The sequence below is a fragment of the Bradyrhizobium sp. USDA 3315 genome (genome assembly GCF_054056795.1).
In genome coordinates this window covers 629,405-740,210 of sequence record NZ_JBSRYP010000001.1, presented here as the reverse complement: position 1 = coordinate 740,210, position 110,806 = coordinate 629,405, and the positions used below count along the sequence as shown (strand labels likewise).

Below are 110,806 nucleotides of genomic sequence, written 5' to 3'. Positions count from 1 at the left end.
GGAACACGTTTCGCTCGACGGTAGGCTCGATGATGCCTTCCTTCCTGATCCAGAGGGACTGTGGGTTACGCGCTCTCTTTGTCTCCAGCTTTTCCGTCGTGCGATTGTAAATGAAAGTACCGATATATGCTTCGTTTCGAAGAAGATCACGTATCGCATTCCTGCACCACGGATCGCCTCGGCCGTTTACAATCCCTCGCCGATTGAGTTCGCGCGCGATACCACTTGGCGAATTTCCACTCAGATACTGCTCGTAGATCCATCTCACGACTTTCGTCTGATCCGGCCTTCCCCGGCAAAGTCGTACACGATCTGACGCCAGAAATTTGCGCTCGCCCCGGCCAAGTAATCCCTTTGGAGTTGAGTGTTCGTCTACGACCAGTCGCTGCAATCCATAGGGGGCTGAGCCGCCCATCTTGAAGCCTAGCCCCGCCAACCGCAAAGCTCCCGCATGGACCTTGCCTGAAAGCTCCCGGCTGTACTCCGCCGCCATCACCCGCTTGATATTTTTGACAATGCTCGACAGAAGGCTGCCATCATTGTCGAATTGCTCGGCGCAATAGACTACCTTGATGCCTGCCTTCCGACAGAGGAATTCATAGTGCGCGCTCTCGTCGACGTCTTGAAACCGTCCCCAGCGACTAACATCCAGGATCAACAGGTGACCGAAGTCAGCTTCGCCAGACTGGACGTCACGGATCAGCGCGGTCAAGCCGGCTCGCTTCTCGATTTTAAGACCGCTTTCTCCATCGTCGCGGTAAGTGCGAACGATCGTAAGCCCATGAATGGCAGCGTAAGCTGCGATAACAGCCGCCTGGTTTTCAGTCGAGTATTTCTGGAGGTCAGTGGACATTCGGACGTATTGTGCCGCCCGATGTGTCTTCTGTGCTTGAGGTAGATGGTCCTTGCGCACAATGAGCGAGTTGGCCATTCGCTCCTCCCGAAATGACGATTATCTGCATCATCTCATTCAAGCCATTGAGCGACTACAAAAACTAGGACCGCAGCTCACGCCACACAAGCGATATGGTTGCCTTTAAAAATCCATCCCCTTTGGGGGGATTGTCCCCGCGCGCTTGCGGACACCTATCAGGTTGCGAGAAGCTAGCGAGAAGGTAGAACAGGGGGAGCCCATGCTACTGGTCAGGGCCAGCGGCCATCAGGTTCTCACCTCGATTTTGCTCACGCAACGACAGGCCGGCGCGGTGTCGAAGTGGTATCCAGTTGCGTTGGTCGTCGCTGTGTCGTCGACTCCCTCCTTGAACCAATTGGACGAACCAGTTGCCCCACCAACGGAACGAATACCGCTTGTGCCAGAATACCAGATTGCGATGACGAGATTTCTCGTCGCATCCAGCGCAAAGACCGCAGCGTCACTGACGACAGACGCGCCCGCACTGACCGAGACTGACGGCGATCCAGTGAAGAAGAGCTGAGCCTGGTTTCCGTCGAAGTCGTAAACATCGCCAGAGGGCGCTGGTGCCCGATGTAAACGCTTCCAATTTCGCAGCCCACTTCGATACCTGCAGTGAAAGTCACCCGGGCCTGAGTGCCGGAAGCGGATAGCGCCGCGCCGCCTAGAACTTGCCGCTGAGTATTCCCGCCCCAATCTGCCTGGCCTTCGGAAGACGGTACCCCCGCGAATGTCACCACCCAATCTCCAGTCTCAGTCGGAGGCGGCTCAGTCAGAGATGAAATGTCGCACTGAAGAATGGATTCCGCAGTGAAATCGACCACGTTATTTCTCCTTAATTGATGATTTCTTCGACAAAGCCGCGCTCTAACGCTTCGGTTGCGGACCACCGGCTGTCCTCAATCATCCATTGCCTGGCCATTTGCTCAGCGACGCCAAGTCGCGTTACCAACAACGAAGCAATAGCATCGTCGGTGTCATTCAGCGACTCGTTGATGGCCTCTTTGTCCGCCGCCGGCAGCCTCCGCATGGCGTCGAATTGCGATTGGACCGCAAGACGCATTGAGCGATGAATCAACACACTGCCGTCAGCAACGATGTCTCGACGATCAGCCGCCAACGCGATCATGACCGCGGCGCTCGAGCAGCGGCCGACAATCTGACAGGCTACGCGGTACGGATGCTCCAGGAGCGCCTGCGCAATGAATAGCGCGCCATCCCCGTCACCGCCGACGCAGTCGATTAAGCACAGAATGGTGCGATTACCCGCCTTGCGGATGGCTCGCAGATAGACGGAAGTGTCTCGCTCGGGAACGCGCCCCAAGGCAACGTCGACGGCATCGTGCACTGCTGAGAAGAGCAGAAGGCGCAGGGGCGGTCCTTCACCTACTGGCCGGGTCCGAGGGCCCGGGAATGTGGGAAGCGGCTTAGGCTCGCGGCGGGGTATCGCACGGATCTGGTAGACCATCTCCCGCATGGGCCTAGCCGATCACACCAGCGCTACCGCCGCCAGAGGACGGCCCGCTAATCGTCGCACCGCTATTGTTGCCCAGATCAAAGCTGCTGGTGATCGTAGGTGATCCAGTGAATATGACGCCGCGGAATCCGCACCACTGGAAAGTGGACCCACCAGCAAGCGCAAGCGTCGCTGTAGTATTGTTGTCCTCTGCAGAGATTCCGATTTGTGAGCTCGAACTCCCGACAATGGTCACGGCGCCGGTTAGCGTAGTCGTCGAGGCGCTCTGTAGCTGGACAAAACACGGCGCCGTAACTGCAAATGTTCCGAACGTATTGGAGCCGTTAATGAATAAGATGCCCGTGCCGGGCGTAGAACCAAGAGTCAAAGCTCCATATGTCTGACTACCACCATTGAACGTTTTGCCGCCGGCCCCGCCGGTAAAAACGATCGCCGCCGAACTTCCCTGGAATGTCAGATTGGTCGTGGTGCCCATCTGCCACGACCCTCCGCCGTGAGTGATCGCATATGTGGCAGTGCCGAGCTTGATGGTTCGCGTTCCCGTGCCCGACAGATTGAATGGGTTCGTCGCCCCCGAGCATGTGATATTGTTGTTGTTGACGCTGTTGTCGAACGTCCCGGTGAATGCCCCCATCGTCAGGCCGACAAGCGAGATTGTGCCGCCGAAATTCACCGTGACCGTTCCGCCGCCGGAATTGGCGTCAAAGGTGGCGTTATCGGCAGAGCTTGGCACTGTCTGCCCGTAGTCCGTTCCTCCGCTGGACGAGACCCAGTTGTTGGCGTTGGTGGTATCCCAAAATCCGTTGATAGATCCAGCTCCGGTGGCCACGAAGCTAACCGCAGTGACATCTAGATGGGTGCCGTCAATGACAGTGATTGTCTGCGTACCGTTCAATCCCGTCGTGCCTGTAAACCCGAAAAACAGTCGCGAGTCGCCTGTCGTCATGCCCGTTGTCGACGCGACGGTGACGCGGCACTTTCCGGACCCGTTGTCGGCAATCGCCGACGCGGGCTGAGCCTTCCAGAATCTAGCGGCCATCCAATTTACCTTCGATTGAGATTGCGCTTTGCGAGGCCGAGCAAGAACGAGTCTCGCTCGGCCTCGACGTTCGCCGCCGGTCCGTCCGCGGTCGGCAACTTCATTTCTGCTGGCTCCGGCGATGAAGGGCTTTCACCTCCTCGACGTTGTGGTCGTAATACGGTGATATATCGAGCAGAAAGCCGGCCCACTCGTCAGCGAACTGCTGTTCGGACTGCTGGAGCGCGGCGCGAGTTTCGCTCAAGGGCGCCTCGAGGGCCTGCATTGCCGCGATGAATTGATATTGTTGCGCGGAAGCAAGGGCTTTCACGATCGCGCCGGCCGCTCCGGGGAATAGGTCGACGGTTGAGTCCTGTCGCAACGTGTTTCGGCTTCCCGGCTTCCGACCAGCTCCGGGACGGCGACCACCGCGCCCTTTTGATTTTTCCATCAACTTTCCTATCGCGTTTGAATGTTTTGAATTGTCTGGCTCGCTCAGTCAGATCGATCGAAGTAGACAACTCGTTGCAATCACGGTGCTTTCGTCGGTGTTTGATTTCGTTTGATATCCGTTGAGAAATTACCCAGCAGGAAAAAAACTGCGGGCGACGACCCGTGCGGTGGAACCCTAGATCGGCCGGCTCTTTTAACCAGCTACCCCCCTGGGGTAGCTCTCTCAACCGAGTAGGTCGCGACGGAGTGCATCAAATTCTTCCTCGCTGGTCGGTTCGTCGAGCTCGTAAGATGCCGCGATCCAGCTCCCTTGCCCGTCAGGCGCCTGCAGCATGACGGTGCGACCGTCTTCGCAGAGCACGGCCTCTACGGTCGGCGGGTAGGGCCCGCCGCGATCGAGGATCTCAAGGTTCAGTCTCATGCAGGCACCAGCAAACGCCACGTCTTGAGATTTCATCGTCATTTCACGTCCCTTCCGTCTCGACCGCGCTTGACGGCCAGTGTCCATGTGTCGCTGCCCGAGCCAGGTCTCTCGCCGATCGTTGCGCGATTGGCGTGGAACATCGATCCGCCATCGGTGACGAGCATGCCAGCGCCGTAGACCTTTTCACCGCTCCATACGCCCTCGTATTTTAGCTGCGGCCTCGCCTCGAGAGCCTCGATCCGCTTCAACAAGGTCTCTTCGAGACTCTTGCGCCGGTCGCGTCCCATCGCGACCAACCATCGGTATTCGGCCTGCAATGCGCCAAGCTGGACGATCAGGCTGCGGAAAAGTCCTTGCGTAAAGGCGACCGGAATATTTTGATCCAATGCCTTTTGGCGCCCTTCCAAATCGGAATTGACCTGCTCGCAGCACCATTGGGAAAGCGTCAGCCAGAGGTCGACTCGATCCTCGTCAGTCTTCGGAAGCCGTTCCAGCCCAACGAGCGGATCGCACAACTCCGCATTTTTAGTCGCGAACACCGGCATCGGCAGCGATGCGGCGCGCGGCGGTGGCGAATGGCGCTTCGTCTGTTCTGTTGATACCTCGCCGATCAGGTCGGAGACGAGCGCCTTCTCGCGATCTCTTTCGAGGCGCTTGATCTCGGCCTCGACGACGGTCATCGCCGAGAGCGCGGCACCATCCCACTTGCCGTTCTGGATGGATTTAGCATCCAGCTCGGCATACCGCTGGCGAAGCGCAGCGATTTTCTTTTCGATTTCCGAAAGGCTCGGCATTGCTAGTCGGATCACCCAATCTTCCGAAGATCGGGCGCGCGGCCGTATCGACGCTCAAAGTCGAGCTCGATTCTGGCCAAGTGACGCGCTCGATACTCCATCGGCCGAAACTCACCGACTCGAGCAAGATCGAGATCGCGCGCTAATTCGCGGCGCAAGTTGCGGATGCGAAACAGATCCTGAATCTCAGGCGAGATTCGAGCTACGCGGTGTTTCTGTTTCGATAGTCGAACGACGGGCAGCGGCATGGGTCAACGTTTTTCCTCTGATGGAGTTTTGGCACTAGCAATTGATTGGGCAATCTCGCGCATGCCAGCCAGCAACGGGGCCGGCATGAACACAGCAGACGTCCCGGTTTCGCGTAGCGCCAACCCGGTTGCGTTCAACGCCGCGATGGCAACGCACAAATCATCGATGGTAGAAACAATGCGCTGAGCGGCGGCTTTGCGGAGAGGCGTCATCGCATCACGGACGGCAATCGCGTTTTCGCCTCCATGTTCCCGAATTCGGGCGCGCACTTCCGCCGCCGATCGATCGAGTCGGGCGGCCTCTGCATTCAACCCATCGAGCCGCACCTGTGCCGCGCGCCGATCGTCCAGCGAGTTGGCTCTCCCCCAAGCCTGGTGGGTCCCGCAGGCGATGCCTTGGTCGGCGGCGATCTTCGAGCAGAGGTCCGCCTGCGCCGTTTCGATTTCGTGGAGCTCGGTCTCTGCCGCCGCCATGTCTGGCGGCATAGCTGCTCGCGCTGTCGCTTTGATTTGGTCCGGTGTAATCATGCGGGATGTTTACTCCATCTCGCTCGTCAAACCGCGTGACACGTCACGCGTCACCGTCGTCGAGCAACCGGCTAACCTCAATGAACTTCGAGAAGGCGTCACCAATTTCGGATACGCTGGCGTTATCCAGGGACCATTCTTTGAGGAGTCCACGGTCGTGCAGGAAGTCGACGGCACCGCCGCGCGGTACCGTGATCCATACTTTGATGAGCCCGGCCTTTTTGCGGTCGCGCGATTCTTTCGCCTGAAGTGCATGCCGGCGCTTTTTCGCAGTCAGCGCATTGCAAGGGGGACTATCGGTTAGGCTCATCCGCGCGCCAGCACCGCTTGTGCGAAGGCGGCCAGTACGGCCGCCGCTACGTCCGCAGCGTCTTCAGACGCGATACGCGGCGAGAGCCAACAGAGCGCACCGCCGGATGAGTGCCAACTCACGGTGTAGGCCGGCTCCTCATCCGCCAACCGGCTCCGTATAGGCGTGACGCGAACGGTACCGCCAAGGTGGGGCCGGCGCCGCATGCGGTTTGCATGGGGCAGGGATCTTCTTCTCATTCCGACCATCCGGTGTCCTTCCTGGGCATGGCCTGCAGCCTCAGGAGTGGCTCCAGCCGCTTACAGTTCGCCTCCGCCGTGGCGTCGTCGACCTGCGTCGCCGCCAGACGCCCGCGAGCCTCGGCCAGGACGTCATCACTTGCCCACCGACAGGTGTCTCCGCCCCGCAGCAGCCTCATGCAGGAACCGACACGCCGCTCGAAGTCGCGCTCGATCCTGGCTTTAGCCTCGGACGCCGCTGCCTTGGCCCGGTCGATCTGCTCATGGAACGACCCGACGTCGGCCGCGAGGTCGTCCAGCCGGCTGGACTGTTTGCCTAACTCGGCTAGGACTTCGCTGATGGTCGGCACGAAGTTGCTGGTACGGCGGAGTTCTCTGCAGGCCTTGACCAGAGCGCTGACAGCAGGGCGCTCGCCGACGACGTCCTCCAGGAGCGCAACGCCGTAGATCGAGAGATCCTGTTTGCTAGCGTTCGGGAAGGCACCGATCAGGATCTGGAGCTGGCGCTTGATCTCCTGCGGTTCGGCTAGACGCCGCAATGCCGAGACTTCGGCCTTAATGGCCGGCATCGATACGGACCGAGCGATGGCATCCGCCTCAACGATGGCACCCTCGATCTGCCGGACGAACGCCATGGATGTAGCGACGGGGGCCCGGATGATCAGGTCGAGCAGCGCGCCGGAAATCCGGCCGATTACCTCCAGGTCTGAACCGGCGGTGTTGTCGATTACCTTCAGGTCGGGGGTCATAGTCGGACCCCCTCGATCGCGGCAATAGCCGACATAGCGCCACCGACAGGCCGGGCCTGCTGCCGCAGGCAGCCGTTGATGAACGCCACCGGATCCTGCGCCTCCTGCCTCTGTGCCCGGCTAATCGCGTCGATGATCTGGCCGTCGCTGTGGTGCTTGCGCCAACTACCGACTATTCGGCGGGCTTGGTCGGGCGTTTTTTCCGCGGCCTGCTCGAGATACCTGCGGCACTGGCCGAAGAGCACGCCGGCCGGGGTTGGTGAAACCTCCGATGGCCCATCCGGCGGATCCTGCCTTCGCAGGACGACAACGTTGCTTGCGCTGGCATCGCGCTCGCCGCCGTTCGCTTCAGCGAACGGAATATTATTAATACTATTATCTTCTTTTATCCCTTCTCCTCTTTGCGTCGATTTTGAAACAGAGGGCGCGTCAGCAGGCGCGTCATCTGCTGCGTCGCTCGGTGCGTCACTGTCGCCGCTTCCGTCTGCGGCTGGCCGGTTGAATTGATCGTAATTTCTGATGGTTATGACGGTAATGTCCCTCGTGGACACTGCGTCAATCAGTGCGTCGCTCATTCCATTTGAAGGTGCGTCAATTGGTGCGTCGCTACTGCGTCGCCCAGAAAGACGGTTCAAGCACCGCCTGACCTTGGCCTCAGACCATCCCCATTTGGCCGCCAGAAACCTCGTGGATGCAGCCACCTGACCGCGCTCTAGGTCGACGATCGCACGACCGACACGCTCCTGTCTGGGCTTCCAGGCCGCGGCTGCGACCAGGAAAAGAAACGCCTCGCGTTGTGAGTATGGCTCCGAGGGAAAGGGTTCGTCGTCGAATATAGATCGCGGCATGGCGACGTAGCCGCGCGCCATCATGGCGGGCTTCAGGATGCGGGTCATCTTGCGCATCCCCAAGCCAGAGCCGCTATGGCGGATGCGAGCTCGTAGCCGATCAAGAACGTCCGCGCGACACGCGACGCTCGCCTGTTGGCGAGATCATCGTGGTGGTGTAAGTTGTCGGTGCTGAAGCGATCCAAATTGCGGGGGCTGCCTGGCCGGGCGGCCCCTTCGCTTTTAGGAGGAGCGTAGCTTGCGCGTGATTTGCGCGCTGCACCCGCTCCGTTCGCGGTCTGATCTACCGACGCTCCGTTCGCGGTCTGATCTACCGACGTTCTACCGTGAACAGCAGCGTAAGCATCTGACCGGAATGCGTTTCCTGGCCTCGCAGCTTCGTTGACATGGTAGGGGTCACAGGTTCGATCCCTGTCGCACCCACCATCCTTCGCTCGCGAAGCGAGAGAAGGATGCCGCGCCGAAGCCCAACGGGCGGAGGCGGGCCTGCGGCCGCGAGCTTCGGCTCGGCAAGCCACGCTTTGGAATGACGTGGCGGCGACTTCTGATTCAACCAGTCAAACAGCCAAGCTCTCGGTGTCATCATGCGTGCATGCAGGTGATCCGGTATTCCAGAAACAACAGTGCTTGAACCGAGGGGCCGCGGCTCCCTCCAGGCGTCGTCCCTGCGAAAGCACTAGGGGATGCACACATCTGGTGCGACGGATTGACTCGGGTCAGAGATTGGGGATTCCAGAATCGGGGGTCTCGGTGACTTCTATTACGGCACTTCGGCTTGGGCGGAGGTGCCAGCATGTTGTCGCGGATTGACTGGACGTTGGGCCGGTTCGAGGATGGTCGTCTCGATAAAGGGGGGCGGCGCTCATCGGACGCATGGTCGCGGGCAAGGATGTATGCCTTCGGCGGCTTTCCAAGGGAGACCGCGCGCTGGAGGTGCGGTTCAACCGCTTTCTCGGTAACTCCAAGGTGACGAAGGAGCGCATCATCGAAAGCTGGAGCGAAAGCACGGCTGCGGCGGTTACAGGCCGCCATGTTTTGGCGATCCAGGACACCAGCGAGATCCACTTCAACACCACGCCGCAACGCCGGCGCGGGCTCGGGGAGATCGGCAAGGGCAATCACCACGGCGTGCTGCTGCACCCGATGCTGGCGGTGGATGCGGACAATGGCACCTGCCTGGGACTTTTGAGCGGCGAGGTGTGGACGCGTGAAGGCCCTCGGAGCGTCTCGCATGACAGCCGCGACCTGTCGGACAAGGAATCGCAGCGCTGGATTGCCACCGCCCTTGCGGCCAAGCCGCTGCTTACCGGTGCTGCAATGGTGACCCTGCTTGGTGACCGCGAGAGCGACATCTTTGCTCTTTATGCCAGCGCAGCCGAGCAAGACTACCGCGTGATCGCCCGCAGCATGCATGATCGCAAGCTGGCCGACACGACGGGTTTGTATGCGGCGATCGACGCCATGACGGCGGTAGAGCGTCGCATCATCGAGTTGCCTGCGCGTGCGGGGCGGCCTGCACGTCCGATGGACCTCGAACTTCGCTTCGGCGCAATCGAGCTGGCCCGGCCGCAAAGCAAGTTCCTGCGCCATTTGCCGAAAAGCCTGCATCTGGCCATCGTTGACGTCCGCGAGATCAATGCCGATCCCAACGTCGAGCCGTTGCACTGGCGTCTTCTCACCTCTCACGAGGTCACCAGTTCAGACGATGCCTGGCGCATCGTCGCCTGGTACAAGCAGCGCTGGATCATCGAGCAGTTCTTCCGCGTCCTCAAGACGCAGGGCTTCAAGCTCGAGGATAGCCAGATCGGCACCGCCGGCCGGCTTCTCAAATTGGTTGCCATCGCTGCCAAGGCCGCGATCATCACCATCCAGCTCCTGCAAGCGCGCAACGGGAGCCAGCAGTCGCTTCACGTTGCCTTCAATCCCAGCGAGATCGATGCGTTGACCGCCCTCAATCAGCAGCTTGAAGCCAGGAACAGACGACTGAAGAACCCGCATCCGTCCGATCGTCTTGCCTGGGCGGCCTGGATTATCGGCCGCATTGGAGGATGGGACGGCTATCCGTCCTCCAAGCCACCAGGCCCCATCACCTTCAAAAACGGTCTCGATTACTTCCGCGCCGTCGCTCTCGGATGGAGCCTCAGAAATGTGTGCATGCCCTAGTGCGAAAGCAGGGATCCATACGCCGCGGCGGACGTTGTCGGCGGGACTCGTCGTTCCAACGATGCCCAACAATCAGCATTCGTGGTTATGGTCCCTGCCTTCGCAGGGACGACACCGAGTGTGTTGCGCTGTCGGTCATGCCTTCGCATTCTCGCGCCATCATTACCGGAGGACACCGACCACCAGGTGTGAGTTTGTCGCCGCTATGGAGGGCGGTCGGACGGAAGCTGGTAGCGCCACGTTTCGCCAGCGAGAACCCCGCGCTGCCGACGCACAACGGAGGGCCATTCGGAGCGAACCACGCTGAGGACCGCAGCATCGGCGGACGGCTCTTCATCGGCTGCGAAATATGCGCGAAGTCTGCCTTCGCAGCGGAAGCCGAGGTTGGCGTAGAGATCAAGCATATCCCTCCGGCGCCAGTCCAGATGCACCTCGGCCCGCTCGACGACGAGCACCTCGAACGCATACCGCGTCATCAGATGTGCAACGTGACTGACGAGCACGGCCTCGTCCAGTCGTCCGACGGTCCAGATCGGAGCGAAGGTCGCCCGCTTCTCGTGCCGGTCGATCGCGCCGAACCCGGAAACGCCGAGAAGGTCTCCCGATCCAGCGGCCTCGATTGCGAACGCGGCCGCGGTGTCGACCTGGTCCCATGCCGTCGCCGGGCGCGCGGTATTCGGCCGGTCAGATGTCCCGCGATCGAGCCGCCGCAGCATGGCTGCCTCGCGAAGCTGCTGCGCGCGCGAAGTCTCCGGGCCGGTGATCCTGGTCAACAGGATGCGGTCGGTGGCGAAGCTTGCATGGTTGCTCGACGGGTACATGCCGTATTGACGCACCCGATGCGCATGCCGTCAAATGACCGGAACGCCAGTTCATATGCAAATTGGTCATGCCCCTGAATCCAAGACATGTTGACCTGTTTCGAGAGGTCGTGCGCCACAACGGAATCACCAAGGCCGCCTTGAGCCTTCGGGTGGGGCAGCCTTTCATCAGCCGCGCGATCGCACGTCTCGAGCGCGAGATCGGCTTTGCGTTGTTCGAACGCGGGCGAGGCGGCGTCACGCTGACGCCGGAAGGCGAGATATTCCTGCGCGAGGTCGAGAGAAGCCAGGCCGGCCTCGAATATCTGGCGCGCGCCGCGCGCGGCATTCGCGAGCGTGGCAGCGGGACGCTCAGGATCGCATGTCTTCCGGCGTTCACCTATTCGTTGATGCCGCAGATCGTCAGCAGCTTCCTGAGGAAGAATCCCGACATCGTCGTATCCGTGGCCGTCCACAGCCCCGAGCGCGTCTGGAGCCTGGTGGCCTCGGGACAATGCGACGTCGGGCTGGCGCGGCCGCAGGCGGGGTTTGCCGCGGTCGACGACGAGCTCCTCATGACAACGGAGGCGGTCTGCGTCCTGCCCCGCCAGCACCGGTTGCGCTCGAAGCGATCGATCTCAGCGCAAGACCTGCGGGGGGAGCCCATGATCGCAGCTTCCCCGAGCGCACCGCATCGATCCCGCTTTGAACGCATCCTCGATGAGGCCAAGGTTGAGATCAAGACGGTCGCGGAGATCCAGTACAGCATGCAGCGTTGTGCCCTGGTTGCGCAGGGACTGGGTTTCTCGATCGTCGACCCGATCGTGGCCCGGGATTTTGCAAGCTCCAGAATCGTCCTCAAGCCGTTCGTGCCGCGGCTGGAGATCGCCACCATGTTGCTGCTTCCTTCGCAGCGACCGCGAAGCCGTCTCGCACTTCAATTCTGCGATCTGCTGCGCGCTGAAACCGCGCAGTACAGGAAATCCGCGCGCGTGCAGGCTTGAGCAGCAGCGGCAGGGTTTTCTCTCGCATCGCGCGCGGCATGACCTCGCGGGACGGCGCGAGCCGCCTGCGGCGCTTCGCTTGCTCGGCGCGCTGTGCTCGCCGAAAAAATTCGTCGGGCAGTCGTGACTTTCGTCATCTCGACGCTCATATGTGAATGCCGCAGCGTGCGCGCGCATGTACGCCTCGCGCGTGTTCGATTCGTACGAATGCATTCACGTCGCACGCGGTGGATTGCCGCATGATTGGGCAAGAGCGCTCGCAATGCGGCCATGCGTGGGATTCTCGATATGTCATCTACCGTGCTTAGGTCGCGCCTTTGCAGCGACATGCGTTTCGTCCAGGCGCGGAGATCGAGAAAATTTTCCGAAGACTCCGCGATGATGCGTTGCCCGATCGCATCGCATGAACGCAATTTTGGATTTCTGCACGACGCGCGTTGCCGCCCCTCTGGTTCTCGCGCAGATTGTTCTCTAGATCAGTCAAGCCGATCCGTGACGGAGCATCCGAGCCGGACACGGCAATGACGCGACAATGATGAACGCCATGTGCGAGCACGACTGCCAGAGGAACCTGCGTCAACCCTATCAGGAGCGGCCGGCGTAAGCCGTCGATGTCCGAATCCCGAATTGCCTCTTCCTTGTCTCCCCGAAATTCGCCGGTCTGTGAGCGGCCGGCGACGCAACCTTGGGAATGCGCCTCCGTTGAGCCAACGTTCGTCGTTCGCGCCAACGGGGCACGAAAGTACATGCAAGAAGACGACAAGACGCCGGCACGCGCAGCGCAGCTCCTGGAACACGTTCCTTTGCCGCGCGAGCCGCGGAACATCAGGGATCTAACCCCCGCGCCGCCGCGGCGGTTCTCGACACGACACTATCCGCCCTCGGAGCAGTTCGAGGTCTGGAAAACGCGGATGGCTTCGCTGGTCGACGTTACGCCACCGGAAGGTCATAGCCCTGCGCACGGGTTCCTGGTGGAGTACCTGACCTGCAACATGGCCGATGTCGTCTTCACGTCGGGGCGATTCGCCGCGCAATCATTCGCCCGCGTCATCAGACCGTCGCATGGCGCGCCCGTCGATATCTGGTGGCTGTACCGGGTGCGCTCCGGCGAAGCCCGCTTCGAGACCGCAGAGCGGCGGATTCACGCCGGGCCGGGCGCCATGTTCCTGATCTCGCTCGATGAGGATTTCCGCGGCAGCATCACGGACTATGACGGCCTGGTGCTGGGCTTGCCGCGCCAGTCGTTCGCCGGTGTGGCCGATCAGCTCGACGCTGTCTGCAATATTCTACTCGAAGGTAATCTGATCGAATTGTTGGCCGATTATCTCGACCGAGTCGAAACGCGCATCACCCTGATGTCCGCGGAGGAGTTGAGGCAGGCGGGGCGGGCGACCGCGCAGATGATCGCCGCGTGCATCCAGCTCTCCTCGGATCGGCTGGAGCAGGCACGCGGCGCGATCGAGTCCGTGCTGTTCGAGCGGGCGCGTCTTTATATAGAGTCGCATCTCGCCGACTTCGACCTGACGCCGGACCGCATCGCGCAGCAATTGCGGATCTCGCGTTCTGCCCTCTACCGTGCATTCGAGAGCGTCGGGGGCGTTGCCGGCTACATCCTGCGCAAGCGGCTGCGCGCGGCACATGCAGAACTCGTCTCGTCCGCCGACAGGCAGGTGCAGGAGATCGCCTATCGCCACGGCTTCAAGCTGGCGTCCGATTTCACCCGCGCCTTCCGCCGCGAATTCGGCGTCAGCCCGCGCGAGATGCGCGAACGCATGCGCCGTCGATCAACCACCGGTTGAGATGCGCACAAACAACTCATGGTGCATCGAGCAAATCCTTCAACTTGTGAGACGATCTGCGTGTTATTTGGACGGCCTGCTGAGTGACGTTGCCAAATATGTGTCTATCATTTTTGTTTATGACGACTCGGGGCAAATTGGTGGGGCAGTCGAGCGAGCGCTGGGTGGCAAGATGCGCTCGTTGAGTTCGACACATCATCGGCCAGGACCGGAAGGCGAGCGCACGTCGCGCGGTCTTCACATCTCCACATGCGCTCCCAAGGGACGCGCATGTCGGTACAGTCCGCGGCATGGCTCCCCCGACGTCTTTTCAAGATGTCGCAAAGGGGACGCACCATGGCCATCGCACGCAATTCAACCGAATCGCTGACGCGTCAGGGCCGCGCCGGCTTCGTCCGGAGCTGGGTCGCAACGGGCGATGCGGGCAGCCGTTCGCTGCGGCGGCGGTTGCTGGCGGTGTTGCGGTTGGCGCACCGGGTTTTGGGTGTGAAGCGCGATCGGCTGGGACTTGGTGCGCTCGGCGGCGGCGGGCGAGCGTCGGCCGTTGCCGTGACGCTTGGTGCATTTGCTGTCGTCGTAGTAACCGCCTCGGCCGCGAGCGCCGGAAGCGTACAGCTTGGTGGTGGAACTGCGACCGGCACCGATTCCGTGGCGATCGACACCAATTCGTCGGCCAGCGGCCTGCGCGCCATCGCGATCGGGAGTGGAGCAAACGCAGCCGGGCTGGATGCAGTTGCCCAAGGCACCGGCACCAGCGCCGGCGCCCAGAACGCCATCGCGATCGGTTTTCAGTCGATCGCTTCACAGCTAAACTCTCTCTATCTCGGGTCGCGTACGGCCGCGGGAACCGGCGCGCTCGCTACGAGCGCCATCGGCATCGGCACGGATGTGACAGCATCCCAGGTCGACGCCATTGCGGTTGGACGTTCATCCGTTGCGTCTGCACAGTACTCGGTGGCGCTTGGCCTGAACGCGAAGGCAACAGGCACTGGCGGTGCAATGGCGCTGGGCCAGGGCACGGTCTCGAGCGGCGTCAATTCGGTCGCGCTCGGTGTTCAAGCCAATGCCACCGGCGCCGGCACGAGCGCCCTGGGCACATTCGCCAGCGCCACCGGGGGCAATGCCACCGCGGTCGGCGTCAGCTCCTTGGCGAGCGCCAACTATTCGTGGGCCGGAGGCTGGGCATCCGTTGCCTCGGCGGACAGCGCGACTGCTCTTGGCAAGCAGGCGACCGCGTCGGGGATCAACTCATTCGCCGGAGGCAGCTCCAGCAACGCAGCCGCAGATTTTGCCGTGGCTGTGGGCAATCAGGCGCAAGCGCTGAGCACGGGTGGTTCGGTTGCGATCGGATCGGGCGCAATCGTCGCCAACGCCGCGACCGGCGGCATCGCGATCGGCAACAATGCGGCATCCGCCGGCATCAGTTCGATCGCAACCGGTGTTGGGGCCAGTGCCGCCGGCACAAGTTCGCTGGCGATCGGCACTGCCTCAAATGCGAGTGCCGCCGCCAGCACTGCGATTGGCAACACGGCCGTTGCCAGCGGCCAAAACTCTTCCTCGTTCGGGTCTGGAGCGCACGCGACGGGAGACAATTCGCTCGCGGCCGGCGTCAGCGCCAGCGCCAGCGGAATCGCCAGTACCGCACTCGGCATCGGCGCCAAAGCATCGGCCACGAGCGCAATCGCCGTTGGCAACAATGCGGCGGCCAGTGCCGCCAATGCTGTCGCCGTGGGCACCAATGCGACGGCCTCCGGCGGGCAGGCCGTTTCGATCGGCGCGAACAACACCGCCTTTGGCAACGGCGCCGTGGCGATCGGCGATCCCAGCTATGCCAGCGGCACCGGCGCCTTCACCGGCGGCGCCAACAACATCGCCAACAGTGACGGCACGGCCAGCGCCACCGCCGCCAACCAGGCCAACGGCGCCGTCGCGATCGGCAACAACAACAAGGCGATCGGGCAGGGCTCCGTGGCGCTCGGCAATGGCTCGACGGCTGGCGCCGCCGGACTTGCCGGCAATATCGCGCTGGGCAACGGCGCCACGGCGGCGGCAAGCTCCGGCGATGTCGCGCTCGGCTCCGGCAGCGTCACCGCTGCCGCCGTCAACACGCCGAACACGGTGATCAACGGCACCACCTACAGCTTCGCCGGAACGACAGCGGTCTCGACCGTCAGCGTCGGTACGGTCGGCGCGGAGCGCACCATTACCAATGTCGCGGCGGGCCGCATCAGCAACTCTTCGACGGATGCGATCAACGGATCGCAGCTCTGGGCCACCAACCAGGCGGTTGACGGCCTCGCCACCACCGTCAACAACATCAACACCGGCGGCGGCATCAAATATTTCCACGCCAATTCGACGCTGGCGGATTCCTCCGCGGCGGGGACCGACTCGGTTGCGATCGGACCGGTGTCGACCGCGACCGGCAGCGGCTCGGTGTCGATCGGCAACGGCGCCAACGCCGCGAACGCCAACGACATCGCGCTCGGCTCGGGCAGCCAGACCAGTGCGGCGGTTCAAACTGCCAGCATCGTCATCGGCGGCAACACCTACAGCTTCGCCGGCACCACCCCGACCTCGACGGTCAGCGTCGGCTCGGTCGGCAATGAGCGCACCATCACCAACGTCGCGGCGGGACGGGTCAGCAACGGCTCGACCGATGCGATCAACGGCTCGCAGCTGTTTGCCGCGACGTCCGCGATCGACAGCCTGTCGACCGTCGTCAGCAACGGCCTGACGCATTATTATGGCGTCAACGACGGCGGCACCCAGCAGGCCAACTACAACAACAACGGCGCGACCGGCGTGAACTCGATGGCGGCCGGCGTTGCCGCCTCAGCGACCGCGACGAACTCCACCGCGCTCGGCTTCAACACCCGGGCGACGGTGGATGGCGGCGTCGCGATCGGCTCGGGGTCGATTTCCAACCGCGCGCTCGCGCCGGCTTCCGGCACGATCGGCGGCACCATCATCCCCTACAACACCACCGATCTCGCGCTGCTCGGCGCGGTGTCGGTCGGCAACGCGACGAGCTACCGGCAGATCACCAACGTGGCCGACGGCACCCAGGACAGCGACGCCGTCACCGTGCGGCAGCTGACCGGTGCGCTGACGTCGTTCGCGACCACGACGACGAAGTACTTCCACGCCAACTCGACGCTCGCCGACTCGCTTGCGGTCGGCAACAATTCGGTCGCGGTGGGCCCTGCGACCGTGGTCAATGGCGACAACGGCATCGGCATGGGCTTCGGCGCAACCGTGGCGCAGACCGCGCCCGGCGGCATCGCGATCGGCCAGAATTCGGTGTCCAACTTCGCCGATTCGATCGCGTTCGGCACCAATGCCCAGGCGAGCGGCGTCCAGTCGGTGTCGATCGGCGCCGGATCCCAGACCACCAACCCGACCAGCGTCGCGCTCGGTCCGAACGCCAAGGCGACGGCGCAGGCCGGCGACGTCGCGCTCGGCGCCAATTCGACCACCTCCACTGTGGTCGCGACTTCGAGCACCTCGATCGGCGGCACCACCTACAACTTCGCCGGCACGACGCCGACCTCGACCGTCAGTGTCGGCAGCGCCGGTGCGGAGCGCACCATCACCAACGTGGCCGCGGGCCAGATCACCCAGACCTCGACCGACGCGATCAATGGCTCGCAGCTCTGGGCCACCAACACCTCGCTCGCCGCTCTCTACACCACGGTGAGCAACATCTCGACCGGCGGTGGCGGCGTGAAATATTTCCACGCCAATTCGACCGCGGCGGATTCCATCGCGACCGGCGCGGAGAGCGTCGCGATCGGGCCGCAGTCGGTCGCGAGCGGCGCCAATGCGATCTCGATGGGCAACGGCTCGGCCGCATCGGCCGACAATTCGGTCGCGATCGGTGCCGGCGCCAAGGCGACGGCGGCCAACTCGCTGGCGCTCGGTGCCAACGCCACCACCACGGCCAATCTGAGCGACGCGGCCTATACGCCTGTGGTCGGTAAGAGTGTCGCAGGGGTTGCGACCGGCGAAGTGTCGGTCGGCTCGTCCGGCGCCGAACGCCGCGTCACCAACGTTGCCGCGGGCTCGGCGGCGACCGATGCGGTCAATGTCAGCCAGCTCCAGGCGGTTGCGTCGAGCTCGATCCGCTACGATACCGACGGTTCCGGCAACACCACCAACAAGCTGACGCTGAACAGCGGCAACGGCGCGCCAGTGACCATCAGCAACGTGGCGCCCGGCGTCCTCGGCACCGATGCGGTCAACGTCAATCAGCTCAACAGCGCGTTCCAGCAGCTCAACGGCCAGATCGGCGAGGTGCGGCAGGACGCCTGGCGGGCGGCCGCGATCGGCATGGCCGCCGCATCGCTGCGCTATGACGACCGGCCCGGCAAGGTGAGCGCCTCGGCGGGCGGCGGCGTCTGGCGCAGCCAGGGCGCGCTCGCCTTCGGCATCGGCTACACCAGCGAGAACGGCAAGCTGCGCACCAACGCGGCGGCAACCACCGCCGGCGGCGACTGGGGCGTCAGCGCCGGCGTGAGCCTGACGCTCAATTGACCCTGACGTCGACGAGGCGGCTGGCGTGTCTGGCTTTGATGATCTGGCTCGGGGCGGCGGCGAGCGCCGCCGCGCAGGGCGCGCCGCCTGCCGCCTACGCCGTGAAGCCGTCGGACGTCGTGGTGCCGGAGGGCGAGACGCTCGGCGAGTTCAGACGGATGATCCAGCCGTTCAGGAACTGGACCCTGATTTGCGACGAGAGTCTCAAATCGAAGCGCCGCGTCTGCAACGTCACGCAATCGATCGTCAACGCGCAGGGCGCGGTCGCCTTCAACTGGTCGCTGATCGCGACCGCCGACGGCAAACCGCTGATGGCGATGCGGATACCCGCGGCCGCCGGGGTCGGTGCGCAGATCGAGCTCGCGCTGGGCGACAGTCCGGACCGCATCGTCACGCAGACCGATCGCTGCGATGCCAGTTTCTGCTTCGCCACGGTCGCGATCGGCAACGTGCTGAGGCGGCACATCCGCGCGGCGACGCCGTGCCGCGTGTCCTATCAGCTGCCGCAAGGGCCGATCGTGCTGGAGGCGCCGCTGGACGGACTGTCCGGCGTGCTCGCGAAGCTGAAATGAGACGACAGGCTGCATGCGGATCCGGAAGCCGGAGCGACGCATCGGAGTGCGGGACGAGAGGATGAATACGCCGATGCGACTGAAGACCCCCATCCTGATTTTCACGGCGGTCGTCGTGGCGGCGCTCAGTGCGGCCGGCGTCGTGGGCTATGCCCAGCAGATGCAGCCGGCCCAGTCGCAGCCGATGCCGCTGCAGCCGGCGACGCCCGCGCCGGCCAAAAAGCCCGCCGTCGCCGCGAAGCCGCAGCCGCACAAGCAGCGTCCGCAGGAAGCGCCGACGCCGCCGTCTGCCGCGGCATCCGTTCCGCCGCAGCAGGCGGGCCAGCAACCGACCGTGTTCGACGAGCACGCGCGGCAGGGCAACATCGTGACCTGCGCCAATCTGTTCGGGACGCTCGGCCGCGGCCTCGCGATGAACTCCAGCTACACCGCGCAGTCGCAGTGGGACGCCAAGGCCGGCAATTCGCATTCGGTGCAGTCGCTGGTCGCGCTCGCACCTAACCAGGCCAGCCAAGCCACCCCCGCCGCCAATCAGCAGGCCGCCGGTATCGTGTTTGCCGCGCCGGTTGGATCGTCCTGCGAAGGCAATCTGGTGCGGGTGACGCCGCGGACGGAGAGCTGTTCGACGGTTGCCGCCGAACTCGCCAAGCTCAACGGACAGACCGGCGCGCTCGGTGATCTCGCGACGATGGCGCTGCCGAACGGCGCGCAGGTGGTGCTGATTCCGTTAGGCAACGCCTGCGTCGCGGTGACTCGCGCTGCGGGTCGCCGGGTAACGCTGCCGCTCAACCCGGTCGACCCTTGTCGGCCTCTTGCCGGCGCCAGTCAGCTCGGCTGGCCGCGCCGGGTTGCTCTGGCCGATCTCACCAATGACGCCAGCGATGATGCCAGCGCGGATAGCCGCCGCGATAATAGGCGTATGCCGGCCGCACCACGTGACGATAGCGGTAGCCGTAATAGGCCGGCCGGTATCCGCTATAATATGTCGTGGTGTAACCGCCGCCCCAACGATACGGCGCAGCGTAATAGCCGTCGTCATAGGCGTAGCTGCCGTACCCGTAATAGGCGGGCGAATAGCCGTAACCGTAGCCGTAGCCGGGGTAGCCGTAACCATAGGAATAGCCGGGATAGCCATAGGCTGACGAGGCGAGGCCGCCGACGACTGCGCCGGCAATCAATCCGCCTGCGAGCGCGGCACCCCACCCGCCGTGTCCCCACCGTGCTTCGGCGGGCGCCGGGGCTGCGATGGCGCTCACCCCAAGCGCACCGACGGTTGCAAGAACAAGGCCTGTCTTCCTCATGGGATCCTCCTCGATGATAGTTGCCCAGCCGGTCAACGGGGCAGGGGGGCATTGGTTGCGAATGGCCGCGCGCCTGCAATGAACCTGGGCCTGCAACAAGCCTGGCGGCGAGGTGGGCGCAGTGGTGCCGCCGTTGACGGGGAATCAAATGTTCAAGGGCGAACGGAACCGGTTCCGATCCTCCGCCGGTCGCAGCGAATGATGATCCGCGGGAACGCGCTGAACATCGACGTGACGGCGAAACCACGCTTGATTTCAAAACGGGAAAGCGCGGCCATCGGTTCCTGCAGCTTGATCGCTCGGCAGTTCCCTTGGTGCGAAATGTCGCGTCGCGCCGGCATCTAGGAACGGTGCGGGCGGCGACGCTGTTTCCTCACAAGGCAGGTTCACCGGTGAGTCGCGCGCGCCGCCGCGTCGTGTCGCTCGCCGGCTTTGTTGGAACGCGGCCACGGCGCGGAGCGCGCCAGCCATTTGGCGCCAAGCTTCGCAATCCGGCCAGCCGCTAGACTGCAGGAGGAATCGGTAATGCAGAGTAAGATGATGAAGAGCAAGTTTCTGCTGACGACGGCCGTGCTGTTGGCCGGCGTCAGTCTCGCTTCGGCGCAGAGCATGCGCGAGGGCGGGGGCGGCATGGGTGGTGGCGGAAGCGTCGGCGCGGGCGGTGGCGGTAGCGAACACGGCCGCTCCGCAGGCTCGCCGGCCGGCAGTTCCGGCGGCGCAATGCATGGCAGTCCCGGGGCATCGCGAAGCGAAGGGCGAAGCGAAGGCATGACGGCCGGTCGCGGCCAGGGTGGCGCACGAGAAAGCCAGGGCGCACGAGAGAGCGGCAGGGCTGAAGGACAGATGGGCCGCGGTGCGGCCGAGCGCAGCCAGACCACCGGCCAGGCCCGCGAGAGCGGCCGCGCCGAGCAGGGTCAGCGCAGCCAGAGCAAGCAAGACCAGAGCAAGCAAGAGCAGACCGTCGGCCAGAGCCGAAACCAGCGCGAGCAGATGGGCCGATCTGAATCCCGCGAACGCGGCAACGCCACGACGCGGCAAAGCCAGCAGCAGCAGGAGAATCGCGCCAATACTGCGAACCGCAGCCAGGGCACCACGACCGGTCAGGGGACGGCTCAGGACAAGGCTCAAGGCCAGACTCAAGGCAAGGCGGGCACGACGACCGGCCAGAGCACGACCACGGACCAGGCAAAGGGCGCCAACACGACCACCGGCCAGGGCACAACGGCGGCCCCGAATACGCGAGCCGGCCAGACCACGGGCGCGGCCGCTCCGCAGTCCGGCACGACGCAAAACCGGATGAACTCCGGACAGACCACCGGTCAGGCCCAGGGACAAACCGGGACAACCGCTCAGACCCAGGCCCAGTCGAACGCCACGGTCCAGACCGAGGCTGGGCGCACCGTGACCGCGCAGCAGCAGAGCACGATCCAGCGCTCGGTGCTGTCGGCGCGTAACGCACCGCGCGTCAATGTCAGTACGATCAACTTCGCGGTCAATCCGGGCGTGGTGGTGCCGCGGAGGTTCAACGCGGTGTCGGTCGCAACCTTCCCGGCGCTGATCGATGCGTTCCCGTATTATCGCGACGATAGTTTCTTCGTCGTCGAGGATGAAGTCGTGTTCCTCGATCGCGAGCGCCGCGTCGTCGACGTGGTCCCGGTCGGACCGCGGACGCGCTTCAGCCATCGCGGCGGCGGTGGTGGCGCTAGCGTTGCGATGATGGACCTGAACCCGCAGCAGATCCGCGAGGTGCAGCAGGTGCTGATCGACCGCGGCCTGCTGGTCGGCGAGGCCGACGGCGTATTGGGATCGCGGACCCGCGAGGCGCTGATCACCTTCCAGCGTCAGGAAGGCATCACGACCAGCGGCAGCGTCGACACGCGCACGGTGACCGCACTCGGCCTGTCCGACAGAATCGGTCAGGGCGCGGGCGCATCGTCGACGGTCGGCCAGAGCCGCACCCAGCAGAACACGACTGGACAGACGACCGGTCAGACCAACGCGCCGCAGAACCAGTCGACCGGCCAGACCGGCACTCAGCAGCCTGCCCAGCAGAACACGACCGGGCAGACCACGGGTCAGGCGAACTCGCCGCAGAACCAGTCGACAACCGGCCAGAGCGGAAATCAGCCGTCCGCTCAGCAGCAGGCTCCGCAGCAGAATACGACGGGCCAGGCTGCACCGCAGAACCAGTCGACCGTCGGTCAGGGCAACGGCAATCAGTCAAATGCCGGCCGGGACACGCAGTCCAGCCAGCCCAACCAGAACAACAACCCGCCGTCGTCAGGCTCAGGCCAGAGCCCGCAGACGCCGGCGCAAAACTCCGATCGGAAATAGGATCTCTGTGCAGGAGCCCCGCTGCAGAGCGGGGCTCTTTTTTTGCGATCTTGCGATCAGTCTTTTAGTTCGCAATTCGGCACCAGGCCGAACCGGCCGTGCAATCCGCGCCAGAGGCCGGCGCACAGAACGCTCAGAAGCTTGCGCATCGAACTCCCCTCGACATCAACCATCGCGCGATCCTGCTGATGCCGGTCGCGAAAGGACAGAGCCAATTCTGAGCAGGTCTGCGCAATCTTTAAGCAAGACACTGTCGTGGCCGCGCCGCGCGCGCGGAAAAATCTCATGAGATTCAATTGCCGGACCGCTGGCACGCCTCGTGCATCAATGGCGTCGAGTTGGCCGCTAGGGTTCCGATCTTGCGAAGCAAGGTGCTGGTCCGAGAGCAGCCGCTTGCGGGGGAGACATCCCCGCAGGTGCACGGCGGGATAAAAGCCCGGGAGACCTCGTCAGCCAAGGGATTGGCGGAGCGATGGTCTTTTCGCCAGTCCCTTTTTGTGAAATTTCGCAAGAGGGATCGGCAATGAACAAATTCGTTTTCTTCCTTCGCTCTGTTGTCATCGGCTGCGCGGTCGTGCTGGCGGTTGCGCCTACGGCCGACGCCGCGCCGAAGAAAAGCTTCAAGGTCGCCTGGTCGATCTATGTCGGGTGGATGCCGTGGGGCTATGCGGCCGACACCGGCATCGTCAAGAAATGGGCCGACAAATACGGCATCGCGATCGAGGTCAAGCAGTTCAACGACTACGTTGAATCGATCAACCAGTACACCGCCGGCGGCTATGACGCCGTCACCATCACCAACATGGACGCACTCTCGATTCCGGCAGCCGGCGGCGTCGACACCACCGCGGTCGTGATGGGCGATTTCTCCAACGGCAACGACGCGGTGATCCTGAAGAACAAGAGCGACCTCGCCGCGATCAAGGGCCAGACCGTCAACCTGGTCGAGTTCTCGGTGTCGCATTATCTGCTGGCGCGCGCGCTCGAGACCAGCAAGCTGAGCGAGAAGGACGTCAAGGTCATCAACACCTCCGACGCCGATATCGCGGCCGCCTACAAGACGCCTGACGTCAGCGCGGTGGTGACCTGGAATCCGATCGTGACGGAAATCCTCGGCTCGCCCGACGCGAAGAAGGTGTTCGATTCCTCGCAGATCCCCGGCGAGATCATGGACCTGATGGTGGTGAACACCGCAGTCGCCAAGGACAATCCGGATTTCGCCAAGGCGCTGGTCGGCATCTGGTACGAGACGCTGTCCAAAATGACGGCGAACGATGCCGCGGCGAAGGCCGCCAAGGAGGCGATGGCCAAGGCCTCCGGCACCGACCTCGCCGGCTTCGACAGCCAGCTCTCGACCACAAAACTGTTCGACAAGGCAACCGATGCCGAAGCCTTCACGCGCAGCCAGACCGTCGGCGTGACCATGGATCGCGTGCGCAAATTCCTGTTCGAGAAGGACCTGCTCGGCAAGGGCGCGAAGTCGGCCGACGCGGTCGGCATCGAGCTCGCCGACAAGTCGGTGCTCGGCGACAAGTCGAACGTCAAGCTGCGCTTCGACCCGACCTACATGGACGAGGCCGCCAAGGGCAAGCTCTGACGCCAAGCTCGGACGCGCAGCGCGTCGCCCCAAGCAGGAGCTGACCATGCGACTTGTGAACATACGGCCGGGACGGCAGACGCGGTTCTATCTGCTCGCGCTGCCGTTCGTATTGGTCGCAATCGCCTACTTCGCCGGCTCCAGCGCGCGGCTCGCGCAGAACGCGAATGACAAGCTGTTGCCGGCGCTGCCGAGCATGGTGCAGGCCGTCAAGCAGATGGCGTTCGAGGTCGACCCGCGTACCGGCGGCTATCTGATGGCCTCCGACACCGTCGCCAGCCTGGGGCGGCTCGGCTCGGCGCTGGCGATCTCGACGGTGGCGGCGCTGGTGCTCGGGATCGTGATCGGGCTGTTGCCGGGCGCCAACGCCCTGCTCGGGCCGTTCGTGTCCGTCACGTCGATGGTGCCGCCACTGGCATTGCTCCCGATCCTGTTCATCGTGATGGGATTGGGTGAGAATTCCAAGATCGCGCTGATCGTGATCGGGACGCTGCCCTGCATGATCCGCGACCTCGCCATGAAGGTGCAGGAGTTGCCGCGCGAGCAGATCGTCAAGGCGCAGACGCTCGGCGCCTCGACCTGGCAGATCGCGCTGCGCGTCGCGATGCCGCAAACCCTGCCGCGGCTGATCGACGTGCTGCGCCTGCAGCTCGGGCCGGCGTGGTTGTTCCTGATCGCGGCGGAGGCGATCGCCTCCGATTCCGGGCTCGGCTACCGGATCTTCCTGGTGCGCCGCTATCTCGCGATGGACGTCATCATCCCCTACGTCGCCTGGATCACACTGCTGGCGTTCCTGATCGATGTCGGCCTGCGCGTCACGCAGCGAAAACTGTTTCCCTGGTTTGCGTCGGTGAGGGCGGAATGAGCGCGATCCGCTTCGAAGACGTCTGGAAGGAATATGGCGACCACATCGTGCTCGAGCGCATCACGATGGAGGTCGAGCCGCGCGCCTTCATCGCGCTGGTCGGCCCGTCCGGCTGCGGCAAGACCACATTGCTCCGCATGTTGCTCGGCGAGGAGCAGCCGACCCGCGGCCAAATCCTGGTCGACGGCAAGCCGTTGCCCGGCGAGCCGGACGCCGACCGCGGCGTGGTGTTCCAGCGCTACTCGGTGTTTCCGCATCTCACAGTGCTGCAGAACGTCATGCTCGGGCGCGAACTGCGCGACGCCAAATTCACCGGCCGGCTGTTCGGCGCCGCGCGCCGCGCTGCCACCGACGAAGCGATGAAGCTGCTCGCCGAGGTCGGGCTCGCCGGTCAGGAGAGCAAATATCCGTCCGCTTTGTCGGGCGGCATGCAGCAGCGGCTCGCGCTGGCGCAGGCGATCATGCGCGGTCCGAAGATCCTGCTGCTCGACGAGCCGTTCGGCGCGCTCGATCCGGGTATTCGTGCCGACATTCACCTTCTGATGAAGCGGCTCTGGAACGAGACCCATCTCACCGTCGTGATGGTGACGCATGACCTCAGTGAAGCCTTCGGCCTCGCAACGCGGGTCATAGCGCTGGAGCGGCAGCGCAACCGGCCGGAGGAGCGCGATCGCTACGGCGCCACGGTGTCGCGCGACCTCGAGATCTTTCCGCGCCGCAGTGCTGAGTTGCGGTCGTCAGTTCAACCAGCTCCGACCGGGACGACCCGGTCAGGCAAGGAGCATCAGCCGGGACGGCCCGGCGCTCTCGTCTTGAAGGAGCAACCATGATCCTCACAGAGGAACAAAAGGCCGAGATCGCGGCGCATACCCGGCGGTATAACGAGCTGAAGGCGGCGGGACAGGAGCACGCGCCGCGGACACTGCCGGCGCCGACTGCGCGCGACGCCGCGCCGATCGACGCCGACACGGTCATTCACCGTGAGACGATCCCCTCCGGCTGGTACTGGACCACGCGGCTGAACCGCGGCGACACGCTGCGCATCGTCAACACGTCGGGGACGTCGACCGTCAGCCTGCTCGCCTGGAACAATGCCGACACCACCGAGCGGCTCAACCACGCCGACACCATCAAGGTGCAGTGGGCGGCGCGGCTGCAGAAGGGACGGGTGCTGATGTCCGACATGGGACGCGCGCTGCTCGGCATCACCGAGGACAGCAGCGCCGCGCATGATGCCGTGGTCGGCGGCTCGACCGCGGCGACCAACCTGGCCAAATACGGCGAAGGCAATTTCCGCAACACACGTGACAATTTCATTCTCGCCGCGGCCAAGCTTGGCTTGGATCGCCGCGATGTCCATCCCTGTGTCAGCTTCTTCGCACCGGTCGCGATCGACGCCGACGGCAAGTTTGTCTGGTCGGAGCAGCGGCGGCAGCAGGGCGATTTCGTCGATCTGCGCGCGGAGATGGAGCTTCTGATCGCGCTGTCGAACTGCCCGCATCCGCTCGATCCCGCCAAAATCTATCCGCAGGCGAGCGTGGAGATCGTGCGCTACCGCGCGGCCGCGCCGGCGGCCGACGATCTGTGCCGGACTGCGACCGCGGAAGCGGCCCGCGCCTATCAGAACAATGCGCTGTATCTCGGCGAAGCCCTGGAACGAGCCGTGCGATGACCATGCAACCTGTTCGCACCGCCGGCCGCATCGTTCTCGATGTCGAAATTCCCGCGCGCAAGCCGTGGTCGGCGATCATCCGCAAGGGGCAGACGCTGCGGATCACCGATAGCCATGGCCAGCAGGCGGTCGACACGCTGTTCTATTGCGCCAGTGATTTCGGCGAGCGCTACAGCGGCCAGGATACGCTGCGCGCGCAGGGCTCGGCCTATGTCGGGCTGGGCACCAGGATCATGTCCAACGAAGGCCGCGTGATGCTGCGCGTGACGGCAGACAGTTGCGGCCTGCACGACACATCGGCGGGCGCCTGCTCCTGTGAGAGCAACACCGTGCGGTTCGGGCACCAGACCCGCTATCAGCACGCCTGCCGCGAGAATTTCGTGATCGAAGCCGCGAAATACGGCATGTCGAAGCGCGACATCGTGCCGAATCTGAACTTCTTCATGAACGTGCCGATCGATCCCGCCGGCAATTTCACCGTGGTCGACGGCGTCTCCAGGCCCGGCGACGCCATCGAGCTGGTCGCCGAGATGGACGTACTGTGCCTGATCTCGAACTGTCCGCAGATCAACAATCCCTGCAACGGATTCTTCCCGACGCCGGTCCAGGTCACGATCTTCGACGTCGCGATCGTCGAGCCGGAGGCGTGAGGCATGTTCAGCAAGGTCCTGATTGCCAACCGCGGCGAGATCGCCGGGCGGATCGGCAGAACATTGCACCGCATGCGCATCGGCTCGGTCGCGGTCTATTCCGACGCCGACCGTTTCACCCGGCCGGTGCTCGACGCCGACGAGGCGGTGCGGATCGGTCCGGCGCCCGCCGCGGAGAGCTATCTCAACGTCGATGCGATCATGGCGGCGTGCCTTGCGACCGGCGCGCAGGCGGTGCACCCCGGTTACGGCTTCCTGTCAGAGAACCGCCGTTTCGCCGAACGGCTCGCCGAGCACGGCATCAAGTTCATCGGGCCGCGGCCTGAGCATCTCGACGCCTTCGGCCTCAAGCACAAGGCACGCGAGATCGCCGAGCGCAGCGGCGTGCCGCTGCTGCCGGGCTCCGGCCTGCTGGAGACGATCGACGAGGCGGTGCAACAGGCTGAAGCAATCGGCTTCCCGGTGATGCTGAAGAGCACGGCGGGCGGCGGCGGCATCGGCATGCAGCTGTGCCACGACATGGCGACGCTGCGCGAGCGCTTCGAATCGGTGCAGCGCACGGCGCGGGCCAGCTTTGGCGACGCCCGGGTCTATCTCGAGCGGTTCGTTGCGCGAGCGCGGCATATCGAGGTGCAGATCTTCGGCAATGGCAAGGGCGGCGTGGTCGCGCTCGGCGAACGCGATTGCTCGCTGCAGCGGCGCAACCAGAAGGTCTTTGAGGAGACGCCCGCGCCGGGGCTGTCCGCCGACATCCGCCGGCGGCTGCACGCGGCCGCGGTGTCGCTCGGCAAGGCAGTGGCTTATGAATCTGCCGGCACCGTGGAGTTCATCTACGACGTCGAGCGCGACGATTTCTATTTCCTCGAGGTGAACACCCGCCTGCAGGTCGAGCATCCCGTCACCGAGCAGGTCACCGGCGTCGACCTCGTCGAATGGATGATCCGGCAGGCGGCCGGCGAGGATGTGCTCGGCCAGGCGGGCGCGCTTGCACCAAAGGGCGCGGCGATCGAGGTGCGGCTCTATGCCGAGAACCCGGGCGCCGGCTTCCGCCCGAGCGCGGGCCGGCTGACGCAGGTCAGCTTTTCGCCGGAGGCGCGGATCGACGGCTGGATCGAGACCGGCACCGAGGTGTCGCCGTTCTACGATCCGATGCTGGCCAAGATCATCGTTTCAGCCGATACGCGCGAGGCCGCGATCGCCCGGCTTTCGAAAGCGCTGGACGATACGGTCGTCGCCGGCATCGAGACCAATCTGGACTATCTGCGTGCGATCGCGGCGTCCGACGTGTTCCGCAGCGGGCAAGTGGCGACGAGTGTGCTTGGCGAATTCGGCTATCGCCCGCGCACCATCGACGTTGTCGCGCCGGGCGCGCAAAGCGGAGTGCAGGAATTGCCCGGCCGGCTGCATCTCTGGCATGTCGGCGTACCGCCGAGCGGCCCGATGGATGAGCGGTCGTTCCGCCTCGCCAATCGCCTGGTCGGCAATCCGGAGACGGCGACCGCACTGGAGCTGACGGTCAACGGGCCGACCTTGCGCTTCAACACCGATACGATCATCGCGCTGTCGGGCGCGCAGATGAAGGCATCGCTCGACGGCGCTGATGTCGCCTACGATGAGCCGCTCGCGATACGCGCCGGCCAGACGCTCGTGATCGGCAGCATCAAGGGCCCGGGCCAGCGCACCTATCTCGCCGTGCGCGGCGGCATCGACGTGCCCGAAACTCTCGGGTCGCGTGCCGTGTTTGCGCTCGGCGCGTTCGGCGGCCATGCGACGGGATCGCTGAAGGCCGGCGACGTCTTGCATATCGGTGCCGAGCCATCGGGCCTTGCGGCGCCGCGGCGCGCCACGGAACACGAGCGGCCGCAACTCACATCGGCGTGGCAGATCGGCGTCGTCTACGGCCCGCACGGCGCGCCGGATTTCTTCCTCGACGAGGATATCGAGACGCTGTTCGCGACGAGCTACGAGGTGCATTTCAACAGCGCCCGCACCGGCGTGCGGCTGATCGGGCCGAAGCCGCGCTGGGCGCGCGCCGACGGCGGCGAGGCCGGGCTGCATCCGTCGAACATCCATGACAACGCCTATGCGGTCGGCTCGATCGACTTCACCGGCGACATGCCGATCATTCTCGGGCCCGACGGACCGAGCCTCGGCGGCTTCGTCTGTCCGGCCGTGGTCGCCCGCGACGAGCTATGGAAGGTCGGCCAGCTCAGGCCGGGCGACACCGTCCGCTTCGTGCCGGTCAAACGCGACGATCCGGTGGCCGGCCCCACGATGCTGCGCGCGCCTGAGCTCGGATCGGCGATCGTCGGTCGGAATGACGACGGCCCGATTCCGGTGGTCTATCGCCGCGCCGGCGACGACAATCTGCTGGTCGAGTATGGTCCGATGGAGCTCGACATCGCGCTGCGGCTGCGCGTGCATGTGCTGGCGCAGGCGCTGGAAGAGGCGAAGCTCAGTGGCCTGATCGATCTGACGCCCGGCATCCGCTCGCTGCAGATCCATTATGACGGCACCGCGTTGTCGCGAACGAAGCTGCTCGACGTGCTCAGGCGGATCGAGCGCGAATTGCCGCCGGTCGACGCGATGCGGGTGCCGAGCCGCACCGTGCATCTGCCGCTGTCGTGGCGCGATCCGGAGGCCGAGCTTGCGATGCGCAAATATCAGGAGTTGGTGCGCGCCGATGCGCCATGGTGTCCGTCGAATGTCGAGTTCATCCGGCGCATCAACGGACTTGCGAGCGAGGACGATGTCCGCCGCATCGTGTTCGACGCGGATTATTTCGTGCTCGGCCTCGGCGACGTCTATCTCGGCGCGCCGGTGGCGACGCCGCTCGACCCGCGGCATCGGCTGGTGACCACGAAGTACAACCCGGCGCGGACCTGGACGCCGGAGAACGCGGTCGGCATCGGCGGCGCCTATATGTGCATCTACGGCATGGAAGGGCCGGGCGGCTACCAGCTGTTCGGCCGCACCATCCAGGTCTGGAACACCTGGCGCACCACGCGGGTGTTCGAGCCGGGCCATCCCTGGCTGCTGCGGTTCTTCGACAAGATCCGCTTCTTCCCGGTCGACGCCGATGAACTGCTCGACGCGCGCGCCGCGTTCCCGCACGGCCAATACGACATTAGGATCGAAGAGGGCGAGTTCTCCTACGCCGACTATGCCAGGACACTGGCCGACGCGAAGCCGTCAATCGCCACGTTCAAGGCAACGCAGCAGGCCGCGTTCGATGCCGAGCGCCAGCGCTGGCGCGAGATGAAGCTCGACGAGGCGCCGGCTGAAACGATCGATGCGGCAGCCGCCGCGACGGGGATTCCCGACGGTCAGATCGGCGCGTTCTCCGAAGTGCCCGGCAACATCTGGAAGGTGCTGGTCGAGGAAGGCGCCAAGGTCGCGGCCGGCGACGTGCTGGCCATCATCGAGTCGATGAAGATGGAGATCTCCGTGCACGCACCCGCGGCGGGCCGCATCGCCTCGGTGCCGGTGAAGCCCGGCCAGACGCTGCGCGCGGGCGACGTGGTGGCGTTGCTCCGGCCGGGCTAGCGCGGCTACAGCCGCGCTAGTCCTTGGGATCGGCTGGTGGGACGAGCGGAGCGGGCGTCTCGACCTCTTTCTCCACCCGCTGCCGGCCTTGATGATCAATTGACGCGTTTTGCCTTAACACCCGATCGATCTTCATCCTTACGCGGCGTGCCGCCAGCAATCCCAGGACCGCCTGAACCGTTCCCGAATAGTTGCGATCGCCGATGGAGAACGAGTAACGCCAGGTGCCGGCGGTCTCGCCTTCAATGATCGTGTAATGAATTGAACGATGAATGCCGCTATGCTGGGCAGGTGTTTGTCCAACCACGACCTAGCTCATATGGCTGTTCGCTTCGGCGCCAATCGCCTGTCCCAGCGAATTTGCATGCTTGACCAAGCCCATGACGAGTTCGCCCCTGCGCAGGCCCATTGGAAGCCGACTGCCGTCGTTTCAAGGCAGAAATGGATTGGCCGCGGAGCAATCGGCTAGACGATTTGCGTCCGTTGCGTCTTGTGATCCTGGGTCGTTAAATTGCGAGATGGTGTCAGACCGGATGCCTCGAACCCATGAGCTCGTTTGACATAGGTCAAAATACGATCCCGGAAGCTCCCGACGTTGAGCCACGAACACAGTTCGGTGCCGAATGAAAGCCGCCACACGCGTTGCTAGCGCCTTGCCGTCGATACCGAGCTCTGCCGGGGGAATCGCGCGTCTCGCATGTGCCCGGCTGCGCGATGCGCAGGTTGATCCGGTCCCGATCGTGTCAGCTGCAGGCCTGGCAATCGACGACGTCGAGGACCGCAAGCGCCGCATCGATGCACGAGCGCAGGTCAGGCTGCTCGAACTCGCCGCAAGGGAATTGCAGGACGACTGCTTCGGACTCCATCTGGCTCAAGGCTTCGAGCTGGGCAAGATCGGGCTTCTGTACTACGTCATGGCTTCATCGGAGCATCTCGTTGACGCCTTGCAAATCGGCGGACGCTACTGCGCGATCAACAACGAGGGTGTGCGGTTGCGAAGCTCGCTGGATCGCGGCTTCGCCATCGGGTTCGAATATGTCAACATCGATCGGTCGTCGGATCGTCACCATGCGGAATTCTGGCTGGTTGCGCTGATCCGTATTTGCCGCGCACTGACTGACGGCAGGCTGGTCCCAAAGCAAATCAAGTTGAAGCACTCCAGACGAGAAACGCCGTCGGATGTGCGATCTCTTCTTGGATGCGAGATCGAATTTGCAGCGGACAGCGACGAGCTTTTGTTTCCGTCCCGGATCGGCGCATTGCCTGTCGTGGGGGCCGATTTGCATCTCAACAGGATGTTGCTTCAATATGCCGACGAAGCGCTTCGTAACCGGGCACCGAGACGAAGCAGCGTGCAGTCACGCGTCGAAGGACACATCGCCCAGTTGCTGCCGCACGGCAAAGCCAATGCCGAGGCGGTCGCGCGTCGTCTTGGCATGAGCCGGAGAACTCTCGCTCGCGCATTGTCGTCGGAGGGGGTGGACTTCTCAGACGTTCTCAAGGCGTTTCGAATTGCCCTTGCCCGCCATTACCTCGAAGATGAGGAGCTGCCGATTTCCAAGATCGCATGGCTATTGGGCTACAGCGAGGTCTCTTCCTTCACACATGCGTTCGTCCGCTGGACCGGCCTCACGCCGAGGGCCTATCGCAGCTCGAATGGCGATCGGTGATGGGCTGACACCAGCTCTCAACTAGCTGGCACAGACTAGCAAGACCTGGCGGAGTGTACTCCGCTAGGGCAGTCCGATGCAGTCGAACCTCTTGTCCCAGCTCGCGTGTCGCTGTCGCCGCGCTTCGGCCGTGGTTTTCGGCCCCATGACCGGGGACGACTGGCTATTCCTGGCTTCGATAATTTGTTTCCACAGTCTCTTGGTCGCGCTGGTCTGGGTCGTGTTCGCGAACTGACTGATGGCGCTGCTAAGCGGACTTTCGATTGCGTCGTCTATTCGCCGACCGCCGCCTCACACCTCGAGCCATTCCTCGCGAACGGCGGCATTGCTCTTGAGCTGGTCGGGGGTGCCTTCGAACACGACGCGGCCGTGGCCCATGATGTAGACCCGGTTGGAGATCTTCATCGCGATCGACAGCTTCTGCTCGACAAGGAGAATCGCGACGCCGGCCTTGGCGATCCGCGCGATCAGCTCGCCGACCTGCTGCACGATCAGCGGTGCGAGGCCTTCGGTCGGCTCGTCGATCATCATCAATTCGGGGTCGCCGAGCAGCGTGCGGCAGGTGGTCAGCATCTGCTTCTCGCCGCCTGACAGCACGCCCGCCGGCGTGTCGGCGCGCGCGGCGAGGTTCGGGAACATGTCGAGCATCTCCTGCAGCCGCCACTTGCCGGGGCGGCGCGGGTCCTTGATGCCGAGGATCAGGTTCTGGCGAACCGTCAGGCTCGGGAAGATATCGCGATGCTCCGGCACATAGCCGAGGCCGAGGCGTGCGATCTTGTGGCTCGGAAGACCTGCGATATCCTGGCCCTTGAAGCGGATGGTGCCCTGCGGCGGCACCTCGCCCATGATCGCCTTGACGGTGGTGGAGCGGCCGACGCCGTTGCGCCCGAGCAGGCTGACGACCTCGCCGGCCGCGATGTCGAGATCGACGCCCTGCAGGATGTGGCTCTTGCCGTAATAGGCGTGAAGATTCCTGACCTCGAGCATCAGTCGACCTCCTCGCCGAGATAGGCTTCCTTGACCTTCGGATTGCCGCGGATCTCCTCCGGCGTGCCGGAGGCGATGATGTGGCCGTAGACCAAGACCGAGATGCGGTCGGCGAGGCCGAACACGACGCTCATGTCGTGCTCGACGATCACGAGCGTGCGCCCCTCGGTGAGGCGGCGGATCAGCGCGACGGCGCGCTCGGTCTCGGCGTGGCTCATGCCCGCGGTCGGTTCGTCCAGCATGATGACGCTGGCGCCGCCCGCGATCGTGATGCCGATCTCGAGCTCGCGCTGCTCGGCATAGGTCAAGAGGCCCGCCGGCACGTCGCGGCGGTGGCTGAGATGGATGTCGTCGAGGATCTGCGCGGTGCGCTGCTTCACCTCGGGCAGATTGTCGACGTTCTTCCAGAACGCGTAGCGGTGGCCGGTCGCCCACAGCACGGCGCAGCGGACGTTCTCCCACACCGTCATGCGGGCGAACACGTTGGTGACCTGGAACGAGCGCGACAGCCCGCGCCGGTTGATCTCGAAGGGCCGCAAGCCCGAGGTCACCTCGCCGTTGAGGCGGATCTCGCCGGAGGTCGGCTTGATGTGGCCGCTGATCAGGTTGAACGTCGTCGACTTGCCGGCGCCGTTCGGGCCGATGATGGCGTGACGCTCGCCCTTGGCGACGCTCAGGTTGAGATCGCGGATGATGGCGACATTGCCGAAGCTCTTCTCGACGGCGTTGACTTGGATGGCTGCGGTCATGCGAGATACCCCCGGTCACGGGCCACCGTCGCGGCGCGGTCCCAGGCTTCCGCGACGCGCCGCCAGGTGATGCGCGCGACCAGGAAGCCGCCGACGAGCAGGACCGCCGCGGCCGCCCAGGTGGTCGGCGCCGTGGCGACGAAGGGAACGCCGAGCAGGTTGATCACATCGCCGCCCGAGAACCGCGCAACGGTTTCGATGGTCAGGATGATGCCGAGCGCCAGCGCCAGCGTCGGGATCGCCGCGACCAGATAGGACGGGATCACGGTGCCGAGGGTCCCGGCGCGGATCAGCGGACGGTGCTTCATCAGGATGCCGGCGATGCCGCCGGGTGCGAACATCACGATGCCGATGAAGATGATGCCGAAATAGAGCTGCCAGACCGAGGTGACGCTGGTCAGCCCGAGCTGCAGATAGGTCACCAGGATGGCGCCGAGGATCGGACCGAAGAAATAGGCGGTGCCGCCGATGAACGCGGAGAACAGCACGAGGCCTGACTGCGTCGCGCCGAGATAGGCCGAGTTGGCGATCTCGAAATTGATCGCGGTCAGCCCGCCGGCGATGCCGGCGAAGAAGCCGGCGAACATGTAGGCGAGATAGCGCACCACATGCGGATCGTAGCCGATGAACTCGACGCGCTCCGGATTGTCGCGCACCGCGTTGCAGATCCGCCCGAGCGGCGTGCGGGTCAGCGCATACATCGCGATCGCCGACACCATCACCCAGAACGCGATCAGGTAATAGACCTGGATCTGCGGCCCGAAGGTCCAGCCGAACATCGGCATCAGCGAGGTGCGGTCGGTGGTGATGCCGGATTCGCCGCCGAACACGCTACGCAGGATCAGCGACGACGAGGCGACCAGCTCGCCGATGCCAAGCGAGATCATCGCGAACACGGTGCCGGCGCGCTTGGTCATGACCCAGCCGACGAGGAGGGCGAACGCCATGCCGCCGATGCCGCCGACCAGCGGGATCACCGGCAGCGGGATCGGCCAGTTGTGGCTCGCGACCGCGTTCATGACGTGCACGGCGAGGAAACCGCCGAGGCCATACTGCACGGCGTGTCCGAACGACAGCAGCCCGGTCTGGCCGAGCAGGATGTTGTAGGACAGCGCGAAGATGATCGCGATGCCGATCAGGCTGAAGGAGGTCAGCGAGCCGCCGGTGCCGAACACCAGCGGCAGCACGACCAGCGCGACCGCGGCGAGCAGCCAGACACCATAGAAGCTCAAGGCGCTGCCGGGCTCCTGCTTGGCCGCAGCGATGGAGGGCGTGGAAGCGTTGCTCATGACTCGCGCGTCCCCAATAGGCCCATGGGGCGGAAGATCAGGACCAGCACCAGCAGCACATAAGGCAGGATCGGCGCGATCTGCGCGATCGTGACGTTCCAGATGTCCGTGAGCGGCGAGGGGCCGAGGCTCGGATCGAGCGGGCCGAACACGCTGGCGAGCGAGCCGTTCAAAGCAACTGCAAAGGTCTGGATCAAGCCGATCAGGAGCGAAGCGATGAAGGCGCCGGGCAGCGAGCCGAGGCCGCCGAACACGATGACGACGAACAGGATCGGGCCGAGCAGCGCGGCCATGTCGGACTGCGTCACCAGCGAGGGACCGGCGATGACGCCGGCAAGGCCCGCGAGCGCGCTGCCGACGCCGAACACCAGCATGAACACGCGGCCGACATTGTGGCCGAGATGGCCGACCATGCTCGGATGGGTCAGCGCGGCCTGCACGATCAGGCCGACGCGCGTCTTCTTCAAGGTGACCAGCAGCGCGATGAAGATCACGACCGAGATCACCAGCATGAAGATCTTGTAGGCGGGGTAATTGGTGGAGAACACGGTGAAGGCGGGGAAGTCGAGCGCCGCCGGGACGCGGTAGTCCACCGGGCTCTTGCCCCAGATCATCGAGACGATCTCTTCGATCGCGAACGCAAGTCCGAAGGTCAGCAGCAGTTCGGCGACATGGCCGTGCTTGTGGGTGTTGCGCAGACCGTAGCGCTCGACCGCCATGCCGACCGCGCCGACCAGCAGCGGCGCCAGCACCAGGGCCGGCCAGAATCCGATCCAGCGCGTGAGCTGAAAGCCGAAGAACGCGCCGAGCATGTAGAAGCTGGCATGCGCGAAGTTCAGCACGCCCATCATGCTGAAGATGACGGTGAGCCCGCTGGACAACAGGAACAGCAGCATGCCGAACAGGACGCCGTTGAGCGTCGAGATGACGATCAGCTCAGCCACGGCGCACTCGCTTGAGACTGGAACGGTTCACGTGATCAGACCTGTCGAAGGAAAGGAGCTTACCTGTCATTCCGGGGCGCGCGCGTCAGCGGGCGAACCCGGAATCTCGAGATTCCGGGTCTGGTGCTTGCGCACCATCCCGGAATGACTGATGTGGCCGATCAGGGCCGCTTCATGTTGCAGGTGGTCGGAAGCATCGTCTGCGCGGTGTCGATCTTGGACACGATGCGCCAGCCCCAGCCGGTGTTTTCCTCGTCGAACGGCTCCTTGGTCTTGTCGGCCAGCGCGCCGAACGAGGAGATGTAGATCGGCTGGAAGAACTGGTGGTCGTCCTTGCGGATGAAGCCCTCGCCGCCGTCGAACACGTCGAACTTCATGCCTTCGAGTGCGGCCGCGACCTTCACCGGATCGATCGAATTGGCCTTCTCGGCGGCCGCCTTGAACATCCGCATCTCGTTGACCGCGCGCGGATACCAGACGGAAATGCCGGTCTTGGCGCGGAAGTCCTTCTCGAAATCCATCGCCGCCTTGTTGCCGGAGTTCGGGACGCCTTCGCTGATCTGGAACACCTGGCCCTCGAGGCCGGCCTGCTTGACTGCGGTCGGTCCGCCGGCGCCGCCGGCATAATAGGTGTACCAGTTGACCTTGAGGCCGGCGTCGGCCGCCGCCTTCAGCAGCAGCGCGAAGTCCTGGCCCCAGTTGCCGGTCACGACAGTGTCGGCGCCGGACGCCTTGATCTTGGCGATGTAGGGCGAGAAGTCGGTGACCTTGAGCATCGGGTGCAGTTCGTCGCCGACGACCCGGATATCCGGCCGCTTTTCGCCCAGCATCTTGCGCGCCGTGGTGCGCACCGACTGGCCGAACGAATAGTCCATGTTGATCAGGTAGACCTTCTTGATGGACGGCTGGCCCTTCATGTAGTTGGTCAGCGCTTCCATCTTGATGTCCGAGTTCGCATCCCAGCGGAAATGCCAGTAGCTGCACTTCTCGTTGGTCATCGCCGGATCGACCGCGGCGTAGTTGAAGTAGAGCACTTCCTTGCCGGGGTTGCGCGTATTGTGCTTGGTGACGAAGTCTTCCAGCGCCGCACCGACCGACGAGCCGTTGCCCTGGGTGATGTAGTGGACGCCGGCGTCGACCGCCTTCTGCGCCTGCACCAGGCTTTCCTGCGGATTGGTCTTGTTGTCGAGCGGGACGATCTCGACCTTGTGGCCGAGGATGCCGCCCTTGGCGTTCAACTCGTCGGCGAGATACTGAAACGTCTTCAGGCCGCCTTCGCCAACGCTGGCGCCGCCGCCGGAGAGCGGATCGATATAGCCGATCTTGATGGATTCCTGCGCGGACGCCGCGCCTCCCAACACCGTCAGCGCTGCCGCGGCGGCAACGATCAGCCTATGCATCCTGCGTTCTCCCTTGCTCGTGTTTTTTGATCTTTAGCGATCGAGGCCGTCTCATAACCCCAATCGCCGAGCCTTCGCAACTTTCGCTTTGAATACTGCGTCAAGTTTTAGCAGAAGGTATTATGATGTTATAGGCCATATGTCGGCGGAATCGGGCGCTGTTTTGAATTACAGGTAAACTTTTGGATGGGGCTCACGCTTATTCGCGGTTCCGAACCGGCGTCGTCCGTCTCCAAACCTCCCCTTGAAAAGGGGAGGTCGCTTCGCTCGTTAGAGCAAAGCGGGTGGGGATCGGCTGTCGCCACTTGGAGCGTCGCCTGCGACTGACCCCCATCCCGATCTTCGCCGTTCAGGGGGAAGGGGAAACCACGATCGCTACCGTGGCGCCTTAGCCCGGATGTCGGCGCGGCTTGAGGCCCGCGAGGAACAGCCGCGCGAAATGATCGGCGATCTCGGCTGGAGACCAGTCACGCCTGGTCTTGAACCAGATCGGATACCAGTGGCCCATTCCGGTGAGAATGCGCTCCGCGAAATAGGTATCGATGCGGCGGAAACGGCCCTCGTCGACCCAGCGCTGATAGCTGTTCTGGTCTTGTCGGATCGTCGCCAGCACGTCTCCGACATAGGCTTTTCGGTCTGCGTCGTTGAGATAGTTGATGTTGTGGTAGGTCGCCTTTGGGCCGCAGGGCGTGTCGTGCAGCATCAACAGCAGGCGAATTCGCTGAACGATGTGATCGAATGCTCCAAGGCTGTGCTCTTGCAGATGCTCGCGAATGCTGACCTCGCCGGCGAGCCCGCGTCGCAGGCAGGCCAGCAGCAGGCTCTCCTTTTCACTGAAGTGATAGTAGATGCCGGCGCGCGTCATGCCCGCATCCACGGCGATGCTCTCGAGCGACGTGCCCGAGGCGCCCCTTCGGTTGAAACTGTCGGAAGCAATCGACAGCATCCTGTCGAACTTGGCGGCCCGCTTGTTCAACGCTGTGCGAGCCTCGAGAAAAGGGGCGAGGCTGAGCGGCTCGGGCATTTTGGGAAGCGCGATCTCGCGCCGGTAGACGCCATGCGTGATGATGTCGTCGATGGCATCGATCGCCTGTTGCCGCGTGTAGTAGTCGCGTTCGGACAGCCAGAACGGAACCCAGTCCAGGATGGAGATCAGCGCCACCGCCGTGAGCAGCGGCTCGTCGCAGGCGATCGAGCCGTCCGCCACGCCCCGATCGAGGATGTCCGCCAGCAGCGCGGCATTCTGCCAGCGCTTGGCATGGACCTCGCTGCTGTAGGGCGCGGCCAGCGCATCGATATCGCTGAACAGGATCATGCGCTGGCCTTCGGGCCTCAGCCTGCCGCGCACGAAGCGCCTGATTATCTCGAGCCCGTCGATGCCGGGCTCGGCGGCCGCCTCGATTTCGTGGCGATAGATCGCAAGGCCGCGCAGATAGCAGTGGAAGATGAGATCTTCCTTGTCGCGGAAATAGTGGTACAGCGCGCCCGGCACGGCCTGCACCGATGCTGCGACCTGCTCCATCGTCACGTTGGCATAGGAGTGGCGGGCAAACAGCCGGGAAGCTGAGACGAGGATTTCTTCAGCCCGATCCGTCGGGTCGGCGGCGACTTGCAAGCTCGAATGCCCTTCCTGATCGCGGAACGAAAATCCGCACGCGAGATAATCCCCTTGGCAGCCGCTTGTCGATCTGCGATAGACGGTGGCATACCATACACCAGCTGATCTTGATTGTCTGGTGATGTGGCGATCGTCGGCCCGTGGATGCGGGACGGCCAAGATCGACCGGGCATCGGTTCGGCAGCAGCTTCGGACAGGATTTGGAGAGCAAGCCTTTCGTGAGGAGGGCTATTGGAGAGAGCATGGCGCGCAACATTCTGATTTTGGGAGCCTCCTACGGCTCCCTGCTGGGGACCAAGCTGCTGATGGCGGGTCACAACGTGTCCCTGGTGTGCCGGAAGAACACCGCCGACCTGATCAACCGCGAAGGCACCGAGGTGCGGATCAAGCTGCGCGACGAGAAGGAGCACCGCTCGATCTTCTCGCGCGATCTGCCGGGCAAGCTCGACGCCGTCACGCCTGCCGATGTCGACGTCTCGCGCTACGACATGGTCGGCCTTGCGATGCAGGAGCCGCAATACACCAACCACACGGTTCGCGTGCTGATGATCAAGATCGCGGCGGCGAAGCTGCCCTGCCTGTCGATCATGAACATGCCGCCGTTGCCGTATCTGAAGCGGATCCCCGCACTCGCCGGCATGGACCTCGAGGAGGCCTACACCAACGCGCAGGTGTGGGAGCGCTTCGAGCCGGGCCTCGTCACGCTGTGCTCGCCCGATCCGCAGGCCTTCCGTCCGCCGGAGGAGAAGGCCAATGTGCTGCATGTCGGCCTGCCGACCAACTTCAAGGCCTCCGCCTTCGCCGACGACAAGCACAACAAGGTGCTGCGCGAGCTGGAAGCCGACATCGACGCGGTGACGCTCGACGGCCAGGACGTTCCGGTGAAGCTGAAGGTGTTCGATTCGCTGTTCGTGCCGCTGGCGAAGTGGTCGATGCTGCTGACCGGCAACTATCGCTGCATCACGCCGACGGAGCCGCAATCGATCCGCGACGCCGTGCACGGCGACCTGACGCGCTCGCAGGCGATCTACGACCACGTCGACGGCATCGCGCGCAAGCTCGGCGCCGACCCCGCGGACCAGGTGCCGTTCGCGAAATACGCCAAGGCCGCGGAAAGCCTGCTCAAGCCGTCATCGGCGGCCCGCGCGGTCGCCGCCGGCGCGCCCTTCATAGAACGCGTCGACCTGCTGGTGAAGCTGATCTCGCATCAGCTCGGCACGCCGAGCGCCGAGATCGACCGCACGGTCGAAACCGTCGATCAGAAGCTGAACGAGAAGATCGTGCAGGGCGGCTCCGGCGCGGAGTAACCGAATGCGTTGATGGCGGGGGCAGGAACGCCCTCGCCATGCATCGGCGATCTGCAATGCACGCAATCGCGGTTGCCGGACGCATGGCTCGACCTGTCCAGATGGAGTAGACTCGCCCAGCTGCGGTTGGGAGCAACGGACATGCCGAGCAAATCGCTTCCTCTCCTTGCAATCTACGGCGACCTCGATCGCGCACGCGACATCATGCGCGCCTGGCAGCCGCTCGATCATCTCTCCCCCGAAGACGCCGAGATCGTCGTGAAGGCGATCGCCGAGGGCATCGCGCGCGGGCGCCGGCACGGGATCGAGATGGGACAGTGTCATCAGGCGGCGTAAAGCCGCTAGCCCTCATGCGTCACGGCCAAAACCGTCACCGAACGCGTCTGCTGGCTCGGCGTCTGAAAATCGATCGTCTGGCCGACCGACAATCCGATCAGCGCCGCACCGACCGGCGTCAGCACCGAGATGCGCCGCAGCGCGATGTCGGCTTCGTGCGGATAGACGAGCATGACCTCCCTGACGTCGCCGGTCTCGTCGTCGCGGTAGCGCACAAGCGAGCCCATGCGGACCACGTCATGCAAATCGGCGTCGTCGGCGACGAGCTGGGCGCGGTCCGTCTCGCGTGCGAGGAACTGGGCGACGCGGGGAAACACCGCCATGCTGGAATCGGCCAGCGCGCTGAGGCGATGCGCCTCGCTCGCGGTGATCACGATCGGCGGCAATGCCAGGGCGGTAAAGCTGTTTTGAATGGTTCGGGTCATGTCGGTTGATCTTTGCGGTTGATCGGAGGCGCACGAGCGCCGGCGCGCGGATATCTCGCGACGCGACGGACTGAAATGATCTTGATGACGTCGAGGAATCCGGACGGCGCGCGATCGCCGGCCGGCTAATTGCCTGCGTGCAGACGTCCGGCGCGCAATTCGCGGCGCGCAATACGGGTGTCGATGCGAAGCGTGTCGATCATGGCATTATCAACATAGCCGCTGGCGACGTCGCATCCATTGCGGCGAAAGCGCGCACATCGCCGCGTGGAACGATGCGCCATCGCCGCAACAGGCCGAATGTCAGGGCTGTCCGATGCCGGACAGGCCGAGCACCGCGCCGGCGGCGAGCGCGACAAGCGGATGGATGCGCGTCGTGGTGGTGGCGATCGCGACGCCAGCCGCGATCAGGATGGTGCCCCAGCTCGAGGCCGATGCGTGGGTGATGACGATGGCGCTGGCCGTGACGAGCCCGGCGGTGACCGGAACCAGCCCCGCCTGCACGGTGCGGCGCCAGGGTCGGTCCTTGAAGCGTTCCCAGAGCCGCAGCGCGAAGCCTGTCACCAGCGACGACGGCCCGAACTTGGCGAGCGATGTCACCAGCACGCCGGAGAAGCCCGCGACATGCCAGCCGACCAGCGGCACCACCATCATGTTCGGCCCGGGTGCCGCCTGCGCCAGCGCGAACAGCGCGCCGAATTCCTGCGCCGTCATCCAGTGATGGACGTCGACCACCTGACGCTGCATCTCCGGCAGGATGGTGTTGCCGCCGCCGAAGGCGAGCAGCGAGAGTTCGGCGAAGATCAGCGCGAGCGTGACGAGGGTTGCGCTCATGATGCCTGCCTCGACCTGAGGACAATGCTGAGCGGCGCCAGCGTCAACAGGGTCGGCAGCAGCGGCAATCTGAACACGGCAATAGCGAGCACGCACAGCGCACCGATGAAGAGGCCGAGCACATCGCGCCGCAGCGGCCAGGCGATCTTGATCGCCGTGGAAATCAGGAGCCCGGCCGCCGCGGCGGCGAGACCGCCGAACAGATGACGGACGACCGGGTCGTCGGCGAAGCGGCCATAGATCACACCAAGGCCGATCACGACCGCGGTCGGCACCGCGATCAGGCCGAGGATCGCCGCGAACGCGCCGGGAATGCCGCGAAACTTCAGCCCGACCGCGACCGACATGTTGATGATGTTGCCGCCGGGCAGGAACTGGCACAGCCCGAGCAGGTCGGTGAACTCCGCGCCGGTGAGCCAGCCGCGCTTCTCCACCATCATGTGGCGCGCCAGCGGCAGCACGCCGCCGAAGCCGGTCAGTCCGAGGATGAAGAAGCCCGTGAACAACTCGCCGACGTCAGGTGCGTGATGCTTAGTGGTTTGCGCGGCGGGGATGGCGTCCATCGGCGGGGCGGCTCCGGTTTGATTTGTTGTTGAGCCGACTCTAGTTGGCCGCGTGCCAAATATCCAATATATGGATATGCGAATTTGCATATCTATTGCATATGGATTGTCCTGATGATCGAACTGCGCCATCTCCGCTATGCCGTCGCGGTCGCCGAGGAAGGCCATATCACTCGCGCCGCCGCGCGGCTCGGCATTCAGCAGCCGCCGCTGAGCCAGCAGATCCGCGCCCTGGAAGCCGCGATCGGCGCGCCGCTGTTTCGCCGGCAGCCGCGCGGGGTCGAGCTGACCGCGGCCGGCCGTGCCTTCGTCGGCAAGGCGCGCGCGATCCTGCGCGACGCCGACCTCGCGGTGGAGGCCGCGCGCCGCGCGAGCCGCGGCCAGGAGGGGCAGCTTGCAATCGGCTTCACCTCTTCGGCCGCCTTCCATCCTTTCGTCACCGGCGTGATGCGCGAAATGCGCGAGCGCGCGCCGGCGATCACGCTGTCGCTCGAGGAGGCCTCGACCGGCGAGCTGATCGCAGCCGTCGAGGCCGATCGGCTCGATGCCGCATTCGTGCGTGCGCCAGGCGAGCGGCTGGAGAACCTCACGATCAGGCATCTGCTCGACGAGGAGATGGTGGTCGCATTGCCGGACCATCACCCGCGCGCCCGCAAGGACACCCGCCGGCGGACTTCGCTGGCCTCGCTCGCCGACGAGCCGCTGATCCTCTACCGCCGTCCGACCGGGCCCGGCCTCTACGACAGTATCATCGCCGCCTGCCGCGCCGCGGGTTTCAGCCCGAAGGTGGCGCAGGAGGCGACGCGGATGGTGTCGACGCTCAGCCTCGTCGCGGCGGGGCTCGGCATTTCGATCGTGCCGGAATCGATGGCGCGGCTCGAGACCGCCGGCGTCTCCTATCTCCGCCTCGAGCGCGCCACCGGCCTCGTCGCGCCGCTGGCGCTGGCGCGCAAGAAGGGCCCCGCCGCCGGCACGCTCGGCCGCCTGCTCGGGATCGTGACGCGGCGGGTGAAGGACCGCGCCGGGGTCTAAGCGGGACTTGCAACCGTCATTGCGAGGAGCGACAGCGACGAAGCAATCCATCTATCCGTTGCGCGGAAACATGGATTGCTTCGCTTCGCTCGCAATGACAGTGGACGGAGCTGAAGCTCAGCGAGCCCCGCACCGCCGCCTGGATGGCGCGGAACGTGGGGAGTTTGGCGAACGCACGCGTCAGGGCGGGTCTAGATAGCTTCCATCGAATCCGGTTGCCCGCGCGCGGATCGCAACAGCTCAGCCGCGCCTGGAGGCTTCGGGTTCAATCAACACCGCGAAAGGCATTTCCGATGGCGCTTTTTCCTGTCCATACGCTCGAGTCTGCCCCTGAAGCCTCGAGGCCTACTTTGCGCGAGGTCGAGGCGCGGTTCGGCATGATCCCGAACCTTGCGGCGACGATGGCGACGTCACCCGTGCTGATCCAGAGCTTCCTCGGCATCTTCGACAAGGTTCACGGCGGCAGCTTCACCGAGCAGCAGATCCAGACCGTGCTGCTCACCGACGCGGTGACCAATGGCTGCGCCTGGGCAGTCGCGCTGCATTCCGCGCTCGGCTTGCAGGCTGGCCTCGATCCGGCCGATGTCGACGCGATGCGTGCTGGCCGCTCGCCTGCCGACAAGACACTCGGCGCGCTCTCGACGCTGGCGCGGTCGCTGATCGAAAAGCGTGGGCGGCTCGACGAAGAGGAGATCGAACGATTCCTGGCAGCCGGGTTCTACAAGGACCTCGTGCTTGAGGTGATCACCATCGTGGCGGCCTCGACCATCACCAACTACACCGGCAGCGTCACCAATCCGCCGCTGGAGGCGGCGTTGCAGGAATATGCCTGGAACGGCTGAGGCGATCGCGCCTGGCGTCAATCATTGCACGTCGACCGCGCGGCCGGCCGTGCACTTCAGAGCGCAAACCTGGCGCGATAGTCCTGCGGCGTGGTCGACAGCAGGCGCAGGAAGCTGCGCCGCATCGTCTCCTCGGACCCGAAGCCGCAACGCTGCGAGATGCGCTTGATCGGCAGGCGCGTTTCCGAAAGCAGATGCCGCGCGCCCTCGACCCGGAGCCGCTCGATCGCGCGTGCCGGCGTCAAGCCGGTCGCTTCCGCGTAATGGCGGCTGAAGCTGCGCTCGCTCATGCCGGCCTGTTTCGCCAGCGTCGACAGCGAGAGATCGCCGGCGAGATGGTTGCTGATCCAGTCGTGCAGCGCGCTGAACCTGTCGTCGGTTGCTTGCAGCGACAGGATTTCGCTGAATTGCGCCTGTCCGCCCGGCCGTTTGAAAAACACGACGAGATAGCGGGCGACGGCAAGCGCCGCCGTGCGGCCGAGATCCTCCTCCACCAGCGCCAGCGCCAGATCGATGCCGGAGGTGACGCCGGCCGACGTCCAGAACGAACCGTCGCGCACGAAGATCGGATCGGGCTCGACGCGGACATCAGGAAAACGCTCGGCGAGCTCTGCGCAAAATCCCCAATGGGTCGCGGCACGCCGGCCATCGAGCACGCCCGATGCGGCGAGCAGGAACGCGCCGGTGCAGACCGATGCAGTGCGGCGCGCCTGCCCGGCGCGCTCGCGTACCCAGTCCACCAGGACGGCATCGGCCGTCGCGGCGTTGACGCCGTCGCCGCCCGGAATCACCAGCGTGTCGACCGCGGTGTCGATGGCGGGCAGCGGATGCACCGCGAGCCCGACGCCGGCGGATGACTCAACGTTCGGGCCATCCTTTGCAACGACGCGGACTTCATATGGCTCGGCGTTGCCTGCCTTGGCCGCCAGCGCATTGGCGGACGCGAACACCTGCAATGGCCCGGTGACGTCGAGCAATTGCACAGCCGGATATGCCAGCACTTCGATTGAGCGGCGGCGGTTTGGCGAAAAACGTGGGCTGGTTGGCGTCATCGCCGAAACCTGCCGCGCTAGATTCGCTTTGTCCATAGCGCAAGGAAAGTTCGAGGGAAGTTCGATGATTGCTCACGATGTTCATCTCCGGATCGGTTCGCTGCTGTTCGAAGGCGTCGATCAAATCGATTTGACCGGGCCGTTCGAGGTGCTGTCGCGGATTCCGAATTCGACCTACCGCATCTACGGCAAGACCGCCGAGCCGGTCCGCGACATCAAGGGATTGCGGCTGACACCGGATGCGACGCTCGCCGATGCGCCGCCGCTCGACGTGCTGCATGTGCCGGGCGGCTTCGGTCAGCAAGCCCTGATGGAGGACACGGAGGTGCTCGGCTGGATCAACCGGCAGGCGGCGGGGGCGTGCCGCATCTTCTCGGTCTGCACGGGCGCGCTGATCTGCGGAGCGGCCGGCCTGCTGAAGGGGCGCAGGGCGACGACGCATTGGGCGTCGTTTCATCTGCTGCCGTTTTTCGGCGCTACGCCCGTGAACCAACGCGTGGTGGTGGACGGAAGCTTCGTCTTTGCCGCCGGAGTCACGGCAGGCATCGATGGCGCATTGCGGCTCGCGGCTGAACTGCGCGGCGACGATGCCGCGCGCGCGATCCAGCTCTATATGGTGTATGCGCCGGAGCCGCCGTTCGACAGCGGCACGCCGGAGACCGCGCCACCCGAGATCCTGCAGCAGTCGCGCCAGGCCGTGCGCGCGATCACGGAGCAGCGGGAAGAGACCGCGCGCCGTGTCGCGGCGAGGCTGGGCGTCACCGTGCAGGGAGAGTGGCGCTAATTTCCCGGCTCGAAGCTGCAGTCGGCGCCGCCGCCGGCCTTGTCCTTGATCACCTTGGGATCGAGTGTGCAGGACAGTTTCGACAGCGCCTCGTAGATCGTCCCGGCGGCTCCGTCGGGCGGCACGCCGGCCAGCGCCACGGTCGCGTAGATCGCGTTGGCTTCGCTACCCTTCACTGTGTGGGTGTTGCCGCCGAAGGTCAGCGCGCAGGAACGCGAGATGATGTCGACATTGCTGGCGCGGCAGACCACCTTGTCGGCGGTGACGACGATCCTCCTGGCATAGGAGACATTGCTGTCGCCGCCGAAGAACGCCACGACCGCCTTCTTCTCTTTGGCCGGCAACGGCGAATAAGGCGCCACCACGCCGGCGAGCGCCAGCGCGACCGAACCCGAGGTGGTCGCAGGCGCGGTCCATGCGGCGGACGAGGCCAGCGACAATGAACATGCGAGGATCGTCAGTCGGCCCAGTCCCATTCCCATCTCCTGTATCCGCGCTTTCCGCGGCGCGGAATCGCTAGCACGTCTTGCGGACTGAACAGGTGACGCCATTCACACGCGATCCCGCAACTTCGCGTGAGGGCGGTGCGCGCACAGGGCAGGGCGGCCCCGCGTGGACCCGCTTGCACGATCGCGCCATCGGCGTCACAGTCCGATCCGTGGCAGCGATGCCGCCAACAACGACGACAAGAAGATCAATCCGGGGAACGCCATGGCGGCCACGCGCATCGACTGCGACATCCATCCCGCGGTGGGGGGAACGCGCACCACGCTGCTGCCCTATCTGAGCGATCACTGGAAGGAACAGGTCGTCAGCCGCGCCATCGACGGGCTCGACCTCAATTCCTACCCGCCGTCGATGCCGCTGTCCGGCCGCGCCGACTGGCGGCCGGCGGACGGCAGCAAGCCCGGCAGCGATCTTGCCATGGTGCAGCGCGGCGCATTCGACCAGCTCGGCGCCAGCCACGCCATCTGCAACGTCGTCTTTGGCGCGCAGGCGGTATTCGATTCCTACATGGCCGCGGACTTCTGCAGGGCGATCAACGACTGGATCGCGGCCGAGTGGCTTGCCAGGGACAAGCGGCTGCGCGCCTCGATCGTGGTGCCGATCCAGGCGCCTGACCTTGCGGTCGAGGAGATCGAGCGCAGGGCCGGCGACAATCGCTTCGTCTCGGTGCTGGTGCCCTCGCAGGGCGAGACGCTGCTCGGCCGGCGGCATTACTGGCCGATCTATCAGGCCGCGGAGAAATACAAGCTTCCGATCGCGATCCACGCCGGTAGTGCCTACCGGGGCGCGCCGAGCTCGATCGGCTGGCCGTCCTACCGCTACGAATATTATCTCGCCGAGGCGCAGGCGTTCCAGGCGCAGGCGTTGAGCCTGATCTATGAGGGCGTGTTCGGGAAGTATCCCGGATTGACCGTCGTGCTGATGGAGTCGGGCGTCAGCTGGCTGCCGGCGTTCATGTGGCGCGCCAACAAGACCTGGCGCGGCGTGCGAGTCGAGGTGCCGTGGGTGGAGCGCGAGCCGGCCGCGATCATCCGCGACCATTTCCGCGTCACCATGCAGCCGTTCGACGCGCCGCTGGATGCAACAAGCGTCGCCGACATCATCGACCAGATCGGCTCCGACAAGATGTTCCTGTTCGCATCCGACTATCCGCACTGGCAGTTCGACGGCGACGATCCGATCCCGCGATATCTGCCCGACAGCATCGTCAAGCGGATGTGCGAGGACAATCCGATTGAAACGTTCCCGCGTTTGAAGCTGAATTCGTAATTCGCGCGCATGATCCGGAAAAGTGGGAACCGGTTTTCCGACAAGATCATGCGCAAACAAGAAGGAGGATCGCATGAGTGACGTCATCGACCGCCCGATGCTCGACCAGGAGAAGACCGCGGCGACGCGGCTGAAGATCATCGACTGCGACATCCATCCGAGCCTTCACGCGCACAGCGACCTCAACGAGTTCTTGCCGAAGCGCTGGCAGCAGCATCTCAAGGAATACGGCAGCCACCTGCGCACGCCCTATATCGGCACCACGCCGTATCCGCGCTCCTCGCCGCTGATCGCGCGGCGCGATGCCTGGCCGCCGACCGGCGGCGTGCCCGGCTCCGACCTCGATTTCATGCGCAAGCAGCATCTCGATCCCTTCGACGTCGAGTTCGGGATCCTGCAGGTGCTCGATCTCTTCATCTTCTCGCAGCAGAATCTGGAATTCGGCGCCGCGATCCAGCGCGCCATCAACGACTGGCAACTGGCGTTCTGGGCGCATCGCGATCCGCGCCTGAAGGCCTCGATCCTGGTCGGGCAGGATGGCTCCGACCTCGGCCTCGCCGAGATCGAGCGCTGCGCCAAATCAGGCGAATACATCCAGATCAACGTCTCGCCGCGTGCCAATGAGCCGCTCGGCCGCCGCCGCTACTGGCCGATCTATGAACGCGCGCAAGAGCTCGATCTGCCGCTCGGCATCCATGTCGGCGGCTATGGCGGGCATGCTCCGACCGGCGGCGGCTGGCCGTCCTATTATTGCGAGGAGCATCAGTCGAACGCGCACACGGTGGCCTCGAACCTCACCAGCCTGGTGCTGGAAGGTGTTCCCGAGCGCTTCCCGAAACTGAAGATCGTGTTCATCGAAGGTGGCTTCGGCTGGATTCCCGCGACGATGTGGCGGATGGATCAGCACTTCGAACGCTTCCGCAGCGAGGTGCCGCATCTGAAGCGCCGGCCGAGCGAATATGTGAAGGAGCATTTCTGGTTCACGACCCAGCCGATCGACGAACCGGATGAAGCCAGGCACCTGCGGCAGCTGATCGAATGGGTCGGCATCGACCGGCTGTTGTTCTCGTCGGACTATCCGCATTGGGACTATGACGACGCGCGCTACGCCTTCAAGACGCCGCTGACGGACGCCGAGCGTCGCAAGATCTTCAATGCCAACGCCCGCGCGGTTTACAAATTCTAGGATTGAGATGACCTCGCTTCGAACCGAGCCGCAGACTCCGGTTCACCTCGCCCCGCGTGCGGGGAGAGGTCGGAATGCATCGTTAGATGCATTCCGGGTGAGGGGGAGCTTCCGCAATCTCATCTGTCACCGTATCCGCGGAGATAGCCCCTCACCCCAACCCTCTCCCCGTAAGAACGGGGCGAGGGAGCGCAGCGCCGTCGCTATTCGACCTACTCTCATCAGGCACCAGGATTCCGATGACCCGTCACATCGTCGCGCGCACCAGTGAGATTCCGGCCGGCGGCAACAAGGTGTTCGGCCTCGATGGCCGCGACATCGTCGTGTTCCATGTCAATGGCGAGTTCTTCGCGCTGCTCAATCGTTGCCCGCATGAGGGCGCGCCGCTGGAGAAGGCGGCCTGCGTCGCGCGCCTGACCTCGCCGGAGCCCGGCATCTATCAGCGCGACCGCGTCGGCGAGATGCTGCGCTGTCCGTGGCACGGCTGGGAATTCGACATGCGCAACGGGCAGTCCTGGTTCGATCCCAAGCGGTTCAGGATCCGCTCCTATCCGGTCGCGGTCGAGAGCGGCGCCGAGTTGCAGAAGGGGCCGTATGTTGCCGAGACGTTCCCGGTGCACATCGAGGACAACTACGTGATCGTCGAGATTTAGGTTGGCGCAGTTCGCGCGACCGTGTGCGCCGCCGAGGGCCTCGTCGTGGCAGGAACAGTCCCGGCCATGACGCAAGTAAGTGTTATTGCGACTTATGCAATAATGAAGTGCCGTCGACGGCAATTATAATAACCGCTGCAATGGGCCACCTTGAGCTGGCGATCGGGAATGAACCCGTCCACCACATCAGGAACGGCACATGAAGCTGTATCACTTCGCTCTCTCCGGCCACGCGCACCGCGCGCGGCTGTTTTTGTCCCTGCTGGGAATTCCGCACGAACTGGTCGACGTCGACCTCAAGTCCGCCGCGCAGAAGCGGCCGGAATATCTCGCGCTCAACCCGTTCGGCCAGGTGCCTGTGCTGGATGATGACGGCGTAATCATCCCCGACTCCAACGCGATCCTGGTCTATCTCGCGACCAAGCTCGGCCGGACCGACTGGCTGCCGCAGGATGCAAAGGGCGCTGCCGCGGTCCAGCGCTGGCTGTCGGTTGCTGCCGGCGATCTTGCGTTTGGGCCCGCAGCGGCACGCCTCATCACCGTGTTCGGCGCGAAGCACAATCCGGACGACGTGATCGCGCGGGCGCATGTTCTGCTGAAACGGCTCGAAGCCCATCTCGCCGGGCGCGACTGGCTGGTCGGTGAGGCGCCGACAATCGCTGATGTCGCGCTCTACAGCTATCTGTCCAGCGCACCCGAAGGCAATGTCGATCTCTCCGCCTATGCGCGCGTCAACGCGTGGCTGCGCCGGATCGAGGCGCTGCCGGGCTTCGTCGCCTTCGCCAAGACCCCCGTCGGTCTGGCGGCTGCGTGACCTACTGACCGGGCGTGCCGTCGGGCGCGCCCGTCCAACCCCCGAAGGGGAGGGCGATACGATGAGCGACAGACGAACCAAGAGCGAGCTCGCGACCTGGCATGCCGGCGAAAAGGCGATCCAACGGCAGGTCGGCGTCGCCGAGAAGATGGAGGCCGTCGGCCAGCGCGCGGTGCGCGACTTCATGCCCGACCAGCATCGCGATTTCTTCGCGCAGATTCCCTTCATCGTCGTCGGCAGCGTGGACCGAAGCGGCGACGCCTGGGCTTCGTTGCTGGCCGGTAGGCCCGGCTTCATTTCCTCGCCGACACCGCGCAGCCTCGAGATCGATGCGCGGCCCGACCGCAGCGATCCCGTCAGCGAGGGGATGCGCGAGGGCGATGCGATCGGACTGCTCGGAATCGAATTGCACACGCGGCGCCGCAACCGTGCCAACGGGCTGCTGCGTGCATCGTCAGGTAAGGCACTCAGCTTCGAGCTCGATCAGAGCTTTGGCAATTGCCCGCAGTACATCCAGCTGCGCGATTTCGCCTTCGTGCGCGCGCCGGATGAACCGTTCGCGGGAGAGATCGAGGCGAGCACGACGCTCGATCAGGCCGCGCGCGACATGATCAAGGCGGCCGACACGTTCTTCGTGGCGTCCTATGCCGAGCGTGAGGACCGTCGCCAGGTCGACGTCTCGCATCGCGGCGGCCGGGCGGGCTTCGTCCGCGTCGCCGACGACGGCACGCTGACGATCCCCGATTTCTCCGGCAATCTGTTCTTCAACACGCTCGGCAACATCCTCGTCAACGGCAAGGCCGGGCTGGTGTTCGTCGATTTCGAGACCGGCGACCTGCTGCAGCTGAGCGGCGATGCCGAGGTGATGCTGGACTCGCCGGAGATCGCGGCGTTTCAGGGCGCCGAGCGGATCTGGAGTTTCCGTGCCCGCCGTCTGGTGCGGAGGCGCGGCGCGCTGCCGCTGCGCTGGGCGTTCCGGGCCGAAGGCTGGTCGCCGAATTCGCTGATGACCGGCGACTGGGGGCAGACCGCCGACCGAATCCGCGCGGCCGAGCGCGCGACGCGGTGGCGGCCGTTCAAGGTCACTGGGATCGTCGACGAGAGCCGATCGATCCGCTCGTTTCATTTGCAGCCGGACGACGGCGCGGGGTTGCTTCCGCACCGGGCGGGACAGCATTTGCCGATCCGTCTCTCGTTGCCCGGTATCGACAAGCCAGTCATCCGCACCTACACGCTGTCGGTCGCGCCGTCGGACGGCATGTACCGGATCAGCGTGAAGCGCGACGGTGTCGTATCGCAGCATCTCCACGACACCATCCATGTCGGCGACATCATCGAAGCGCGCGCTCCGGCTGGTGGCTTCACGATCGATGCGCGCGAGAAGCGGCCCGCGGTGCTGCTCGCCGGCGGTGTCGGCATCACGCCGCTGCTCGCGATGCTGCGCCACGTGGTCTATGAGGGGCTGCGCACCCGCGGCATCCGGCCGACATTCCTGTTTCAGGCTGCGCATGCGAAACAGGATCGCGCGTTCGGCGACGAATTGCAGCAGCTGGTGGATGCCGCCGGCGGCGCGGTGCGGATCATCCGCGTCCTCGGCGATGTCGACGGTGCCGAGCAGGGCACAGACTACGACGCGGCGGGACGGATCGACATGGCGCTGTTGTCGCGCGTCCTGCCGTTCAACGACTATGACTTCTATCTGTGCGGACCGCCTCAGTTCACCCAATCGCTCTATGACGCCCTGCGCGGCTACATTATTGCCGACGGCAGGATTCACGCCGAAGCCTTCGGTCCTTCGTCGCTGGTCCGGACGCCCGACCTCATCACCACAGCGCCGCCGCGCCGGCCACCGGCGACGACGCCGGTCCCGGTCGCCTTCACCACTTCGTTGAAGGAGGCGCGCTGGACGCCGGAGGCGGGGACGCTGCTCGAACTGGCGGAAGCGCGTGGCCTTAGCCCCGCCTTCAGCTGCCGGGAGGGCAATTGCGGAACCTGCCGAGCGCGATTGCTGGCAGGCGCCGTGACCTATGTGAAGCAGCCCGCCGCCGAGGTGGCCGATGACGAGGTGCTGATCTGCTGCGCCGTGCCGGCGAAGCCGGAGGCCGACGGCGAGGACCGGATCCAGCTCGCGCTGTGACCGAACCGGGCGCATAGCGCTTTCGCGGGCACTCAGCCCATGCTGCCCGGCATGAAGCAGCGTGGCCTCGGGTGCCCGTCCAGATAATACGGCCAGACCATGGTGCGGCCGGCACGGTTCGGTCCGGCGACGACGGCCTCGTCGGGAACATCGACCCACTCGCCTTCGAGCCGGACGCGATAGTGGCCGTCCTTGGTGTCCCAATCGGCGTCATCGACACGCTTCGCGTCGCTGCCGTCGCAGCAGGGGCCCTTGACGCTGCGCAGGCTCTCATACCAGGCGTTCAATTCGGGATGCCCGTGATCATGGGCCTGCACCGGCCCGATCGCCGGCTTCGCCAGCAGGGCGGTGACTACAACGATTGCCGCACGCCAAAACCGATTGTTCATCTGATCCCCAAAATCCGGAAAGCCCATGACAGCCAACCCGGACATGGTCATCGAGATCGGGACATCAATTAGATGATAATCGTAATATAATCACATTCGTGAGAGCAGCGGAGCTGCTGCCGGGAGGGCCGGGTGCCGACAAACTCAGGCGAGCAGGCTCATCACCTGGTCGATCACGGCCTTCACCTGCTTCGAATCCGGCCTCTGATGCGCGAGAGCCAGCAGTCCGGCATGCACCACCATGATGGTGTGGGCGGTGACGTCGGGGTCAAAGCCCTTCCTGAACTGGGCGCGATCGGTGCGCAGCCGCGTGCGCAGCAGCTCTTCAAGCCGCCGGTTGTAGCGCTCGATGCTCTTGCGGAGTTCGACCTGGTCGAGCGAGCCGTCGGTCGCGGAATTGATCGACAGGCAGCCGCGCTGTCCCTTCTCGCCCGAGCAATAGGGAATGAAGCCGGTAAGCCACTGCCTGATGACGTCCCGCGTGGGCCCCGGCTGCGCCAGCACGCGCTCGGCCCAGCCGAGGATGCCGTCGTGATAGCGGTCCAGCACCTTCAGGAACAACGCGTTCTTGTCGCCGAACGCCGCATAGAGGCTGGGTTTCGCGACGCCGCTTGCCGCCGTGATGTCGTCGAGCGAAGTCGCCTGAAAGCCCTTCTGCCAGAACATCTGGCGGGCGATTTCCAGGACATCGTCCGGATCGAAGCTGCGCGGCCTTGCCATATCCATCTTTTATGTACTCCCGCGTCGGATGTGAAGCCTTCACCTTGCCGTGAAGGCAGGTCCGGCTATTGACGTAATCCATATTCTGTACTTAGAAGTACACAACGAAATCGGGAGATCACGCCATGAAAGCGGTTCAGATCGTTGCCTTCGGACGTGCAGCGGACGTGGTCAAGCTCAACGAGGTGCCGGACGTCGGCAGCCCCGGCCCCGACGAGATCGTGGTCGCGGTTGAGGCTGCGCCGATCAACAATTCGGATTTCATGATCATCGCCGGGCGCTACGGCTATCTGCCGTCACCGCCGGCCACGCTCGGGATCGAGGGCGTCGGGCGGGTTGTTGCCGCCGGATCGCAGGTGAGGAATCTGAAGGAGGGCGACCGCACGCTGATTCCCTTCACGGTCCCGACCTGGACCGAGCGGGTCAAATTCACCGCATCATGGCAGCGTGCGCTGCCTGACAATGCCGATGTCCAGCAACTGTCCATGATCGGGGTCAATCCGGCCACCGCCTATCTCTTGCTGACCGATTTCGTGAAAGTGCCGCCCGGCGGCTGGGTGATCCAGAACGGCGCCAATTCGGCGACGGCGCGCGCGGTGATGGCCATCGCCAAGTCGCTCGGGCTCAAGACCGTCAACATCGTCCGCCGCGAGGAGGTCATGGAGGAGGTCAAGTCGGTCGGCGGCGATATCGTGCTGCTCGACGGGCCGGATCTCGCGAAGCGCGTCGCCAGGGAAACGGGTGGGGCGCCGATCCAGCTGGCGCTCGACATGGTCGGCGGCTCATCCGCCTTGAACCTGATGAACTGCCTCGCGCCAAAAGGAGTGCTCGTCATCTACAGCGCGATGAGCGGACAGCCGTTCTCCGGCTCGGCCTTGAGCGTGATCTTCAACGAGGTGTCGGTGCGCGGCTTCTGGCTCGGTCATTGGGGCAAGACTGCGACGGACGAAGCGTTGGCCGGAATGTATGACCATCTGGTGCCGATGGTCGCATCGGGTGCGATCAGCGCGCCGGTGGTCGGCACCTATCGCCTGGAGGATTTTTCACAGGCGATCGCGCAGGCGGCGGCATTCAAGGGCAAGGTGATCTTCACGCCAAGTTAGGTCGTACCCCCCGATATTCGCCGGCGCGACACGCCGGCGCATGTCCGCACGACGTCACGCCGGGGCAGCTAGACGATGGTCGAGAGCGTGAACGCGTGCCACGCACTCCAGTCAATACCATCATAGGCGCGCACATACATCGTCTCACTGCCGGTGGTGGCGCCGCCACGCATCCGGATATCATCGAGGTCGGCGGCATTGACGTCGATCACGGTGCTGGCTGCCCAATGGGAATTCGCAGAGGTCCAGAAATAGCCGCTGTTGGCGTTGCCGCCGCCATCCCAAAACTGATAGGCGGCCGCGGGATTCGCGTCAGCGTCAGCATAGGACACCAGGTTGCCGACCTGGCTCCACTCGTTGACATGCAAGGTCTGATTGCTGATCGAGGCATCGGGTGCGTGGTTTGCCAGGCTGGTCACGGTGAAGCTGTCCCAGGCACTCCAGCTCGTTCCGTCGAAAGCGCGCACAAACATGGAATCGGTACCGGCCGCGGTGCCACCTCGCACCCATACATTGGCGAGGTCGGACGCCGAGACGTCGATGACCGTGCTGGACGCCCAGTGTGAATTGTCGGGCGTCCAGAAATAGGCGCTGGTCGCAGCCCCGCCATCGTCCCAGAACTGGTATTGGGTGATTGCATCGCCGTCAGTGTCGGATGCCGTCGTCCAGTTGACGAGCTGCGCCCACTGCGCGGCGTTCAGCGTTTGATCGTTGATCGTCGCGGTCGGAGCCGTATTGGTCGACGTCAGATTAAAGCTGTCCCAATTGCTCCAGGCGGTACCGTCGAATGCCCTTACCCACATCGTCTCGGAACCGGTCGTCGAGCCGCCCTTGATCCACACATTGGCCAGATCGGATGCTGAAACGTCGATCGTCGTGTTGGCAGCCCAGTGGGAATTGTCGGGTGTCCAGAAATAGGCGCTGGTTGCGCCCGCGCCGGCGTCCCAGAACTGGTATTTGGTGATCGTGTCACCTTCGGCTCGGTGGCAGTGAGCCAGCCTTGCGGTTTGACCCATTGATTGACGTGTAGCGACTGGTCGTTGATGGTCGCGACGGGGATCGTGTTTGGCGTCGACGTCACGGTGAATGTGTCCCAGGAGCTCCACTCCGTTCCGTCGAATCCCCTTACCCACATCGTCTCGGAACCGGTTGTCGAGCCGCCATGGATCCAGACATTGGCGAGGTCCGCAGCCGAAACGTCTATCGTCGTGTTGGCGGCCCAGTGGGAATTGTCGGGTGTCCAGAAATAGGCGCTGGTGGCGGCGGTGCCGCTATCCCAGAACTGGTACTTCGTGATCGCATCGCCATTGGCATCGGTCTTGGTCAACCAGTTGTCGACGGTGACCCATTGATCGATATGTATGGAATGATCACCGGCTGTCACGACGGGCGGAGTATTGGCCGACGTCAGCGTGAAGCTGTCCCAGTTGCTCCAGTCTGTTCCGTCGAACGCTCTGACCCAGAACGTCTCGGCACCGGTTGTCGAGCCACCCTTGATCCAGACATCGGCCAGGTCGGCGGCCGCCACTTCGATCGTCGTGTTGGCAGCCCAATGGTCATTGGTGGAAGTCCAGAAATAGGCGCTTGTTGCGGAGGTGCCGCTGTCCCAGAATTGATATTTGGTGGCTGCATCCCCGTTGGCATCGGAGTAGGTCAGCCAATTCTTGGCTTGCGTCCATGTATTGGTGTGCAGCTGCACGTCGGGGACCGTGACGACCGGCGCAGTGTTTGGAATCGTCGTGAGCGTGAAAGACGTCCAGTTGCCCCAATTGGTCCCGTCGAAGGCGCGTACCCACAGTGTCTCGGTGCCGCCGACCGCGCCGGCACGCACCCACACGTCGGACAGGTCAGATGCCGAAACTTCGATCGTCGTGTTGGCGGCCCAATGGTCGTTGGTGGAAGTCCAGAAATAGGCGCTGTTCGCAGCTGTGCCGCCGTCCCAGAACTGAAATTTCTGCGCGGGATTGCCGTCGGAGTCGGCATAAGTGAGCCATGGCTGTATTTTTTGCCACTGATTGTACAACAGGCTGTGGTTACCAATCGTGACGACCGGTGCGGAATTGGCCATGGTTTGCTTCCTCGTGGGCTGCGCCGGTCGAGACCGGCTAATTTCCAAGGTGCAAGGCAATCAATTTTGGCCCGTGAGGCGGGCCAGGCTGAGATTAGTGTCGTCCGGCTGAGATCAGCGCATTCCAAAGAAATCGTTAATATCAAATTCAGGATCGCAGAATTTCAATGCAGCATCTATGATGGGTGTCACACCCATCAGTCGGGTCGCGTGCGGCAAAACGTTATAGGTATCCCGTTCCGAACGGCCTCGCAGCGGGTGTCGGGAAACGCACTCGCCGGCGCCATTCGCGATGGTCTATCCCTGCCGTTGCGGCTTGAGACGCGCCAGGCTTGCCGTTAGCAGTGCAATTCGAACACGGGTCTTTGCGAGCCACCGGTGGAGACATCGAACATCGCGGGCCGACGGAAGCAATGCCCCGGCGTATTGGACATAAGGAACGTTTCTCATGGCGAACACGACGGCGGAGCTTGAAGCGCTGCTGATGCAGCGATCGTTGACCGATCCGCAGCTTCTGGCGACGGCGGAGGCGGCATCGGACTTCCGGATCCTGCCGGATGCCACCGTGATCAAGATCGGCGGGCAGAGCGTGATCGACCGCGGCCGCGCCGCCGTCTACCCGCTGGTCGACGAGATCGTCGCGGCCCGCAAGGCGCACAAGTTGCTGATCGGGACCGGCGCGGGCACCCGCGCCCGGCACCTCTATTCGATCGCGGCCGGGCTGCGGCTGCCGGCCGGCGTGCTGTCGCAGCTCGGCGCCTCGGTCGCCGACCAGAACGCGGTGATGCTGGGCCAGCTGCTCGCCAGGCACGGCATCTCCGCGGTCAGCGGCGCCGGGCTTTCGGCCGTGCCGCTTTATCTCGCCGAGGTGAACGCCGTGATCTTCAGCGGCATGCCGCCCTACGGCCTCTGGATGCGGCCGGCAGCCGAGGGCATGATCCCGCCCTATCGCACCGACGCCGGATGCTTCCTGGTCGCCGAACAGTTCGGCTGCAAGGCGATGATCTATGTGAAGGACGAAAACGGTCTCTACACCGCGAACCCCAAGACCTCGAAGGGCGCGACGTTCATCCCGAAGATCTCGGTCGCCGAGATGAAGGCCAAGGGGTTGCAGGATTCGATCCTCGAATTCCCGGTGCTCGATCTGCTCGCCACCGCGCGCCATGTCCGCCAGGTGCAGGTCGTCAATGGCCTCGTCCCCGGCAACCTCACCCGTGCGCTTGCGGGCGAGCATGTCGGCACCATCATCACCGCGAACTGAGCAGGGACACGACCATGGGCGACACCATCAAGCACGTCGCCTCGCCGCTCGCGCGCCAGACCCTGCTCGACAGCGATCTCACCCGTCCCGTCGCCGGCGGTCGCCCGATCCCGCTGCTGCCCTGGGTGCAGGTGGTGAAGATCGGCGGCCGCTCCATCATGGATCGCGGCCACGAGGCGATCCTGCCGATCGTCGCCGAGTTGCGTTCGCTGCTGCCCGAGCACCGCCTGCTGATCCTGACCGGCGCCGGCATCCGCGCCCGCCATCTCTACAGCGTCGGCCTCGATCTCGGCCTGCCGGTCGGCTCGCTCGCGCCGCTCGCTGCAAGCGAAGCCGGCCAGAACGGCCATATCCTGGCCTGCCTGCTCGCGCCGGAGGGCGTGTCCTATATCGAGCATCCGACCATCGCGAGCCAGCTTGCGATCCATCTCTCCGCGGCCCGCGCCGTGGTGGGCAGCGCGTTTCCGCCCTATCACCATCATGAATTCCCGGTCTCGCGCATCCCGTTGCATCGCGCCGACACCGGTGCGTTCCTGATCGCCGATGCGCTCGGTGCCGCCGGCCTGACGATCGTCGAGGATGTCGACGGCGTCTACACCGACGATCCGAATGGTCCCGAGGGGAAGAAGGCGCAGCTGCTGCGCGAGGCCAGCCTCGCCGACCTTGCGAAGCTGAAGGGCACGCTGCCGTTCGATCCCGCGCTGCTCGAGGTGATGGCCAATGCGCGGCATATCGAGCGGGTGCAGGTCGTGAACGGCCTCGTTCCCGGCCGGCTCGCGGCGGCGCTGCGTGGCCAGCATGTCGGATCGATCATCCGCACCGGCGCGCGGCCGGCCTGATACGAGCAGCGGACTCCGTTCACCTCGCCCCGCGTGCGCAGGGGTGTCCGGGGAAATTCAGGCATAGCGGAGCTCCATCTGGTCAGGTGAGATGGTTGATTTCCGACGGCTGGGGTTGATGGGCGGAGGTTTGTCGATGGCAGCGAGGGATCGACGCGTGAGCAGGAGCTGGCCGACGAGTTCGGCGAACCTGAGCGGGAGCATTTTGATGCAGTTGGTGTGAGCGGCGATGCGCAGCAGCAGGTAGGCAATCATCGCAGCGAGCACCTGAAGGCGGATCGCGTTGTCGTTGGCGCCGAGGAACTTGCGAATATCGAGATGCTGCTTGATCCAGCGGAACAGCAGCTCGATTTGCCATCGGCTCTTGTAGAGGGCGGCGATCTCGACGGCGCTACGGGCAAGGTCGTTGGTCAGGAGTGTGATCTTGCCGCCTTTCTCGCGTCTGATCTTGATGCGGCGGAGCGGGATTGGAAGGCGCGAATCGCCCTTGCTGGTGAGCTTCACCTCGTCATCGGCAAGGATTTCGAAGCCATCCCCGTTACGCTTGCGGATGGCGCGATGCCTGAGCGAGCGAAGACGGATGCTCGTCTTCGCCCGGGTAACGAAGAAAGCCTTGCTATCATTGATCTTCTGCCACCAGTCGAAACGGCAATAGCCCTTGTCAAACACATAGGTGGTGGCGGGCTGGATTGGGGTCTGTCGGCCGATCTCGATGTCATTGACGTTCGCGGCCGTCATCTCGACGCAGGTCGGGACATCGCTCCTTGGGTCGTAGACGACATGCAGCTTCATGCCGCGGATGCGGCCGTTCCACGTCGCCCAACTGCAGACCTTGCCGAGCGGGATCGGACTGGCGTCGATCAGACGCACCATCTCCATGCCTTCACTCCGCAGCTGGCGACGCGCCATCGCCGACAGCGCCGCAAAGGTTTGCGCGAAAATGCCGATCGGACGGCGGGCATTGGCATCGGACAACGTCGAGCGCGACAGCTTGCCGGTTCCCAAGTGATAGTGATGCTGCGAATTGGCGTTGAAGCCAGTCACCACCCCGCGCAGACTGCTGTTGCCGCTAAGCTGGGCATAGATCAGCGCCACCAGATGATCCCAGCTCCTGAACGACTTGTCGTAGGCATCCCCGTCCAGACGATCCACAACCGTCTGAAACTGCCGTCGATTGATCGGTTCAAGCAGCCTTCCAAAAATGCTACCGCGATATCGCATGCTCGGCCCTCTGTGTCTCGACAACCAGAAAAGACCGATTTGCCTCGGTCCTGCCGAGCATGCACCGCGACACAGTGAATCATTCCCCGGACCCCCCTGCGCAGGCGGGGAGAGGTGAAGAGAAACAGCGGGACCAGCCCTAGCCCGTTTTGATCCAGACGGCCTTGACGTTGAGATATTCCTCGACGTGCTGCTTGCCGGACTCGCGGCCGTAGCCGCTCATCTTGTAGCCGCCGAACGGCACCGCCGGATCCATCGCCTGGTAGCAATTGACCCAGACCGAGCCGGCGCGCAGCGCCTTCGCGACCTGGTGCGCCTTGCTGACATTGGTGGTCCAGACGCCCGAGCCGAGGCCGAAGGTGGTGGCGTTGGCGCGCTTGATCAGTTCGTCCGGATCCTTGAACGAGATCGCCGAGATCACCGGGCCGAAGATCTCCTCCTGCGCGATGCGCATGTTGTCCTGCACATTGGCGAACACGGTCGGCTGCACGAAGTAACCCTTCGACAGCGCGCCCTCGGTGAGGCGGCCGCCGCCGGCCAGCGCCTTGGCGCCCTCCTTCTGGCCGATGTCGAGATAGCCCGACACCCGGTCCATCTGCTGCTGCGACACCAAGGGACCAATCTGGGTGTTGGGGTCGAGGCCGTTGCCGACCTGCAGCTTCCTGCCGAACTCGGCGACGCGGCCGACGAATTCGTCATAGACCTTCTGCTCGACGAACAGCCGCGTGCCGGCGCTGCAGATCTGGCCGGAATTGGCGAACACCGCCATCGCCGCACCGGGCACCGCGGCGTCGAGATCGGCGTCGGCGAACACGATGTCCGGCGACTTGCCGCCGAGTTCGAGCGAGACGCGCTTGAGGTTGCCGGCCGAGGCGCGGATGATCGCCTGGCCCGTGACGTGCGATCCGGTGAAGGCGACCTTGTCGACATCGGGATGCGAGGCAAGCGCGGCGCCCGCGGTCTCGCCATAGCCCGGCACGACGTTGACGACGCCGGGCGGAATGCCGGCCTCCATGCAGAGTTCGCCGATGCGCAGCGAGGTGAGCGGCGATTCCTCGGCCGGCTTCAGCACCACGGTGCAGCCGGTCGCGATCGCGGGGCCGATCTTCCAGATCGAAGCGGTCAGCGGCCCGTTCCAGGGAATGATGGCGCCGACCACGCCGATCGGCTCCTTCAGCGTGTAGGAGAAGATCTCGCCGGGCAGCGAATTCTCGATGGTCTCGCCATGGATCGCGGTCGCCTGGCCGGCATAGTAACGCAGCATGCCGATCGCGCGCAGGCGGTTGCCGCGGGTCCGGCTGATCGGTGCGCCCATGTCGAGCGTGTCGAGCTGGGACAGTTCCTCGAAATTGGCTTCGACGAGTTCGGCCAGCTTGAGCAGCATGTTCTGCCGCTCGAACGGCTTCACCTTGCTCCAGGGCCCTTCGAACGCGCGGCGCGCCGCCGCGACCGCACGGTTGATGTCCTCGGCATCGCCCTCGGCGACCGACGCGAGCAATTCACCGGTCGCGGGATTGTGCGTCTCGGCCTTCTTGCCGGAGGCGGCGTCGACCCATTTGCCGTCGATCAGCATCTTCTTGTAGGAGCCATCGGCATAAGGATGGCGCGTGATCGGAACAGCCTGCGAAACAGCCATGTTTGCACTCCCTGTAAAATGTCGGCTGAGGTCTTTTGGAAGCGTTATATCCCGAATTCTACAGCGCCAGCGCGAAACCGTAAAGCCGAGCCGGCGTTGATCAGGGCGGCGCGCACGAAAACCTCCCATGCGCGCGCGTGCATGGTACGATAGCGACTGAACCTCAGCCACACATGTGTCCGGAGACCACCGATGCCCCACCCCGTGATATCAGCCAATCATGTTGCCGTGATCACCGGCGGTGCGTCCGGCATCGGGCTTGCCGCCGCATTGCGGTTCGCGCAGGCCGGCATGAAGGTCTGCATCGCCGACCTCGGCGACGACCGGCTGAAGGATGCTGCGACAAGACTGTCATCTGCGGCGCCGGGCGGCGCGGCTGATATCATGACGGCAGCGGTCGATGTCAGCCGCGCCGACGCGGTCGCAAGCCTGGAGGCCGCGGTCGCGAAAAAGTTCGGCGGCACCGATATCCTGATGAACAATGCCGGCATCCAGCCCGGCAGTGCGATGTTCGGGCCTGCGGACAATTGGCAGCGCATCCTCGGCGTCAATTTGTGGGGCGTGATCAATGGCACGCAGGCGTTCGCGCCCAACATGATCAAGCGCGGCCGGCCGGGGCTGATCATCAACACCGGCTCCAAGCAGGGCATCACCACGCCGCCGGGCGATCCCGCCTACAACGTCTCCAAGGCCGGCGTGAAGGCATTCACCGAAGCGCTGCAGCACGAGCTGCGCAACACCGACGCCTGCAGGATATCAGCGCATCTCTTGATTCCGGGCTTTGTCTTCACCGGATTGACCGCGCGCGGCCGCACCGAGAAGCCGGCCGGCGCCTGGACAGCGGAGCAGACCATCGACTTCATGATCGAACGCCTCGATGCCGGCGATTTCTATATCCTCTGCCCCGACAACGACGTGCCGCGCGCGCTCGACGAGCGCCGCATCCTGTGGGCCGCCGGCGACATCGTCGAGAACCGCCCGCCGCTGTCGCGCTGGCATCCGGATTACGGCGATGCTTTCGCCGCGTTCGTGAAGGGGAGGTAGGGCCACCCGTCATTGCGAGGAGCTCGCGACAAAATTGCAAAGCAATTTTGCGCTGAAGCGACGAAGCAATCCATGGCACCGCATGCGCGGAGGCATGGATTGCTTCGCTTCGCTCGCAATGACGTGAAAGCGTCGTCGAGCGCACTATCGTAGGACGGGTAGAGCGAAGCGAAACCCATCATCTCTCCTGCGGCCCGCTATTTGATGGGTATCGCTTCGCTCCACCCATCCTACAAAGCTCTCAATTCGCCCGCACCTGCATCCTTGTCACCGGCTGCGCCACCAGCGCCTCGCCGAGCTCGCTCTGCTGGGCGCGCGGAATCGAGAAGCAGACGCTGAAGCCGTCCGTGGTCTTGAGCGTCACCATGCCCTGCGCCGGATCGGTCGACTGTTCGATCACCCAGGAGTCCAGCGGATAGGCGTAGCGCAAGGTCTGGTCGCCGAAGCGGGTCTGCAGCGCCTTGCTGATCAGCCCGGGCAAGGTCATGACCAGCGCACCGACCTGGTTGATCGACAGGCGGATGGTTGCGGGCTCGCCCTTGCCGTCCACGAAGCCAAGCGAAATGGCGCGGCCATCGGACGCGACTTCGCAGGTGGTGAGCTCCTGGGTTTCGATCTGCATGCCGGCACTCCGGATCATCGTTATATTCCATTCAATATATCGCGAAGACGACCAGCGTCCAGCCCTTAAAATTATAGCCGCGGCAGCCATCGGCAGAGCCGCGCGCGGCATTAGAATCTATTGAAGCCTGCGGTGCCCCGATTGACGCCGGGCGGGCAACCGCGAATAAATCGGCACAAAGCCCAGGCTGATTTTTCTTCGCGATTTTCCAGAGAATTCATTCGGTTCGGCAGTGCCGCGCGCATGCCCTGAATGGCCGTGGCATCCGCGCCGCAGTCGTGATATACACGCGAATATAGCGAGGTCCGCGAAGGACCCGTTTGACCAGGGAGAGCAAGGCCAATGAGTGATTACAAGCTTCTCATCGACGGCAAGATGGTACCCGGCGACCAGACCATGCCGGTGCTCAATCCGGCGACCGAAGAGGTGGTGGCGCAATGCCCGCGCGCCTCCAGGGACCAGCTCGACAAGGCCGTCGCCGCCGCCAAGGCCGCCTACGCGGCCTGGGCCGCCACGCCGATCGAGGAGCGCCGCAAGCTGATCATCAAGATGGCCGAGGTGATCGAGACCAACGCCAACGAGCTCGCACATATCCTGACCAGCGAACAGGGCAAGCCGCTCGCCGATGCCACCGGCGAGGTGATGGGCATGGCCGGCTTCTTCCGCTATCTCGGCTCGCTCGAACTGCCGATGCGCGTGATCGAGAATTCCGGCGACCGCAAGGTCGAGGCCTATCGCCGTCCGCTCGGCGTGGTCGGCGCGATCATTCCTTGGAACTATCCGCTGCTGATCCTGGCGTTCAAGCTGCCGTCGGCACTGCTCGCCGGCAACACGCTGGTGGTGAAGCCTGCGCCGACCACGCCGCTGGCCTCGCTGCGCTTTTCCGAACTGGTCAAGGACATCCTGCCGAAGGGCGTGCTGAATTTCATCGCCGACGCCAACGATCTCGGCGACCACATGACCAAGCACCCCGACATCCGCAAGATCTCCTTCACCGGCTCGACCGCGACCGGCCAGAAGGTGATGGCGAGCGCATCGCAGACCTTGAAGCGGATCACGCTCGAGCTCGGCGGCAACGATGCCGGCATCGTGCTCGACGACGTCGATCCGAAGAAGGTCGCGCCGGGGATTTTCGAGGGCGCGTTCCAGAACTCGGGCCAGGTCTGCCTCGCCATCAAGCGGCTCTATGTGCACGAGTCGGTCTATGACGAGATCTGCAACGAGTTGGTCGCGATCGCGAAGAACACCGTGGTCGACGACGGCTCCAAGCAGGGCACCAAGCTCGGGCCGCTGCAGAACAAGATGCAGTACGAGAAGGTCAAGGCGTTCCTCGACGACGCCCGCAAGAATGGCAATGTGATCGCCGGCGGCGCCGCGATGGACCGTCCCGGCTATTTCATCGAGCCGACCATCGTGCGCGACATCAAGGAAGGCTCCAAGCTGGTCGACGAGGAGCAGTTCGGTCCGGTGCTGCCTGTCATCAAGTACTCCGACAAGGACGATGTGATCCGCCGCGCCAATGCCACCACCTACGGCCTCGGCGCATCGGTCTGGTCGTCCGACATCAAGCGCGCGCACGAGATCGCGACCCAAATCGAGGCCGGCACGGTGTGGATCAACAAGCACCTCGACATGGCCCCGAACATTCCGTTCGGCGGCGCCAAGCAGTCGGGCATCGGCACCGAATTCGCCGAGGAAGGCCTCGCCGAATTCACCCAGCTGCAGATCATCAACGGCCCGCCGGCCGCCTGATCCATCAACATGCGGCCGCGACGCCCAGGCGCCGCGGTCGCCTCTCCCCTCCACAACGAACAGAGCCCATCATGTTCGATGCCCAATGCGACCTTGCCGCCCTGGTCTATGACGCCAATGACGATCCCGATGCCGTCCTGCGCGACTTCGCTGCCGATCTGAGAGCACACGGCGCGCGCGTGGTCGGCATGGTGCAATCAGGCCAGTGTGCGGACTCCACCCTGTCGGCGGTGCTGGTGCATAGCGGCGAGACGCTGCTGCTGGCGCAACCGCCGAGCCAAACTCCTGCGAGTCCTGGCGCGACCGGCTGCAAGCTCGATCTGTCGCGGCTGCAGGCCGCCGGCATCCGCGTCGCCGACGCGCTCGCCGGAGGCGCCGATCTCGTCATCGTCAATCGATTCGGCAAGCGGGAACGCGACGGCAAGGGGCTCGGCTTTGTGATCGAGCGCGCGCTCGGCGCCGACATCCCCGTCGTGATCGCGGTGTCTCGCACGAGCTTTGCGGACTGGATCAAGTTCGCCGGCGGGATGAGCGTGAAGCTCGCCTGCGACCGCCACGCGCTCGACGCCTGGTGGCACAGCGTCTCGCTGCGGACCGCGGCCAGGATCGCGCCGGATCACGTCACGGTCTGCGAAGTATTCAAGTAGGCCTGCTTCGTAGGATGGGTGGAGCGCAGCGATATCCATCATCCCGCAGCACCGATGCAATTGATGGGTATCGCTTCGCTCCACCCATCCTACGCGACCTTCGCAAGCGCTATCACCGTCATCCTGAGGAGCGCGCACTTGCGCGCGTCTCGAAGGATCGACGGGCATCGGCCGGGCCGTGCATCCTTCGAGGCTCGCTCCGCTCGCACCTCCAGCCTTTGCGCGGGGATGACGGTGTGAGAATTGTAGCGAGCGGCCTCCGCACGCCGTCGTCCTGGCGAAAGCCAGGATCCATCACCACCGAATTCGATTGAGAACGCGAAAGTGGCCCCAGCGTCGCACAACAACAAGCGGTTGGGGTAATGGGTCCTGGCTTTCGCCAGGACGACGCTGAATACATTCACATCCTCTCAGGATGACGGGAGGGCGGCCCCGCTCACAGCGTTTCCTGCTTGTGGTCGCAGTTCTTGCAGGTGAACTTGACGCGGGACTGGCCCTTTTCCGCCTGTACCCGGTTCGGCGCGCCGCATTTGCCGCAAACGGCCTCGATCCGGGTCGTGCCCTGCTTGATGACCAAGTTCCGCTTTTCCATGGTCTCGCGGATGAGGCGTTCGGCCTCCTCGCGCAGCGATTGCTTCGACATCATCTCCACCGGTCGTTGGTTAGCGGGCGGCGTCATAGCACGACCGCGTGAAGTTTTGACAGCGGGGATTGCAGCTTAATTTTCAGACAATGAGCCGGTCAACCGGCAACCGGAAATGCCGCGGTTTCAACGGTTTTGATGGCCGGCCGATGCGGAACACGTTGACGAGGCGCAGATCGGCACCGATTTTACCGAGCTTTCGCAGCCGGTCGTTGAAGTCAGGGTGATCGGCCAGCGCCGAAATCGGGCACGCCGCGAAACCGGCGCGATCGATCTCCAGCCAGGCGCGGTAGAAATGCCGTCCGGTCGTGAGTGGATCCTCACCGAGCGGACGGCAAAACAGCACGATCGCCGATGCCGACGCAGTCTTGGCGCCGTCGGCAAGCAACGACGCGGCGAGGCCGAGACGATCGAGCGGCTTGAACAGGCTGCCGAGCACGTAGCGCGCGGCGGTGGCCTCGACCGCATTCATGGCGAGCGCATCACGGTTGAGCCCATCGAGCAGATAGTGCGGATGGCCGGGCGACAGCCGCATCCATGCGAGCAGCTCGGCCCGGTAGTCGTCGCCGCGGACAAACGAGAATTCGGCCCGGTCGGCCCAGCCGGCGATATCGGCAATCGCCCCGCGATCGCCAATGCAGATCACATCGTCGCGCGCGGCAGCAAGCTGCGCCAGCGCCGCCGCATCGTCAGCCGACGCCGCGAACTTGCCGCGCCACGACACGCGGTGTGCCACGAGGTCCGCCAGCGGATCGGGCTCGGCTCCTTGCCTGATCGCAAAAGAGCAGAGCACGGAGAGTTGCGGCGACAGCGGCTGCTCGAGCGTGGTCATGCCCGTGATTGCGAAGCCACGCCGGTTGAGCGCGAGGCTCATGCCCTCCAGCGCCGCGCCGTGCGACACCAGCACGTCATGCCCCGCGGGGTCGGCGACCGGCGCACGCACACCGGTCGCGTCGACCAGCGCCAGCCGCCCGTCGCCGAGCAGGCGCCAGCGGGTCGGCTGGATGTTGTGGACGCTCGGCGCCAGCCGCGCCTCCGCGACCACCTCGCGCAGCAGATCCGGTGTCAGCTCGCTCATGCCGCGGCCAGCCGCTTGGTGAACAGATGCAGCCGGTGCAGCGGCCTGGCGCCGACCTTCTCGACCTGGCGCAGCGACGGACCGTTGATATCGGCGATCCAGGTGCCACCGAGCGTGCGGTAGCCCGCCTCCTGCAACGCCAGCGCGGTGCGGTAGAGCATCGCGCCGTTGAGGCCGCGATTGTGCAGGTCGCGGCAGACCGACTGATAGATCAGCACCGCGCGCCTGTTCATGATGCGGTGCTGCACGAATCTGAACGGCGCTGTCAGCCCGACCCGGCCGTCGATCGCCTTGATCAGCGGATTGAGGTCAGGGATCGCGATGATCGCGCCGGCGCGCCGGCCGCGGTGATAAACCACGGTCGAAATCCGCTGGTCGATGATCCACATCATGTCGCCGGCCTGAAACAGATATTCGGCGGCGGTCGGCGGCACGAACATCGGATTGTCGGCAAAGCCGTCATTGAGGATCAGCCGCGCGTCCTCCAGCCGCACCTTGAAGGCGGAACGCTTGATCGGCTGCCAGACGAAATCCGGGTCAGTGAGCACCGCGCGCTGCTTGTCGCCGAGCAATTGCTCCGGCTTGCCGCCGTCGAGCGCGATCTCGAACGTCGTCATCGGGAAGGTCGCGGCATAGCCGGCGCGTTCGAGATGCTGTGCAATGTGCGGCGGCGACCACATCATGTCGGTGAACGGCGCATGGTCGAACCCGTCGGTCATCACGCCGATCTGCTGCATCGCCGTGAGGTTGAAGTTGCCGGTGACGCGGCTCATGCCGCGCGCCGACAGCCATTGCTCGGCGGCGCGCAGCAGCGCATCGGCCACCTCGACGTCGTCGATGCAATCGAAGAAGCCGAATGCACCATGGCGGGTGCCGTGCTTGTGGTTGGACGCGTCGTGGATCGAGGCGGCGATGCGGCCGACCGGCCGTCCATCGCGATGCGCGGAGAACAGCGCGTATCGGCCGTGGCCTTCGGTGACGAACGGATTCTTCGCCGGATCGAACATCCGGTCGAAATCGCTCCACAGCGGCGGCACGTAGAGGCTGTCGGGCCCATAAGCGTTGAGCGCGGCGTCGAATGCCGCCCTGCGGTCACCCTCGCGGATCTCTGATGTCATTTGGCCTCCGGGGTCAACGCCAGCAGCCGGCGCACCAGCGCCAGCGCGGTCTCAGTGGCGGGGTCGGCCGCGGTGACGGGCACCGCGAGCACGATCAGGTCGAGCGGATCGTGTCCGAGCACGATGACATGGGAGGCGTTGTTGGCTGCGATCAGCGACACGATGCGCTCGGCCGCGGGATCGGTCGGCGCCAGTCCCCACGGCGCGTCGGACCGCCGCAGCACACGCCGTGTCGACAGGAAGTCGTGCAGCAGCGGCGGATCGTAGAGCGCAAGCTCGTTCTCGCGGAAGCGCCGCGCGCTTTCGAAGATCGGGTGCCGCGCCAGCTCGGCGATCAACTGCTCCCTTGTCTGCGCCGGCGATGCCGCGACTGAGTTGAGCACGCCCGGCTCCTGCGATTCGAACAGCGCCCGCAGCGCGTCCGTCATCAACCCGATGGTCAGGACGCCGGCGATCGCAACCGCGACGAAACGGATCATCTGCGCGGCGTCGACGTCGGGCGCAATGAAGGCAGCGGCGAGCCCCAAGAGGCCCGAAGAGATCAGCCGCAGCGCCATCATCGCAAGGCCGTGCCGGCGCGTCTCGGCGCCGCCGCCGGCGATCAGCATCACCGTCACCGTGAGCAGCGCGCCCAGCGCGCCGAGCCGCACAGGGATATGGGGAAACAGCGTACGGAAGTCGGTCAGGATGAACGGGATCACGACCAGCGCGCCGACCGCCATGCGGCCGATGCTGCGGTTCTCCGCAGCCATCAGCGCAGAGCGATCGCGCGTTGCCAACAGCAGCGCGCAGGTGGCGAAACCCAAGAGCTGGAACAGCGCCAGCGCGATCGCGTAAGGCATCACCAGCCGTTGCAGTCCGAACAGGCCGCCGAGCCCGAGCAGGATGGCGCCCGCCAGCGCCGCGATCTTGACCGGGCGCGGCGCGTGGCGCCGCAAAATGCCTTCGGTGACGATCAGGGCGCCGAGCGGGACCAGCGAGGCCGGGATCACCGAGAGGCGGTCGAGCAGGCGGCTTCCGGTCCACCAGGCAAGGCCGCGGTCGAGGAACAGGATCGCGATCACGCCGAGCGCGAGCAGCAGGCGGCGCGTCAACGGGCTCCTCGGATCGCGCCGGTAGAACGTCATCATCGCCACGGCGAGCCCGATGGCGCCGCACAGATTGACGATGGAATCGGCGATCACCCCGGAGGTCATTTGCCGCCCATCAGTTCATCGATGGCCCGCCGCACCAGCGGACGCATCAGGGCGGCGACGAGCGCATTGCGCGGCTTCTCGATCGCGGGCCGATGCGGGTTGAGAAACCAGCCGCGGCAATCGGTGCCCGAGGTGCGGCCGAGGATCAGCGCGACCGCCTCATAGGCCATCAGCATGCCGGTCGAGATCACCATCGGCGCAAACGACATCCGGCTACGGCGGCCGGCGGCGACTTCGCCGGCGATGGCGAGGTCGACATAGTTGCGCGACGAGGAGTGCAGCATCACGTGCTCGATCTCGGCACGCATCGCGGCGCGACGGTCGTCCTCGGTGATATCGGTCCAGTCCTTGCCAAGCGTCGGAAAGCCGAGGCGCTGCTCGGGCCGCGGATCGTGCGGGCGCACCACGATCACCGACGGCAGCGGCGACATGTAGGCGTCGATCACGGTTGCATCGGCGCGCTTCGCGGTCCGGTACAGATGCACGCCGGCAGCGATATCGTCCATGCCGTTGACGATCACCGGGCACTGCGCGGCAATCGCGGCGAGCTCGCTGGTCCAGTTCTCGCCAAGCACCTCGATCTCGATGGTCGGATTGATGCGCTTTGCGGCTTCGGCGGCAACTGCCGCCTTCTCGCGCCCGACCTCGTCGGCGAAGGCGAACACCTGGCGGTTGAGGTTGGAGACCTCGAAGCGATCGATGTCGGCGATCACGAATTTGCCGACGCCGGCGCGCGCCAGCGCCATGAAGGCCGCGCCGCCCATGCCGCCGACGCCGCAGACGAACACCCGCGCCTGACGCAGCAGCTGCTGCTCGTGCTCGTCGATGAAGCCGATATTGCGGCCAGTGAAGGAGTAGTAGTCGAAATTCATCGCGCGGCCCCGCTATCCTGCTTGCGCGGACGCAGCGTGCCGAAGGCGCGGCTGTCGTCCATCCAGTAGACCACCGGCAGCACCAGCCGCTGCAGCGCCAGCATCGCGGACGCCGCGAGCAGCGACGGCAGCGAGCCCGAGGGCACCTCGCTCATGAGATAGCGGCGCGCGCCGGCAAGATCGACGCGGCCGATCTGCAGCACGTCGTCGCCGCGGCCGTAATCCAGCTCGCGCTCGCAGAACTCGTTGTAGATTGCGTTGCGATGTTTCGGTGCGATCTCGAAGGTCTTCTTCAGCGCGTCCGAGCCGCCGGTATAGGCGTTGGTGATGACCGAGCGCGCCTCGTCGAAGCCGGCCTCCTCGCCGACGCCGAACACCGCGCGATGCCTTGCCATGATGCCGCGCGCCAGCTGCAGATGCGCAAAGCTCTGTCGCGCGCCCGGCAGCGGCGACGGGTAGACGTCCGAGAACGTATCGCTGACCATGCCGACCACCGCCGGGACCTGGGTGACGTTGGAAATCCATTTCGGCCGCAGCCCGTCGCGGGCGAACAGCACCAGCGCGGTCAGGCCGTAGAGCACCCAGGACAGCCCCTGCCCGCGCACATCGGGATCGACCATGACGAGGCCGAGATGGGTGACCTCGGCCGGCTCGCCGTCGAGCGGCACGTCCATCACCGACAGCGCGTTGAACGCGATCGGCCGCCCGGTGTCTTCCTCCGAGATCAGCGTGACGACGGCGCGCGACAGCCGCTCGGGTTCGCCGGAGAAGATGCCATAGGTCAGGCTCTCCTCGGGCAGCGTCTTGGCGGCGACGATGCGCAGCTGCTCGACCAGCGCGTCGAGCTCGTCCCTCGGCAGCGACAGACCGGGCGATTCGACGATGCGGGTGCGTTGGCCGGCCTGGGTGCGCAAGCTGAGATCGATGGTCGGCTGCGACAGCGCCTTCAGCCAGAAGCCGCCATGGCTGCGCAGACCGTCAAAGGCGGCGCGCGCCTTGCCAAGACTCTTGCCAAGGTTCTTGCTGCCGCGCGAAGCCGGCGTGGGATTGTCCGTGGACGCCATTTCTCTGTCCCTCGGGCGCGATCTCTGCACTCCCGCCTGTTAAAGAGCCATGAGCGCAACCTGACGCTGTTTGCCGCACGGTAAACAAGGCCTTCCGGAAACGGAACAAGTTGGTGGCAAGAGGCAGGTAGCCTCATTGCGAGCGAGGCTCGTGGCTGAAGAGTGCCAGCTCCTTCACCGTCACCCTGAGGAGCGCGGAACGCGCGTCTCGAAGGGCGACGGCCACCAGCCGGGCCGTGCATCCTTCGAGGCTCGCCGAAGAGGCTCGCACCTCAGAGCCTGACTGAAAAATGGGTGAGTGATCTCAGTGGGGTGTGATTCCATCGGATTTGCAAAGATTCGAGGGAGAGCACGATGCCCTGGACCAAGATCACTCGGGAGCAATATCGGCGGGACGATCTGCGTTATGCAAGCGATATGACCGATGCGGAGTGGGCGGTGATCAGACGCCTGTTGCCGCGAGCGAACCGGCGCGGCCGGCCGCGTAAGACGGAGCTGCGTCGTGTGATCGAAGCGATCCTCTATATCGTTTCGACCGGCTGCCAGTGGCGGGCGTTGCCGCAGGAGTTCCCGCCCTATTCGACGGTGCAGGGCTATTTTTATAGATGGCGGGATACAGGCCGGTGGCAGAGGATTGTCAGCGTGCTTGTCCGACGGGCGCGAAAAAAGCTTGGACGGACACCGAAGCCGACGGCAGCCGTGATCGACAGTCAAAGTGCGCCGACCACCCAAGCTGGCGGACCGCGCGGCTACGATGCAGGCAAGCGCATCTACGGCCGCAAGCGGCATATCGTGACGGATACCAATGGCCTCCTCCTCGGGGTTCATGTTCATCCGGCCAACGTTCAGGACTGCCATGGCGCCGTACCGCTGCTGAAGAACGTGCGGATGAACTTCCCCCGGCTGCGCCACGTCTTTGCCGACCGGGTCTACCGCGGAAATCAACTCCTCGACGCGCTCTCAGACTGCGGTCCATGGACTGTCGAGATCGTCGAGCGGCCTCAAGGCGTCAAAGGCTTCCAGCTTCTGCCGAGGCGGTGGGTGGTTGAACGCACATTCGCTTGGTTCGGCAGATGCCGCCGCCTCGCCAAGGACTTCGAGGCGACGGTGGCAACCGAAGCTGCCTGGCTGCTGATTGCACACATCAGGCTCCTGACCCGCAGACTCGCGGCTGCAGCTAAGGTTGGGTGATTTATGAGTCAGACTCTCAGGATGACGGGACTGCCAAGTCTAGCATCCGATCCGCGCAAAGCGTCTTAGGCAAAAGCGGCGAGTGCGAAACACCCGCCGCTTCATCCTGGCTTCGGCTCACCCGGCCTTGGAGACCTCCATCAGCAGGCGCTCCGCCTTGGCGTCCTCGATGCGGTTGACGAACTTGCTGCTCTCGTAATTGTCGCGCACAGTCTTGGTCAGCGTGACGCAGGTCTGGATCAGCATCACGATGCCCATCGTGAGATAGCCCTTCATCCAGAGGTCGATCGGCAGGAAGAACACGCCGACGGCGACGAGGAAGGCGGAAGCCGCAAAGGACGCGTAAGTGAAGGTAACCCAGCTGCCGCTGTGGGGTTGGATGGTCTGGTTCATGGTCGTCTCCTTGATGATAGATGGTTTGAAATTGGCTTGGTTTCAGACTTGAAGTTCAGGCTTGAGGTTTCAGGCTTGGGATTTCAGGCTGCTGGCGGGCGCTTGGCTTTCAGCCGCGCCAGCACGTCGTCGGCGGTCGATTTCATGCGCGGGCCAAAACCCTGCTCGGCGAGCTTCTCGGCGGTGGCGAGCGGTCCCGCGGCGGCGTCGATCTCGATCAACGCCTCGTCGGCGGCCTGGATCTCCATCTGCCGCTCGCGCAGCCGCTTCAGCGTCGCCTCCGCTTCCGGCAGCGTCGATTCGTAGGGGCGTGCAGCCTCGATGCCGCTCCGGCGCAGCGAACGCACCGCTTCCGATGCGCGGGCCAGCCGGCGGCCGCGGTCGAGCTCGGCGATGCGCGCCTCGGCGTTGCCGACATGGCGCTTCAGCCGCGTGATCTCGGAGGCGAACAGCGCGCGTGCGGTCATCGCGGCATCGCGCTCGGCTTCGAGATTGGCGATCGCCTGCGCGGCTTCGCGGGCGAGGTCTTCCCGGCCGCCCTCGAGTGCCGCCGACGCGCGCACCTCGAGATCGGCGATCCGGGCGTTGGTGGCGTCGAGCCGCCGGCCCTCCTGCTGGTCGCCGGCGATCGCCAGCGCCAGGGTCCGCTTCGAGCGGTCGACGGCGGCGGCGGCATCGCGCATCTGCTGGTCGAGGATGACCAGCGCGGTGCGGTCTTGAAGTTCCTCTTCGGCCACCGCAACGGTGCCGCGGAAAAGAGTGAAAACAGTTTTGAACATTTCATCGCTCCCTGTTATGAGCATCGCTCATGAATCTCTTGTACCACATAATGAGCATCGCTCAAGAATTATTTGAGCAACGCTCAAGACAATGGTTAACGAAGGATCAAAGATGTCCAAGGCATTGGAACGACGTGCAAAACTGCGGGAAGCGCTGATCGAGGCGGCGGAACGGGCGATTGCGGCAAAGGGTCTCGGTGGCCTGAAAACCCGCGAACTGGCCCAGGAAATCGGGGTCGCCAATGGCGGCGTCTACAATCTGGTCGAGGATGTCGACGAGCTGATCCTGCGCGTCGGCTCGCGCACGCTGGCGCGGCTCGATGCGTCGCTGTCGCTGGCCGAGATCGGCGGGGCTGCCGCGCCGCGCGAGATGCTGGTGCGGATCGCGGTCGCCTATTGCGATTTCGCCGCCGACAATCTCGAACTGTGGCGCGCGCTGTTCGAGCATCGCATGCAGCCCGGCAAGCCGGTGCCGGAATGGGCGATCACCGAGCAGATGGAATTGTTCCGCCACATCTACAAGCCGCTCGCCGCGCTGTTTCCGCAGCGTTCGCCGGCGCAACTCGGCGTCACCGCGCGCAGCCTGTTCTCCGCCGTGCACGGCATGGTCGCGCTCGGGCTGGAGCACAAGCTGATCGCGGTGCCGATCGGCGCGCTGCGGAGCGAGATCGCGACCTTGACGCGCGCGATGGTCGACGGGCTGACGGCGAAGAAGGAATAGGCCGCGTGCCCCAAACCGCACGATGTCCCCCGCCATGCGGTCAGGCAAAGTTGCCGCAGAGCACCGTGAATTGCAGCTGTTGCCCCAGGGGGACGCAGCGGCCGAGGTCAGAAAAGGGGGAAAGCCACTTGCGGAATGACCGAACCGTAGCCATTTACCACGGATCGAGTTTCGGCCGAACGACTTGGCCTCGCCGCTGATAGCGTGCCTGACTGACGACCCTCACCCCCTGAACTTCGAATTCGCCTGCTGCGCTCGTGAGTGCGGCTCCAAACACGCATCTATAGGACGATTTTCCATGAGCATGGGAACTGTGAAGTGGTTCAACAGCCAGAAGGGTTTCGGCTTCATTCAGCCGGACCAGGGAGGCCAGGACGTTTTCGTTCATATCAGCGCAGTCGAACGCGCCGGCATGAGCACCCTCAACGAGGGACAGAGGGTCTCTTTTGAGATCGTTGCAGACCGCCGGACCGGCAAATCTGCTGCGGACAATCTGCGCGCGGTGTAAGCTGCGACAATCGGCCATGATGCTTTGACCCCGGATGAACTGGCAAAGCCTCTGGTTACGCGACCCCGCGACCGGTCACCCGGCCGCGGGGTTCTCTTTGTCAACACCGCGCGCAATGCCCGCCAGGACCAGGACTTGAACCGTCCGCCGGCGAAACGGCCTGCGCATTGAAGCAGCTGAGGTCGCGAGCGTGTCCACCAATATCGATCCAGCTCGGCAGCACGACGACATCATGTACCCGCAGGTCCTCCCGTTTCTGCTGGTCCACGCAGGGTGTCTGGCGGCGATCTGGACGGGCGTCTCATGGCAAGCGATTGCAATTTGCGTCGCCCTATACTGGCTGCGCATGTTTGCGATCACCGCCGGCTATCATCGGTACTTCTCGCATCGGGCTTATTCAACAAGCAGGACGTTCCAATTCATCCTCGCATTCCTCGCCCAAAGCAGCGCTCAGAAAAGCGTCCTTTGGTGGGCCGCGAAACATCGACATCACCATCTTCATTCGGATACCGAGCAAGATGTGCATTCGCCGGGGCATAAGGGCTTCGTGTACAGTCATCTCGGGTGGATTTTTTATCGACAGCACGATGCAACTGATCTGACGAAAGTTGCGGATTTTGCCTCGTATCCGGAGTTGATGTGGCTTCACAGATTGGAGGTCTTGCCGGCGATCGTGGTCGCAGGTCTGTGCTTCCTCATCGCCGGATGGCCCGGGCTCGTGGTCGGTTTCTTCTGGAGCACCGTGCTGCTGTACCACGCCACGTTTTGCATCAACTCCCTCGCGCATGTTCACGGGCGCAAGCGATACGTTACGGGCGATGACTCCCGCAACAATTGGCTGCTGGCTCTGTTTACGATGGGTGAGGGTTGGCACAACAATCATCACGCCTACCAAAGCAGTGCGCGGCAAGGCTTCCGGTGGTGGGAGATTGATGTGACCTATTATGTTTTGGTGACTTTGTCCTTGCTCGGTATTGTCTGGGATCTGAAGGCGCCGCCCACGCTGGTTCTCCGCAACGAGCAGCGCTTGGGATCGCGTGTGATAAAGCGAACGGCTGAACAACTCGCTGGTCGCTTCAATCCCGAGTACATCGCGCAGGCCATCAAATCGTCGGTCCACGAAACCGGATTGTCCGTGCGGGAAGCGCTTGTTCTGTTACAGCATCGCGCCGACTTGCATCTGCCCAGCATACCAACGCGCGACCGGTTGTTGGCTGAAGCCCAGGCCATGTTCGCGAAGACAAGTTCGTTGGACGACATTGTCGACCGTGCGCATGAACTCCTGGTGGAGTCGGTTTGCCTCCTGCTCGCCGTTCCACCTCGGATGGCCGGCGCAAATCCGAAACCTCAGGTGAGCCAACCGTAACATTTTGCCTTGGCCTTTTCCCAACCTCGCGGCTCCATCGTGTAGGCGCGCCCGGGTTCGAGCGCGTAGATCGTCAGGAAGCGCAGCGGCCGGTCCGGGTCGCAATTGCGAAACAGCGTGTGCGGAACCTCGGGTCGATCCTGCAAAGTCTCGCCTGCCCGATATTTTTGTGGCGCCTCGTCGCCATAGGCCGACTCGGCCATGCCTTCGACGATGAAGACCACGCCGCCGACTGGATGCCGATGCAGCGGGGCGACCCCGCCGGGCGGATAGGTCACCTCGGCAACGACAAGCTCGCGATCATCGCCGGGCAAAGCGAGACGCTCAAGGGTCTTGCGGGTGACGCCGGCGAATCCGGCTTGTTGAGCTTTTGCCTGACCGTCGCTGCCTTCAGCCATTGGAACCCTTTCTTGACGCGTGAGCCTCCGTCCCGAACCGGGCCGCAGTGACTATGGGGGCGCTCCAGCGACGCAACAAGCGCGCAAGCATTTCAACACATGTCGCGCGGGCGAGGCGAAGCCCTTGCCACCCCTGCTCCCACGTTGCAGGATTCCTGCGCAGTAACCTTTCAGCAGTGGGCCTTGCATGAAAACGAGTATCGTCACGACGCGGGCGTTGGGGGTCGCCGCCCTGGCGCTCATCTTTGCATTAAATGTCACGCCGGCGTCTTCGGCGCAGCCCGTACCGGAATGCTCGATGTCGATGACATTGGCGGACTGGGGCGAGAATTCGAGCGGCGATATCGACGTCGCCTCGGGCCAAAGCTGCCAGATCCCGATCGGGATCCGCGGCACGGTGACGGACTCCGCGATCTCGCAAAAGCCGGCCTACGGCAAGCTGAAGAAGATCAACGCATCGACCTTCGAATACAGGGCGAAGGCCAAGTACAAGGGCAACGACACGTTTGCCATCAAGGCCACGGGTCAGGGGCCGAAGGCGTCCGGCACCTCGGTCATCACGGTGCGCGCGACGATCAAGTAGTCCCTCGATCGCGCGCTGAAAAGACCGACAAGATTAGTTCGAATGGCGTTGTGCTCCCTCTCCCCGTTCTTACGGGGAGAGGGTTGGCGTGAGGGGCTGCCTCCGCGCATACGGTGATAGGTGCGTCCGCGGAGACTCCCCCTCACCCGGAATGCATCTATCGATGTATCATAGCCGAAGCTCCGCTTCGGCGTTCTTGAGAACGGCCGCCGAAGGCGGCCTATGCCTCTCCCCGCACGCGGCAGGGGTGTCCGGGGAATGATTCACTGTGTCGCGGTGCATGCTCGGCAGGACCGAGGCAAATCGGTCTTTTCTGGTTGTCGAGACACAGAGGGCCGAGCATGCGATATCGCGGTAGCATTTTTGGAAGGCTGCTTGAACCGATCAATCGACGGCAGTTTCAGACGGTTGTGGATCGTCTGGACGGGGATGCCTACGACAAGTCGTTCAGGAGCTGGGATCATCTGGTGGCGCTGATCTATGCCCAGCTTAGCGGCAACAGCAGTCTGCGCGGGGTGGTGACTGGCTTCAACGCCAATTCGCAGCATCACTATCACTTGGGAACCGGCAAGCTGTCGCGCTCGACGTTGTCCGATGCCAATGCCCGCCGTCCGATCGGCATTTTCGCGCAAACCTTTGCGGCGCTGTCGGCGATGGCGCGTCGCCAGCTGCGGAGTGAAGGCATGGAGATGGTGCGTCTGATCGACGCCAGTCCGATCCCGCTCGGCAAGGTCTGCAGTTGGGCGACGTGGAACGGCCGCATCCGCGGCATGAAGCTGCATGTCGTCTACGACCCAAGGAGCGATGTCCCGACCTGCGTCGAGATGACGGCCGCGAACGTCAATGACATCGAGATCGGCCGACAGACCCCAATCCAGCCCGCCACCACCTATGTGTTTGACAAGGGCTATTGCCGTTTCGACTGGTGGCAGAAGATCAATGATAGCAAGGCTTTCTTCGTTACCCGGGCGAAGACGAGCATCCGTCTTCGCTCGCTCAGGCATCGCGCCATCCGCAAGCGTAACGGGGATGGCTTCGAAATCCTTGCCGATGACGAGGTGAAGCTCACCAGCAAGGGCGATTCGCGCCTTCCAATCCCGCTCCGCCGCATCAAGATCAGACGCGAGAAAGGCGGCAAGATCACACTCCTGACCAACGACCTTGCCCGTAGCGCCGTCGAGATCGCCGCCCTCTACAAGAGCCGATGGCAAATCGAGCTGCTGTTCCGCTGGATCAAGCAGCATCTCGATATTCGCAAGTTCCTCGGCGCCAACGACAACGCGATCCGCCTTCAGGTGCTCGCTGCGATGATTGCCTACCTGCTGCTGCGCATCGCCGCTCACACCAACTGCATCAAAATGCTCCCGCTCAGGTTCGCCGAACTCGTCGGCCAGCTCCTGCTCACGCGTCGATCCCTCGCTGCCATCGACAAACCTCCGCCCATCAACCCCAGCCGTCGGAAATCAACCATCTCACCTGACCAGATGGAGCTCCGCTATGCCTGAATTTCCCCGGACACCCCTGCGCCTGCGGGGAGAGGTCGGATTGCATCGCCAGATGCAATCCGGGTGAGGGGGTACGGGTCTCGATGCTCGGCGTGCTCGCGGAGCGAAGCCCTCACCCCAACGCCCGCATGATTTCGGAATATTAGAATAATACCCCTGATTTGCCCGACGCGTCAAGCTGCGTTGTCGAACGCCGGCCGCCGCCGGCTCCTTTGCATGGGGTTGTTTTCGATATTTTTCGTAAGCGCCCCGTGCTGCGGCCGCCGGTTCCTGCGTTTAGCGTCCGGCGGCCTTCTTCGGCTTGCCGATGTCGCTGCGCAGCGCCTCGAGATCCTTGCGTACGGCGCTTGCCGCGTCGCGCTCGATCTTGCGGTAGCGTGCCACCAAGGAGAGGCCGAACGGGGTCAACACCGCGCCGCCGCCATTCTTGCCGCCGGTCTGCCGTTCCACCGCCGCCTGCCGGCAGATGCGGTTGATCTCGTCGACCAGGTCCCAGGCGCGCTTGTAGCTCATGTCCATGGCGCGGCCGGCGGCGGAGATCGAGCCGCATTCCTTGATCCGCTCAAGCAGCAGGATCTTGCCCGGCCCGATCCGGTCCTCGGCATCGAGGTCGATGCGGACGCTGAGGGAGGGGAGCGATGAGGCGCTCGATTTCGACATGGGAGACCTGTTCTCGTGGCAACAGATTGCCACTACCCGCTTTCATGAACAAGATGAACCCGTTAGATAACGGGCATGATCCGGAAAAGTGGGTACCGGTTTTCCGGGCGGATCATGCCCGGACTACAACGGGAAATGACACAAGATTAATTGGGGCAGGCATGAATCCTCCGTCGCTGTTCTCTCCGCTCAAGATCGGTCCCTACCAGCTCGAACATCGCGTCGTGATGGCGCCGCTGACGCGGATGCGGGCGGCGCGGCCGAGCCTCGCGCCGCGGCCGATGAACGCGGAATATTACGCGCAGCGCGCCACGCCGGGCGGCCTGCTGATCGCGGAGGCCTCGCCGGTGGTCGCGACCGGCTTCGGCAATCCCGGTGTTCCCGGCATCTATAGCGAGGCCCAGATCGCGGGCTGGCGCGAGGTGGTGGATGCCGTGCACGCCAAGGGCGGCTTGATCTTCCTGCAGCTCTGGCACGTCGGCCGCGTCTCGCATTCCTCGTTCCAGCCGGGCGGCGCGCTGCCGGTGGCGCCGTCGGCGGTGGCGATCCCCTCCGAGTTCAAGTGCATGACGGCGGACGGCAAGGTGGTCGACTACGAGACGCCGCGCGCGCTCGATACCGACGAGGTCGCCCTGATGGTCGAGGCCTATCGGGAAGGCGCGAAAAACGCGCTCGCCGCCGGCTTCGATGGCGTCGAGGTTCACGGCGCCAATGGCTATCTGATCGAGCAGTTCCTGCAGTCGCGCAGCAATCTGCGCACCGACCGGTACGGTGGCTCGATCGAGAACCGCGTCCGCTTCCTGATGGAGGTGACGCAGGCGGTGACCGAGGTCTGGGGCGCCAGCCGCGTCGGCGTCCGGCTCTCGCCCTACGGCATCGCCAATGGCAGCGGCGAGGCTGACCCGATGCCGCTCTACAGCCACGCCATCACGGCGCTCGACAAGCTCGGGCTCGCCTATCTGCATTTCATCGAGCCGCGCGCCTCGGGCACCGGGCGTGCCGAGGTCGATTGGCAGAACGTGCCGTCCGCGATGGTGCTGTACCGCCCGATGTGGAGCGGCGTGCTGATCACGGCTGGCAATTTCGTCAGCGAAACCGCACAGAGCGCGGTCGCCGAAGGCCATGCAGATGCGATCGCGTTCGGCCGCTACTTCATCTCCAATCCGGACCTGCCGCGCCGTCTGCAGCGCGGCTATCCACTGACCAAGTACAACCGCGCCACCTTCTATGCCGGCGAGGAGAAGGGCTACACGGATTATCCGGTGCACGACGAATTGGCGCAGGCTTAACTCTTCGTAGCCCGGATATCGCTTCGCTCGTCCGGGCTACAGTGCCTTGATGGGAGACCGCGATGTTTCCGGACGACGAGTTCGAGCCGACCAAGAAGCCAAAGCCGGTGGCGCTGGCGAAGCCCGCGGCCGGCCAATGCCTGTGCGGCAAGGTGCGGTTCGAGATCGACGTGCCGGCGCGCTGGGCCTGGCATGATCACAGCGCCGCCAGCCGTCGTGCGCACGGCGCGGTTTATGCGACCTATGTCGGCAGCTGGAAGAAGCGCTTCCGCATCACGCAGGGCGAGAGCGAGCTGTCGCGTTACGAGGACGCGAAAAGCAAGACCGCGCGCAGCTTCTGTGCCAATTGCGGCACGCCCATCATCTACGAACGCGCGCGGTCGCCGCACATGGTCAACATCCCGCGCGCGCTGTTCTCGGGGCGCACCGGCCGGCAGCCGCTCTATCACATCGCGATCGAGGAACTGCAGGAATGGGCCTACACCGGCGAGCCGCTGGTGCCGCTGAAGGGCTATCCCGGCGTGGTCTGGCAGCGCTCGAAAAAGAGGAAGCGCAGCGAGCGCGAGGGGATGTTCTAGCGAGCGTTTCGCCTCAGGCGCGCGCCTGCGGAATGCGGCCATGACCGCCTGCTCGATTGCTCCAGCTGCGCAAGTTTGGTCATCTCCCTTGATCCCCGTCGGTCAACGCGCCGACAGGCCTGGAGGGAACATGAAGAATCGCATTACTGGCCGCTCGGCATTTTTGGCGCTGCTGAAGGATGAGGGCGTCACCCATCTGTTCGGCAATCCCGGCACCACCGAACTGCCGATCATGCACGCGCTGAAGGACCATCCCGATCTCACCTATGTGATGGCGATGCAGGAGAGCCTGGTGGTCGCGATGGCCGACGGCTTCAGCCGCGCCTCCGGCAAGCTGGTCGCCTGCAATGTTCATGTTGCGCCGGGCCTCGGCAATGCGATGGGCTCGCTCTACAATGCCAGCTTCACCGGCACGCCGCTGATCCTGACCGCCGGGCAGCAGGAACAGGGCCACGGCCTGACCGAACCGGTGCTCTACGGTCCGCTGGTGCAGATGGCGACGCCGCTGGTGAAATGGGCGGTCGAGGTGACGCGGCTCGAAGACCTGCCGCGCATCGTGCGCCGCGCCGCCAAGATCGCGACCACGCCGCCGACCGGGCCGGTGTTCATTTCGCTGCCCGGCGACATTCTCAATTCCGAAGCCGGCATCGAGCTCGGCCGCTCCACCCGGATCGACACGCGGGTCCGGCCGTCGGAGGATTCGCTCAAGGCGCTGGCCGCGCGCATCCTGAAAGCGGAGCGACCGGTGATCGTCGTCGGCGACGAGATCGTGAAAAGCGATGCGCTGCGCGAGGCGGCCGATCTCGCCGAGACGCTGGGCTGCCCGGCCTGGCAATCGCCGACGCCCTACGGTTCGCATTTCCTGTCCGAAAGCCCAAGCTTCATGGGCGCGATCGCGCGGCTGCAGAAGGTCGCGCGCGACGTGCTGGCGCCGCATGATCTGTTGATCGCGCTCGGCGGCGATCCGCTGCGGATGTCTGTTTACAGCGAGGTCGATCCGCTGCCGGACGGGCTCTCGGTCGTGCAGGTCGGCCTGGTCGACAGCGACCTTGCCAGGAACTACGGCGCCGAGATCGCGGTGAAGGCGGACGTCAAGGAAACGCTGCGCGCGCTGGTGCCGGCGTTGAAGGAGGCCGCCGACGGCGCGCTGGAGACGCGCGCCAAGCGGGGACTCGCGGCCTTGTCGACGAAGAACTGGGCGGCGAAGCGCAAGGCGCTGGTCGAGCAGATCTCGAAGGCGAGCCAGACCTCGCCGATCGATCCGGACTGGCTGGCGTTGCAGGTCGTGGAGGCGATGCCCGACAACGCGATCCTGGTCGACGAGGGCCTGACCTCGTCGCGCCAGATCATTGGCTTGAGGCCGCATCGCGACCGCTACGGCTATCACGCGCTGGCATCCGGCGGCATCGGCTGGGGCCTGCCGGCCGCGGTCGGCGTCAGCCTCGCCAATCCAGAGCGTCCGGTGGTGTGCTATTCCGGCGACGGCTCGTCGATGTATTCGATCCAGTCGCTGTGGACCGCAGCCAATCACAAGCTGCCGCTCAACTTCGTCATCGTCAACAATGGCGGCTACCGCATCATCAAGCAGCGCCTGCTCGCCTTCCACGGCGACGACAACTATGTCGGCATGGACTTCATCGACCCGCCGGTCGATTTCACCGCCCTCGCACGCTCGCTTGGGCTCGAGGCGATCAAGGTCACCGATCCGCAGGAGCTGAAGGGTGTGATGAAGTCGGCGTTCAGCCGGCCCGGCGCGAAGCTGATCGAGGTGGTGGTGAGCAATTCGGTGAATTGAGATTTCGCTGCGTGCTCAATCCATCCCCGTCACCCTGAGGAGCGCGAAGCGCGTCTCGAAGGGTGCACGGCCCGGCCGGTGGCCGTCGATCCTTCGAGACGCGCGCAAGAGCGCGCTCCTCAGGATGACAGGATGGGCAGATGTGTGTGCCGCGTCATTGCGAGGCGCGAAGCGACGAAGCAATCCATGATCCCGCATATGCGGAACGATGGATTGCTTCGCTGAGCCTGTCATCCGGCGGCGCTTCGCGCCGACCGGGTGGCTCGCAATGACGGCGCGGATCACTCCGCCGCAGCGCTACGCTTCACCCGATACCGACTCGCCGGATGCGTCGCATCGAGCCTCGCACGCCCTGCGCCGAACAGCTTCTCCCGCAAGGTGCCCTTGGCATACTCCCGCTTGTAGCGGCCGCGCTTGACGAGCTCCGGCACCAGCATGTCGGCGATGTCCTCGAAATCGCCGGGTGAGATCGCAAACGCGACGTTGAGGCCGTCGACGTCGGTGTCCTCGAACCATTGCTCGATCTTGTCGGCGACCTGCTCGGGCGAGCCGACCACCACGGGGCCGGCGCCGCCGATGCCGACATGCTCGGCGACCTCGCGCACGGTCCAGACCCGGTCGGGATCGGCGCGGGTGACGTTGTCCATCGCGGAACGACCGGCGTCGTTCTGCACGTGGCGCACTTCCTGGTCGAGCGAATAGGTCGAGAAGTCGACGCCGGTCCAGCCCGACATCAGCGCCAGTGCGCCCTCATGGCTGATATGGCGGCGATACTCGGCGTACTTCGCCTTCGCCTCCGCCTCGGTCGGCGCCACCACGACGCACATCATCGAGAACATCAGGATCTCGGCCGGGTTGCGGCCCTTCGCGGCGGCGAGCTCGCGGATCGCCGAAACGCGCGGACCGATCACCTTCGCCGACGGTCCCGACATGAACACGCATTCGGCGTGCTCGGCGGCGAACTGCCGGCCGCGCGGCGAGGTGCCGGCCTGGTAGAGCACCGGCGTGCGCTGCGGCGACGGCTCCGACAGGTGGATCGCGTTGAGCCGGTAGTTGTTGCCGTCATGGTGTACCGGATGCACCTTGCTCGGATCGGTGAAGATGCCGCGCGCGACGTCGCGGATCGCGGCATCGTCCTCCCAGCTGCCTTCCCAGAGCTTGTAGACCAGCTCCATATATTCGTCGGCGAGCTCGTAGCGGTCGTCATGCGCGGTCTGCTTGTCCTTGCCGGCGCCGCGCGCGGCGGAATCGAGATAGCCGGTCACCACGTTCCAGCCGACCCGGCCGCCGGTCAGATGATCGAGCGTCGACATCCGCCGCGCGAACGGGTAGGGCGGCTCGAAGGAGAGATTGCTGGTGACACCAAAGCCGAGATTTTCGGTCACCGCCGCCATCGCTGGAATCAGCATCAACGGTTCGTTGGCCGGGGTCTGCGCCGCGTTGCGCAGCGCCGCATCCGGATTGCCGGCATACACGTCGTAGACGCCGAGCACGTCGGCGAGGAACAGCCCGTCGAATCGGCCGCGCTCCAGCGTCTTCGCCAGATCGATCCAGTAGGACAGCTTGTTGTAGTCCTTGGTGCGGTCGCGCGGATGGGTCCACAGACCCGGCGACTGATGCGCCACGCAGTTCATGGCAAAGGCGTTGAGCCGGATTTGCTTTGTCATTGTCGAAACCTTGGTCGAAACCTTGCGCGCCGCTTCGAATGCTGCCCGGTCGATGCCGGGCGTCCCGCTTCAACTTGTTGCGACTTCCCACGTTTTGGCAAGGCCCATTCGCATTTCGCGCCCTTCCGGTCGCGAGCCGATCCCGATAGGTTGCGCCCCTCCAGAAGCATGATCGGGACGCAAAGCGTGGCGTTCCGGTGCGATCATGCCAAGACGCGACCGGACGAAGGAACAATCATGGCGACACGGGCCGACGCAATCGCAAAGGTGCGAGAGCATTTTCAATCGGGAGAGTTCTTGAAGGAACTGGACCGCAGGGTCGGCTACCAGACCGAGAGCCTGAATGCCGACAAGGCCGATGCGCTGCGCGCCTATCTGGTGGAGAATCTGCAACCGGCCTTCGCCGAGCTCGATTTCAAGACCCACCTGATCGAGTCGCCGACCGGCCGCGGGCCCTATCTGATTGCCGACTATCAGGAAGGCGCTTCGCGGCCGACCGTGCTGACCTACGGCCATGGCGACGTCGTCGACGGCATGGTCGGCGAATGGCGCGACGGGCTCAATCCCTGGCAGACCACGGTCAAGGGCGAGCGCGTCTATGGCCGCGGCACCGCCGACAACAAGGGCCAGCATTCGATCAACATGGCGGCGCTGCGCGCGGTGAAGCAGGCGCGCGGCGGCAAGCTCGGCTTCAATGCCAAATTCATCATCGAGACCGGCGAGGAGATCGGCTCGCCCGATCTGCGCGAGGTCTGCGAGGCGCATCGCGAGGAGCTGAAGGCCGACCTGTTCATTGCCTCCGACGGGCCGCGGCTGTCGGCGGAGCGGCCGACCATCTTCCTCGGCTGCCGCGGCGGCAACCGCATCCATCTCGACGTCAATCTGCGCGAGGGCGGCAACCATTCCGGCAATTGGGGCGGCGTGCTCGCCAATCCCGCCACGATCCTGGCGAGCGCGATCGCGAGCCTGGTCGACGGCAAGGGTCGCATGAAGCTCGAGATCCTGAAACCCCCGCCGATCTCGAACCGCGTCCGCGTCGCGCTCGCCGACGTCGAGGTCAAGCCGTCGGCAGACGAACCGGCGCTGGCGGAAGATTGGGGCGAGGAGGGCCTGACCGCGGCGGAGCGGCTCTATGCCTGGAACACGCTGGAGGTGCTGGCGATGTCGTCGGGCAATATCGAAAAGCCGGCCAACGCGATTCCCGGCAAGGCCAACGCCGTGCTGCAGCTCCGCTTCGTCGTCGGCACCCGGCATCTCGAGGTGATCGACGCGGTGCGGGACTATCTGCACAACAACGGTTTCCCGATGGTCGAGGTCTCGGGCACGCAGCGCTTTGCCGCCTCGCGCACCGACATGGACAGCCCGTGGATCGACTGGGCGGCGAACTCGATCCGCGCCACCACCGGCAAGGCGCCGGCGGTGCTGCCGAACTTCGGCGGCTCGCTGCCGAACGACGTGTTCTCCGAAGGCCTCGGCCTGCCGACGATCTGGGTGCCGCATTCCTATCCGGGCTGCTCGCAGCACGCCCCCGACGAGCACATCCTGCTGCCGGTGACCGAGGAGGCGCTGACCATCATGGCCGGCCTGTTCTGGGACCTCGGCGAGGCCGCGCGTTAAGGTCGAAGGACGGGCGCGCTTTTTCCCCGTCATCCCCGCGCAAAGGCTTCGCCTTTGTCGCTGGAGGTGCGAGCGGAGCGAGCCTCGAAGGATGCACGGCCCCGCCGGTGGCCGTCGATCCTTCGAGACGCGGCTGACGCCGCTCCTCAGAGCCTGACTGAAAAATGGGTGAGTGATCTCAGTGGGGTGTGATTCCATCGGATTTGCAAAGATTCGAGGGAGAGCACGATGCCCTGGACCAAGATCACTCGGGAGCAATATCGGCGGGACGATCTGCGTTATGCAAGCGATATGACCGATGCGGAGTGGGCGCTGATCAGACGCCTGTTGCCGCGAGCGAACCGGCGCGGCCGGCCGCGTAAGACGGAGCTGCGTCGTGTGATCGAAGCGATCCTCTATATCGTTTCGACCGGCTGCCAGTGGCGGGCGTTGCCGCAGGAGTTCCCGCCCTATTCGACGGTGCAGGGCTATTTTTATAGATGGCGGGATACAGGCCGGTGGCAGAGGATTGTCAGCGTGCTTGTCCGACGGGCGCGAAAAAAGCTTGGACGGACACCGAAGCCGACGGCAGCCGTGATCGACAGTCAAAGTGCGCCGACCACGCAAGCTGGCGGACCGCGCGGCTACGATGCAGGCAAGCGCATCTACGGCCGCAAGCGGCATATCGTGACGGATACCAATGGCCTCCTCCTCGGGGTTCATGTTCATCCGGCCAACGTTCAGGACTGCCATGGCGCCGTACCGCTGCTGAAGAACGTGCGGATGAACTTCCCCCGGCTGCGCCACGTCTTTGCCGACCGGATCTACCGCGGAAATCAACTCCTCGACGCGCTCTCAGACTGCGGTCCATGGACTGTCGAGATCGTCGAGCGGCCTCAAGGCGTCAAAGGCTTCCAGCTTCTGCCGAGGCGGTGGGTGGTTGAACGCACATTCGCTTGGTTCGGCAGATGCCGCCGCCTCGCCAAGGACTTCGAGGCGACGGTGGCAACCGAAGCTGCCTGGCTGCTGATTGCACACATCAGGCTCCTGACCCGCAGACTCGCGGCTGCAGCTAAGGTTGGGTGATTTATGAGTCAGACTCTCAGGATGACGGGGAGGATGTGAATGGCCGGGCTTAGGCGAGCGGACGCAACGCCGTTCTTCGAACGATAAGCCCGGGTACAACGCGTTGAGAGAAGAGTGCCGACACGGCCAAGGAAATTTGATGACACTATCGACATCGACGCCGATTAACTCCGAAGCCGACGTTACGACCAAGAAAAACATCACCCGCCTGATCGTTGCGACTTCGGTCGGCAATGCGCTCGAATGGTACGACATCTCGGTCTACGCCTACTTCGCGGTGTATCTTTCCAAGGCGTTCTTCCCGGCCAATGATCCGACCACCTCGCTGCTGTTGACCTTCGGCAGCTTCGGCCTGTCGTTTCTGATCCGCCCGATCGGCGGCGTCGTGCTCGGCGCCTATGCCGACCGGCACGGCCGCAAGGCCTCGCTGATGCTGTCGATCGTGCTGATGACGCTGGGCACGCTGGTGCTGGCGCTGATGCCGACCTATCAGACCATCGGCATCCTGGCGCCGATCGCGGTGCTGCTGGCGCGGCTGGTGCAGGGCTTTTCCGCCGGCGGCGAGTTCGGCTCCTCGACCGCGTTTCTGGTCGAGCACATGCCGGAGCGGCGCGGTTTCGTGGCGAGCTGGCAGTTCGCGAGCCAGGGCGTCAGCGGTCTGTTGGGCGCGGGCTTCGGTGCGCTGCTGACCTCGCTGATGAGCCCGGAGGATCTGCAGTCCTGGGGCTGGCGGCTGCCGTTCCTGTTCGGCGTCCTGATCGGCCCGGTCGGCATCTACATCCGCAACCATGTCGACGATGCGACCCCGCCGCCGGCGGCGAAGAAGGAATCGCCGGTCAGGGAAGTGTTCGCGCGGCAGAAGCTCGCCACGATGCTCGCGATCGGCGCGCTCGCGGTGTCGACCGCGGTCAACTATTTGATCGTCTACATGCCGACCTATGTGGTGAAGACGCTCAACCTCGCGCCATCGGTTGGCTTCATCGCCTCGTTCGCCGCGCAGACCGCGGTTGCGCTGCTGGCGCCGATCGCAGGCATGGTCTCCGACAAGATCGGACGCACCACCCACATGATCCTGTTCGCGCTGCTGTTGCTGGTGTCGATCTTCCCGGCCTTCCTCCTGCTCACCGGCAAGCCGACGCCGATGATCATCCTGATCGGCGTGCTCTGGCTCGGCGTCCTCAAGTCGCTGTATTACGGGCCGCTCGCCGCGCTGATGTCGGAACTGTTTCCGGCGGCGACGCGTGCGACCGGGCTCGGTCTCAGCTACAATATCGGCGTCACCTTGTTCGGCGGCATGGGGCCGGCGATCATGACCTGGATGGGTGGCTTCGCGGCGATCGGCGAGCTCGCGCCGGGTTACTATCTCACCGCCGTCTGCATCCTCAGCCTCTGCGCGCTGTTCACGATCCGCAGGCTGCGGCTGGCGTAGCGCATGATCCGAAAAAGTGCGAAGCGGTTTTTCGAAAGGATCATGCTAACCGCATCAGATTTCGTGATGCGAAATTCAAATATCCTTATTGTTGCACAGCAGCGTAGATAGTCGAAATCAAAGTTTCATCTGACGAAAGTATACGGTGTCCGGCGCACGTCATCCGTCCTAGGATGATGTCCGCCGGGCGCGTCTAAACGTCGTGCGCGGTTCAGGATTTGGAATTGACGGCAAGGAAGGCCAGGGCATGAACGCCTCCACGACTGCGACCGCACGGACCAGCCGCAAGAGGCCACTGCCGGAGCCGGGCCAACCCGACAAGTTCAACGCGATCCAGAAGGTCTGCGCGATCCTGCGCGTGCTGGCGCAGCGCTCGCCGTTGCGGCTCACCGACATCGCCGACTCCACCTCGCTGAACAAGGCGACGGCGCTGCGCATTCTCAACTCGCTGATTGAGGAAGGCTTCGTCAGCCGCGTCGCCGGCGCCAAGACCTATGAGCTCGGCCAGGAGGCGCGGGTGATGGCGGTCGGCGCGCGCCGTTCGGTCGACATCGCCGAGCTGGCGCAGCCGAGCCTGCTCCGGCTGTCGGAGCGCTCGGCCGATACGGCGCTGCTGTCGGTGCGCTCCGGCGTTGAGGCGCTTTATCTGGCGCGCTCGGTCGGCAACCATCCGCTGCAGCCGAACTATCTGCAGATCGGCAGCCGCCGTCCGCTCGGCGTCGGCGCCGGCGCGCTGGCGCTGCTGGTCTGGCTGCCGGATGCCGAGATCGAGGCTGTGATCGAGGTGATCGTGCCGCGGCTGGCGAAATCGCCGCGCATCACGCCAAAGTTCCTGCGCGAGCGGATCGCCATGGCACGCAAGGCCGGCCACACCGTGCTGATCGACGCCGCGTTCCCCGGCATGGGCGGCGTCGGCGTGCCGGTCCGCGACGATGCCGGCGAGGTGGTCGCCGCGCTCTCGATCGGCGCCGCGTCCGACCGCATCCGCCGCCGAGAAGGCGAGCTCGCCGACATGCTGAAGAAGGAAGCCCAGGTGCTGGCCCGCGCCCTGGCCCAGGCGCCGAAGAACGGGCGTGCGGCGAAGGTCGGTTGAGCTGCCACTTTGCCTCTCCCCGCGTGCGGGTGAGGGGGGCCTCCGCGGATACTGCTATCACCGTGCTTGCGGAGGCAGCCCCTCACCCCAACCCTCTCCCCGTAAGAACGGGGCGAGGGGGCGCGCTGCCGGCGCGGCTGAAGTCGGGCTCGCTCTCCTACGCCCCCTCATCCAGCGCCACCAGCTCGCGCTTCTTGCGCAGCGAGGGCAGCAGCGGGCCGACCAGCAGCACCAGCGCGAAGGCGAGGCAGATCGCCGAGATCGGCCGTTCCACGAAGGTCATGAGGTTGCCCTGGGAGAGGATCAGCGACTTGCGCAGATTGTTCTCCAGCATCGGCCCGAGCACGAAGGCCAGCACCAGCGGCGCCGGCTCGTAGCCGAGTTTGCGCATGAAATAGCCGATCACGCCGAACGCGATCATGACGTGGACGTCGAACACGTTGTTGCTGGAGCAATAGACGCCGATGATCGTGAACAGGATGATCAGCGGGAACAGCACGTTGTAGGGCAGCCGCAGCAGCTGCACCCACATGCCGATCATCGGCAGGTTGAGCACCAAGAGCATCAGGTTGCCGATATACATGCTGGCGACGATGCCCCAGAACAGCGTCGGGTTCTGCGAGATCATCAACGGTCCGGGCTGCAGGCCGTGGATCACGAAGGCGCCGAGCAGCAGCGCCATCACCACGTTCGGTGGGATGCCGAGCGTCATCAGCGGAATGAAGGCGCCGCCGGCCGCGGAATTGTTGGCCGATTCCGGCCCCGCGACGCCCTCGATCGCGCCGTGGCCGAAGCGCTCCGGATGCTTCGAGAGCCGCTTCTCCAGCGCGTAGGAGGCGAACGATGCCACCACGGCGCCGCCGCCGGGCAGGATGCCGAGGAAGAAGCCGAGCACCGTGCCGCGCGCCACCGGTCCGGCGCTGGCCTTCCAGTCCTCCTTGCTCGGCAGCAATTGGTTGATCCTGGTCTTGATGATGTCGCGCTTGATCGCTTGCTCGGTGTTGAGCAGCACCTCGGCGACGCCGAACAGGCCCATCACGACCGGCACCAGGCCGATGCCGTCGATCAGCTCGAGGCGGCCGAAGGTCAGCCGCGGCTGCGCCGTGATGCTGTCGAGCCCGACCAGGCCGAGCACGACGCCGATGCAGGCCATCAGCAGCGCCTTGGCCATCGAGCCCTGGGTGAGGAAGGTCAGCACCACCAGGCCGAGCACCATCAGGCTGAAATATTCGGCCGGCCCGAACGCGATCGCGACGCTGGCGAGCGAGGGCGCCACCAGCATCAGGGCGATCAGCGCAAAGGTGCCGGCGATGAACGAGCCGAAGGCGGAGATGCCGAGCGCGGGGCCGGCGCGGCCCTGCTTGGCCATCTGGTGGCCGTCGATGCAGGTGACGACGGAAGCCGCTTCGCCGGGGATATTGACCAGGATCGAGGTGGTCGATCCGCCATACATCGAGCCGTAATAGATGCCGGCCATCATGATGATGCCGGATTCCGGCGTGCCGGACAGCGTCACCGGCAGCAGCAGCGACATCGCCGAGATCGGGCCGATGCCGGGCAGCACGCCGACCAGCGTGCCGATGAACACGCCGATGAAGCAGTAGAGCAGGTTGATCGGCAGCAGCGCGACGCCGAGGCCGTGGGCGACGTTGACGAGAGTATCCATGGGCGCTCAACCGATCTCGAACATGCCGCTCGGCAGCTGGATCGCGAGCAGGTGCTTCAGCACCCACCACATCCCGAGCGGGGCAAGGATGGACAGCGGGATCGCCAGCGACCAGCGCACCGGATCGATCACGCGGAGCAGCAACAGCATCAGCGGGATCGCCGACAACAGGAAGCCGAGCGGCTCCAGCGCAAAGGCGAACGCGGTGAGGCAGACGATGACCAGCACCGGCTTGCCCCAGCGCGCATTCTCCCAGCGCGAGGCGAAGGTCGGGCCGCCCTCAGTGACCGCCGCGATCATGATCGAGGCCGCGAACACGCACATCAGGATGCCGGTGTAGAACAGCACGTAGCCGGAGCCGGGATCGTTGATGGTGCCGAGCTTCAGCTTGAGGCCCGACCAGATCACGAAGGCGCCGAGCCCGAGCCCGATCAGCCCGCCCCAGAGCTCGGAGTTGTTGAGGCGGAATTTGACGTTGGTTTGGTCTGTCATGGGATGTGCTCTCGTCAAGTCGCAAGGTGGGGCATCGACCTATCCCCGTCATTGCGAGCCACCCGGTCGGCGCGAAGCGCCGCCGGATGACAGGCTCCGCGAAGCAATCCATTTCACCGCATGTGCGGAGGGATGGATTGCTTCGTCGCTTCGCTCCTCGCAATGACGGACGGAGACTTCGCGGCCAGTCCTTACTTCTTGGCCAGCCCGAGCGTGTCGATCACCTTGCGCTCGGACTCGGTGACCTCCCCCACGAACTTCTTGTAGTCCTCGGTGTTCTTGTAGTTCGGCACCATGTCGTATTTGGCGAGGGTCGCGATCACCGCCGGGTCCTCGATCGCCTTCTTGAAGGCATCGTGCAGCTTGGCGACGATCTTGGGGTCCATGCCCTTGGGGCCGGCGATGCCGAACGGCGAGTCATAGACCATGGGGTAGCCGAGCTCCTTCAGCGTCGGTACGTCCGGATAGTTCGGCGAGCGCGCGCCGGTCCACACCATCAACAGGCGGAGCTTGCCGGCATCGACCAGCGGCCGCCAGCCGGTGGAATCCGCCTGCAGCATGGTGTGCTGGCCGAGCACGGCCGCATTGGTCTCGGCGCCGCCCTTGAACGGCACCTGGGTCAGCTTGATCCCGGCCATCAGGGCGATCTGTTCCATGCCGACATGCAGCGAGGTGCCGGTGCCGGGCGTCGCATAGGTCACCTTGCCCGGGTTCTTCTTGGCGAAATCGACCACGTCCTGCCAGGTCTTGAACTGCGACTCCGCGTTGGTGGTGACGCCGAAGGTGTAGCCGGTGAGGTGAATGATGTAGGAGAAATCCTTCGCCGGATCCCAGGACACCTCCTGCATCAGGGGCAGGCGGAACACGGTGATCGGGATCTGGGCGATGGTGTAGCCGTCGGGCTTGGCGCCGGCGGCCATCGTCGCGGGACCCACGGTGCCGCCGCCGCCGGCCTTGTTGTCGACCGCGATCGGCTGGCCCAGCACCTTCGAGGCGCTCTCGGCGATCGCGCGCATCGAGATATCGGTCGAGCCGCCCGCCGGCCATGGCACGATCAGCGTGATCGGCTTGGTCGGATAGTCCTGCGCGAGCGCCGCTGTTGACACCAGCATGCCGGCGGCGGCGAGCAGGACCATCAAGCGATTGCGGTGCGACATCTCGATCTCTCCCTTATGACCGCGTTCGATCGCGGCCGCGTCTTGTTCGGTGTTGGCAATGATTGTCCCTGTCATGCTGGGACCGAGCGCATTGGACAGAACGGGGCGGGCAACGGAAGCGCGAATTGCGCTCGAAGCGCCGGCTGCGACAATTGGTCTGCCGCGATTTGGCGCGACCTGCCGAGCCGCGGAATTCAATCGGCCTTTGGTCGGACGGATTGGCCGTTCCTGGCAATGTGCCGGGAGGGCGCGGGGTGTGCGCGCCTGACCGGCAAGCCGGGTTTGGTCAAGCGAATAATCAAGGGAACCCAAAGGCATCGGCGCCTTGCAGGATTGCGCGGTTGCCGTCATCATGGCGCCGCCCGCTGCAGGAACGCCGCCCGACAGATGACGCCATCGCCTGACGCCACCGACGACGCTGTGACGAGGGCGTTTGCCGGCCTTCCCGCGTTGCTCGACGAGGCCCCTCGGCTGCTTGCGCGCGGGCGGCTGCTCGATTGCGACTGCCTGATCGGCCCGATGGCGCGGCCGTTTCATGCCGCGATCCGGGCCGGGCGCATCGTCGAACTTGCGCCTTCGCCGGTCCTGATGCGCTCCTGGCGCTTTTCCTATCGCGCGACGCCGCAGGCCTGGTCCGCCTATTGGCAGGCCGAGCCGAAGCCCGGCTGGCACGATCTGCTGGCGTTGACCAAGCGCGGCGAGGCCGTGCTGGAAGGCGACCTGCATCCCTTCATGGCGCATCTGCAATACTTCAAGGACCTGCTGGCGCTGCCGCGGCAGCATTTCGCGGCGGCCGTATCATGAGCGGCAAGATCATGGACGGCCACATCGAGCCGATGGTCGGCCGCTACGTTCACGTCGAGATCGGCGGCGAGCTGCACCGGATCTATTTCGAGGAGAACGGCACGGGCATTCCGCTGGTCTGCCTGCACACCGCGGGATCGGATGCGCGGCAGTGGCGCCATCTGCTCGCGGATACGCAATTTGCCGAAAATTTCCGCATCATTGCCTTCGATATGCCCTGGCATGGCAAGTCGAATCCGCCGATGAGCTGGACCGGCGATGAATACCAACTCACCACTGCGCGCTACACCGAGACCATCCGCGCTTTCTGCCGTGCGCTGCGGTTGGAGAAGCCTGTCGTGATGGGCTGCTCGATCGGCGGCCGCATCGTGCTTAACCTTGCGATCGAATATGCCGCCGAGTTCCGCGCGCTGATCGGGCTCGAGGCTGCCGATTTCCAGGCGCCGTGGTATGACACCAACTGGCTGAACCGGCCGGACGTTCACGGCGGCGAAGTCTGCGCCGCGCTGGTGTCCGGGCTGATCGCCCCGCAAAGCCCGGAGCCTGCGCGGATGGAAACGCTGTGGGCCTACAAGCAGGGCGGCCCCGGCGTGTTCAAGGGCGACCTGTATTTCTACCGTGTCGACGGCGACCTGCGCGGCCGGGTCGCGTCAATCGAGACTAAAGTATGCAACCTCTATCTGCTTACGGGCGAGTATGATTTCTCTTGCACGCCTGAGGACACGAGGCGGACGGCAGCGGCAATAGGGGGCGCCAGCGTCACGATCATGGAGCAGCTCGGTCATTTTCCGATGAGCGAGAATCCGGAACAGTTTCGCCGCTATATCGCACCCGTCCTCGCTGATATTCTCACGCACTAGAACGACCGTTTCCACGCAAGGAGTAGACGTATGACACGCAACTATCTGATCGGCTTCGCGCTCGCCGCCGCGCTGGGCGCGAGCCAGGCGCAAGCCCAGGAGCTGACCGGCACGCTGAAGAACATCAAGGACACCGGCGCGATCACGCTCGGCTACCGCGACTCCTCGATCCCGTTCTCCTATCTCGACGACAACCAGAAGCCGGTCGGCTACGCCATGGACATCTGCTACAAGATCGTCGATGCCGTGAAGAAGGAGCTGAAGCTCGACAAGCTCGAGGTCAAGCTCAACCCGGTGACCTCGGCGACGCGTATTCCGCTGATGGCCAACGGCACCGTCGACCTCGAATGCGGCTCGACCACCAACAATGCCGAGCGCCAGAAGCAGGTCTCCTTCACCAACAGCCACTTCCTGACCGCCAGCCGCTACGTCACCAAGAAGGCGAGCAAGATCAATTCGATCGACGATCTGAAGGGCAAGACGGTGGTCTCGACCGCCGGCACCACCAACATCAAGCAGCTGACCGAGGCCAACCTCGCGCGCGGGCTGAGCGTCAATATCATCCCGGCCAAGGATCATGCCGAGGCCTTCCTGATGGTCGAGACCGATCGCGCGGTCGCCTTCGTGATGGACGACATCCTGCTCGCGAGCCTCGTCGCCGGCTCGAAGTCGCCGGATGACTACGTGATCTCCAAGGACGCGTTCTCCAAGCCCGAGCCCTACGGCATCATGCTGCGCAAGGACGACGCGCCGTTCAAGAAGGTCGTCGACGCCGCAACCGCCGCGCTCTACACCAGCGGCGAGGGCCAGAAGATCTATGACAAGTGGTTCACCCAAAAGATCCCGCCGAAGGGCCTTAATCTCAACTCGCCGGCTGGACCGGAGATGAAGAAGCAGTTTGCGAAGCCGTCGGACTCTCCGGATCCGGATGCCTATCTGGTCAACTGACCGCTGTGTATGACCCGTCGTCCCTTTTGGGAGCGGGTCCTGAAAGTTAGCATGTCCGGCCATTTTTGGAGGAGAATGGCCGGACATTTGCATAGACGCCGCGCGCGATGCCGGCGTAATGCCGTGACCGGCACGGCCGCGTGGGGGACCTGTGAACTACAATTGGAACTGGCACATCTTCCTTGAGCCGAACCCGATGGGGACCGGCACCTATCTCGACCTGTTGCTGTCGGGGCTGGTGGTCACCGTCAAGGTGTCGGTGCTGGCCTGGATCATCGCGCTGGTGTCCGGCTCGGTGATCGGCGTGCTGCGCACGCTGCCGTCGCGGACCGCGTCGTGGATCGGCTTCTGCTGGGTCGAGTTCTTCCGCAACATGCCGCTCTTGGTGCAGCTGTTCCTGTGGTTCTTCGTGCTGCCCGAACTGCTGCCGCGGTCGGCCGGGCTGTGGCTGAAGCAACTGCCGAATGCGCCGTTCTGGACCGCCGCGATCGGCGTCGGCTTCTTCATGTCGGCGCGCGTCGCCGTGCAATTGCAGGCCGGCATCACCTCGCTGCCGCGCGGGCAGAAGCAGGCCTCGACCGCGCTCGGCCTCACCACGGTGCAGACCTATCGCTACGTGCTGCTGCCGATGGCATTCCGCATCATCCTGCCGCCGCTGACCTCCGAATTCCTCAACACCATCAAGAACAGCGCGGTCGCCATCACCATCGGCCTGATCGAACTGACCGGCCAGGCCCGCTCGATGCAGGAGTTCTCGTTCCAGGTGTTCGAGGCGTTCACGGCGGCAACCGTGCTCTACCTGCTCCTCAATTTCGTCGTGGTGACCGCGATGCGCTTCCTCGAGCGCTATGTCGCGATCCCCGGCTACATCACGGGCAAATGACGATGATCGGCAGTTTCGATTTCGACGTCATCCGCCGCTCGCTGCCCTACCTGTTCCTGGAGGGCATGCGCTTCACGCTGACCCTGACCGCGCTCGCCGCGTTCGGCGGCCTGGTGTTCGGCACCCTGATCGCCCTGATGCGGCTGTCGAGCTACAAGGTGCTCGGGCGCATCGCGGGCTTCTATGTCGACTTCATCCGCTCGCTGCCGCTGGTGCTGGTGATCTTCTGGTTCTACTTCCTGGTGCCGTATATCGGGCAGTGGCTGACCGGCGCGTCGCGGCCGATCACGGTCGGCGCCTTCGCCTCCTCGCTGATCACCTTTATCGCGTTCGAGGCGGCGTATTTCTCCGAGATCATGCGCGCCGGCATTCAGTCGATCTCGAAGGGCCAGCCGGCCGCGGCCAGCGCGCTTGGCCTGACCTACGCGCAGTCGATGCGCTACGTCGTGCTGCCGCAGGCGTTTCGCAACATGCTGCCGGTGCTGCTGACGCAGACCATCGTGCTGTTCCAGGACACCTCGCTGGTCTACGTGCTGTCGATCCCGGATTTCCTCGGCGCCGCCAGCAAGGTCGCGCAGCGCGACGGCCGCCTGGTCGAAATGTATCTGTTCGCCGCGCTGGTCTACTTCGTCATTTCCTGTATCGCGTCCTACGGCGTTCGCCGCCTGCAGGCGCGCATTGCCATCGTTCGCTGAGGCATGACCCGGAAAAGTGGGAACCGGTTTTCCGACAAGGTCATGCCTAAACAAAAAAGCTGAGCCATCATGATCGAGATCAACCACGTCAACAAATGGTACGGGCCGAGCTTCCAGGTGCTGAAGGACTGCACCACCAGCGTCGCCAAGGGCGAGGTGGTGGTGGTCTGCGGCCCGTCCGGCTCGGGCAAGTCGACCCTGATCAAATGCGTCAACGCGCTGGAGCCGATCCAGGGCGGCGACATCACGCTCGACGGCGTCAAGGTCAATGATCCCAAGACCGATCTGCCGAAGCTGCGCTCGCGCGTCGGCATGGTGTTCCAGCATTTCGAACTGTTCCCGCACTTACGGATCATCGACAATCTCCGCCTCGCGCAGGAGAAGGTGCTCGGCCGCAAGTCTGAGGACGCCACCGCCAAGGGCATGAAGCTTCTGGAGCGCGTCGGGCTGAAGGATCATGCCAAGAAGTTTCCGGCGGAGTTGTCCGGCGGCCAGCAGCAGCGCGTCGCGATCGCCCGCGCGCTGGCGATGGACCCGATCGCGATGCTGTTCGACGAGCCGACCTCGGCGCTCGATCCGGAGATGATCAGCGAGGTGCTCGACGTCATGGTGGACCTCGCCCGCGAGGGCATGACCATGATGGTCGTGACCCATGAAATGGGCTTTGCCAACAAGGTCGCCGACCGCGTCATCTTCATGGACCGCGGCGAGATCGTCGAGGACGCCAAGAAGGCCGACTTCTTCGGCACGCCGCGCAGCGACCGCGCGCAGAAGTTCCTGTCGAAGATCCTGCAGCACTGAGGCCGGGGAGCGCCGGACGCCCCTCCGTCATTGCGAGGAGCTCGCGACAAATTGCAAGGCAATTTGCGCTGAAGCGACGAAGCAATCCATCCATCCGCGTAGGCGGCGCTATGGATTGCTTCGCTTCGCTCGCAATGACGTGGAGGGCCTGGCTGTCATTCCGGGATGGTCCGAGGGACCAGACCGCAGGTGCGCAATTGCGTACGGGGAATCTCGAGATTCCGGGTTCGGTGCTGCGCATCGCCCCGGAATGACGGCGGCTACAGGGTTTTCCCCCGTTAACAATTTGCGTATACGAAGGCCTGAAACCCCCTTCGTCGGCAGGAGAACTCGCGTGGAAAAGATCGCTTACGTCAACGGCTCGTTCGTGCCGCATTCGGAGGCCAAGGTCTCGGTCTTCGACCGCGGATTCCTGTTCGCCGACGGCATCTACGAGGTGGCGGCGGTGCTCGAGGGCAAGCTGATCGACAACGCCTCGCATCTGGCGCGGCTCAAGCGTTCGGTCGGCGAGATCCAGCTCGCGCTGCCGGAGACGCTGGAGCGGATCGAGGAGATCCAGAAGGAGCTGGTTGCGCGCAACGACCTCGTCAACGGCATGGTCTATCTCGAGGTCACCCGCGGCGCCGACAAGGGCCGCGACTTCGCCTTCCCGAAGGCCGACGTCAAGCCGACGCTCGTGATGTTCACCTCGGAAAAGGACATCATCAACGCGCCCTCGGCCAAGACCGGCATTAACGTCATCACGGTACCCGACATCCGTTGGGAGCGGCGCGACATCAAGAGCGTGGCGCTGCTGGCGCAGGTGCTGGCCAAGCAGGCGGCCGCCGCGGCCGGCGCCGGCGAAGCCTGGATGATCGAGGACGGCAAGGTCACCGAGGGCGGCTCGTCCTCGTCCTTCATCGTCACCCAGGACGATGTCATCGTGACCCGGCAGAACGGCAACGAGATCCTGCCCGGCTGCACCCGCAAGGCGGTGGTCAAGCTCGCCGAGGAACGCCAGCTGCGCATCGAGGAGCGCGCCTTCACGATCGAGGAAGCGCTCGCTGCCAAGGAAGCCTTCATCACCAGCGCCTCTGTGTTCGTGCAGGGCGTGGTCGCGATCGACGGCAAGAAGGTCGGAGGCGGCAAGGTCGGCCCGATCACCAACCGCCTGCGCGAGATCTACGTCGAGTTCGCCCGCGCGACGGCGGTTTGACGCTGGGTGGGGTGGGTTAGCGCAGCGTAACCCACCGACTTTGCTCACCGCGGAGAGAATGGTGGGTTACGCCTTCGGCTAACCCACCCTACGGTCTGCGCATCGCCTTGGCACCGTCACCCTGAGGTGGCCGCTTCTTCAGCGGCCCTCGAAGGGTCGACGGCCCGGCTGTGGCCGTGCATCCTTCGAGACGCCTGCTGCGCAGGCTCCTCAGAGTCTGACTCATAAATCACCCAACCTTAGCTGCAGCCGCGAGTCTGCGGGTCAGGAGCCTGATGTGTGCAATCAGCAGCCAGGCAGCTTCGGTTGCCACCGTCGCCTCGAAGTCCTTGGCGAGGCGGCGGCATCTGCCGAACCAAGCGAATGTGCGTTCAACCACCCACCGCCTCGGCAGAAGCTGGAAGCCTTTGACGCCTTGAGGCCGCTCGACGATCTCGACAGTCCATGGACCGCAGTCTGAGAGCGCGTCGAGGAGTTGATTTCCGCGGTAGACCCGGTCGGCAAAGACGTGGCGCAGCCGGGGGAAGTTCATCCGCACGTTCTTCAGCAGCGGTACGGCGCCATGGCAGTCCTGAACGTTGGCCGGATGAACATGAACCCCGAGGAGGAGGCCATTGGTATCCGTCACGATATGCCGCTTGCGGCCGTAGATGCGCTTGCCTGCATCGTAGCCGCGCGGTCCGCCAGCTTGGGTGGTCGGCGCACTTTGACTGTCGATCACGGCTGCCGTCGGCTTCGGTGTCCGTCCAAGCTTTTTTCGCGCCCGTCGGACAAGCACGCTGACAATCCTCTGCCACCGGCCTGTATCCCGCCATCTATAAAAATAGCCCTGCACCGTCGAATAGGGCGGGAACTCCTGCGGCAACGCCCGCCACTGGCAGCCGGTCGAAACGATATAGAGGATCGCTTCGATCACACGACGCAGCTCCGTCTTACGCGGCCGGCCGCGCCGGTTCGCTCGCGGCAACAGGCGTCTGATCAGCGCCCACTCCGCATCGGTCATATCGCTTGCATAACGCAGATCGTCCCGCCGATATTGCTCCCGAGTGATCTTGGTCCAGGGCATCGTGCTCTCCCTCGAATCTTTGCAAATCCGATGGAATCACACCCCACTGAGATCACTCACCCATTTTTCAGTCAGGCTCTCAGGATGACGGGGATGGATCGTCCGCGCTGTTTACGCCGCCGCCTTCGCCTTCACCGGATGCACCGCGCGGAAGCCGATGGCGATCCGGTTCCAGGCGTTGATCGCGCCGATCAGCGTGGTCAGGTTGACCAGCTCGCTGTCCGAGAACTGGGCGCGCACGGCCTCATAGTCGGCGTCGGGCGCATGCGTCTCCGCAACCAGCGTCAGCGCTTCGGTCCAGGCCAGTGCCGCGCGCTCGCGCTCGCTGTAGAGCGGGGATTCGCGCCAGGCGTTGAGCAAATAGAGCCGCTGCTCGGTCTCGCCGTGCTTGCGGGCATCCTCAGTGTGCATGTTGATGCAGTAGGCGCAGCCGTTGATCTGCGAGGCGCGGGTCTTGACCAGCTCGATCAGCGATTGCTCGAGGCCGCTCGCAGCGATCTGGTTTTCGACCGCGACCAGCGCTTTGATGGTCTCGGGTGCGGCCTGGTAGAAGTTCATACGGGGCTTCATGGTCGTTCTCCGTGGTTGTGGTTTGGGTTAGTGCGCACCGCCGCCAGCGAGCTGGCCCGGCTTCTTCAGGAAGAGTGTCGCCGCGAGTGCGATGATCAGCGCGACGCCGAGCAGATAGAAGGTATCACTGAAGGCGAGGATGTAGGCCTGCTTCTGCACGACCTTGCCGATCGCCGCGATTGCGCGGTGGGCGGCCGCGGCCTGGTCGGCGACGCCGTGGTTCATGAAATACTGCGTCAGCTGCTCAATCCGGTTCCGTGTGGCCTGTTCCAGCAGCGAGACCGACTGCATCAGCACGTTGGAGTGATATTGCTCGCGCTTGGTCAGCAGCGTCTGCAGCACGGCGATGCCGACCGCACCGCCGAGGTTGCGCATCATGTTGAACAGCGCGGAGGCCGAGCCCGCATTCTCCAGCTCGATGCCCGCGGTCGCAACCGCAGACAGCGGCGCCATCACCAGCGCCTGGCCGATGGCGCGGACGATGTTGGGCCAGAACAGCTGGTCGGTGGCGTAGTCGTTGGTCATGAAGATGTTCATGAAGTTGGAGCCGGCGAACAGCGCGAAGCCGACGCCGATGATGAGGCGCGGGTCGAAGCGCTGCATCAGCCGCGGTACCAGCGGGATCAGCGCGAGCTGCGGCAGCCCGGTCCAGGCCAGCACCATGCCGATCTGCTCGGCATTGTAGCCCTGGATGCGCGCGAGGTACTGCGGCAGGATGAACACCGAGCCGTACAGCGCGATGCCAAGCAGGAAGTTGGCCAGCATGCCGAAGCCGAAATTGCGGCGGGCGAGCAGGCGCAGATTGAGCAGCGGCTTCTCCACGGTGAACTCGACGATCAGGAAGGCGGCCAGCGCGACGGCGGCGATCACCGACAGGCGGACGATGAAGGGCGAGCCGAACCAGTCGTCCTTGTTGCCTTCCTCCAGCACGGTCTGCAGCGCGGCGAGGCCGATCGCCATGGTGATGATGCCGAGCCAGTCGCCCTGGCGGATCAGAGACAGCTTCATCGGGCTCGGATCGAGCGAGACGTAGAGCATCGCGATCATCACGGCGCCCGGCACCAGGTTGACATAGAAGATATACTGCCAGCCCCAGTTCTCGGTGAGATAGCCGCCGATGGTCGGGCCGATCGCCGGCGCGAACGTCGCCGACAGCGCGAACAGCGCGAGCCCGATCGGCTGCTTGGCCTTCGGCAGTAGCGTGATGATCAGCGTGAACGCCATCGGGATCAGCACGCCGCCGGTGAAGCCTTGCACCGCGCGCAGCGCGATCATCTGCGGCAGGTCCTGCGCCAGCGCGCATGCCGCCGAGAACACCAGGAACAGGAACGCATTGGTGAGCAGATAGATGCGCACCGAGAACACCTGCGCGAGCCAGCCGGAGAGCGGGATCACCACGATCTCGGCGATCAGATAGGAGGTCGAGATCCAGCCGCCGTCGTCGATCCCGGCGCCGATCGCGCCCTGCACGTCGGCGAGCGAGGCGTTGACGATCTGGATGTTCAGCACAGCCATGAACGCGCCGAGCGTCGCCCCGATCACCGCGATCCAGGTTTTCGTGGGGATCGCCGGCGCCGCCGGCGCTGCGGGGGCGGGGAGCGCGGCGGCGTTCGCTGCGTCGGCTGTGGGGTGAAGTGCGGTCATCGAGGTCGTCCTTGCTACCCACACAAGATGTATTAGGCGGCCGGTTTCGATAATCCGAGAAAGACTGGAAGGATTGTCCGGTAGAGGTTGATAATCAACGGCTGCGGCTGAGAGAGCGACTGCGGTTATGACCACGGCACGACGGCTGCGTTTGGCCTGCGTGCCGTCGACTAGTGAGGTGAGCACGCCTCTCAAGCTCCCTCTCCGCTTGCGGGGGAGGGTGGGGTGGGGGCTCTCTCCACAAGATGACTCGCGGAGAGAGCCCCCACCCGCAAGCGGGAGAGGCGAAGAGGGCGTAGACAGCAAAACGCGATCGACCACCGATGGGTGATCGATCGCGCGGAGCCAGCCGAAGAAGCGTTTGGTCCTATCCGCCGTTCGCCCGCGTCACTGATGCCAGCCGCCGCTTCTCCTCGCGCTCGGCCAGCACCGTTGCCTTGGTGTTGACGGTCGGGATCGCCGACATGCCGGGGCGCAAGAGGCCGGTGAGGCTCTGATCGTCGAGCACGATCTTGACCGGCACGCGCTGCACGATCTTGGTGAAATTGCCGGTGGCGTTGTCGGGCGGCAGCAGCGCGAATTCGAGGCCGCTGGCCGGCGACAGGCTGTCGACATGGCCCTTCAGCGTGGTGCCGCGAAAACTGTCGACCGTGAGCTCGACCGGCTGGCCGTTGCGCACATGGGTCAGCTGCGTCTCCTTGAAATTGGCGACCACATAGACCGCGTCCAGCGGCACCACCGCCATCAGCTGGGTGCCGGCCTGCACATATTGCCCGACGCGCAGCGTGCGGGCGCCGACCGTGCCGTCGACCGGCGCGGTGATCCGGGCATAGGACAGGTTGAGCTCGGCCTGCTGCTCGACCGCGCGAGCACGGTCCACCTGCGCTGCGGCCTGGGCGCGCTGCGTGGTCAACACGTCGACCTTGCGCTGCGCCGCCGACAGCGCCGACTTCGCGTGCTGCAATTGCGCGGTGTTGGCGCGCAGCGCTGCGTCGGTCTGTTGCGCACGCTGAATGGTGCCGGAGCCGGACTTCATCAGCCCGTCGTAGCGGGTCTGCTCTTCCTGCGCGAATTTCAGGTTGGCCTCGGCGGCGGTGACGTCGGCCGTGCTCTGGTCGATGATCGGCTGCTGCAGTTCGAGCTGGGCATCGAGGTTGCGTACCGAGGCGCTGGCGGCGTCGACATCGGCCTTGGCCTGGCCGAGCGCGGTGCGGTAATCGCGGTCGTCGATCTCGGCCAGCAACTGGCCGGCCTTCACCGGGTGGTTGTCGGTGACCAGCACTTTGGCGATGTAGCCCGAGACCTTCGGGGCGATGATCGTGGAGTCGGCCTTCACATAGGCGTCGTCGGTGGTTTCGAGGTAGCGGCCGGTGGTGACGTAGTCGTAACCAAAGTCGGCTGCCACGGCGGCGCCGATGATCGCGGCGAGCCCGAGCGCCACCCGCTTGACCGTTTTCCGCGACGGGCGGAGGCCGATTTTTGTTGCTTGTTCAGGGACATAAGTAGTGGTCGACATGACATCCTCCGGGTCGAACATTCGCGTCCTTCCAGAAAGGGCGCCCAGTACGCCCCTTAGATGCAATGTCCTCCCCGCTGTGATAATCCCGATAAAACTGGAAGCATTATCAAGCCAGCGCTGATAATCCGGACCTTACCGCATGGATCGCCTGACCAGCCTGACCGCCTTCGTCCGGGTCGTGGATTCCGGCGGCTTCTCCGCCGCCGGGCGCAAGCTCAACATGTCCACCACCATGGTGAGCAACCACGTCCAGTCGCTGGAGGACCGGCTCGGCGCCCGGCTGCTCAACCGCACCACGCGCAAGGTCAGCCTCACCGAGGTCGGCCAGGCCTATTACGACCGCTGCGTCCAGATCCTCGCCGATATCGAGCAGGCCGACGACATCGCGGGCGCCCAGCAATCGGTGCCGCGCGGCACGCTGCGGATCTTCACCAACACCCATCTCGTCCAGTTCCTGTCGCCGGCGGTGGCCGAGTTCCTCGCCACCTATCCCGAAGTCAAGCTCGATCTCACGATCGGCGAGCGCAATGCCGATCTGATCGACGAGAACTACGATCTCGCGGTGCGCATGGTGCCGCCGCCGGACTCCAGCCTGATCGTGCGCACCATCGCGACCTGGCGCCACGTGCTGTGCTGCTCGCACGGCTATATCGAACAGCACGGCAAGCCAACGCTGCTGGCCGATCTCTCCGCGCGCAACTGCATGCGTCACGCCAACTATCCCTATGGCGACGAGTGGCGCTTCGCCGACCGCAAGGGAACGCCGGCTGCGGTGCGCGTCTCCGGAAATCTGATCTCCAACAGCGGCGAAACCCTGAAGCTCGCGGCGCTGGCCGGCGTCGGCGTCTTCCTCGCGGCCGGCTTCCTGGTCCGCGACGAACTGGAGTCGGGACAACTGGTCCGCCTGCTGCCCGAATACCGGCCGGTCGAGCTCACCATGAATGCTGTCTATCCGCACCGCCATCATCTCTCGGCGAAGGTCCGCACCTTCATCGACCTGCTGGTCCACCACGCCACCGAGCAGCAGAAGCTGATCAATCCGTATTCGTGAGCGAAGGAGCTCGCACTTAGATTCACCCCGTCATCCTGAGAGCCTGACTGAAAAATGGGTGAGTGATCTCAGTGGGGTGTGATTCCATCGGATTTGCAAAGATTCGAGGGAGAGCACGATGCCCTGGACCAAGATCACTCGGGAGCAATATCGGCGGGACGATCTGCGTTATGCAAGCGATATGACCGATGCGGAGTGGGCGGTGATCAGACGCCTGTTGCCGCGAGCGAACCGGCGCGGCCGGCCGCGTAAGACGGAGCTGCGTCGTGTGATCGAAGCGATCCTCTATATCGTTTCGACCGGCTGCCAGTGGCGGGCGTTGCCGCAGGAGTTCCCGCCCTATTCGACGGTGCAGGGCTATTTTTATAGATGGCGGGATACAGGCCGGTGGCAGAGGATTGTCAGCGTGCTTGTCCGACGGGCGCGAAAAAAGCTTGGACGGACACCGAAGCCGACGGCAGCCGTGATCGACAGTCAAAGTGCGCCGACCACGCAAGCTGGCGGACCGCGCGGCTACGATGCAGGCAAGCGCATCTACGGCCGCAAGCGGCATATCGTGACGGATACCAATGGCCTCCTCCTCGGGGTTCATGTTCATCCGGCCAACGTTCAGGACTGCCATGGCGCCGTACCGCTGCTGAAGAACGTGCGGATGAACTTCCCCCGGCTGCGCCACGTCTTTGCCGACCGGATCTACCGCGGAAATCAACTCCTCGACGCGCTCTCAGACTGCGGTCCATGGACTGTCGAGATCGTCGAGCGGCCTCAAGGCGTCAAAGGCTTCCAGCTTCTGCCGAGGCGGTGGGTGGTTGAACGCACATTTGCTTGGTTCGGCAGATGCCGCCGCCTCGCCAAGGACTTCGAGGCGACGGTGGCAACCGAAGCTGCCTGGCTGCTGATTGCACACATCAGGCTCCTGACCCGCAGACTCGCGGCTGCAGCTAAGGTTGGGTGATTTATGAGTCAGACTCTGAGGAGCCGCGCAGCGGCGTCTCGAAGGATGCACGGCCCGGCTGCTGGCCGTTCATCCTTCGAGGCTCGCTCCGCTCGCACCTCCAGCGACAAAGGCGAAGCCTTTGCGCGGGGATGACGGGACTAATAGTACGACGTTCCTACCGCGTCATGACGGCCCGGCATCCCTTGCATAGCGTTCGCGTGTATGAAGACGGCACCGCCTGCTGCCGGGGCCTGCCATGCCGTTTCGTCTCCTCGCATCACTCCTGTTCGCGCTCGCAGCAAACCTGCTGCTGCAACTGCCGGCGCGCGCCGCCTATCCCGACCACATCGTCAAGATCGTGGTGCCGTTTGCGCCGGGCGGCGGCACCGATGTCGTGGCGCGGACGCTGGCACAGGAGATGCAGAAGGATCTCGGCGTCACCGTCATCATCGAGAACAAGCCGGGGGCGGGCACCATCATCGGCACGCAGAGCGTCGCGGCGAGCCCATCCGACGGCTACACGCTGCTGATGGCGACCTTCGCCAACGCGGTCAATCCGAGCCTCTACAGCAAGCTGCCTTATGATGCGCACAAGGATTTTGCGCCCGTGGCGCTGGTGGCGCGCTCCTTCAACGTCGTTGTGGTCAATCCCGCTTCGCCGATCAAGTCGATTGCCGATCTGATCGCGGCCGCGAAGGCCGATCCGCAGAAGCTGTCCTACGGCACCTATGGCACCGGCACCTCGGCGCATCTCGCCGGCGAACTGTTCAAGCACATGGCCGGGGTCAATCTCACCACCGTTCCCTACAAGGGCGCGGCGCCCGCCATCACCGACCTCTTGGGCGGCCAGATCCAGGTGATGTTCACCACGGTGGCAAGCTGCGCCTCGCTGGTCGAGGCCGGGCAGCTGCGCGCGATCGGAGTGACGTCCGCTGAGCGCTCGGCCGCGTTCCCGCAATTGCCGACGGTGTCGGAAGCCGGCGCCTCCGGCTATGTCGCCGAATCCTGGTACGGCCTCTACGCGCCGGCGAATACGCCGCCCGACATCATCGATCGCCTCAACAGATCGGCGGCAAAGGCCGTGCAGGCGGAGGCCTTCAAGAAGCTCAGCGTCAATGAGGGCCTCGTGATGGTGGCCTCACCGCGGGCCGAGCTCGACCGCTACTTTGCCGGCGAGGAAGCGCGCTGGCGCAAGGTGATAAAGGACGCCGGCATCAAGGCCGAATAGGCGGCATGCGCCAGGTGACGATCACATCTTTTTGCGTCGCATTGCCGTAACCGTGATTCTAGACGCAACGGACCGGTTCCTGGATCGTTGCCATGATCAGCGGAACCTCCCGCCTTGAGCTGTGTCTTGCGTCAAAGAGTAGGCCATGTGGATTTTGTTGCTGCTGCCGTTCATCGGCTTGCTGTGGGTGCCGTTCTATAATTTCGTCGAGCCTTCCCTGTTCGGCTTTCCCTTCTTCTACTGGTACCAGCTCGCCTGGGTGCCGATCTCCTCGCTCTTGATCTGGCTGGTCTATCGCAGCCGCCGGCCCGATGCCGACGAGCCGCGGTGAGGGGACAGCCATGACCGATCACATCGCCTGGGTGGCGCTCTGCGTCTTCATCTTCTTCTTTGCGCTCGTCACCGTGATGGGCTTCTTCGCGGCGCGCTGGAAATCCGGCCCGGTCAGCGAGCATCTCGACGAATGGGGCCTCGGCGGCCGCCAGTTCGGCACCTGGATCACCTGGTTCCTGGTCGGCGGCGATTTCTACACCGCCTACACCGTGATCGCGGTGCCGGCGCTGGTCTACGCGGTCGGCGCCTACGGCTTCTTCGCGCTGCCCTACACCATCATTGTCTATCCCTTCGTATTCGCTGTCATGCCGGTGCTGTGGAAGAAGGCGCATGCGAACGGCTACGTCACCGCCGCCGATGTCGTCCACGGCGCCTATGGCTCGCGCGCGCTCGAGCTCGCGGTGGCGCTGACCGGCCTGGTCGCGACCATGCCCTACATCGCGTTGCAGCTGATCGGCATGGAAGTCGTGATCAAGGCGATGGGGCTGTCCGGCGAACTGCCGATCATCGCCGCCTTCGTGATCCTCGCGCTCTATACCTATAGCTCCGGCCTGCGCGCGCCGGCGCTGATCGCCTTCGTCAAGGACATCATGATCTACATCGTGGTGCTGGCCGCCGTGGTCGTGGTGCCCGCGAAGCTCGGCGGCTACGGCGCGGTGTTCTCGGCCGCCAACGACGCCTTCACGGCGAAGGGCGGCGCCACCGGCCTGACGTTGAAGCCCGGACAGTATCTGCCCTATGCGACGCTGGCGCTGGGCTCGGCGCTCGCCGCCTTCATGTATCCGCACACGCTGACCGGCATCTTCGCCTCGAAGTCGGCGGATACCATCCGCAAGAATGCGATCCTGCTGCCGGCCTATACGCTCTTGCTCGGCCTGATCGCGCTGCTCGGCTACATGGCCTATGCCGCCGGCATCAAGGTGACTTCGCCGAACGACGTGGTGCCGATGCTGTTCAAGACGCTGTTCCCGGAATGGTTCGCGGGCTTTGCGTTCTCGGCGATCGCGATCGGCGCGCTGGTGCCGGCGGCGGTGATGAGCATCGGCGCCGCCAACCTGTTCACGCGCAATGTCTGGAAGTCCTACGTCAACCCGGACATCTCGCACGCCGGTGAGGCGTCGGTGGCGAAGATCACATCGCTGGTGGTCAAGGTCGGTGCGCTCGCCTTCATCCTGTTCCTGCCGACGCAATATGCGCTGGACCTGCAACTGCTCGGCGGCCTCTGGATCGTGCAGACCCTGCCGGCGCTGGTGTTCGGGCTGTTCACCGTCTGGTTCCGTGCCGAAGGGCTGCTGCTCGGCTGGGCGGTCGGCATCGGCTGGGGCACATATACCGCGTGGAGCAACGGGCTGAAGCCGCTCGCCAGCATCTCGCTCGGCGATGCCAGCTACAGCTTCTATGTCGGCCTCGGTGCGCTGCTGCTCAACATCGTCGTGGCGGTGCTCGCGACCGTCGTAGTCGGCCTGATATCACCCGCTAAGCGCCGCGCGGCGGCCTGAGCCGTCGCCTTGGTCTGACGGCGCGGAGGCAAGTCGTGCGGTGAGCCGCGCGACCTCCGCTCTGGTCTTTTCGATCGCGGCATCCTTCACCGGCCCATAACCGCGGATCTCCATCGGCGCCTTTGCCAGCGCGACGAGATCGGGCAGCCGTGCCTTGTCGAGCTTGCCGAGCATGGTCTCGATCAGCGCCTCATACCAGGTGATCAGCTCGCGCTCGGTGCGGCGCTCCGCGGTATAGCCGAACACGTCGAACGCCGTGCCGCGCAGCCCTTTCAGGCCCGCGAGCAACCGCAGCGGCGTCTGGATCCAT

At 64.5% G+C, this 110,806-nt stretch carries 106 protein-coding genes and 1 riboswitch (2 of these 107 cut by a window edge); of the genes, 54 read left to right on the top strand and 52 right to left on the bottom strand.

The features are described from left to right. From ACVIYL_RS03310 to ACVIYL_RS03260, 11 genes are all read right to left on the bottom strand, one after another. A protein-coding gene (locus ACVIYL_RS03310; RefSeq protein ID WP_456777735.1) for a recombinase family protein crosses the window boundary here: on the bottom strand, window positions 1-931 show its 5' portion. The gene continues 716 nt to the left of window position 1, outside the view; only the first 931 of its 1,647 coding nucleotides appear in the window; its start codon is at window positions 929-931; its stop codon lies off the left edge, out of view. An 817-nt stretch (window positions 932-1,748) separates the two neighbouring features. Continuing rightward, window positions 1,749-2,390: an ATP-dependent Clp protease proteolytic subunit gene (locus ACVIYL_RS03305; protein WP_456777734.1), complete on the bottom strand. Its 642-nt coding sequence runs from the start codon at window positions 2,388-2,390 to the stop codon at window positions 1,749-1,751. 4 nt (window positions 2,391-2,394) lie between these two features. Beyond that, window positions 2,395-3,336, bottom strand: a complete 942-nt coding sequence (locus ACVIYL_RS03300) for a hypothetical protein (RefSeq protein ID WP_456777733.1) — start codon at window positions 3,334-3,336, stop codon at window positions 2,395-2,397. Between the two features lie 193 nt (window positions 3,337-3,529). Then, window positions 3,530-3,859 (bottom strand): hypothetical protein, encoded by a 330-nt coding sequence (locus ACVIYL_RS03295; RefSeq protein WP_456777732.1) that lies wholly within the window; start codon window positions 3,857-3,859, stop codon window positions 3,530-3,532. A 225-nt stretch (window positions 3,860-4,084) separates the two neighbouring features. Continuing rightward, on the bottom strand, window positions 4,085-4,324 hold the full coding sequence (locus ACVIYL_RS03290; protein ID WP_456777731.1) for a hypothetical protein: 240 nt from the start codon (window positions 4,322-4,324) through the stop codon (window positions 4,085-4,087). Continuing rightward, window positions 4,321-5,079, bottom strand: coding sequence for a hypothetical protein (locus ACVIYL_RS03285; RefSeq protein ID WP_456777730.1), 759 nt, complete (start codon window positions 5,077-5,079; stop codon window positions 4,321-4,323). The genes ACVIYL_RS03290 and ACVIYL_RS03285 overlap by 4 nt, the downstream gene beginning before the upstream one ends. An 11-nt stretch (window positions 5,080-5,090) precedes the next feature. Continuing rightward, the gene (locus ACVIYL_RS03280; RefSeq protein ID WP_456777729.1) at window positions 5,091-5,327 is read right to left on the bottom strand and encodes a hypothetical protein; all 237 of its coding nucleotides are present in this window, start codon (window positions 5,325-5,327) and stop codon (window positions 5,091-5,093) included. A 3-nt stretch (window positions 5,328-5,330) separates the two neighbouring features. Further along, window positions 5,331-5,855, bottom strand: coding sequence for a hypothetical protein (locus tag ACVIYL_RS03275; protein ID WP_456777728.1), 525 nt, complete (start codon window positions 5,853-5,855; stop codon window positions 5,331-5,333). A 43-nt stretch (window positions 5,856-5,898) separates the two neighbouring features. Further along, on the bottom strand, window positions 5,899-6,165 hold the full coding sequence (locus ACVIYL_RS03270; protein WP_456777727.1) for a hypothetical protein: 267 nt from the start codon (window positions 6,163-6,165) through the stop codon (window positions 5,899-5,901). 235 nt (window positions 6,166-6,400) lie between these two features. Then, window positions 6,401-7,153, bottom strand: coding sequence for a hypothetical protein (locus ACVIYL_RS03265; protein WP_456777726.1), 753 nt, complete (start codon window positions 7,151-7,153; stop codon window positions 6,401-6,403). Then, the gene (locus ACVIYL_RS03260; protein WP_456777725.1) at window positions 7,150-8,049 is read right to left on the bottom strand and encodes a hypothetical protein; all 900 of its coding nucleotides are present in this window, start codon (window positions 8,047-8,049) and stop codon (window positions 7,150-7,152) included. Before ACVIYL_RS03260 ends, ACVIYL_RS03265 begins: the two co-directional genes overlap by 4 nt. Before the next feature lie 825 nt (window positions 8,050-8,874). Between ACVIYL_RS03260 and ACVIYL_RS03255 the strand changes: the two genes are divergently transcribed. Continuing rightward, window positions 8,875-10,164, top strand: a complete 1,290-nt coding sequence (locus ACVIYL_RS03255) for an IS4 family transposase (RefSeq protein ID WP_225642830.1) — start codon at window positions 8,875-8,877, stop codon at window positions 10,162-10,164. Between the two features lie 203 nt (window positions 10,165-10,367). Here ACVIYL_RS03255 and ACVIYL_RS03250 read toward each other — a convergent pair whose 3' ends face one another. Then, window positions 10,368-10,880 (bottom strand): GNAT family N-acetyltransferase, encoded by a 513-nt coding sequence (locus ACVIYL_RS03250; RefSeq protein WP_456777724.1) that lies wholly within the window; start codon window positions 10,878-10,880, stop codon window positions 10,368-10,370. Between the two features lie 173 nt (window positions 10,881-11,053). Here ACVIYL_RS03250 and ACVIYL_RS03245 point away from each other — a divergent pair, with 173 nt between their 5' ends. From ACVIYL_RS03245 to ACVIYL_RS03230, 4 genes are all read left to right on the top strand, one after another. Further along, complete coding sequence (locus tag ACVIYL_RS03245) at window positions 11,054-11,968, top strand: LysR substrate-binding domain-containing protein (RefSeq protein WP_253609803.1); 915 nt, start codon at window positions 11,054-11,056, stop codon at window positions 11,966-11,968. A 746-nt stretch (window positions 11,969-12,714) separates the two neighbouring features. Further along, complete coding sequence (locus ACVIYL_RS03240; protein ID WP_456777723.1) at window positions 12,715-13,767, top strand: helix-turn-helix domain-containing protein; 1,053 nt, start codon at window positions 12,715-12,717, stop codon at window positions 13,765-13,767. Window positions 13,768-14,103: 336 nt separating this feature from the next. Further along, the gene (locus ACVIYL_RS03235; protein ID WP_456777722.1) at window positions 14,104-18,303 is read left to right on the top strand and encodes a beta strand repeat-containing protein; all 4,200 of its coding nucleotides are present in this window, start codon (window positions 14,104-14,106) and stop codon (window positions 18,301-18,303) included. Next, window positions 18,300-18,875, top strand: coding sequence for an invasion associated locus B family protein (locus ACVIYL_RS03230; protein WP_456777721.1), 576 nt, complete (start codon window positions 18,300-18,302; stop codon window positions 18,873-18,875). Before ACVIYL_RS03235 ends, ACVIYL_RS03230 begins: the two co-directional genes overlap by 4 nt. An 863-nt stretch (window positions 18,876-19,738) precedes the next feature. Here ACVIYL_RS03230 and ACVIYL_RS03225 read toward each other — a convergent pair. Both ACVIYL_RS03225 and ACVIYL_RS03220 read right to left on the bottom strand, forming a co-directional pair. Beyond that, window positions 19,739-20,176: a hypothetical protein gene (locus ACVIYL_RS03225; protein WP_253604434.1), complete on the bottom strand. Its 438-nt coding sequence runs from the start codon at window positions 20,174-20,176 to the stop codon at window positions 19,739-19,741. A 152-nt stretch (window positions 20,177-20,328) separates the two neighbouring features. After that, complete coding sequence (locus ACVIYL_RS03220) at window positions 20,329-20,454, bottom strand: hypothetical protein (protein ID WP_456777720.1); 126 nt, start codon at window positions 20,452-20,454, stop codon at window positions 20,329-20,331. A 247-nt stretch (window positions 20,455-20,701) separates the two neighbouring features. Between ACVIYL_RS03220 and ACVIYL_RS03215 the strand changes: the two genes are divergently transcribed. The 7 genes from ACVIYL_RS03215 to uca all read left to right on the top strand — a co-directional run bounded on the left by ACVIYL_RS03215 (window position 20,702) and on the right by uca (window position 30,840). Further along, window positions 20,702-22,510 carry a peptidoglycan-binding protein gene (locus ACVIYL_RS03215; protein ID WP_456777719.1) on the top strand — a complete coding sequence of 603 codons (1,809 nt, stop codon included), beginning with the start codon at window positions 20,702-20,704 and terminating at the stop codon, window positions 22,508-22,510. Window positions 22,511-22,844: 334 nt separating this feature from the next. Continuing rightward, a riboswitch (guanidine-I (ykkC/yxkD leader) is annotated at window positions 22,845-22,955 on the top strand. A gap of 78 nt (window positions 22,956-23,033) precedes the next feature. Continuing rightward, window positions 23,034-24,107 carry a putative urea ABC transporter substrate-binding protein gene (locus tag ACVIYL_RS03210; protein ID WP_456777718.1) on the top strand — a complete coding sequence of 358 codons (1,074 nt, stop codon included), beginning with the start codon at window positions 23,034-23,036 and terminating at the stop codon, window positions 24,105-24,107. A gap of 46 nt (window positions 24,108-24,153) precedes the next feature. Continuing rightward, the gene (locus tag ACVIYL_RS03205; RefSeq protein ID WP_456777717.1) at window positions 24,154-24,972 is read left to right on the top strand and encodes an ABC transporter permease; all 819 of its coding nucleotides are present in this window, start codon (window positions 24,154-24,156) and stop codon (window positions 24,970-24,972) included. Then, on the top strand, window positions 24,969-25,802 hold the full coding sequence (locus tag ACVIYL_RS03200; RefSeq protein WP_456777716.1) for an ABC transporter ATP-binding protein: 834 nt from the start codon (window positions 24,969-24,971) through the stop codon (window positions 25,800-25,802). The genes ACVIYL_RS03205 and ACVIYL_RS03200 overlap by 4 nt, the downstream gene beginning before the upstream one ends. Further along, window positions 25,799-26,644: an urea amidolyase associated protein UAAP1 gene (locus tag ACVIYL_RS03195; RefSeq protein WP_456777715.1), complete on the top strand. Its 846-nt coding sequence runs from the start codon at window positions 25,799-25,801 to the stop codon at window positions 26,642-26,644. Before ACVIYL_RS03200 ends, ACVIYL_RS03195 begins: the two co-directional genes overlap by 4 nt. Further along, window positions 26,641-27,294 carry an urea amidolyase associated protein UAAP2 gene (locus ACVIYL_RS03190; protein ID WP_310881466.1) on the top strand — a complete coding sequence of 218 codons (654 nt, stop codon included), beginning with the start codon at window positions 26,641-26,643 and terminating at the stop codon, window positions 27,292-27,294. Before ACVIYL_RS03195 ends, ACVIYL_RS03190 begins: the two co-directional genes overlap by 4 nt. Before the next feature lie 3 nt (window positions 27,295-27,297). After that, entirely contained in the window at window positions 27,298-30,840 is a 3,543-nt protein-coding gene (uca, locus tag ACVIYL_RS03185; RefSeq protein ID WP_456777714.1) for an urea carboxylase, read from the top strand. Between the two features lie 16 nt (window positions 30,841-30,856). Here uca and ACVIYL_RS03180 read toward each other — a convergent pair whose 3' ends face one another. After that, window positions 30,857-31,147 carry a hypothetical protein gene (locus ACVIYL_RS03180; RefSeq protein ID WP_310881464.1) on the bottom strand — a complete coding sequence of 97 codons (291 nt, stop codon included), beginning with the start codon at window positions 31,145-31,147 and terminating at the stop codon, window positions 30,857-30,859. A 316-nt stretch (window positions 31,148-31,463) separates the two neighbouring features. Between ACVIYL_RS03180 and ACVIYL_RS03175 the strand changes: the two genes are divergently transcribed. After that, the gene (locus ACVIYL_RS03175) at window positions 31,464-32,510 is read left to right on the top strand and encodes an AraC family transcriptional regulator ligand-binding domain-containing protein (RefSeq protein ID WP_456777713.1); all 1,047 of its coding nucleotides are present in this window, start codon (window positions 31,464-31,466) and stop codon (window positions 32,508-32,510) included. Between the two features lie 291 nt (window positions 32,511-32,801). Here ACVIYL_RS03175 and ACVIYL_RS03170 read toward each other — a convergent pair whose 3' ends face one another. The 6 genes from ACVIYL_RS03170 to ACVIYL_RS03145 form a co-directional block, all read right to left on the bottom strand. Beyond that, window positions 32,802-33,497, bottom strand: coding sequence for an ABC transporter ATP-binding protein (locus tag ACVIYL_RS03170; RefSeq protein ID WP_050385202.1), 696 nt, complete (start codon window positions 33,495-33,497; stop codon window positions 32,802-32,804). Next, entirely contained in the window at window positions 33,497-34,246 is a 750-nt protein-coding gene (locus tag ACVIYL_RS03165; protein ID WP_028332917.1) for an ABC transporter ATP-binding protein, read from the bottom strand. The genes ACVIYL_RS03170 and ACVIYL_RS03165 overlap by 1 nt, the downstream gene beginning before the upstream one ends. Further along, the gene (locus ACVIYL_RS03160; RefSeq protein WP_456777712.1) at window positions 34,243-35,535 is read right to left on the bottom strand and encodes a branched-chain amino acid ABC transporter permease; all 1,293 of its coding nucleotides are present in this window, start codon (window positions 35,533-35,535) and stop codon (window positions 34,243-34,245) included. Before ACVIYL_RS03160 ends, ACVIYL_RS03165 begins: the two co-directional genes overlap by 4 nt. Further along, a complete protein-coding gene (locus ACVIYL_RS03155; RefSeq protein WP_016847025.1) occupies window positions 35,532-36,479 on the bottom strand; it encodes a branched-chain amino acid ABC transporter permease in 948 nt (315 codons plus the stop codon). The genes ACVIYL_RS03160 and ACVIYL_RS03155 overlap by 4 nt, the downstream gene beginning before the upstream one ends. 161 nt (window positions 36,480-36,640) lie before the next feature. Then, the gene (locus ACVIYL_RS03150; protein ID WP_456777711.1) at window positions 36,641-37,879 is read right to left on the bottom strand and encodes a branched-chain amino acid ABC transporter substrate-binding protein; all 1,239 of its coding nucleotides are present in this window, start codon (window positions 37,877-37,879) and stop codon (window positions 36,641-36,643) included. 388 nt (window positions 37,880-38,267) lie between these two features. Next, window positions 38,268-39,494 (bottom strand): TetR/AcrR family transcriptional regulator, encoded by a 1,227-nt coding sequence (locus ACVIYL_RS03145; protein WP_253604419.1) that lies wholly within the window; start codon window positions 39,492-39,494, stop codon window positions 38,268-38,270. A 245-nt stretch (window positions 39,495-39,739) separates the two neighbouring features. Between ACVIYL_RS03145 and ACVIYL_RS03140 the strand changes: the two genes are divergently transcribed. After that, window positions 39,740-40,804, top strand: coding sequence for a ketopantoate reductase family protein (locus tag ACVIYL_RS03140; protein ID WP_028332920.1), 1,065 nt, complete (start codon window positions 39,740-39,742; stop codon window positions 40,802-40,804). A 141-nt stretch (window positions 40,805-40,945) separates the two neighbouring features. Beyond that, window positions 40,946-41,140 (top strand): hypothetical protein, encoded by a 195-nt coding sequence (locus tag ACVIYL_RS03135; protein ID WP_076827654.1) that lies wholly within the window; start codon window positions 40,946-40,948, stop codon window positions 41,138-41,140. Between the two features lie 5 nt (window positions 41,141-41,145). On the opposite strand, the gene rnk is transcribed toward ACVIYL_RS03135, so the two are convergent. The 3 genes from rnk to ACVIYL_RS03120 all read right to left on the bottom strand — a co-directional run bounded on the left by rnk (window position 41,146) and on the right by ACVIYL_RS03120 (window position 42,962). Continuing rightward, the gene (rnk, locus tag ACVIYL_RS03130; protein WP_456777710.1) at window positions 41,146-41,565 is read right to left on the bottom strand and encodes a nucleoside diphosphate kinase regulator; all 420 of its coding nucleotides are present in this window, start codon (window positions 41,563-41,565) and stop codon (window positions 41,146-41,148) included. Window positions 41,566-41,868: 303 nt separating this feature from the next. Continuing rightward, window positions 41,869-42,399 (bottom strand): chromate transporter, encoded by a 531-nt coding sequence (locus ACVIYL_RS03125; protein WP_057017908.1) that lies wholly within the window; start codon window positions 42,397-42,399, stop codon window positions 41,869-41,871. Continuing rightward, window positions 42,396-42,962, bottom strand: a complete 567-nt coding sequence (locus ACVIYL_RS03120; RefSeq protein ID WP_076827649.1) for a chromate transporter — start codon at window positions 42,960-42,962, stop codon at window positions 42,396-42,398. Before ACVIYL_RS03120 ends, ACVIYL_RS03125 begins: the two co-directional genes overlap by 4 nt. Window positions 42,963-43,076: 114 nt before the next feature. Here ACVIYL_RS03120 and ACVIYL_RS03115 point away from each other — a divergent pair, with 114 nt between their 5' ends. Both ACVIYL_RS03115 and ACVIYL_RS03110 read left to right on the top strand, forming a co-directional pair. Next, window positions 43,077-43,994, top strand: coding sequence for a LysR family transcriptional regulator (locus ACVIYL_RS03115; RefSeq protein WP_456777709.1), 918 nt, complete (start codon window positions 43,077-43,079; stop codon window positions 43,992-43,994). A gap of 293 nt (window positions 43,995-44,287) precedes the next feature. Beyond that, entirely contained in the window at window positions 44,288-44,836 is a 549-nt protein-coding gene (locus tag ACVIYL_RS03110) for a carboxymuconolactone decarboxylase family protein (RefSeq protein ID WP_456777708.1), read from the top strand. A gap of 56 nt (window positions 44,837-44,892) precedes the next feature. Here the strand turns inward: ACVIYL_RS03110 and ACVIYL_RS03105 are convergent, their stop codons facing one another. Further along, the gene (locus ACVIYL_RS03105) at window positions 44,893-45,888 is read right to left on the bottom strand and encodes a GlxA family transcriptional regulator (RefSeq protein WP_456777707.1); all 996 of its coding nucleotides are present in this window, start codon (window positions 45,886-45,888) and stop codon (window positions 44,893-44,895) included. A 64-nt stretch (window positions 45,889-45,952) separates the two neighbouring features. On the opposite strand from ACVIYL_RS03105, the gene ACVIYL_RS03100 reads away from it, so the two are divergent. Continuing rightward, window positions 45,953-46,672, top strand: coding sequence for a DJ-1/PfpI family protein (locus ACVIYL_RS03100; protein WP_456777706.1), 720 nt, complete (start codon window positions 45,953-45,955; stop codon window positions 46,670-46,672). On the opposite strand, the gene ACVIYL_RS03095 is transcribed toward ACVIYL_RS03100, so the two are convergent. Continuing rightward, on the bottom strand, window positions 46,669-47,148 hold the full coding sequence (locus ACVIYL_RS03095; RefSeq protein ID WP_456777705.1) for a hypothetical protein: 480 nt from the start codon (window positions 47,146-47,148) through the stop codon (window positions 46,669-46,671). The genes ACVIYL_RS03100 and ACVIYL_RS03095 overlap by 4 nt on opposite strands. 235 nt (window positions 47,149-47,383) lie before the next feature. Here ACVIYL_RS03095 and ACVIYL_RS03090 point away from each other — a divergent pair, with 235 nt between their 5' ends. The 5 genes from ACVIYL_RS03090 (at window position 47,384) to ACVIYL_RS03070 (ending at window position 53,238) form a co-directional block, all read left to right on the top strand. After that, a complete protein-coding gene (locus ACVIYL_RS03090) occupies window positions 47,384-48,448 on the top strand; it encodes an amidohydrolase family protein (RefSeq protein WP_456781772.1) in 1,065 nt (354 codons plus the stop codon). Window positions 48,449-48,521: 73 nt separating this feature from the next. Beyond that, window positions 48,522-49,634: an amidohydrolase family protein gene (locus tag ACVIYL_RS03085; RefSeq protein ID WP_092089441.1), complete on the top strand. Its 1,113-nt coding sequence runs from the start codon at window positions 48,522-48,524 to the stop codon at window positions 49,632-49,634. 239 nt (window positions 49,635-49,873) lie between these two features. After that, complete coding sequence (locus tag ACVIYL_RS03080; RefSeq protein ID WP_456777704.1) at window positions 49,874-50,287, top strand: Rieske (2Fe-2S) protein; 414 nt, start codon at window positions 49,874-49,876, stop codon at window positions 50,285-50,287. Between the two features lie 199 nt (window positions 50,288-50,486). Further along, window positions 50,487-51,101, top strand: coding sequence for a glutathione S-transferase family protein (locus ACVIYL_RS03075; RefSeq protein ID WP_456777703.1), 615 nt, complete (start codon window positions 50,487-50,489; stop codon window positions 51,099-51,101). 61 nt (window positions 51,102-51,162) lie between these two features. After that, window positions 51,163-53,238: a 2Fe-2S iron-sulfur cluster-binding protein gene (locus ACVIYL_RS03070; RefSeq protein WP_456777702.1), complete on the top strand. Its 2,076-nt coding sequence runs from the start codon at window positions 51,163-51,165 to the stop codon at window positions 53,236-53,238. A 32-nt stretch (window positions 53,239-53,270) separates the two neighbouring features. Here the strand turns inward: ACVIYL_RS03070 and ACVIYL_RS03065 are convergent, their stop codons facing one another. Both ACVIYL_RS03065 and ACVIYL_RS03060 read right to left on the bottom strand, forming a co-directional pair. Further along, window positions 53,271-53,627 (bottom strand): hypothetical protein, encoded by a 357-nt coding sequence (locus tag ACVIYL_RS03065; protein WP_310881456.1) that lies wholly within the window; start codon window positions 53,625-53,627, stop codon window positions 53,271-53,273. A gap of 144 nt (window positions 53,628-53,771) precedes the next feature. After that, on the bottom strand, window positions 53,772-54,353 hold the full coding sequence (locus ACVIYL_RS03060) for a TetR/AcrR family transcriptional regulator (RefSeq protein WP_456777701.1): 582 nt from the start codon (window positions 54,351-54,353) through the stop codon (window positions 53,772-53,774). A 119-nt stretch (window positions 54,354-54,472) separates the two neighbouring features. Between ACVIYL_RS03060 and ACVIYL_RS03055 the strand changes: the two genes are divergently transcribed. Then, on the top strand, window positions 54,473-55,450 hold the full coding sequence (locus tag ACVIYL_RS03055) for a zinc-dependent alcohol dehydrogenase family protein (RefSeq protein ID WP_456777700.1): 978 nt from the start codon (window positions 54,473-54,475) through the stop codon (window positions 55,448-55,450). Window positions 55,451-55,518: 68 nt separating this feature from the next. On the opposite strand, the gene ACVIYL_RS03050 is transcribed toward ACVIYL_RS03055, so the two are convergent. Together ACVIYL_RS03050 and ACVIYL_RS03045 are read right to left on the bottom strand one after the other, a co-directional pair. Beyond that, window positions 55,519-56,253 (bottom strand): hypothetical protein, encoded by a 735-nt coding sequence (locus ACVIYL_RS03050; RefSeq protein ID WP_456777699.1) that lies wholly within the window; start codon window positions 56,251-56,253, stop codon window positions 55,519-55,521. Further along, complete coding sequence (locus tag ACVIYL_RS03045; protein ID WP_456777698.1) at window positions 56,244-57,518, bottom strand: hypothetical protein; 1,275 nt, start codon at window positions 57,516-57,518, stop codon at window positions 56,244-56,246. The genes ACVIYL_RS03050 and ACVIYL_RS03045 overlap by 10 nt, the downstream gene beginning before the upstream one ends. A gap of 448 nt (window positions 57,519-57,966) precedes the next feature. Between ACVIYL_RS03045 and ACVIYL_RS03040 the strand changes: the two genes are divergently transcribed. Continuing rightward, on the top strand, window positions 57,967-58,779 hold the full coding sequence (locus ACVIYL_RS03040; protein ID WP_456777697.1) for an amino acid kinase family protein: 813 nt from the start codon (window positions 57,967-57,969) through the stop codon (window positions 58,777-58,779). 14 nt (window positions 58,780-58,793) lie between these two features. Then, window positions 58,794-59,618 carry an amino acid kinase family protein gene (locus tag ACVIYL_RS03035; RefSeq protein ID WP_456777696.1) on the top strand — a complete coding sequence of 275 codons (825 nt, stop codon included), beginning with the start codon at window positions 58,794-58,796 and terminating at the stop codon, window positions 59,616-59,618. A 57-nt stretch (window positions 59,619-59,675) separates the two neighbouring features. Here ACVIYL_RS03035 and ACVIYL_RS03030 read toward each other — a convergent pair whose 3' ends face one another. Both ACVIYL_RS03030 and ACVIYL_RS03025 read right to left on the bottom strand, forming a co-directional pair. After that, window positions 59,676-60,839, bottom strand: coding sequence for an IS4 family transposase (locus ACVIYL_RS03030; protein ID WP_057015126.1), 1,164 nt, complete (start codon window positions 60,837-60,839; stop codon window positions 59,676-59,678). 139 nt (window positions 60,840-60,978) lie between these two features. Further along, on the bottom strand, window positions 60,979-62,475 hold the full coding sequence (locus ACVIYL_RS03025) for an aldehyde dehydrogenase family protein (RefSeq protein WP_456777695.1): 1,497 nt from the start codon (window positions 62,473-62,475) through the stop codon (window positions 60,979-60,981). Between the two features lie 192 nt (window positions 62,476-62,667). Here ACVIYL_RS03025 and ACVIYL_RS03020 point away from each other — a divergent pair, with 192 nt between their 5' ends. After that, window positions 62,668-63,519, top strand: a complete 852-nt coding sequence (locus ACVIYL_RS03020) for an SDR family NAD(P)-dependent oxidoreductase (RefSeq protein WP_456777694.1) — start codon at window positions 62,668-62,670, stop codon at window positions 63,517-63,519. Between the two features lie 241 nt (window positions 63,520-63,760). Here ACVIYL_RS03020 and ACVIYL_RS03015 read toward each other — a convergent pair whose 3' ends face one another. Beyond that, window positions 63,761-64,141 carry a hypothetical protein gene (locus ACVIYL_RS03015; protein WP_456777693.1) on the bottom strand — a complete coding sequence of 127 codons (381 nt, stop codon included), beginning with the start codon at window positions 64,139-64,141 and terminating at the stop codon, window positions 63,761-63,763. A gap of 342 nt (window positions 64,142-64,483) precedes the next feature. Between ACVIYL_RS03015 and ACVIYL_RS03010 the strand changes: the two genes are divergently transcribed. Both ACVIYL_RS03010 and ACVIYL_RS03005 read left to right on the top strand, forming a co-directional pair. Next, window positions 64,484-65,893 carry an aldehyde dehydrogenase family protein gene (locus ACVIYL_RS03010; RefSeq protein WP_456777692.1) on the top strand — a complete coding sequence of 470 codons (1,410 nt, stop codon included), beginning with the start codon at window positions 64,484-64,486 and terminating at the stop codon, window positions 65,891-65,893. 71 nt (window positions 65,894-65,964) lie between these two features. Next, window positions 65,965-66,540 carry a DUF2478 domain-containing protein gene (locus tag ACVIYL_RS03005; RefSeq protein ID WP_456777691.1) on the top strand — a complete coding sequence of 192 codons (576 nt, stop codon included), beginning with the start codon at window positions 65,965-65,967 and terminating at the stop codon, window positions 66,538-66,540. Window positions 66,541-66,976: 436 nt separating this feature from the next. Here the strand turns inward: ACVIYL_RS03005 and ACVIYL_RS03000 are convergent, their stop codons facing one another. The 6 genes from ACVIYL_RS03000 to ACVIYL_RS02975 all read right to left on the bottom strand — a co-directional run bounded on the left by ACVIYL_RS03000 (window position 66,977) and on the right by ACVIYL_RS02975 (window position 72,511). Next, window positions 66,977-67,183 carry a hypothetical protein gene (locus ACVIYL_RS03000; RefSeq protein ID WP_024581255.1) on the bottom strand — a complete coding sequence of 69 codons (207 nt, stop codon included), beginning with the start codon at window positions 67,181-67,183 and terminating at the stop codon, window positions 66,977-66,979. Window positions 67,184-67,265: 82 nt separating this feature from the next. Then, on the bottom strand, window positions 67,266-68,261 hold the full coding sequence (locus ACVIYL_RS02995) for a hypothetical protein (protein WP_456777690.1): 996 nt from the start codon (window positions 68,259-68,261) through the stop codon (window positions 67,266-67,268). Further along, on the bottom strand, window positions 68,258-69,379 hold the full coding sequence (locus tag ACVIYL_RS02990; protein WP_456777689.1) for a GNAT family N-acetyltransferase: 1,122 nt from the start codon (window positions 69,377-69,379) through the stop codon (window positions 68,258-68,260). Before ACVIYL_RS02990 ends, ACVIYL_RS02995 begins: the two co-directional genes overlap by 4 nt. Continuing rightward, on the bottom strand, window positions 69,376-70,575 hold the full coding sequence (locus tag ACVIYL_RS02985) for a hypothetical protein (protein WP_456777688.1): 1,200 nt from the start codon (window positions 70,573-70,575) through the stop codon (window positions 69,376-69,378). Before ACVIYL_RS02985 ends, ACVIYL_RS02990 begins: the two co-directional genes overlap by 4 nt. Then, window positions 70,572-71,447: a HesA/MoeB/ThiF family protein gene (locus ACVIYL_RS02980; protein ID WP_456777687.1), complete on the bottom strand. Its 876-nt coding sequence runs from the start codon at window positions 71,445-71,447 to the stop codon at window positions 70,572-70,574. Before ACVIYL_RS02980 ends, ACVIYL_RS02985 begins: the two co-directional genes overlap by 4 nt. Continuing rightward, window positions 71,444-72,511, bottom strand: a complete 1,068-nt coding sequence (locus ACVIYL_RS02975) for a hypothetical protein (protein ID WP_253604390.1) — start codon at window positions 72,509-72,511, stop codon at window positions 71,444-71,446. The genes ACVIYL_RS02980 and ACVIYL_RS02975 overlap by 4 nt, the downstream gene beginning before the upstream one ends. Window positions 72,512-72,865: 354 nt before the next feature. Here ACVIYL_RS02975 and ACVIYL_RS02970 point away from each other — a divergent pair, with 354 nt between their 5' ends. Then, window positions 72,866-73,702, top strand: a complete 837-nt coding sequence (locus ACVIYL_RS02970) for an IS5 family transposase (protein ID WP_253625200.1) — start codon at window positions 72,866-72,868, stop codon at window positions 73,700-73,702. A 117-nt stretch (window positions 73,703-73,819) separates the two neighbouring features. On the opposite strand, the gene ACVIYL_RS02965 is transcribed toward ACVIYL_RS02970, so the two are convergent. Continuing rightward, on the bottom strand, window positions 73,820-74,095 hold the full coding sequence (locus ACVIYL_RS02965) for a YiaA/YiaB family inner membrane protein (protein WP_038384293.1): 276 nt from the start codon (window positions 74,093-74,095) through the stop codon (window positions 73,820-73,822). Window positions 74,096-74,178: 83 nt separating this feature from the next. Then, window positions 74,179-74,874, bottom strand: a complete 696-nt coding sequence (locus ACVIYL_RS02960; RefSeq protein WP_456777686.1) for a PspA/IM30 family protein — start codon at window positions 74,872-74,874, stop codon at window positions 74,179-74,181. 112 nt (window positions 74,875-74,986) lie between these two features. Here ACVIYL_RS02960 and ACVIYL_RS02955 point away from each other — a divergent pair, with 112 nt between their 5' ends. The 3 genes from ACVIYL_RS02955 (at window position 74,987) to ACVIYL_RS02945 (ending at window position 77,469) form a co-directional block, all read left to right on the top strand. Further along, entirely contained in the window at window positions 74,987-75,595 is a 609-nt protein-coding gene (locus ACVIYL_RS02955) for a TetR/AcrR family transcriptional regulator (protein ID WP_050385268.1), read from the top strand. A 298-nt stretch (window positions 75,596-75,893) separates the two neighbouring features. Next, window positions 75,894-76,103, top strand: coding sequence for a cold-shock protein (locus ACVIYL_RS02950; RefSeq protein ID WP_456777685.1), 210 nt, complete (start codon window positions 75,894-75,896; stop codon window positions 76,101-76,103). Window positions 76,104-76,335: 232 nt separating this feature from the next. Next, window positions 76,336-77,469, top strand: a complete 1,134-nt coding sequence (locus ACVIYL_RS02945) for an acyl-CoA desaturase (RefSeq protein ID WP_456781771.1) — start codon at window positions 76,336-76,338, stop codon at window positions 77,467-77,469. Here ACVIYL_RS02945 and ACVIYL_RS02940 read toward each other — a convergent pair. Beyond that, a complete protein-coding gene (locus tag ACVIYL_RS02940) occupies window positions 77,451-77,867 on the bottom strand; it encodes a cupin domain-containing protein (RefSeq protein WP_456777684.1) in 417 nt (138 codons plus the stop codon). The genes ACVIYL_RS02945 and ACVIYL_RS02940 overlap by 19 nt on opposite strands. 298 nt (window positions 77,868-78,165) lie before the next feature. Between ACVIYL_RS02940 and ACVIYL_RS02935 the strand changes: the two genes are divergently transcribed. Then, window positions 78,166-78,450, top strand: a complete 285-nt coding sequence (locus tag ACVIYL_RS02935) for a hypothetical protein (RefSeq protein WP_028332940.1) — start codon at window positions 78,166-78,168, stop codon at window positions 78,448-78,450. Window positions 78,451-78,791: 341 nt separating this feature from the next. Beyond that, window positions 78,792-79,955, top strand: a complete 1,164-nt coding sequence (locus ACVIYL_RS02930; protein WP_057015126.1) for an IS4 family transposase — start codon at window positions 78,792-78,794, stop codon at window positions 79,953-79,955. Between the two features lie 276 nt (window positions 79,956-80,231). On the opposite strand, the gene ACVIYL_RS02925 is transcribed toward ACVIYL_RS02930, so the two are convergent. After that, window positions 80,232-80,615, bottom strand: a complete 384-nt coding sequence (locus ACVIYL_RS02925; protein WP_016846469.1) for a winged helix-turn-helix domain-containing protein — start codon at window positions 80,613-80,615, stop codon at window positions 80,232-80,234. A 161-nt stretch (window positions 80,616-80,776) separates the two neighbouring features. Between ACVIYL_RS02925 and ACVIYL_RS02920 the strand changes: the two genes are divergently transcribed. The 3 genes from ACVIYL_RS02920 (at window position 80,777) to ACVIYL_RS02910 (ending at window position 84,277) form a co-directional block, all read left to right on the top strand. Then, window positions 80,777-81,904: an alkene reductase gene (locus ACVIYL_RS02920; protein WP_456777683.1), complete on the top strand. Its 1,128-nt coding sequence runs from the start codon at window positions 80,777-80,779 to the stop codon at window positions 81,902-81,904. 62 nt (window positions 81,905-81,966) lie between these two features. Further along, complete coding sequence (locus tag ACVIYL_RS02915) at window positions 81,967-82,482, top strand: GFA family protein (protein ID WP_456777682.1); 516 nt, start codon at window positions 81,967-81,969, stop codon at window positions 82,480-82,482. A 130-nt stretch (window positions 82,483-82,612) separates the two neighbouring features. Then, window positions 82,613-84,277 carry a thiamine pyrophosphate-binding protein gene (locus ACVIYL_RS02910; protein ID WP_456777681.1) on the top strand — a complete coding sequence of 555 codons (1,665 nt, stop codon included), beginning with the start codon at window positions 82,613-82,615 and terminating at the stop codon, window positions 84,275-84,277. A gap of 281 nt (window positions 84,278-84,558) precedes the next feature. Here ACVIYL_RS02910 and ACVIYL_RS02905 read toward each other — a convergent pair whose 3' ends face one another. Beyond that, complete coding sequence (locus ACVIYL_RS02905) at window positions 84,559-85,944, bottom strand: LLM class flavin-dependent oxidoreductase (RefSeq protein WP_456777680.1); 1,386 nt, start codon at window positions 85,942-85,944, stop codon at window positions 84,559-84,561. 237 nt (window positions 85,945-86,181) lie between these two features. Here ACVIYL_RS02905 and ACVIYL_RS02900 point away from each other — a divergent pair, with 237 nt between their 5' ends. The 4 genes from ACVIYL_RS02900 (at window position 86,182) to ACVIYL_RS02885 (ending at window position 91,148) form a co-directional block, all read left to right on the top strand. After that, window positions 86,182-87,561, top strand: coding sequence for a M20 family metallopeptidase (locus ACVIYL_RS02900; protein WP_456777679.1), 1,380 nt, complete (start codon window positions 86,182-86,184; stop codon window positions 87,559-87,561). 228 nt (window positions 87,562-87,789) lie between these two features. Further along, window positions 87,790-88,626 carry an IS5 family transposase gene (locus ACVIYL_RS02895; protein ID WP_225164260.1) on the top strand — a complete coding sequence of 279 codons (837 nt, stop codon included), beginning with the start codon at window positions 87,790-87,792 and terminating at the stop codon, window positions 88,624-88,626. A 139-nt stretch (window positions 88,627-88,765) separates the two neighbouring features. Then, a complete protein-coding gene (locus tag ACVIYL_RS02890) occupies window positions 88,766-90,055 on the top strand; it encodes an MFS transporter (protein WP_456777678.1) in 1,290 nt (429 codons plus the stop codon). A 247-nt stretch (window positions 90,056-90,302) separates the two neighbouring features. Continuing rightward, the gene (locus ACVIYL_RS02885) at window positions 90,303-91,148 is read left to right on the top strand and encodes an IclR family transcriptional regulator (protein WP_057015479.1); all 846 of its coding nucleotides are present in this window, start codon (window positions 90,303-90,305) and stop codon (window positions 91,146-91,148) included. A gap of 157 nt (window positions 91,149-91,305) precedes the next feature. Here ACVIYL_RS02885 and ACVIYL_RS02880 read toward each other — a convergent pair whose 3' ends face one another. The 3 genes from ACVIYL_RS02880 to ACVIYL_RS02870 form a co-directional block, all read right to left on the bottom strand. Beyond that, on the bottom strand, window positions 91,306-92,814 hold the full coding sequence (locus ACVIYL_RS02880; protein WP_028332963.1) for a tripartite tricarboxylate transporter permease: 1,509 nt from the start codon (window positions 92,812-92,814) through the stop codon (window positions 91,306-91,308). Between the two features lie 6 nt (window positions 92,815-92,820). Beyond that, window positions 92,821-93,306 carry a tripartite tricarboxylate transporter TctB family protein gene (locus tag ACVIYL_RS02875; RefSeq protein ID WP_028332964.1) on the bottom strand — a complete coding sequence of 162 codons (486 nt, stop codon included), beginning with the start codon at window positions 93,304-93,306 and terminating at the stop codon, window positions 92,821-92,823. Window positions 93,307-93,497: 191 nt separating this feature from the next. After that, window positions 93,498-94,463: a Bug family tripartite tricarboxylate transporter substrate binding protein gene (locus ACVIYL_RS02870; protein ID WP_038384272.1), complete on the bottom strand. Its 966-nt coding sequence runs from the start codon at window positions 94,461-94,463 to the stop codon at window positions 93,498-93,500. A gap of 387 nt (window positions 94,464-94,850) precedes the next feature. Here ACVIYL_RS02870 and ACVIYL_RS02865 point away from each other — a divergent pair, with 387 nt between their 5' ends. The 7 genes from ACVIYL_RS02865 to ACVIYL_RS02835 all read left to right on the top strand — a co-directional run bounded on the left by ACVIYL_RS02865 (window position 94,851) and on the right by ACVIYL_RS02835 (window position 100,649). Further along, window positions 94,851-95,267, top strand: coding sequence for a hypothetical protein (locus tag ACVIYL_RS02865; RefSeq protein WP_310883303.1), 417 nt, complete (start codon window positions 94,851-94,853; stop codon window positions 95,265-95,267). Then, window positions 95,264-96,127 carry an alpha/beta fold hydrolase gene (locus ACVIYL_RS02860; RefSeq protein ID WP_456777677.1) on the top strand — a complete coding sequence of 288 codons (864 nt, stop codon included), beginning with the start codon at window positions 95,264-95,266 and terminating at the stop codon, window positions 96,125-96,127. The genes ACVIYL_RS02865 and ACVIYL_RS02860 overlap by 4 nt, the downstream gene beginning before the upstream one ends. 30 nt (window positions 96,128-96,157) lie before the next feature. Further along, a complete protein-coding gene (locus ACVIYL_RS02855; protein WP_225162203.1) occupies window positions 96,158-97,075 on the top strand; it encodes an amino acid ABC transporter substrate-binding protein in 918 nt (305 codons plus the stop codon). A 151-nt stretch (window positions 97,076-97,226) separates the two neighbouring features. After that, entirely contained in the window at window positions 97,227-97,958 is a 732-nt protein-coding gene (locus ACVIYL_RS02850) for an amino acid ABC transporter permease (RefSeq protein WP_050385176.1), read from the top strand. Window positions 97,959-97,960: 2 nt separating this feature from the next. Continuing rightward, on the top strand, window positions 97,961-98,653 hold the full coding sequence (locus tag ACVIYL_RS02845; RefSeq protein WP_225162205.1) for an amino acid ABC transporter permease: 693 nt from the start codon (window positions 97,961-97,963) through the stop codon (window positions 98,651-98,653). Window positions 98,654-98,722: 69 nt separating this feature from the next. Then, complete coding sequence (locus ACVIYL_RS02840) at window positions 98,723-99,454, top strand: amino acid ABC transporter ATP-binding protein (protein ID WP_057015476.1); 732 nt, start codon at window positions 98,723-98,725, stop codon at window positions 99,452-99,454. A gap of 334 nt (window positions 99,455-99,788) precedes the next feature. After that, a complete protein-coding gene (locus ACVIYL_RS02835; protein WP_456777676.1) occupies window positions 99,789-100,649 on the top strand; it encodes a D-amino-acid transaminase in 861 nt (286 codons plus the stop codon). A 229-nt stretch (window positions 100,650-100,878) separates the two neighbouring features. Here the strand turns inward: ACVIYL_RS02835 and ACVIYL_RS02830 are convergent, their stop codons facing one another. From ACVIYL_RS02830 to ACVIYL_RS02815, 4 genes are all read right to left on the bottom strand, one after another. Further along, entirely contained in the window at window positions 100,879-101,715 is an 837-nt protein-coding gene (locus ACVIYL_RS02830) for an IS5 family transposase (RefSeq protein WP_253608194.1), read from the bottom strand. Between the two features lie 111 nt (window positions 101,716-101,826). Then, complete coding sequence (locus ACVIYL_RS02825; protein WP_028332972.1) at window positions 101,827-102,285, bottom strand: carboxymuconolactone decarboxylase family protein; 459 nt, start codon at window positions 102,283-102,285, stop codon at window positions 101,827-101,829. Between the two features lie 27 nt (window positions 102,286-102,312). Continuing rightward, entirely contained in the window at window positions 102,313-103,929 is a 1,617-nt protein-coding gene (locus tag ACVIYL_RS02820) for an MDR family MFS transporter (protein ID WP_456777675.1), read from the bottom strand. Between the two features lie 367 nt (window positions 103,930-104,296). Further along, a complete protein-coding gene (locus ACVIYL_RS02815; RefSeq protein ID WP_456777674.1) occupies window positions 104,297-105,445 on the bottom strand; it encodes an HlyD family secretion protein in 1,149 nt (382 codons plus the stop codon). Between the two features lie 142 nt (window positions 105,446-105,587). Here ACVIYL_RS02815 and ACVIYL_RS02810 point away from each other — a divergent pair, with 142 nt between their 5' ends. The 5 genes from ACVIYL_RS02810 to mctP all read left to right on the top strand — a co-directional run bounded on the left by ACVIYL_RS02810 (window position 105,588) and on the right by mctP (window position 110,496). Further along, window positions 105,588-106,499, top strand: a complete 912-nt coding sequence (locus ACVIYL_RS02810) for a LysR family transcriptional regulator (RefSeq protein ID WP_456777673.1) — start codon at window positions 105,588-105,590, stop codon at window positions 106,497-106,499. A 118-nt stretch (window positions 106,500-106,617) separates the two neighbouring features. Next, window positions 106,618-107,454, top strand: coding sequence for an IS5 family transposase (locus ACVIYL_RS02805; protein ID WP_076824982.1), 837 nt, complete (start codon window positions 106,618-106,620; stop codon window positions 107,452-107,454). 238 nt (window positions 107,455-107,692) lie between these two features. Then, complete coding sequence (locus ACVIYL_RS02800) at window positions 107,693-108,664, top strand: tripartite tricarboxylate transporter substrate binding protein (RefSeq protein WP_456777672.1); 972 nt, start codon at window positions 107,693-107,695, stop codon at window positions 108,662-108,664. 145 nt (window positions 108,665-108,809) lie between these two features. Further along, complete coding sequence (locus ACVIYL_RS02795) at window positions 108,810-108,995, top strand: DUF3311 domain-containing protein (protein WP_038384255.1); 186 nt, start codon at window positions 108,810-108,812, stop codon at window positions 108,993-108,995. Between the two features lie 10 nt (window positions 108,996-109,005). Beyond that, window positions 109,006-110,496 carry a monocarboxylate uptake permease MctP gene (gene mctP / locus ACVIYL_RS02790; protein WP_225162209.1) on the top strand — a complete coding sequence of 497 codons (1,491 nt, stop codon included), beginning with the start codon at window positions 109,006-109,008 and terminating at the stop codon, window positions 110,494-110,496. Here mctP and ACVIYL_RS02785 read toward each other — a convergent pair. After that, window positions 110,467-110,806 carry the final stretch of an indolepyruvate ferredoxin oxidoreductase family protein gene (locus ACVIYL_RS02785; protein ID WP_456777671.1) on the bottom strand. 3,137 nt of this gene lie beyond the right edge of the window, so only the last 340 of its 3,477 coding nucleotides appear in the window; the start codon falls outside the window, past its right edge — the gene reads right to left on this strand; its stop codon occupies window positions 110,467-110,469. The genes mctP and ACVIYL_RS02785 overlap by 30 nt on opposite strands.

Excerpts from the sequence above, each read along its gene's own strand:
- ACVIYL_RS03305 (WP_456777734.1), bottom strand. The coding sequence starts at position 2,390 with ATGCGGGAGATGGTCTACCAGATCCGTGCGATACCCCGCCGCGAGCCT.
- ACVIYL_RS03265 (WP_456777726.1), bottom strand. The coding sequence starts at position 7,153 with ATGACCCCCGACCTGAAGGTAATCGACAACACCGCCGGTTCAGACCTG.
- ACVIYL_RS02880 (WP_028332963.1), bottom strand. The coding sequence starts at position 92,814 with ATGGATACTCTCGTCAACGTCGCCCACGGCCTCGGCGTCGCGCTGCTG.
- ACVIYL_RS03060 (WP_456777701.1), bottom strand. The coding sequence starts at position 54,353 with ATGGATATGGCAAGGCCGCGCAGCTTCGATCCGGACGATGTCCTGGAA.
- ACVIYL_RS03140 (WP_028332920.1), top strand. The coding sequence starts at position 39,740 with ATGGCGCGCAACATTCTGATTTTGGGAGCCTCCTACGGCTCCCTGCTG.
- ACVIYL_RS02980 (WP_456777687.1), bottom strand. The coding sequence starts at position 71,447 with ATGAATTTCGACTACTACTCCTTCACTGGCCGCAATATCGGCTTCATC.
- ACVIYL_RS02955 (WP_050385268.1), top strand. The coding sequence starts at position 74,987 with ATGTCCAAGGCATTGGAACGACGTGCAAAACTGCGGGAAGCGCTGATC.
- ACVIYL_RS03210 (WP_456777718.1), top strand. The coding sequence starts at position 23,034 with ATGAACAAATTCGTTTTCTTCCTTCGCTCTGTTGTCATCGGCTGCGCG.
- ACVIYL_RS02890 (WP_456777678.1), top strand. The coding sequence starts at position 88,766 with ATGACACTATCGACATCGACGCCGATTAACTCCGAAGCCGACGTTACG.
- ACVIYL_RS03200 (WP_456777716.1), top strand. The coding sequence starts at position 24,969 with ATGAGCGCGATCCGCTTCGAAGACGTCTGGAAGGAATATGGCGACCAC.
- ACVIYL_RS02875 (WP_028332964.1), bottom strand. The coding sequence starts at position 93,306 with ATGACAGACCAAACCAACGTCAAATTCCGCCTCAACAACTCCGAGCTC.
- ACVIYL_RS02820 (WP_456777675.1), bottom strand. The coding sequence starts at position 103,929 with ATGACCGCACTTCACCCCACAGCCGACGCAGCGAACGCCGCCGCGCTC.
- uca (WP_456777714.1), top strand. The coding sequence starts at position 27,298 with ATGTTCAGCAAGGTCCTGATTGCCAACCGCGGCGAGATCGCCGGGCGG.
- ACVIYL_RS03105 (WP_456777707.1), bottom strand. The coding sequence starts at position 45,888 with ATGACGCCAACCAGCCCACGTTTTTCGCCAAACCGCCGCCGCTCAATC.
- ACVIYL_RS02800 (WP_456777672.1), top strand. The coding sequence starts at position 107,693 with ATGCCGTTTCGTCTCCTCGCATCACTCCTGTTCGCGCTCGCAGCAAAC.
- ACVIYL_RS02910 (WP_456777681.1), top strand. The coding sequence starts at position 82,613 with ATGAAGAATCGCATTACTGGCCGCTCGGCATTTTTGGCGCTGCTGAAG.
- ACVIYL_RS02930 (WP_057015126.1), top strand. The coding sequence starts at position 78,792 with ATGCGATATCGCGGTAGCATTTTTGGAAGGCTGCTTGAACCGATCAAT.
- ACVIYL_RS02940 (WP_456777684.1), bottom strand. The coding sequence starts at position 77,867 with ATGGCTGAAGGCAGCGACGGTCAGGCAAAAGCTCAACAAGCCGGATTC.
- ACVIYL_RS03135 (WP_076827654.1), top strand. The coding sequence starts at position 40,946 with ATGCCGAGCAAATCGCTTCCTCTCCTTGCAATCTACGGCGACCTCGAT.
- ACVIYL_RS03010 (WP_456777692.1), top strand. The coding sequence starts at position 64,484 with ATGAGTGATTACAAGCTTCTCATCGACGGCAAGATGGTACCCGGCGAC.
- ACVIYL_RS02840 (WP_057015476.1), top strand. The coding sequence starts at position 98,723 with ATGATCGAGATCAACCACGTCAACAAATGGTACGGGCCGAGCTTCCAG.
- ACVIYL_RS03260 (WP_456777725.1), bottom strand. The coding sequence starts at position 8,049 with ATGACCCGCATCCTGAAGCCCGCCATGATGGCGCGCGGCTACGTCGCC.
- ACVIYL_RS02900 (WP_456777679.1), top strand. The coding sequence starts at position 86,182 with ATGGCGACACGGGCCGACGCAATCGCAAAGGTGCGAGAGCATTTTCAA.
- ACVIYL_RS03295 (WP_456777732.1), bottom strand. The coding sequence starts at position 3,859 with ATGGAAAAATCAAAAGGGCGCGGTGGTCGCCGTCCCGGAGCTGGTCGG.
- ACVIYL_RS03055 (WP_456777700.1), top strand. The coding sequence starts at position 54,473 with ATGAAAGCGGTTCAGATCGTTGCCTTCGGACGTGCAGCGGACGTGGTC.
- ACVIYL_RS03080 (WP_456777704.1), top strand. The coding sequence starts at position 49,874 with ATGACCCGTCACATCGTCGCGCGCACCAGTGAGATTCCGGCCGGCGGC.
- ACVIYL_RS03005 (WP_456777691.1), top strand. The coding sequence starts at position 65,965 with ATGTTCGATGCCCAATGCGACCTTGCCGCCCTGGTCTATGACGCCAAT.
- ACVIYL_RS03235 (WP_456777722.1), top strand. The coding sequence starts at position 14,104 with ATGGCCATCGCACGCAATTCAACCGAATCGCTGACGCGTCAGGGCCGC.
- ACVIYL_RS03035 (WP_456777696.1), top strand. The coding sequence starts at position 58,794 with ATGGGCGACACCATCAAGCACGTCGCCTCGCCGCTCGCGCGCCAGACC.
- ACVIYL_RS03100 (WP_456777706.1), top strand. The coding sequence starts at position 45,953 with ATGATTGCTCACGATGTTCATCTCCGGATCGGTTCGCTGCTGTTCGAA.
- ACVIYL_RS02950 (WP_456777685.1), top strand. The coding sequence starts at position 75,894 with ATGAGCATGGGAACTGTGAAGTGGTTCAACAGCCAGAAGGGTTTCGGC.
- ACVIYL_RS03255 (WP_225642830.1), top strand. The coding sequence starts at position 8,875 with ATGGTCGCGGGCAAGGATGTATGCCTTCGGCGGCTTTCCAAGGGAGAC.
- ACVIYL_RS03090 (WP_456781772.1), top strand. The coding sequence starts at position 47,384 with ATGGCGGCCACGCGCATCGACTGCGACATCCATCCCGCGGTGGGGGGA.
- ACVIYL_RS03165 (WP_028332917.1), bottom strand. The coding sequence starts at position 34,246 with ATGACCGCAGCCATCCAAGTCAACGCCGTCGAGAAGAGCTTCGGCAAT.
- ACVIYL_RS02805 (WP_076824982.1), top strand. The coding sequence starts at position 106,618 with ATGCCCTGGACCAAGATCACTCGGGAGCAATATCGGCGGGACGATCTG.
- ACVIYL_RS03280 (WP_456777729.1), bottom strand. The coding sequence starts at position 5,327 with ATGCCGCTGCCCGTCGTTCGACTATCGAAACAGAAACACCGCGTAGCT.
- ACVIYL_RS02975 (WP_253604390.1), bottom strand. The coding sequence starts at position 72,511 with ATGGCGTCCACGGACAATCCCACGCCGGCTTCGCGCGGCAGCAAGAAC.
- ACVIYL_RS02920 (WP_456777683.1), top strand. The coding sequence starts at position 80,777 with ATGAATCCTCCGTCGCTGTTCTCTCCGCTCAAGATCGGTCCCTACCAG.
- ACVIYL_RS02905 (WP_456777680.1), bottom strand. The coding sequence starts at position 85,944 with ATGACAAAGCAAATCCGGCTCAACGCCTTTGCCATGAACTGCGTGGCG.
- ACVIYL_RS03270 (WP_456777727.1), bottom strand. The coding sequence starts at position 6,165 with ATGAGCCTAACCGATAGTCCCCCTTGCAATGCGCTGACTGCGAAAAAG.
- ACVIYL_RS03160 (WP_456777712.1), bottom strand. The coding sequence starts at position 35,535 with ATGAGCAACGCTTCCACGCCCTCCATCGCTGCGGCCAAGCAGGAGCCC.
- ACVIYL_RS03290 (WP_456777731.1), bottom strand. The coding sequence starts at position 4,324 with ATGACGATGAAATCTCAAGACGTGGCGTTTGCTGGTGCCTGCATGAGA.
- ACVIYL_RS03190 (WP_310881466.1), top strand. The coding sequence starts at position 26,641 with ATGACCATGCAACCTGTTCGCACCGCCGGCCGCATCGTTCTCGATGTC.
- ACVIYL_RS03045 (WP_456777698.1), bottom strand. The coding sequence starts at position 57,518 with ATGGCCAATTCCGCACCGGTCGTCACGATTGGTAACCACAGCCTGTTG.
- ACVIYL_RS02795 (WP_038384255.1), top strand. The coding sequence starts at position 108,810 with ATGTGGATTTTGTTGCTGCTGCCGTTCATCGGCTTGCTGTGGGTGCCG.
- ACVIYL_RS03070 (WP_456777702.1), top strand. The coding sequence starts at position 51,163 with ATGAGCGACAGACGAACCAAGAGCGAGCTCGCGACCTGGCATGCCGGC.
- ACVIYL_RS03050 (WP_456777699.1), bottom strand. The coding sequence starts at position 56,253 with ATGTGGGTAAGGGCATTCGACGGTACCGCCTGGAGCAATTGGGACAGC.
- ACVIYL_RS03025 (WP_456777695.1), bottom strand. The coding sequence starts at position 62,475 with ATGGCTGTTTCGCAGGCTGTTCCGATCACGCGCCATCCTTATGCCGAT.
- ACVIYL_RS03225 (WP_253604434.1), bottom strand. The coding sequence starts at position 20,176 with ATGAGGAAGACAGGCCTTGTTCTTGCAACCGTCGGTGCGCTTGGGGTG.
- ACVIYL_RS02985 (WP_456777688.1), bottom strand. The coding sequence starts at position 70,575 with ATGACCTCCGGGGTGATCGCCGATTCCATCGTCAATCTGTGCGGCGCC.
- ACVIYL_RS03040 (WP_456777697.1), top strand. The coding sequence starts at position 57,967 with ATGGCGAACACGACGGCGGAGCTTGAAGCGCTGCTGATGCAGCGATCG.
- ACVIYL_RS03250 (WP_456777724.1), bottom strand. The coding sequence starts at position 10,880 with ATGCTGCGGCGGCTCGATCGCGGGACATCTGACCGGCCGAATACCGCG.
- ACVIYL_RS02925 (WP_016846469.1), bottom strand. The coding sequence starts at position 80,615 with ATGTCGAAATCGAGCGCCTCATCGCTCCCCTCCCTCAGCGTCCGCATC.
- ACVIYL_RS03245 (WP_253609803.1), top strand. The coding sequence starts at position 11,054 with ATGCCCCTGAATCCAAGACATGTTGACCTGTTTCGAGAGGTCGTGCGC.
- ACVIYL_RS03030 (WP_057015126.1), bottom strand. The coding sequence starts at position 60,839 with ATGCGATATCGCGGTAGCATTTTTGGAAGGCTGCTTGAACCGATCAAT.
- mctP (WP_225162209.1), top strand. The coding sequence starts at position 109,006 with ATGACCGATCACATCGCCTGGGTGGCGCTCTGCGTCTTCATCTTCTTC.
- ACVIYL_RS02885 (WP_057015479.1), top strand. The coding sequence starts at position 90,303 with ATGAACGCCTCCACGACTGCGACCGCACGGACCAGCCGCAAGAGGCCA.
- ACVIYL_RS03240 (WP_456777723.1), top strand. The coding sequence starts at position 12,715 with ATGCAAGAAGACGACAAGACGCCGGCACGCGCAGCGCAGCTCCTGGAA.
- ACVIYL_RS03195 (WP_456777715.1), top strand. The coding sequence starts at position 25,799 with ATGATCCTCACAGAGGAACAAAAGGCCGAGATCGCGGCGCATACCCGG.
- ACVIYL_RS03120 (WP_076827649.1), bottom strand. The coding sequence starts at position 42,962 with ATGGACGCCATCCCCGCCGCGCAAACCACTAAGCATCACGCACCTGAC.
- ACVIYL_RS02860 (WP_456777677.1), top strand. The coding sequence starts at position 95,264 with ATGAGCGGCAAGATCATGGACGGCCACATCGAGCCGATGGTCGGCCGC.
- ACVIYL_RS02895 (WP_225164260.1), top strand. The coding sequence starts at position 87,790 with ATGCCCTGGACCAAGATCACTCGGGAGCAATATCGGCGGGACGATCTG.
- ACVIYL_RS02970 (WP_253625200.1), top strand. The coding sequence starts at position 72,866 with ATGCCCTGGACCAAGATCACTCGGGAGCAATATCGGCGGGACGATCTG.
- ACVIYL_RS03175 (WP_456777713.1), top strand. The coding sequence starts at position 31,464 with ATGAAAGCCGCCACACGCGTTGCTAGCGCCTTGCCGTCGATACCGAGC.
- ACVIYL_RS03215 (WP_456777719.1), top strand. The coding sequence starts at position 20,702 with ATGCAGAGTAAGATGATGAAGAGCAAGTTTCTGCTGACGACGGCCGTG.
- ACVIYL_RS02870 (WP_038384272.1), bottom strand. The coding sequence starts at position 94,463 with ATGTCGCACCGCAATCGCTTGATGGTCCTGCTCGCCGCCGCCGGCATG.
- ACVIYL_RS03095 (WP_456777705.1), bottom strand. The coding sequence starts at position 47,148 with ATGGGACTGGGCCGACTGACGATCCTCGCATGTTCATTGTCGCTGGCC.
- ACVIYL_RS03300 (WP_456777733.1), bottom strand. The coding sequence starts at position 3,336 with ATGACGACAGGCGACTCGCGACTGTTTTTCGGGTTTACAGGCACGACG.
- ACVIYL_RS03110 (WP_456777708.1), top strand. The coding sequence starts at position 44,288 with ATGGCGCTTTTTCCTGTCCATACGCTCGAGTCTGCCCCTGAAGCCTCG.
- ACVIYL_RS03285 (WP_456777730.1), bottom strand. The coding sequence starts at position 5,079 with ATGCCGAGCCTTTCGGAAATCGAAAAGAAAATCGCTGCGCTTCGCCAG.
- ACVIYL_RS03205 (WP_456777717.1), top strand. The coding sequence starts at position 24,154 with ATGCGACTTGTGAACATACGGCCGGGACGGCAGACGCGGTTCTATCTG.
- ACVIYL_RS03150 (WP_456777711.1), bottom strand. The coding sequence starts at position 37,879 with ATGCATAGGCTGATCGTTGCCGCCGCGGCAGCGCTGACGGTGTTGGGA.
- ACVIYL_RS02865 (WP_310883303.1), top strand. The coding sequence starts at position 94,851 with ATGACGCCATCGCCTGACGCCACCGACGACGCTGTGACGAGGGCGTTT.
- ACVIYL_RS03075 (WP_456777703.1), top strand. The coding sequence starts at position 50,487 with ATGAAGCTGTATCACTTCGCTCTCTCCGGCCACGCGCACCGCGCGCGG.
- ACVIYL_RS03170 (WP_050385202.1), bottom strand. The coding sequence starts at position 33,497 with ATGCTCGAGGTCAGGAATCTTCACGCCTATTACGGCAAGAGCCACATC.
- ACVIYL_RS02935 (WP_028332940.1), top strand. The coding sequence starts at position 78,166 with ATGTCGATGACATTGGCGGACTGGGGCGAGAATTCGAGCGGCGATATC.
- ACVIYL_RS02815 (WP_456777674.1), bottom strand. The coding sequence starts at position 105,445 with ATGTCGACCACTACTTATGTCCCTGAACAAGCAACAAAAATCGGCCTC.
- ACVIYL_RS03020 (WP_456777694.1), top strand. The coding sequence starts at position 62,668 with ATGCCCCACCCCGTGATATCAGCCAATCATGTTGCCGTGATCACCGGC.
- ACVIYL_RS02810 (WP_456777673.1), top strand. The coding sequence starts at position 105,588 with ATGGATCGCCTGACCAGCCTGACCGCCTTCGTCCGGGTCGTGGATTCC.
- ACVIYL_RS03000 (WP_024581255.1), bottom strand. The coding sequence starts at position 67,183 with ATGTCGAAGCAATCGCTGCGCGAGGAGGCCGAACGCCTCATCCGCGAG.
- ACVIYL_RS02960 (WP_456777686.1), bottom strand. The coding sequence starts at position 74,874 with ATGTTCAAAACTGTTTTCACTCTTTTCCGCGGCACCGTTGCGGTGGCC.
- ACVIYL_RS02965 (WP_038384293.1), bottom strand. The coding sequence starts at position 74,095 with ATGAACCAGACCATCCAACCCCACAGCGGCAGCTGGGTTACCTTCACT.
- ACVIYL_RS02845 (WP_225162205.1), top strand. The coding sequence starts at position 97,961 with ATGATCGGCAGTTTCGATTTCGACGTCATCCGCCGCTCGCTGCCCTAC.
- ACVIYL_RS03015 (WP_456777693.1), bottom strand. The coding sequence starts at position 64,141 with ATGCAGATCGAAACCCAGGAGCTCACCACCTGCGAAGTCGCGTCCGAT.
- ACVIYL_RS02830 (WP_253608194.1), bottom strand. The coding sequence starts at position 101,715 with ATGCCCTGGACCAAGATCACTCGGGAGCAATATCGGCGGGACGATCTG.
- ACVIYL_RS03065 (WP_310881456.1), bottom strand. The coding sequence starts at position 53,627 with ATGAACAATCGGTTTTGGCGTGCGGCAATCGTTGTAGTCACCGCCCTG.
- ACVIYL_RS02990 (WP_456777689.1), bottom strand. The coding sequence starts at position 69,379 with ATGACATCAGAGATCCGCGAGGGTGACCGCAGGGCGGCATTCGACGCC.
- ACVIYL_RS02915 (WP_456777682.1), top strand. The coding sequence starts at position 81,967 with ATGTTTCCGGACGACGAGTTCGAGCCGACCAAGAAGCCAAAGCCGGTG.
- ACVIYL_RS03275 (WP_456777728.1), bottom strand. The coding sequence starts at position 5,855 with ATGATTACACCGGACCAAATCAAAGCGACAGCGCGAGCAGCTATGCCG.
- ACVIYL_RS02855 (WP_225162203.1), top strand. The coding sequence starts at position 96,158 with ATGACACGCAACTATCTGATCGGCTTCGCGCTCGCCGCCGCGCTGGGC.
- ACVIYL_RS02995 (WP_456777690.1), bottom strand. The coding sequence starts at position 68,261 with ATGAGCGAGCTGACACCGGATCTGCTGCGCGAGGTGGTCGCGGAGGCG.
- rnk (WP_456777710.1), bottom strand. The coding sequence starts at position 41,565 with ATGACCCGAACCATTCAAAACAGCTTTACCGCCCTGGCATTGCCGCCG.
- ACVIYL_RS03085 (WP_092089441.1), top strand. The coding sequence starts at position 48,522 with ATGAGTGACGTCATCGACCGCCCGATGCTCGACCAGGAGAAGACCGCG.
- ACVIYL_RS03115 (WP_456777709.1), top strand. The coding sequence starts at position 43,077 with ATGATCGAACTGCGCCATCTCCGCTATGCCGTCGCGGTCGCCGAGGAA.
- ACVIYL_RS02825 (WP_028332972.1), bottom strand. The coding sequence starts at position 102,285 with ATGAAGCCCCGTATGAACTTCTACCAGGCCGCACCCGAGACCATCAAA.
- ACVIYL_RS03220 (WP_456777720.1), bottom strand. The coding sequence starts at position 20,454 with ATGGCCGCGCTTTCCCGTTTTGAAATCAAGCGTGGTTTCGCCGTCACG.
- ACVIYL_RS02945 (WP_456781771.1), top strand. The coding sequence starts at position 76,336 with ATGTACCCGCAGGTCCTCCCGTTTCTGCTGGTCCACGCAGGGTGTCTG.
- ACVIYL_RS03125 (WP_057017908.1), bottom strand. The coding sequence starts at position 42,399 with ATGAGCGCAACCCTCGTCACGCTCGCGCTGATCTTCGCCGAACTCTCG.